Below are 115343 nucleotides of genomic sequence, written 5' to 3'. Positions count from 1 at the left end.
CCCGAGGGCGGCGTGCAGCCGTGGGACGTCAAGGGTTACAAGATCCCGGGCGGCACCCCCACCACCCCGGCCCTGGCCGCCAACCTCCCGGCCTTCCCGGCCAACCTGCGCAAGCAGCTCAAGGGCCAGAACATGCCGGCCCCCAAGGCCATCATGGCCGCCGCGGTCGAGGGCGCGCAGGTCGATTTCGACAACGCGTCGCTGATCGAGTCCCGCTACTTCGTCTCGCTGCTGACCGGCCCGGTCGCGAAGAACATGATCCAGGCGTTCTTCTTCGACCTGCAGCACATCAACAACGGCGGCTCCCGCCCGAAGGATGTGCCGAAGCGTGAGATCAAGAAGATCGGCGTGCTGGGCGCGGGCATGATGGGCGCGGGCATCGCGTACGTCTCCGCCAAGGCCGGCTTCGACGTCGTGCTGAAGGACGTCACCATCGAGGCGGCCGAGAAGGGCAAGAACTACTCGGAGAAGCTCGAGGAGAAGGCGCTCTCGCGCGGCAAGACCACCGCGGAGAAGTCGGCCGCGCTGCTCGCCAAGATCCACCCGACCGCCGACCCCAAGGATTTCGCGGGCGTCGACTTCGTGATCGAGGCCGTGTTCGAGAACCCGGAGCTCAAGGCGAAGGTCTTCGGCGAGATCGAGGACATCGTGGACGCCGACGCGCTGCTCGGTTCCAACACCTCGACCCTGCCCATCACCCTGCTGGCCAACGGCGTGAAGCGGACCGAGGACTTCATCGGCATCCACTTCTTCTCCCCGGTCGACAAGATGCCGCTGGTCGAGATCATCAAGGGCGAGAAGACCTCCGACGAGGCGCTGGCCCGGGTGTACGACTACACCCTCGCGATCCGCAAGACCCCGATCGTGGTCAACGACAGCCGCGGCTTCTACACCTCGCGCGTGATCGGCAAGTTCATCAACGAGGCCATCATGATGCTCGGTGAGGGCGTCGACCCGCAGACCATCGAGCAGGCCGGTCTGCAGGCGGGCTACCCGGCGGCGCCGCTGAAGCTGTCGGACGAGCTGAACTTCACCACCATGCAGAAGATCTACAAGGAGACCGCCGAGGCGATCACCGCCGCCGGTGGTTCGATCGACGCCGCCTCGGGCGAGACCGCGAAGATCCTCGACAAGATGGTGGGCGAGTTCGACCGCAAGGGCAAGGCGGGCGGCGCCGGCTTCTACGACTACGCCGACGGCAAGGCCACCGGCCTGTGGTCGGAGCTGCGTTCCACCTTCAAGACCTCCACCGAGCTGCCCGCGGGCGTCTCGCTGCAGGACCTGAAGGACCGCATGCTGTTCGCGGAGGCCATCGAGACCCAGAAGTGCTTCGACGAGAACGTGCTGACGTCGACCGCCGACGCCAACATCGGCTCGATCTTCGGCATCGGTTTCCCGGCCTGGACCGGTGGCACCCACCAGTTCATCGTGGGCTACCCGGGCGGGCAGGAGGCCTTCGTGGCCCGTGCCGACGAGCTGGCCGCCAAGTTCGGCGAGCGCTTCGAGGTTCCGGCCTCGCTGCGTAAGTAAGGGAGCTGCGGGCGCATTTGCGCCACAGTCCCGATGTTTCGGTACGGCCCGGATCGCGTTCCTCGCGGTCCGGGCCGTGTCCGTTTCGGCCCCGGATGGTGTCCGGACTGGTCGGGCCCTTTGTACCTCGTCGAAATCTCCCCAGGCCGCTACCAGCCGCGCTACGTTTGAAATATGCGCGGGTGATCCGGAATAGCCCGTACGTTCGGTACGCGCTGTTTCCAGTTCGAGGTGGTGGGAGATGAGTCCACAGGCGCGTCCGGGAGACTCCCGGAACGATTCGACCCCTCCCGAAAGCTCCACCCAGTCCTACCTCCCGGTGAGCATCATCGATGAGTTGGAAGCGATGGGCCTGTTCGATGCCGAGGAGATAGGGCGGGGCGGGTTCGGGGTCGTGTACCGCTGTGCCCAAAGGGTTCTGGACCGCGTCGTCGCGGTGAAGGTGCTGTCCACCGAGATAGACGACGAGAGCCGGGAACGGTTCCTGCGCGAGGAACACGCCATGGGCCGGCTCTCCGGGCATCCGAACATCGTGGACATCCTGCAGGTGGACGTGACGCCCAGCGGGCGGCCCTACATCGTCATGCCGTATGCCACGCACGGCTCGCTGGAACAGCTGGTCCGCGAGAACGGGCCACTGACCTGGGCGGATTCTCTGCGGGTCGGGGTCAAGCTGGCGGGGGCCATCGAGACCGCGCACCGCGCCCAGGTGCTGCACCGGGATGTGAAACCGGCGAACGTGCTGCTCAGCCGGTACGGGGAACCCCAGCTTACGGATTTCGGAATCGCCCGCATACCAGGCGGATTCCGCACCTCGACCAGCCTCATCACGGGCTCCCCGGCGTTCACCGCGCCGGAGGTGCTCAAGGGTGACGAGCCGACCGTGCGCTCGGATGTGTACGGGCTCGGCTCCACCCTGTTCGCCTTGCTGACCGGGCATGCGGCCTTCGAGCGGCAGTCGGGGGAGAAGATCGTCGCGCAGTTCCTGCGCATCACCAGCCAGCCGGTGCCGGATCTGCGGGAGCTGGAGATCCCACCGGACGTGGCGGGCGCCATCGAGGCCGCCATGGCGCCGGACCCGCGGGACCGGCCGGAATCGGCGGTGGAATTCGGTGAACTGCTGCGCACGGTGCAGAGCGGGCACGGGCAGGTGCCGGACGAAATGGCCTTGCTGGCCGGTGATGTCGCCGGGGCACAATCAGAGGTGACTGTGTCGCAACAAAATTCGCGGCACACCCTGGCCGGGGCGCCGCGCACCCGGTCGCTGACCTTCCGCTCGTCCGTATTATCGGGCACCGTTTCCCAGCCGCCCGGCAATACGCTGCCGCCCACGGCCACAACGAAATTCCAGCCGCCCAGCCCCGCCCGCGAGCCGGTGCCGCGGCCACGACTGCTGGACACGCTGCGGAACGGCGGGAAACGCCGGCTGGCCGTGATCCACGGTCCGGCGGGTTTCGGTAAGAGCACCCTCGCCGCGCAGTGGTGTGCCGAGCTGACCGATCGCGGGACGACGGTCGCCTGGATCGCCATCGATCGCGACGACGACAACGAGGTGTGGCTGCTCGCGCACATCATCGCCGCCATCCGGCGGGTGCGGCCGGAACTCGGCGCGGGGCTGGAGCAGGTATTGGAGGAGCGGCCCGCCGAGGCGGTGCCGTACGCGGTGACCGCGCTCATCGACGAGGTGCACGCCGGGGACAAGAGCATCGTGGTGGTGGTCGATGATTGGCATCGCATCACAGATTCCGGCGCGCACCGGGTGATGGAGTCCCTCCTCGACAATTGCTGCCACCACTTGCGTTTCGTGATCACCAGCCGGGAGCGGGCGGGCCTGCCGTTGAGCCGCATGCAGGTGGCCGACGAGCTGGTGGAGATCGGGTCCACGCAATTGCGCCTGACCGCGGCGGAGACCCGGCAGATCCTGGTGGACCGGATGGGGCTGGCGCTGACCGAGCAGCAGGTGGAGCAGATCCACACCGCCACCGACGGCTGGCCCGCCGCCATCCAGCTGGCCGGATTGTCGCTGCGCGCCTCCGATCACGATGCGGAGAAGCTGATCTCGCGACTCTCCGGTGACAACAAGGCTATTCGCGAATACCTGGCCGAGAACGTGCTGGACGGGCTGGAACCGCGGATGCTGGACTTCCTGACCGCCATCGCGGTGCCCGAACGGGTGAACGCCTCACTGGCCGAAGCCCTCACCGGCGACCGCGAGGCCGCGGAACTGCTGGACCAGGCCGAGCAGCGAGAACTGTTCGTGCACCGGACTTCCGACGAATCCAGCTGGTACCGGATGCAGCCCATGGTGGCCGAGCATCTGCGCGCCCGGCTGGATCGCGCGCAGCCCGCGCAGCTGAAGGCCCTGCACCGCAAGGCCTCCCGCTGGTTCGCCGAACATCAGCAGATCCGGCAGTCGGTGGATCACGCGCTGGCCGCCACCGATTTCAAATACGCCCTGGACCTGGTCGAGAACGGCGGCATGGATCTCATCGACCGGTCCCGGCTGGCGACCTTGTTCGGGACGGTGTCGAAACTGCCGGTGCAGCAGGTGGCTTCGCGCTCCAAGTTATTGATGGCGCTGGCTCGCGCGAATGTGAATCTGCAGCAGTCGGGTGCGGCCCGCAGCGCGCTGGGCCGGTTGTCGAACATGCTGGCGCGTAGTTCGCCGACCGATGCCGAGGCGGTGAACCAGCGCTGTCAGGCGGCGGTGCTGGCGGCCGCCGATCAGGTGGCGCGGGATCGCACCGAGGGGGTGCTGGATCGGCTCACCGACTGTCTGCGGCTGGCCGATGAGCTGCCGGCGTGGACGGTGTCGACCGCCGCGAATCTGGCGTCGTTCGTGCGATTGTGCGAGTTCGACTTCGAGGGCGCGCGGGAGATGCAGGAGTGGGCCGCGCCGTATCACCAGCAGTCGGCGGATCCGCTGGGTGAGGTGTTCGGATTGTGCGCGCAGGGCGCGGCCGCCTACGAGCAGCTCGAGATGGAGGCCGCCACGCGCTTTTTCGAGCAGGCGTGGCAGACGGCCCGGGATCGTGCGGGGTCGCGGTCGCATTCGGTGCGGGTGGCGGCGGCGCTGCTCGGCGAGGTGACCTATCGCCGCGGCGAACTCGATACCGCCGAGGCGCTGCTGGATCAGAGTCACGAGATGACCGCCCGCGTGGGCCCGGTCGACTTCCTGGTGACCATCTTCGTCACGGGTGCGCGGGTGAAGGCCGTGCACGGCGATCTGGAGACCGCGGGCGCCCGCCTGGACGAGGGCGCCCGGATCGCCGCGGAGCGCAAGCTGACCCGGCTGGCCGCGCACGTGCGGGCCGAACGCCTGCGACTCGGTCTCCCGTCCGATGCGCTGACCGCCGGGCTGGTCACCGATCCCATGGTGCGTGCGCAGCGGCACGGCACGGGTGCGGCGGCGCTGGCGGCGGAGGCCGAGGAGATCGCCACCATCCGGGCGCTGCTGGCCCGGCATTACCGCGGTGACGATCGCGGCTACGACGATCTCGCGCCGCTGGGCACCGATGACACGGCGGTGAAGCGGGCGCGGGCGTTGTTCGGCCGCATCAAGGAGCAGCGGCGGCCGCGGGCCGAACTGGATTCGGCCTTGCTGCTCGCGGAGTGCCTGTCGGCGGCGGGCTGGCTGGGTGAGTCGATCGCGACCTTGTCGCCGGTGGTGGTGCGGTGTGCCGAATTGGGCTGGCGGCGACCGCTGCTGGACGCTGGTCCAGGGGTGCTGAACATTCTGCGAACACTGCGCCACGAGATGCCGCTGGGTGACGGGGGTCCGGGGGAGGACGAGGTGCCGCGGGCTTTTCTCGATTCTCTGCTTTGACCAGCGGCGGGAGGGTGGCGCGACTATGCTGGGCGAGCGTCCGATCCGGTGTGCCCGAGCGTCCGATCGGCTACATGGATGTTGCCGTTGTATTACGTAACCAGCCGCCATGGAGCTTGTTCACAGGGTTTCTCGAGGATTGGTGTCGAGAATCGCCGACGTGCCTGTGACGTCGATGCTGCAATCTCCTCCCGTGGTGCCACCGGCACCTCAAATGCCTGCGCAGACCCAGGTCGGGTACCCGGGCTTCCACCATGGAATTTCGCTACTCCACGGCTGGCTGCCGCAGGTGATCACCTTCGTGGCGGTTTTCCTGCTGATCGTGGCCTTCGCGCGGTTCACCCGGCGCTGGTGGCTGCTGTGGGTGCCGATCTGCCTGGTGATCGCGGTCGGCATCGCCTGGGCGTCCTGGATCTACACCAATAACCAAGGCCTCGCGTCGGACCCGGCACCGGTCCTGCTGTGGATCACCATCGGTATGGCCGGCGCGGCACTGGCCGCGGCCGTGCTCGGCATCCGCACCGGACGCTGGTGGCAGCGGACCGCGGCCATCCTGGCGGTGCCGGTGGCGCTGCTGAACGTCGGCGTGGTGCTGAACCAGTGGGTGGGCTACTACCCGACCGCGAATGCCGCGTGGGACGCGCTGACGGCCGAACCGCTGCCGCATCAGACCAGCCTGGCCTCGCTGACCTCGCTGCGGAACACGAACGTGGACACCGGCAAGATCGTGCCGGTGGACATCCCGGAGTCGGGCAGCCACTTCAATCATCGCACCGAGTACGTGTACCTGCCGCCGGCCTGGTTCCAGGGGCCCAAGCCGCCGACCCTGCCGGTGATCATGATGATCGGCGGCGAGTTCAATACGCCCGCGGACTGGGTGCGCAGCGGTCAGATCATGCCGACCGTGGACAACTTCGCGAAGTCCAACAACGGGCAGGCGCCCATCATGGTGTTCGTCGACTCCGGCGGCAGCTTCAACAATGACACCGAATGTGTGAACGGCCCGCGCGGCGACGCCGCCGACCACCTCACCAAGGATGTGCCGTCGTACGTGGAGTCCACCTTCGGCGCGTCCTCGGACCCGGCCAAGTGGGGCATCGTCGGCTGGTCCATGGGCGGCACCTGCGCGGTCGACCTGGCGGTCATGCACCCGGACCTGTTCGGCACCTTCGTGGACATCGCGGGCGACCTCGGCCCCGACGCCGGCAACAAGCAGCAGACCATCACCCGCCTCTTCGGCGGCAGTGAGGCGACGTGGGCGGCCTACGACCCCACCACCGTCATGCAGAAGCACGGCCCCTACACCGACACGGTCGGCCTCTTCGACGATCTGACCCCGCCCGCGTGGCAGAAGAAGATGATCTCCGACCCGAACGTGAAGAAGATGCTCCAGCAGGCCCAGCCGAGCGAGAGCACCGTCGGCATGGGCGGCCGCGACGCCTTCGGTGAGACCGGCGAGGTCGGCGCCGCCGAATCCCTTTGCGCCGAAGGCCAGAGGGTCAACATCAACTGCACGGTGCACACCACCGAAGGCGGCCACACCTGGCAGTTCGCCGCCGCCGCCTTCACCTCCTCCCTCCCGTGGATGACCGCCCGCCTCGGCATCCCGGTACAAGGCATGTCGTCCTGATTCAGGGCTCAGGGACGACATAAAGGCGGCGGCGCGGAAGGGAATCCGCGCCGCCGCCTTACTCTTTCACCACCGGGCTCCCGCGTTTACACCCAAGCCCGCCCGGCGGTTTCGGGGCCGAGAGTTGTGGCCCAACCCGCCCGGCGGTTTCCGGGTGCAGGGTTGTGGCCAAGCCCGCCTTACGTTTTCGGGCCTCCGCGGTAATCGCGGAGGCCCGAAACATTTGGTGGGGTTTCAGGGGTTCACCCCGGCGCAGGGAGGTGGAGCCGCGAGCTACGAGAGTTGTTATGCATTCCACCAAGGCCGCAGCGGCACCGTCCAGGCGCTGTCCGGGCCGAGTTTGACGCCCAGGATCTGGTGCAGCTGAACGACATTGCGTTCGAAGCCGAGCTGGCAGCCGGCCATGTAGAGGCCCCAGACCTTGGCGGTGCCGTCGCCGACCTCGTCGACGGCGGCGTCCCAGTTCTTGACCAGGTTGTCGCACCATTCGGCGAGGGTGAGCGCGTAGTGGTAGCGCAGGTTCTCCTCGTGCATCACCTCGAGTCCGACATTCTGGATCTCGCTGATGATGCGGCCGGAGCCCGCCAGCTCACCGTCGGGGAACACGTAGCGGTCGATGAAGTCGCCCGCCTTGGTGATGCGCGTGTTGTCCGGCCGGGTGATGGAGTGGTTGAGGAACAGCCCGCCGACCTTCAGCTTCGACTTGATGAACTCGAAGTAGGCCGGGTAGTTGGCGACGCCGATGTGCTCGGTGAGCCCGATGGACGACACCGCGTCGAACCCGCTCTCGCGCACGTCGCGGTAGTCGGAGTGGCGGACCTCGGCGAGCTCGGAGAGTCCCTCTTCGGCGATCTTGGCCTGCGCCCATTCGGCCTGTTCGGCGGACAGGGTCGCGCCGATGACCTTGACCCCGCGCTTGGCGGCGAACCGCACCATGCCGCCCCAGCCGCAGCCGATGTCGAGCAGCCGGTCACCGGCCTTCAGGTTCAGCTTCTCGAAGACGAGCCGGTACTTGTTCTCCTGCGCCTCTTCCAGGGTCCAGCTCGGATCCCCGTAGGCGGCGCAGGTGTAGGTCATGGACGGGCCGAGCACGTATTCGTAGAACGTGTTGGATACGTCGTAGTGATGGTGGATTGCTTCGGCGTCGCGGGTCTTGCTGTGCCGCAGTCCTTCCAGGGCGATGCGCCGCCAGCGCGGGAGCGTCTCCTGGGGCGGCGGGGCGATCGGCTTGAGCAGATCCCAGCCGAGCGAGCGCGCGATGACCACCAGTTGCAGGGCGGTGGGCCGGCGGAACTTCATGCTCCCCATGGCCTTCAGGAGCTCGTACGGGTCGCCGGGGTGCACGCCGTGGGCGATCAGGTCGCCGGAGATGTAGGCGCGGGCCATGCCCAGATCGCCGGGTGCGGTGGCGATGTAGTTGACGCCGCGCGGCGTCTTGATCTCCAGGCCGAAATCCGAGTCCTGCGGTCCGGTTGTGCTGCCGTCATATGCGGTGATCTTGAGCGGCACGGGCCCGTCGATGAGGGTCTCGAAGATCTCGGCAATGCTGAGTTTTGTTCCGAGTTCTGTGAATACGTCGGAACGATCTTTGAACGTGGTCACTTGCGTTGCACCGCCTTCGAATACAGATCCAGTAAGCGAGAGTCCGGGTCGTAGTGTTGCTTGAGCTCGGCGTAGGTGTCGCCGCCGTAGTACAGGTCGGCGAATTCATCCTTGCCGTAGTACGCGTCCGAATACAGCGATTTGTGACCGTCCAGTTTGGAGACCTGCAGTTCGATGGCGCGGTTGGCCACGCCCTCGCCCTGTCCCGGGACGGTCGGCACGGCCGACCAGAAACCGACGTTCACATACGTACGGTCCGGTTCCAGCGGGTACAGCGGCCACGGCCGTTCCCCGCCGGTGTCGCGCAATCGCAACGGGCACAACCAGATCGGCTCGATCGGAATCTCGCGCAGGAACCACTCCAGGAAATCGGCGGTGCGCTCGATGGGCACCTCGATGTCCTGCACGACCCGTTCCTGCGGCGGATTGCCCTTGCGGGCCTCCAGTTTGTCGCCGATGTGGTACTTGTGATCCAGCGCGATCAGCTTCCAGTAGAAGCTGCTGCGCAGATACTGTTTCGGCCAGAACCGCCGGATGCTCGGATTCTGTGCGCCGAAAGCCCGTGAGCACCAGAACCAATCGGTATCCCAGCGCCACAGGTAGTCCGCGATGGTGAGCCGGTCCCGCTTCGGTTCCTCGGAATCGTGCTGGATCGACCGGTAGAAGATGTTCTTGTCGGTGTAATCGCTGACCGGTCCCGGCTCGTCGGTCTGCCGTCCCACGGTCAGGTAGCACTCGTCGGCGGTGAACACCACGCCGTCGAGGTAGTCGACCTGTTCGCCCGCATAGGAGCGATCCGCGATGATCCGGGCCATGGTGGCCTCGAGCTCGCGCAGGTCGTGAAAGCGTATGTGCCGCAGGGCGACATACGGCTGCACGGTTTCCAGCTCGATCTTCAGCCGGGTGGAGTAGCCGAGCGTGCCGTACGAGTTCGGGAACCCGCGGAACAGGTCCGAGTGCGCGCCGTCGCGGGTGGCGGTGATGATCTCACCGGCGCCGGTCAGCACGTCGATCTCCAGCACCGATTCGTGCGGCAGGCCGTTGCGGAACGAGGTGGATTCGATGCCCAGCCCGGTGACCGCACCACCCAGGGTGATGGTCTTGAGCTGCGGCACCACCAGCGGCGCCAGGCCGTAGCGGAGGGTGGTGGCGACCAGGTCCTCGTAGGTGGTCATGCCCGCCACGTCGGCGGTGCGCGCTCCGGGGTCGACCTTGATGACCTGCGTCAATCCGGACACGTCCAGTCCGGGTGCGGGGTTCTTGGCGCGCGCCCGGAACAGATTCGAGGTCTTCTTGGCCAATCGCACGTTGGCATCCCGTGGGATGGCGCGGTACGAGGCCAGGAGGCGGTCGACTCCGGCTTGGTGCGCGGCGAACCCTGATTCCTGTGCGGCCGGTGCGCGGCCGGCCTTCCCCAACAGACTCACTGCCACCTCGGAAACCTATCGTGCACCGACCGGTACGGCCAGCAGGGGAACCCCGGCGGGGCGGGTTTTCACTCATAGTTTGCATACCAGTCGAAGGGTGCTACCAGCCGCGCTTCGTGGTTATTCCCGCCCGAATCGTGACGATTGTTACGTTAGCTAACGGTTTGATGGAAGGTTCGCCGCAGCCATTCCACATTCGACCGGGTGTGAAACCGGATACCGACTGATCCGGAGAGCTCGAAATCGGGCGTAGCATGACCGGGCGGCAACAGGGGAGACTCTGGATAGCCCGTGGGCCAAGCCTGTTGGTCCATGAGCCGGCACAGTAAGGAGCACATGGTGGGACAGGTCAGCGCCTCCAGTTCGATCGTCGTCACGGCCGATCCGAAGCGCACCCTCGAAGCGATCGCGGACTACGAGACAGTGCGCCCGCGCATCCTCTCCCCGCACTACCGCGACTACAAGGTGGTCGAGGGCGGTAAGGGCGCCGGCACGGTTGCCGAATGGACGCTGCAGGCCACCGAGAAGCGCTCCCGCAATGTGCGCGCCGCCGTCACCGTCTCCGATTCCATGGTGACGGAACGCGATTCGAACTCCTCCATGGTCACCACCTGGACCGTCACCCCCTCCGGCAGCGGCTCCCTCGTCACCGTCCGCACCAGCTGGAAGGGCGCCGGCGGCATCGGCGGCATCTTCGAAGGCATCTTCGCCCCCCTCGGCCTGAAGAAGATTCAGGCCGAGGTGCTGGAGAATTTGAAGCGGGAGCTGGCCTAGCCCTTGGGCTTCTGTCGGAGGCCCGTAACCAAGCCAGTTGGTTGACGAGCCGGCATAGAAGATCCAGGCCGAGGTGCTGGAGAACCTGAAGAAGGAACTCGCTTAAGCCGCTGGACTAGTCAGCAGCGATATCGAAGAGGTTGCCCTCCGGATCGGCGAATGTCGTCCATACGACGCCGTATTCGTCGAAGTCGCCGATGTGCTTGGCGCCGAGGGCAACCGCGCGATCGCGCTGACCGGGCAGATCGTCGGTGTGCAGATCCAGGTGCACGACGTTCTTGCCCGGAGTCTTGTCCCCGACCTGGATGAACATGAGCGTCGGGCCGTCCCCGGTGCGGCCGACGGTCGCGAAGAAGGCATTCGCCTCCGGATCCACCGGGCGTTCCATCAGTTGCGCCCAGAAGCCGGCCAGCTCGGCGGCATTCGCGCAGTCGAAGGTGATGTTGGCGATGTCGAGTGCCATGTCGTGTTCCTTTCAGAGCCGGCCGATGGGCCAGCAGACCTCGGTGCGGTAGTCGGCCGGCTCGGCATCGCCGGGCCCGACCAGGTAGCGCTCGCGGATCGGTTCCGTGAGCGCGGTGTCGTGTTCGGCCACATGGCTGCCCAGAGCGCCGTAGGTGCGGTCGAAATCGGTGAACGGGCCCGCGTGCACCGCGATGGCGAAGCGGCGGGCGGGCAGGTCGAGGACGGCGCCGGAGCGCTGGTGCCGGAAATGTTCCCGGTGCCGCTCGTCGATCGGCACGAAAGCCACCACCACACCCGTGTCCTCCTCGAAGAACTCGGGCGCATAGCTCGCCCCGCCGGGCCCTGCGGGCGCGATGTTCGCGGCGGCGAGGATCTCGTACAGCGTGCCGAAACTGCTCTCGCACCAGACATCGATCGCGTTCCGGGTGACCACGTCGCTGATCGCCAGCACGGGATGGCTCGGGATGGAACGGTATTCGACGCTGATCCGGTGCGACGGCAACAGCAGCGCCTTCAGCGACGCCACCACGTCCCGGGTGCGGGTGAGCTCGGCTTCCATCCGGTCCAGATGCGCCCGCAATGCCGCGTCCCGCGCCGCCTGGGTGGGCGCGTGCAGCACCTCCCGGATCTCCGGCAGCGGCATGTTCAGTTCCCGCAGCCGCCGGATGAGATGCGCCTGATCCACCTGATCGGTCGAATAGAACCGGTAGCCGGAGCTCGGGTCCACCGAGACCGGTTCCAGCAGTTCGACCTCGTGGTAGTACCGCAGCGTCTTCACCGTGAGGTACGTGAGCCGGGAGAACTCACCGATGGGAACGGTTGCCGTCATGCCCTAAGCGAACACTCTCCAGTGACGGGAGAGTCAAGAAACGCCGTGGGCGGCGGCGACTAGGCTGGGTGGCAATCGTCCCCGCAGAGAGGAATCCCCGTGCAGCCCGGTGGAGAGTTCGATATCCAGCAGTTGATGGCCCAGGCCCAGCAGATGCAGCAGGCCGTCATGGCCGCGCAGCAGGAGATCGCGGAGTCCGAGGTGGACGGTGAGGCGGGCGGCGGCCTGGTGCGCGCGAAGATCCGCGCCACCGGCGAGGTGCTGTCGCTGACCATCGATCCCAAGGTGGTGGATCCGGAGGATGTGGAAACGCTGCAGGACCTGGTGATCGGCGCGCTCAACGACGCCATGAACAATGCGCAGCAGTTGGCCGCGGACCGGCTGGGACCGCTCGCGGGCGGGCTCGGCGGCGGCGCGCTCCCCGGTTTCTGAGGGTGTCAGGGGCAAGCCGCGGAGAGGAGGAGGCGTGTACGAGGGTCCGGTACAGGATCTCATCGACGAGCTGGGCAAACTGCCGGGCGTCGGCCCGAAGAGCGCCCAGCGCATCGCCTTTCATCTGCTCTCGGTGGAGCCGCCGGAGATCGATCGGCTCCAGGCGGCCCTGCAGAAGGTGCGGGACGGCGTGCGATTCTGCGCCGTCTGCGGCACGGTCTCCGACGGCGAATTGTGCCGGATCTGCTCGGATCCGCGGCGCGACCGCAGCATGATCTGTGTGGTCGAGGAGCCCAAGGATGTGCAGGCGATCGAGCGCACACGCGAATTCCGCGGCCGCTATCACGTGCTCGGCGGCGCGCTGGATCCGTTGTCGGGCATCGGCCCGGATCAGCTGCGCATCCGGGAATTGCTGACCCGCATCGGAAATCAGGACGACGGCGTCGACGTCACCGAGGTCATCATCGCCACCGACCCCAATACCGAGGGCGAGGCGACGGCCACCTACCTGGTCCGCATGCTCCGGGATTTCCCCGGCCTCAGCGTGACTCGCCTGGCCAGCGGCCTGCCCATGGGCGGCGACCTCGAATTCGCCGACGAATTGACTCTGGGGCGCGCGCTTTCGGGACGTCGAGCGCTCTGACCCTGGGGTTTTCGGGGTCTCAGGGGTTACCCCTGAGAGGCTACGAGAGTTGTCATGTCCAGGTCGGCGGTGCTGGTAGCGCCGCCGGCTGTGGGCAGGGGATGTGCTGGCTGTTCCGGGGTATTTCCGCGCCGGCGCCGCTGGCGTGCAATGCCACAGCAATGGCGAATGTTGCTGCCAGTCCTGCGACAACGGCCAAACCCTTGCGTAACACCGGGGTGCTCAACTTCGGGCGTAGCTTCATAAACCGAATACTACGTCCCGCATATCAAAAGCTGAGTTTTTCCCAATTCAGCGTGTCGAATCGCGCCCGATCGCCGTTCGCCCAATCCCAAATGAGCTGCGACACAATTCGTGCATCATCCGTGACCGCCGCGAAATGCTTTTCCGGTGACCCTTCCCGATATTCGAGGTCATAATGACCGTCCTCGTGCCGGTAGGTCTGGATATAGAACTGATCACCACGATCCGCGATCAGATAAGGACCGGGCACTCCCAGCTCGGGAATCCACAGTTCCACGAGGGCTTTTGTGAGATAAGGGAATTCACCGGCCCCGCCGTGCGTGACTGCCAGTGGTACGGACCCGTCCGGATCGATCAGCCAGGACAGCTGCGGATCGTAGACCGCGTACCCGCGCGGCGTCGCCAGCTCGAAGAGCAGCCCGCGCACATGCCCGATGGCGTCGTACGGACTCGACACGAACAACGCCTCCCCCAGCGCGGCATCGGCGACCGGGCTGACCGCGAGGAAGCTGTCCGCCTCCGGCAGTTCGGCATTGCGCTTGTCGAGTTCGGCCGCGATCTCGGCAATGGCCGCCGCCACCGGTTGCCCGTCCTGGGCGGTCAGGAAACCGTCCACCTGGGTGGCGGTGGAAACGGCGCCGGCGGGGAGTATTACGTGGTCGTAGCTCACCCGGCCAGGCTAGTGTCCGCCCCGAGGTCGAGGCACTCGCACCCCCCGGCTACATCCGAGCAATCGGCGATCCAGGTGTGCCGCAGCCGATCCGGCACGATGCAGGCGGGATCGGTGCATTCCGCGGCGCGGGCGGCGTGCACGATCAGCGTGCCGTGGCAGTGATCGAGGGCCGCTTCGCAGAGCGAGCAGGTGCTCATGCAACTCCTCCAATCGTCTTTACGGTCCTATCACCTCGGTGTGACAACTGTGGGAGGTCACCGCGTGTCGCCCGTGCTGTCGGGAAATACCGCACCGCGGCGCCCTCCTGCGTGGTGCACTGGAGTAATGGGAATCAAGGTTTCCCTCGAACATCGCACGTCCTACACCTTCGACCGCCCCGTGCGTATCCATCCGCACGTGGTCCGGCTGCGGCCCGCGCCGCATACCCGGACCACCATCGAGGCGTATTCCATGCGGGTGTCCCCGGGCGACCATTGGGTGAACTGGCAGCAGGACGCGTTCGGTAATTTCCTGGCGCGCTTGGTCTTCAACGAACCGGCGACGGAACTGTCCATCGTGGTCGGCTTGATCGCCGACATGGACGCCATCAATCCGTTCGACTTCTTCGTGGAGGAGCACGCGGAATACTTTCCGTTCACGTACTCCCCGCAGCTCGCCGCCGATCTGGAACCGTATCTACGGCCCGTGGACGAGGGCGAAACCGGTTCCGGGCCCGGCGCATCGGTGCGTGACTGGGTGCGCGGCCATGCGCCACAGGGCCGCCCGCGCACCATCGACTTCCTCATCGGCCTGAATCAGGCGCTGCGGCAGGATGTCGGGTACACCATCCGGATGGAGCCGGGCGTGCAGACGCCCGATCACACGCTGGGCGCCGCGCTGGGATCCTGCCGAGACTCGGCGTGGCTGCTGGTCTCGATCCTGCGCGAGTACGGCCTGGCCGCCCGCTTCGTCTCCGGCTACCTCATCCAATTGGCCCAGGACGTACCGTCTTTGGACGGCCCGTCCGGCCCGCCCGCCGACTTCACCGACCTGCACGCCTGGACCGAGGTCTACCTCCCCGGCGCCGGCTGGGTCGGCCTCGACGCCACCTCGGGCCTCTTCGCCGGCGAGGGCCACATCCCCCTCGCCGCCACCCCGCACCCGGTCTCCTCCGCGCCCATCACCGGCGCCACCGACCCGGTGAACGCGACCCTCGACTTCTCCAACACGGTCCACCGCATCCACGAGGATCCCCGAGTAACCCTGCCCTACACCGACATTCAGTGGCAGCACATCACCGCCGCCGGCGCGGACATCGACGCGCGCACCCAATCGGCAGGCATTGACCTGACGGTCGGCGGCGAACCCACCTTCGTCTCCATCGACGACCAGACCGCCCCCGAATGGAACACCGAAGCCGACGGCCCCCAAAAACGCGAACGCGCCGCCGACCTGGCCCAGCGCCTCCGCCGCATCTACGCCCCCACCGGCCTTGCCCAATACCGCCAAGGCAAGTGGTACCCCGGAGAACCCTTGCCCCGCTGGGAAATAGCCCTCCTCTGGCGCGGCGACGCCGCCCCCCTCTGGCGCCACCCCGACTTCCTCGACAACCCCTGGCTCCCCCCACACGACCGCCCCACCACCCCACCCAACCGGCTCGACCCGACCGGCAGCGGCAGTCGAGCGAACGTGCTCGACTCGATGCACCACGGTGCGGCAGCGGATTCGGCGGACGCGATCGTCGCGGTTGACGGGGCCGGTGCCGTGAACACGGCCGACGCGGTGATTTCAGGTGACGCGATGGGCATCGGTGTCGGAGTGGATTCGGCGGACGCGATCGACCCGGTGAACACGGCTGGCGCGGTGAATCCAAGCGGTGCGACCGACTCGAGCGGCGCGATGGACGAGGGCGAGGCGATTGAAGCCGGCAACGAGGGGAACCCTCGCGACGCTTCGGACGCGGTCGATGTGATCGATAGTGGCAGCGCCATCGAGGTCGGTGAGGAGTTCGGGATGGCCGACTCTGCCGGCTCCGGTGAGCGCGGTGAACCGCACGAAAAGATGGATGCGGGCTCGATTGCCGCTGCTTCGGGTAAGCGTCGCGCGAAGGCTGCCGAGGAGCAGCGGCGGGCGCATGTTGCGGGGGAGCGGCGCCGGGCGGGTATGACGGACCCGTCGGATCTTGCTGAGGCGCTGGCGGATCAGTATGGCGCGGGAGGGGCGAAAGGTCATCGGGACAGTTCCGTGCTCGATGGCGAGCAGGGGTCGGAAGGTGAACTGCGGCAGCGGATCAATGGGATCGACGAGCGGGCGGGGAGTGGCTCCGGGATGCAGCGCCGGGACGTGGTGGGGGAGCGCCGGAGTCCTCAGGAGGAGGAGAGTGCGGCGGTCGCGACGTTGCCGCGGACCTCTCGTCCCGGGCTGCGGGGATCGGGTGCCGGCCTGACGGAATCCGCTGTCACACAGGCGGAGTCGGAGACTGCTCGGGCGGTGCTCGCTCATATCGCGCAGGGGCTGGGGTTGCCGGACAGTCAGGTGCGGCCTGCCTATGAGGATTCGCTGCTGCGGACGGCGGCGAAAGTGGCTGTGCCGTATGGGGAACCGGTTGATCCGGAGGAAGATCTGGTGCCGGGGGAGGATTCGGCGCAGGCTCGGAAGGAGTTGCTCGCGAGGCTGGATTCTGCCGTCGGTGAGCCGGCCGCTTATGTGTTGTCGCTGTATCGGCGTGCCGATGAGGCCGGGTGGGCGAGTGCGGACTGGCGGTTGCGGCGGGGGCGAATCGTGTTGACGGAGGGGGATTCTCCGGCCGGGCTGCGGTTGCCGCTGCGGTCGATCGCCTGGAACGCACCGCCGCCGCGGCCCGAGGCGGATCCGTTCGCGCCACGGCTGCCGCTGGCTTCGGATGAGCCGCCGGCGATCGTGGAGTCGGCCGCGCGGGCGCCGATCACCGCGCTGGTCGCGGAGGTTCGTGCCGATCGCCTGTTCGTATTCCTGCCTCCCATCGAGGAATTCGGTGCGTTCTGCGATCTGGTGCGCCGGGTGGAGGAGGCGGTGGTGGCGGCCGGGCAGCCGGTTGTGCTGGAGGGTTATGCGCCGCCGGTCGACGGCCGGTTGCATTCGCTGTCGATCACTCCGGATCCGGGTGTGATCGAGGTGAACGTGCAGCCGACCTCGAGTTTCGCCGAACAGTCGCGCTTGCTGGAGACCCTGTACGAGCAGGCGCGGCTGGCCCGGTTGAGCACGGAATCGTTCGATGTGGACGGCACGGATCGCGGGACCGGCGGCGGGAATCACATCACGCTGGGTGGTCGCACGCCGGCGCGTTCGCCACTGCTGCGCCGTCCGGACCTGCTGGTTTCCATGCTCACGTATTGGCAGCGGCATCCGGCGCTCTCGTATCTGTTCTCGGGTCGTTTCATCGGCCCGACCTCGCAGGCGCCGCGTGTCGACGAGGGCCGCGAGGATGTCCTGTACGAGCTGGAGATCGCGTTCGCCGAGATCGCGCGACTGAGCCATCGCGACTCCGGTGTACGCGGCGCTCCCGCAGCCGGACAGCCCGCCCCGCCGTGGGCTGTCGATCGCGCGCTGCGGCATCTGCTCACCGATCTGACCGGCAATACCCATCGTGCCGAGTTCTGTATCGACAAGCTGTACAGCCCGGATTCGGTGCGCGGCCGGCTCGGCCTGGTGGAGTTGCGTGGTTTCGAGATGCCGCCGCATTTCCGCATGGCCATGGTGCAGTCGCTGCTGGTGCGGGCGCTCGTGCTGCGGTTCTGGGAGCAGCCGTACACCGCGCCGCTGCTGCGGCACGGCGCGAATCTGCACGGCCGGTACCTGCTGCCGCATTTCCTGCAGGCCGATATCGCCGATGTCGCGGCCGATCTGCATTCGCACGGTATCGAATTCGATATCAGCTGGCTCGATCCGTTCTTCGAATTCCGTTTTCCGCGCTTCGGCACGGTGGTACTCGGGGATATGGAAGTGGAACTGCGCGGCGCGATCGAGCCGTGGAACACCCTGGGCGAGCAGACCACGGTCGCCGGCACGGCCCGCTATGTGGACTCGTCGGTGGAGCGGCTGCAGGTGCGGGTGGTTGGCGCCGATCGGGGCCGGTATGCGCTGACCTGCAATGATTTCCCGCTGCCGTTGATTCCGGCGGGCCGGGCCGATGTGCAGGTCGCGGGCGTCCGGTATCGGGCATGGCAGCCGCCGGAGTCCCTGCATCCGACGATCACGGTGGACGCGCCGCTGGTGTTCGATGTGGTCGATCTGGATACGGGCCTGTCCCGTGGCGGCTGCACGTATCACGTCAGTCATCCGGGCGGCATGTTCTACGCGGGGCCGCCGGTGAATTCGATGGTGGCGCAATCGCGGCGCAACAGGCGATTCGAGGCCACGGGTCATACGCCGGGGCCGGTCGACATCGCGGAGTTGCGTGCCAGAATGGCTGTACAGGCCACGGACATCGGTGCGCCCGGGATTCTCGATCTGCGCCGGGCGCGCACCGTCTGGGGCGTGGGCGACCGCTAGGCAACCGGGAGCGCCATGACCGATCCAGCCGGACGTTGGACCACCCTCGCCGCCCGGCGTGAGGTCCTCGAGGAATTCGCGAAATATCGTGCCGCCGCGGCCGATACGGGTGGCTTCGACGCCTGCGGGCTGCCCACCGGCGGCTACTACGACGAACTCGCCGACCGCGACGGGCAATTGCGCAGCATGTGGGCCGACCTGTCCGCGGACTTCCTGGACCAGGGACGGGAGGGGCTGCAGCGCATAGACAGCCGGGTGCGGCGTCTCATCGAGGACGACGGCATCACCTACACCGAACTCACCGACGCCACCCAGCCCGCGGCGCCCGCACCGTGGCGGCTGGATCCGATCCCGCTGCTCGTCTCCGATGACGACTGGGCGGAACTGGAAACCGGTGTGGTGCAGCGTTCCCGATTGCTGGACAGGATCCTGGCCGATGTGTACGGGCCGCGCCGCACGCTGACTTCCGGGCTGCTGCCACCGCAGATCGTGTTCGGGCACACCGGATATGTGCGGGCCGCGCACGGGATCACGCTGCCGGGGCGGCATCAGCTGTTCCTGCACGCCTGCGATGTGAGCCGGTGGGGCGACGGCGGATTCCGGGTGCTGGCGGATTGGGCGCAGGCGCCGTCCGGTGCGGGGTATGCGCTGGCGGATCGGCGCGTGGTGTCCGCGGCCATCCCCGAGGCCTTCGAACTGGCCAGCCCCCGGCCGCTCAATCCGTTTGTGCGGGCCATGCGGCTGATGCTGGTGGAATCCGCGCCGCGCACCGCCGATGAGGAACCCGTGGTGGTGGTGCTCAGCCCGGGCGTGCATTCCGAAACCGCCTTCGATCAAGCGCATTTGGCGTCCGTGCTGGGCTTCCCGCTGGTGGAGAGCGCGGATCTGGTGGTGCGGGACGGGCGGCTGTGGATGCGGTCACTCGGCACCCTCGAACGGGTCGATGTGGTGTTGCGGCGCGTGGACGCCGAATTCTCGGATCCGCTGGACCTGCGCCCGGATTCGCGACTCGGTGTGGTCGGGCTGGTGGAAGTGCTGCGGCGCGGCGCGGTCTCCGTGGTCAACACGCTCGGCAGTGGATTGCTGGAAAGCCCCGGGCTGGCCGCCTTCCTCCCGAGGCTGTCCCGCGCCTTGCTCGACGAGGACTTGAAACTGCCTGGCGTGCAGTCCTATTGGGGTGGCGATGAACTGGAACGCACCCACCTCACCACCAACCTGCCCCGCCTCATCCTGCGCTCCACGGTGAACAACGAAACCGTTTTCGGCCCGCTGCTGACGCGCGCCCAGCGCGCGGAATGGCGGGACCGCATCGCCGCCGAAGGCTGGAAATGGGTGGGCCAGGAGCCCGCCCGCTTCTCGGTCGCCCCGGCCGTCGCGGGCTCGGGCGGCCTGGACGCCGCCCCCGTAGCCCTGCGCCTCTTCTCCCTCGCCGGCCGTGTCGGCTATCGCATCATGGCCGGCGGCCTAGGCCAGTCGCATCAGCGTGGCGGTCCCGACGGCATGATCGGCGAAGCCGCCGCCAAGGATGTCTGGGTCCGCGCCGCCCCCACCCCCGTCCCCGCGGTCGAGGTGGTCGAGGAACGCGTCCGCCGCGCCCCCGCCCGCCCGGCCCTGGACGTGATCAGCTCCCCCCGCGTCCTCGACGACCTCTTCTGGCTGGGCCGCTACGGCGAACGCGCCGAGGCCACGGTCCGCCTCCTCTCCGCCATCCACGACCGCTACCAGGACTACCGCTACCGCCCCTGGCTGGACGGCGCCGAAGCCATGCCCATCCTCATCACCGCCCTCTCCCGCATGACCGGCTCCACACCCCCCGCCCCGAAACGCCCCGCAACCCAACCACTTTCCCCCGCCCGCCGCCGACGCCAGTCGGAAGCAGCCGCTGCCGCCCTGTCGGCCCAGACCCAAAGCAGCACTGGTCAGACCCAGTCCGCCGGCGGCCAGAGCCAAACCCAGGACCCGGTCGGACAGAGCCGAAGTGGCAGTGACCTGACCGCGAGCCCGAGCGCCGGGAGCCAGACCGCGAGCGAGGGCAGTCATGACCAAAGTCAGAGCCAGAGCAGCGGTCGCCAGGTCCATGGTGGTGGCCAGAGTCAAGGCAGTGGTGGCCAGAGCCAGAGCCAGGGCAGTGGTGGCCAGAGCCAGAGCCAGGGCAGTGGTGGCCAAAGTCAGGGTGGTGGTGGCCGAGCGGAGGGATTCGGTGGCCGGTCCGACAGTGCCGCCGAGGCGGCCGCTGTGGCTGCCGGTGAGGTGAAGCCGGTGCGGCGGGAGTACTCCGATGAGCCGACGGTGCCGATTGCGTTGCCGGGGGCTTCGCGGCGGGATCACGAGTATCTGGTGTCGCTGACGATCGATCGGGAGTTGCCCGGGTCGCTGGCGTTCGCGGTGGAGCGGTATGCGAAAGCGGCTCGGGCGGTGCGGGATCAGTTGTCGCAGGACACGTGGATGGTGCTGGGGGCGATCGATCGGGCGTTGTCGGAGTATCGGGGCGGGCGCGGGGATCGGGGGGCGGCGCTGGCGGCGGTGCATTCGCGGACGCTGGCGGCGTTGCTGTCGCTGGCGGGGATCGATGCGGAATCGACTGTGCGGGACAGTGGCTGGCATGTGATGGATATCGGGCGGCGGGTGGAGCGGGCGCTGGCGTTGACTTCTTTGCTGGCGGCGGCGTTCACCGAGTCCTATCCGGAGGAGGTCGGCCGGGTGGTGACGGAGGCGGTGTTGCAGGCCACGGTGTCGTCGGTGAGTTATCGCCGCCGGCACCGGGATTCGGTGAGTATCACCGCGCTGGCCGGGTTGCTGCTGTTCGACGAGCACAATCCCCGCTCTCTCGCCTACCAGCTGGATCGTCTGGAAGCCGATCTGAGCGTCCTGCCCGCCGCCTCGGGATCGTCTCGGCCGCAACGACTCTTGACCGATGCCCAGCGCATGCTGCGCCGCGTCGATCCCGCCGATCTGGAGACCACGGACGCCGAGGGCCGTCGCACCGAACTGGCCGAACTGCTGGACGGCGTGAACCTGCGGCTGCGCAAGATCTCCGAATCCTTCGAGGCCACCAGGCTGGCGGCGCCGGGCGAGATCCAGCCGCTGTGGGGTTCCACCCGGGTGGTGGGATGAGCAGTCAGGGGCCGGAGGCGGGAGCTTGCGTAACCACGCAGGCCCCCTGCTCATCCCGGATGGGGGCAGCATGAGCGAGCCGCGGCGTTATCGGGTGCTGCACCGCACCATCTACGTGTATTCGGATACGGTCACCAGCTCGTACGGCCGGGCGTTCCTGACGCCGCGCGAGTTCCCGGGTCAGCGTCTGCTGTCCCATGAGGTGCATGTGGATCCGGTGCCGTCGGATCGGTCGGTCGGCACCGATGTCTACGGCAATACCACCCTGTATTTCCATGTGACATCGGAACATCGGCGGCTGGAGGTGACCGGTGAATCGGTGGTCGAGGTGGCTGCCCCGGCCGTGCCGGGCGCCGCGACCCCGTGGGAGCAGGCCCGCCCGTATTCCGGAAACGGTCCCCTCGCAGTGGAATTCACCCTCGACCTGAATCCGCCGGAGATCATTCCCGAGGTCGCGGCGTATGCCGCCGAATCCTTTCCGCCGGGTCGTCCGCTGCCGGAGGCGGTCACCGAACTGACGTCCCGGATCTACACCGACTTCACCTACAAGTCCGGTTCGACCACGGTCAGCACCAGCGTCGCCGACGTTTTCGCCGCCCGGAAGGGTGTATGCCAGGATTTCGCCCGCCTCGCCATCGCGTGCCTGCGTTCCCAGGGTCTGGCCGCGCGCTATGTCTCCGGTTATCTCGCGACGGACCCGCCGCCCGGTAAGCCGCGCATAGTCGGCGCGGACGCCACCCACGCCTGGGCGGCGGTCTGGCTGCCCACAGGCGGGCCGGGCCGCTGGCTCGGTTTCGACCCGACCAACGATCAGTTCGCCAACGAGCGCTACGTGACCCTGGCCTGGGGTCGCGACTACGCGGATGTGCCGCCGTTGCGCGGCATCATCTACACCGACGCGAAGGAGAGCACGATCACGGTGTCGGTGGATGTGGCCCCGGTCGATACTTCCCCGATTGATGTGGCCGCGGCGGAGGTATAGCCGTCCCATGCGCGACTTCCACTGCTCCGAATGCGGCCAGCAGCTGGCCTTCGAGAACTCTCTGTGCCTGCATTGCCGTAGCCCGCTCGGTTTCAGCCTGCCCGAGCGCGCGCTGGTGATCTCCGACGGCGAGTATCGTCCGTGCGCCAACCTGCAAGTGGCTCAATGCAACTGGTTGGTATCCGCGACGGACACCGCGGACCTGTGCGAATCCTGCCGCCTCACCCGCACCCGCCCGGCCGACCAGGACGACAAGTGGCTGGCCGCCTTCGCCGACGCCGAGGCCGCCAAACGCCGCCTGATCCTGGAACTCTCCGAACTCGGCCTGCCCCTGACCGGCCGCGACGCCGATCCGGACCACGGCCTCACCTTCGACCTCCTCGCCAGCGCCCGCGAACAGGTCTTCACCGGCCACGACAACGGCGTCATCACCCTCGACCTGGCCGAGGGCGACGATGTGCACCGCGAACAGCTGCGTGTCGAGATGGCCGAGCCGTACCGCACGCTGCTCGGCCACTTCCGGCACGAGATCGGGCACTACTACTTCCCGATCCTGGTCACCCCAGCCGACCGGGACCGCTGCTCCGAACTCTTCGGTGATCCGGATCTCGACTACCAGGCGGCGCTCGACCGCCACTACGCCGAAGGCCCGCCGCCGGGCTGGGAGTCGACGCACGTCTCCTCGTACGCGACCATGCATCCCGCCGAGGATTGGGCCGAGACCTTCGCCCACTACCTGCACATCCGCGACACCCTCGACACCGCGGCCGCTTTCGGTTTCGCGCCCGCCGGGGCGACGCTGGACAGCGCGCAGCCGGGTCGGGCCGGGTTCGATCGCATCATCGAGCTCTGGCTGCCGCTGGCATGGGCGCTCAACATGATGAATCGCGCCATGGGCCATCCGGATCTGTATCCCTTCGTGCTGGCGGGCCCGGTTCTCGACAAAATGCGCGTCATCCACGAACTCTGCGCGGCGGCCGCGCGGTAGATGCCACACTCGGAGTGTGGCCCCCGCCTCCCCGAATCACGGTCATCTATTTCGGACCTGTAAACTCGTGGACATCATGCAGCGGGCACTTCTTCTCCTCGGCCGCCGCGACGGGTTCTGATACGGACCGGCTCCCGTCGCGGGTGTTCGTCGTGCCGGTCTACCCACACCCTGGGATCCAGCCACACCTTCGGAGATAAATCGCCATGTCCCCTGCTGACGCATTCGTATCCGGTACCCGCACCATCACCGTGCCGGCCAAGCCTGCTCCCGCCGATCAGCCGGCCTGGAACAAGCAGAAGAACTCTTCCATGCCGACCTTCCGGTATCGGCCGTTCGCCGATGAGGTCGAGCCCATCTCGGTGCCCGACCGCACCTGGCCGGACAAGATCATCGACCGGGCGCCCGCCTGGTGCGCCGTCGACCTGCGTGACGGCAATCAGGCCCTGATCGACCCGATGAGCCCCGCCCGCAAGCGCCGCATGTTCGATCTGCTGGTTCGCATGGGCTACAAGGAGATCGAGGTCGGCTTCCCGTCCGCCTCGCAGACCGACTTCGATTTCGTCCGCGAGATCATCGAGGACGGCGCGGTTCCCGACGACGTCACCATCCAGGTGCTGACCCAGTGCCGGCCCGAGCTGATCGAGCGCACCTTCGAGGCCTGCAACGGCGCACCGCACGTGATCGTGCACTTCTACAACTCGACCTCGATCCTGCAGCGGCGCGTGGTGTTCCGCGCGGACCGCGCGGCCGTCAAGAAGATCGCCACCGACGCCGCCACCCTGTGCCTGGAGGTCGAGCAGCGGTACCCCGACACCAACTGGCGCTACGAGTACAGCCCGGAGTCCTACACCGGCACCGAACTGGACTACGCCCGCGAGGTGTGCGACGCGGTCTCGGAGATCATCCAGCCGACCCCGGCCAAGCCGCTGATCATCAACCTGCCCGCCACCGTCGAGATGGCCACGCCCAACGTGTACGCCGACTCCATCGAGTGGATGCACCGCAACCTGGCCCGCCGCGACTCCATCGTGCTGTCGCTGCACCCGCACAACGACCGCGGAACCGCCGTCGCCGCAGCCGAATTGGGCTACCAGGCCGGCGCGGACCGCATCGAGGGCTGTCTGTTCGGCAATGGCGAGCGCACCGGCAATGTCTGCCTGGTGACGCTGGGCATGAACCTGTTCTCCCGCGGCGTGGACCCGCAGATCGACTTCAGCAATATCGACGAGATCCGCCGCACGGTCGAATACTGCAACCAGCTGCCCGTCGCGGAACGCCACCCGTACGGCGGCGACCTGGTGTACACCGCCTTCTCCGGCTCGCACCAGGACGCCATCAACAAGGGCCTGGACGCCATGAAGGCCACGGCCGACGCCGCGGGCGAGGACGTCGCCGACATCACCTGGGAGGTCCCGTACCTGCCCATCGACCCGAAGGACGTCGGCCGCACCTACGAGGCCGTCATCCGGGTGAACTCGCAGTCCGGCAAGGGCGGCGTCGCCTACATCATGAAGACCGATCACGGCCTGGTGCTGCCGCGCCGGCTGCAGATCGAGTTCTCGCAGGCCATCCAGCGCATCACCGACGGTGAGGGCGGCGAGGTCACCCCGAAGGAGATGTGGGATGTCTTCTCCGAGGAGTACCTGACCCCGATCCTGCCGCTGGAGCGCATGCGCCAGAAGGTCACCGCGTCCGAACTGGACGGCGGCGTCGACCACATCGAGGCGGTCGTCAAGGTCGAGGGTGTCGAGCAGGAGATCTCCGGTGAGGGCAACGGCCCGCTCGCCGCGTTCATCGACGCCCTGGCCACCATCGGCTACGACGTCCGCATCCTGGACTACAGCGAGCACGCCATGTCCGCCGGCGACGACGCGCAGGCCGCCTCCTACGTCGAGGTCGCGTTCGGCGACAAGGTCACCTGGGGCGTCGGCATCGCGACCTCCATCACCACCGCTTCGCTGCGGGCCGTGGTGTCCGCGGTCAACCGCGCGGCGCGCTGAGCTGTCCCGCCTCTCCGCGACTTCAGCGCGCGGCTGAGAGCCGCTGCCCGTCTCGCATGCGGGCATGCGGTCGGGTGCCGAAACCATTCTGGACGTCCCCGGGGAGTTACCCGGCCCTCACGAAATCAGTTGTCGCGTTCGAGAAGGCCGGGTTCCCCTGCTAGCGTTGGGACGCATTAGCGCCGAGCTCTCTGTTCGAGCTGTCGAGCAGATGGGGGACACGTGACCACGAAAGATCAGAATTCGACCGCGCAGCCCGGAACGGGCACGCCGGGTGAGGCCGACGACGCCGTCAAGGCGGCGGAGGCCGACGCCGCGGCGGCCGCGGACGGCCACACCGCACCGAAGGACGGAGCCGACTCCGAGGAGCAGGTGGCCGGGTTCTTCCCGCCGGTGCCGGATTCGATCGATCAGACGACCGTCTTCAACCCGGACGGTACGCCGCCCTTCGCCGGTCAACCCGGGCAGCCGGGCTTTCCGCCCTACGCCGGACCGGGCGAGGGACCGAATCCGTTCGCGCCGGGTGGCCCCGGACCGCATCCGTTCGCACCCGGTGACGGGCCGAATCCCTTTGCGCCGCAGGGACCGTACGGTTCGCCGTATCCGGGCGGGCCGCAGGACGGGCCGTTCGCCGCGCCGGGGCCCAACGGCCCGTTCCCGGGGCAGCCCGGGTTCCCGCCCACCGGCAACTTCCAGATGCCGGACGGCGGCCAGTTCGCGCCGCCGCCGAATCCCGGTGCGCCCGGGGCGTTTCAGGCGCCCGGACCCTACGGTGAAGTGCGGGACGAGACCCCGTACGGCGAGATCCGGCAGGAGATCGGCAGCGACGGCATGGTCCGGCGCGTGTTCCCGGAGCAGCAGGGCGATCAGCCGGGTCCCGAGCAGGGGCACTTCGGCGGGCCCGGGCAGCCGGGGCAGTTCGCGCCGTCCAATGATCAGCCGGGCGGGCCCATCTACAGCTGGTCGCCGCCGCCCGCGGCGCCGCAGCAGCAGCAAGGCCCGCAGCAGGGGCCGCCGCCGGGCTGGAACGGGCAGCCGCCGCAAGGTTTTCCGCAGCAGCCGGGCTTTCCGCAGCAGCCCGGATATCAGCCGGGCGGGTTCGGGCAGCAGCCTCCGCCTCCCGGGCATTCGGTCAATGACCTGAACCTGTTGAAGCGGGCGCGTCGTGCGCCGCGTAGCGGGTGGCGGCGGGCCGTGCACAAGGTGTCGGGTGGCGCCATCAATCCGGGTGAGTCGTCGGCGGATATCGTCTACTCGCAGCTGGTGGATCGGGTCAATCAGCCGGTGCGCGGCGACTATCGGATCGCGATCCTGTCGCTGAAGGGCGGTGTCGGAAAGACCACCACCACGGTCGGTCTGGGCTCCACCTTCGCGTCGCTGCGCGGTGACCGGGTGATCGCGATCGACGCCAATCCGGACCTCGGTACGCTGGCGCATCGCGTGCCCCGGCAGACCCGCTCCACGGTGCGGAATCTGCTGGAGGACAACCACATCAGCCGCTACTCGGACGTGCGCGCGCACACCTCGCAGGCGCCGAGTCGGCTGGAAGTGCTTGCCTCCGAGCAGGATCCGGCGGTGTCGGAGGCCTTCTCGGAGGCCGATTACCGCAAGGCGATCGGCATCCTGCAGCAGTTCTACAACATCATCCTCACCGACTGCGGTACCGGTCTGATGCATTCGGCCATGGCCGGTGTGCTGGATATGGCGAGCTCGCTGGTGCTGGTTACCTCGCCCGCCATCGACGGTGCGCGCAGTGCGTCGGCGACGCTGGACTGGCTGGACCATCACGGCTACCACAAGCTGGTGGAACGAACCGTGGTGGTGGTCAACGCCTCCCGCAAGGGTTCCTCCACGGTGGACCTGGACCAGCTCCGTAAACTGTTCCTGGACCGCACCCGCGCCGTCCAGGTCGTCCCCTTCGACGACCACCTCGCGGAAGGCGCCGAGATCGACCTGGAACTGGTCTCGAAACCCACCCGCCGCGCCCTCCTGGAACTGGCCGCCATGGTCGCCGACGATTTCGGCTACCACGCCCAGCAGCACCAGGGCTTCCCGCCCCAGCACTGACCCGTAACGAAAAACGCAGCCCCGCAGCAGAAGCCGCGGGGCTGCGTCGTTCACCGGGAGTGGGCGGTGCCGCCGCTCGGGGTTGCGCTGCAGCTCAGGGGCTGGATGCTCGCGCGGTTCGCCACTCCTACCTCCCAGCCCGCATCCCCCGCAGCCGCACCGCTGCGGGGGATGTTCACTGCTTCGGTCAGGCGTGGACCAGGGGGGAGAGGGCGCGGCCGGCGAGTTCGACGGTGCCGGACTCGTGGCCGTTGGTGACCAGGTTGACGATGATGCCGTCGATGCCCTGGTCCAGGACGCGGGTCTGGATCTGCTCGGCGACCTGGTCGGGGGTGCCGGCGAACTGGCGGTCGGCGATGGTCCGGCGGAGGGATTCCGTCGGGAGCGCCGACAGGTCGGTGATGCCTTGGCGGGCAAGGATTTCGGCCTGCGCCTTGCGGGCGCGGTCACCGTCCTCGTCGACGATGACGAAGGCCAGGAAGCTGGTTTCCAGGGTCTTCGGGTCGCGGCCCACCTCGTCGCAGCGGGCGTGCAGGGCATCCAGCTTGCGCGGGAGTTCCGAGGCGTTGCAGATGATGTTGAGGTGATCGGCGAACCGCGCCGCCATGCCGAAGGTCTTCTTCTCGCCGCCGCCACCGAGCAGGATCGGCAGGTCGTCGCGCACGCGCGGCTCGTTCATGGCGTCGTTGGTGTGGTACCACTTGCCGTCGAAGGTGGAGCGCTGCCCGCGCAGCATGGGCGTGATGATCTGCAGCGCCTCCTCCAGCCGCTCGAAACGTTCGGTGAAGGTGCCGAATTCGAAGCCGTAGGCCTGATGTTCGAGCTCGAACCAGCCCGCGCCGATGCCCAGCACGGCCCGCCCGCGGCTCACCATGTCCAGGGTGGTGACGGTCTTGGCGGTGAGCGCCGGATTCCGGTAGGTGTTCCCGGTCACCAAGGCGGACAATTGGATTCGCTCGGTGGAGGCGGCCAGGCCGGACAGCGCGGTGTACGCCTCCAGCATGGGTTCGTTCGGCTCGCCGATCACCGGCAACTGGTAGAAGTGGTCCATGACGAACGCGGCGTCGAACCCCGCCGCCTCCGCCTCGCGTGCCTGCGCAATGACCGCCGGGAACAGGTCCTTGGGCGCGACACCGTAGCTGAAGTTGGGCATTTGGTATCCGAGGCGAATGCTCATGCCGCAACGCTATGACTTGGAGTGCGCTCCAAGTCAACCTCCGAAACTCGCCGCGAGTCGTGGACGGTGAGTCGTAGACTCGGCACATCCAGTGTCTGGCCTCAGCCAGTGAACCGAGGAATGCCATGACTGCAACCGCCCCGGATGCGATCGCGTCGATCGTCGTCGAGCAGGATGCGAAACGAGTCTGGACGGCCCTGACCGATCCGGCCGAGATCTGCCACTACTTCTTCGGCACCCAGGTGATCACCGACTGGACGGTCGGCGGAACCATCGTGTTCCAGGGGGAATGGCAGGGCAAGACCTACCGCGACCACGGAAGCATCCTCGCATTCGACCCACCCCACCAGGTCACCATGACCCACTACAGCCCGCTCACCGGCCTCCCCGACCTGCCGGAGAACTACCACACCGTCAGCTACCTGCTCGAACCCGCGCCCGAGGGCACCACGGTCACCATCCGCCAGAGCGGCAATCGCAGCGTCGGCGAGGTCACCGAGTCCGAGCGCACCTGGAACCTGGTCCTGACCAACCTGAAGAACTACCTGGCACAGGACTGATCGCAGGTCAGGACGGTAACCGGCAGCGGACTGGCCGGGTTCCGGCAGAGGGCAGGCCGGTTCAGGACGGCTCGGCGGTAGCGCGCTCCGCGGCAGACCGGAACGCCGCGAGAACCGCGGCAACGGCCGGCCGCTTCTCGGCGTGCGGCCGAGTGGCCAAGTCGTAGACGCGCGCCGCGCGAACGCCGGCCAAGCGCAGCATCACCAGGTCCGGGTGCCGGACGGCATGCCGGGGCATGAGCGCGACGCCGTACCCGGAAGCCACCAGCGCTTCGATCACACTGAACTCGCTGAGCCGCTGCGCAATCCGTGGCTGCACACCGGTGATCGTGGCAATCGACCGCAGCACATCGTCCACCGGAAACCCGCTCCGCACACTGATCCAGGTCTCATCGGCAAGCTCCCCCGGCACCACCGCGCCCTTGCTCGCCAGCCGATGCCCGGCCGCCACCGCCACATCGATCGGCTCCCGCATCAGCAACCGCGACGCAACCCGAGGCCCCGTGATCGACAGCGACCGCTCGTCCCGATGAGTCAGCACCACATCGTAATCAGCCAGCAACCGAGGCACCTCGGAAGAAGGCACATCCTCATCCCGCGCAACGACTTCCACCCCACTCCCCGCCAATTCGGCCAGCACCCGAGGCAGCAACAACGCCGCCCCCGAAGGAAACAACGCCACCCGCACCTGCCCCCGAGGCGACCCCCGATAAGAAGCCATCTCCGTAGCCGCCCGCTCCATAGCCGCCAGCACCTCATCCGCCCGCACCACCAACGCCCGCCCCGCATCGGTTAGCCGCACCCGCCGCCCGTCCGGCTCCAGCAACGCCACCCCCGCCTCCCGCGCCAAAACCTTCAACTGCTGCGAAACCGCCGAAGGCGTCATAGAAAGCGCCTCCGCCACCGCCGCCACCGTCCCCCGATCCGCCAACTCCCTGAGCACCCGCAACCTCTCGACCGACATGAGCGCCCCACCAACCCGCCCAACCGCCTTCGCTTCAACAGTCGCCGATTCCCCTGGCACCTCATCGATTTCGTCGAGCAACACAACGCGGTCCCCAACCGGCCCCCCAGCATCACCCGCCCGATCCGCTGCTCTACCCGCCGAGCCCGTTCCCCCGCCCGCCGGGCTCACGATTTCGGCGACCGGGCCCGCAGTCTCCTCGGAGTGTGGCGCAATGTTTTCGCGTGATGCTGCGGCGTTGCTCATCGCCGCGGCAGTAGCTTCCCGTTGCGCACGGGCCTCACCGGGAGGCGTTGCGACCTCGTCGGCGGATGTTGTCATCTTGGGCTGAGGTGCCGGGATTCGGCCGTGTGGACCCATGGTTTCGCCGAGGGGCGCAACGGTTTCGGCGCCGACGGCGGGGTTTCCATGGCGGTCGATGGCGGGGAGCGCTGCTGCTACACCATCGATCCCCGCCATGGCGTCGAGATCGACAATGGGCATTTCCATTGCGGCAGGGCTGTTTACGGCTGCCGTGGCGCTCGCCAGGTCGCTGGGGACTTCCGGTGCGGCTGTGACAATAGGCGGCCTCGGGGATCTGGATCGCACTCGCCGGGGTTGCGGGGCGCGCAGCCCTGCGGTCGGCAGGCTGGGGCTCGGGTCTGCGCCGCGTGTGGCGTCCGGCTCGTGGGGGGTGCTATCCGAGTCGTCGGTACGACGCTCCGGGGTGCTCGCGAGTGCGTCGCCAGGTTGCTCCGACCTGCCCTCGGATGCGTTGGTGGACTGGGCTTTCGGATTGGTGGGCCGGTGTGGTGCGCCCTCGTGGCGGCGGGGAGTCCGCTCGGGTGGGTTCGCGGAGCGCTCCGATGTGTTCTCGAATGCCTTGATGTGGTTTGCTGGATCTTCGCCGGAGTTGGGGCTGGGGGTTTGGGGTGAGGCGGTTGGGCGGACTCGGCGGGGTGGGGGTGGGGTGCGGGGGGTGGGGGTGGCTGGGAGGGTTTCGGTGGGGTGTTGGCCGGGGAGGCCGGGGAGGGGGCGGGTGTGCGGGGGTGGTGGGGTGGGGCTGGGTCTGGCGGGGTCGGGCATAGGTAAGTTGTACTACATCGTTTGTGCAGAACAATTCGATTGTTCTTACTTATTGGTGGTCCTCAGTATGTGGGCATGACCAATCGTGATCGACTGCTCGGCCTCGCCGTGGTGGTGCTGTGGGGGTTGAACTTCCTGGCAATTCATGTGGGGCTGGAGCATTTCCCGCCATTCTTCTTCGCGGGGCTGCGGTTCGCGGTGATCGCGATTCCGGTGCTGATCTTCGTGCCGCGGCCGCAGGTGCCGTGGCGGTGGCTGCTGCTGTACGGGGTCGGGTTCGGGATTCTGCAGTTCGCCTTCCTGTTCACGGCCATGCGGGAGGGGATGCCGACCGGGCTGTCCTCTCTGGTGTTGCAGGCGTCGGCGCCGTTCACGGTGCTGCTGGGTGCGCTGTTCCTGCGGGAACGCCTGCGGGGTATTCAGCTCGCGGGCATTGCGGTGGCGATGGCGGGGATGGGGGTGATCGGGTGGGACCGCGCGCATCACGCCGCCCTGCTGCCGCTGTTGCTGACCATATTGGGTGGTCTGGGCTGGGCGTTCGGCAATATCGGATCCCGGCTCGCCGCAGCGGAATCCGGTCCGGGGGTGAATCCGCTGCATCTGACCCTGTGGATGGCGGTGGTGCCGCCGCTGCCGATGTTCGCGCTGTCCGCCCTCACCGAAGGCTCGACTACGGGCTGGCGTGATCTGACGAGTTCGTTCTCCGTGCACGGCTGGCCGGCGTATGCGGCGCTGGCCTACATCGTGCTGCTGGGCACGATCGCGGGTTCGGGCCTGTGGACGTATCTGATGAGCCGCTATGCGGCGGGCACGGTGGCGCCGCTGTCGTTGATGGTGCCGGTGGTCGGCATCGCCGCCTCCTGGATGTTCCTGCACGAGGTCCCGTCGGTGCTGTCCCTGGTGGGTGCGGTGATCGTCATTGCGGGCGCGTTCACGGCCACCGCGGCGGGGCGTCGATCGGGCGGGACGACGGCTCCGGCGAGTCGCGAAGACGCCACGCCGGAGGCGGCGGAAATCCGCGAGCATGGTGAATCGTCGGCGAACGCGGCCCGCGCATTCGGCGCTCGGCCGCAGCCGGTCGAGGTCTGACGAGCTCGCCTAGCCTGAAACTACACTGTCGCAACCGTTTTCGTGAGCGCCCGCTGACCCAGCGGGCGCTTCACTAGGTCCGCACCGAGCCGCGGAGCAATCCTCGCGACAGCATTCGCGCCTCGTTCCGGGCCCTCGGCACGAAGTTTTCCACCCCAACCGACCATCTGTCTGCGACAGCTCCTTAGTATTCGGTCCAGGCGTGGGAGGTAACGGGATGGCAGGACAGCGGATGTCCGTCACGCGGCGGACGGTGCTGCGTGGTGCGGTAGCGGCCGGAGCGCTGGCAGGGGCGGTGGCGGCGGGGGCCGCGAAACCGTCCCGGGCGAGCGCCGATCCGGGCCGTAAGGTCGCGGTGCTCGGCGGTGGCGTGGCGGGCATGACCGCCGCGCACGAACTGGCCGAGCGCGGGTATGACGTGACCATTTACGAACGGCGGGCGCTGGGCGGCAAGGCGCGCAGCATCGCGGTGCCGGGTACCGGCGCCGGCGGCCGCCCCGACCTATGGGGAGAGCACGGCTTCCGCTTCTTCCCCGGCTTCTATCATCATATTCCGGACACCATGCGGCGAATCCCGTTCGCGGGCAATGCGAACGGGGTCTGGGACAACCTGGTCGCCGCCCCCGAGGCGCGTTTCTCCCGCACCAGCGGCGACGATCTCATCATTCCGATGGGCAAGGCCGGCCGGATCTGGGCGACCCCCGACGACTTCCGGGAAACCGTGAGCTCGGCCATCTCGACCTCGACGAAGATGGGTGAGGTCGATGCCCTGTACTTCGCGAATCGGCTGCTGGTGTTCAACACCAGCTGTGACGCCCGCCGCGACGATCAGTGGGACAAGGTGTCCTGGCGTGACTATGTCGGCGCCGGCCATCGTTCCAATGAATTCCGCATGCTGCTCTCGCGCACGCTCACCACCCTCCTGGTGGCGGCCAAGGACAATCTGGCCAGCACCAAGACCATCGGCAATATGGGTGAGCAATTCCTCGGTAATCCGATGGAGACCGGTAATGACGGCCCCCTTGACCGCCTGCTGAACGGCGCCACCACGGACGCCTGGCTGCAACCGTGGGCCGATCTGCTGCACGGCATGGGCGTACAGGTCGTCAATGCCGAGGTGCGCGGCCTGGAACTGTCCGGCAAACGCATTACCGGCGCCCAGATCGTGGACGGCTCGGGCGCGTCCCGGACGGTCGACGCCGACTACTTCGTGTGCGCGGTCCCGGTGGAGGTGGCCCGCACCCTGTGGACGCCCGAAATCCTGTCGCTGCGACCGGAATTGGCGGGCATGAGCCAGCTCACCGTCGACTGGATGACCGGCATCCAGTTCTATCTGAAGTCGCAGACCGATATCGCGCGCGGTCACACCGCCTACGTGGATTCGCCGTGGTCGCTGACTTCCATTGCGCAGAACCAGTTCTGGAACCGCACCCCGTTCTCCGGCATGGGCGACGGCACCGTCCAGGACTGCCTGTCGGTGGATATCTCCGACTGGAACACGCCGGGCATGTTGTACGGCAAGCCCGCCAAGGAATGCACGCACGACGAGATCTCCCGCGAGGTGTGGGCGCAGTTGAAGGCGCATCTGGACACCCGCAAGAACCTGCTGCGCGATGACGACCTGCACTCCTGGTTCCTGGACACCGGCGTCACCTGGGATGCCCAGCAGGGCCGCAACACCAATGTCGATCCGCTGCTGATCAATACCGCCGGCTCCTGGGCGCTGCGCCCGGACACGCACGGTCAGGATCTCGAAAATCTCTTCCTGGCAGCCGATTACGTACGCACCAACGTGGACCTCGCCACCATGGAGGGTGCTTCCGAAGCCGCGCGCACCGCGGTCAACAAACTGCTGGACGTGGACGGTTCGAACGCGGCGCGCTGCAAGTTGTTCACGCTGTACCGCGCGGAGGTGCTGGAACCGTTCCGGCAGCTCGACATCGCCCGGTACGCGTCGGGTCAGTCCAATATGTTCGACGCTCCCGCGTAAGGCATCGGTGCGATAAAAACCCTGGTGCGCATCCTTGCCGGAGGCGTTGAATCGAAGTCATGGACGAGATCTCGGACCCGGCAGAGTTACGTGAGCTGCTCGGCGCGCCCGGCCCGCGCGCCGTCAGCAAGGAGCGGGTCGCGCTGCATCCGCGCGACCGTGAGTGGATCTCCCTGTCCCCGTTCATCGTCGTCTCCACCAGTGACACCGACGGGAACTGCGACGCCTCGCCGAAGGGCGACCCGGCCGGTTTCGTGAAGGTGCTGAACGACACGACCATCGCGATCCCGGAGCGCCCGGGTAACCGGCGCGCCGACGGCTACCTCAATATCCTGAGCAATCCGCATGTCGGCGTGCTGTTCCTGATCCCGCGCCGCGGCGAGACCTTGCGCATCAACGGCCGCGCCAGACTCGTGCGTGACGCCCCTTACTTCGACGACATGATCGTGAAGGGTCACCGCCCGATCCTGGCCGTCGAGGTGGAGATCGAGCAGATCTTCTTCCACTGCGCCAAGGCGTTCCTGCGCAGCAACCTGTGGAAACCGGAACGCTGGGAGGACAACGACCTGCCCCCGCACGCGCACCTGGTGAAGGAATTGCAGCCGACCACCGAGGAATCGGTCGAGCAGCTGGAGCACTACTACTCCGAGGTGTACGAGAAGCTGCTCTACAACACCTGATTCACAGTTCGCTCGAGGTTCGCGGCCGGCTCGATTCTGGACTGAGTGGAGCGGGGGAGCGAAGCGGAGGAGCGGAGGGAGGGAAGAATCGAGACTTAGGGCCGCGAACCCGCCCCTGAGCGAAGCGGAGGGGCAAATTAAGCTCAGCCCGTGGCAGACATCTCGATGCGCGGGCGACTCGCGCTGGTGGCGGCGAAGGCGGCCTCGCGGGCGTCGCAGGCGGCCGGGCGTGGCAAGGGATCCATGATCGGCGGCTTGATCGCGCTGAAGATCGATCCCACGATCATGACCCAGCTGGGCCGAGGGCGTCGCACGGTGCTGATCACCGGCACCAACGGCAAGTCCACCACCACCCGCATGACCACCGCCGCGCTGCAGACGCTCGGTGATGTCGCCACCCAGGCCGACGGCGCCAATATGGATGCCGGAATCGTGGCCGCGCTCACCGCGAATCGCACCGCGCAGTTGGCCGCGATCGAGGTGGACGAACTGCATCTGCCGCATGTCGCCGACGCGCTGAATCCGGCCGCGGTCGTGCTGCTCAATCTGTCCCGCGACCAGCTGGATCGGGTGGGTGAGATCAATATGATCGAGCGCCGCCTGCGTGCCGGGATGGCGCGGCATCCGGGCGCCGTGCTCATCGCCAACTGTGATGACGTGCTGGTGACCTCCATCGCCTACGACCACCCGAATGTGGTGTGGGTGTCGGCCGGTAGCGGCTGGTCGGTGGACGCCACCAGCTGCCCGCGCAGCGGTGAGCCGATCGTGTGGGAGGGCGAGCACTGGTACAGCACCGGCGCGGACTTCCAGCGTCCGGAACCGCAGTGGCGGGTGGACGAGCACGCGCTGCACGGGCCCGATGGCCTGGAACTGCCGCTGGCCCTTGCGCTTCCGGGTCGGGCCAACCGCGGTAACGCCGCACAGGCCGTGGCCGCCGCGGTCGCGCTCGGCGCGCGACCCGAGGCTGCCGCGAAAGCCGCCGCGACCGTGCGCGAGATCGCGGGCCGCTACCGCACCGTCGAGGTGGGCGGCCGCAATACCCGCCTGCTGCTGGCCAAGAACCCGGCCGGCTGGCAGGAGGCGCTGTCCATGATCGACCCTGCCGCAAAGGGTTTGGTGATCGCGGTCAACGGCCAGGTGCCGGACGGCGAGGACCTGTCCTGGCTGTGGGATGTGCGTTTCGAGCACTTCGAGGGCACCCAGGTGGTGGCCGCGGGGGAGCGGGCCACGGACCTCGCGGTGCGCCTCACCTACGCGGGTGTCGAGCACACCACGGTCGCGGATCCCTTGCGCGCCATTGCCTCCTGCCCGGCCGGGCAGGTGGAGGTGCTCGCCAACTACACCGCGTTCCGCGACCTGAACCGGGACCTCGACGAGAAGGCGGCGACCTCCGCGTGAACGGTCAAGCCCGGAGGCGGCCGCGGAGCATAACCACGGAGGGCTCCGTTCACGCGCGAAAGGACACAGCATGAGCGAATCCACTGTCCGCATCGGCCTGGTACTGCCCGATGTCATGGGCACCTACGGCGACGGCGGCAACGCACTGGTGCTGCGGCAGCGGCTGCGCATGCGCGGCTACGACGCCGAGATCGTCGACATCACGCTGCAGGACCCGGTCCCGGACTCCCTCGACCTCTACACGCTCGGCGGCGCCGAGGATTCCGCGCAGCGCCTGGCCACCCGCCACCTGCAGCGCTACCCGGGCCTGCAGGAGGCCGCCGCCCGCGGCGTCCCCGTCCTGGCCATCTGCGCCGCCATCCAGGTCCTCGGCCACTGGTACGAAACCGCCACCGGCGAACGCGTGGACGGCGTCGGCCTCATCGACGTCACCACCTCGCCCCAGGAGAAACGCGCCATCGGCGAGGTGGCCACCACCCCCATCATCCCCGGCCTCTCCCAGCCCCTGACCGGCTTCGAAAACCACCGCGGCGGAACCAAACTCGGCGGCGACGCCACGGGCCTCGCCCGCGTCACCAAGGGTGTCGGCAACGGCGTAGGCGACAACCTCGAGGGCGTAGTCCAAGGCTCCGTCATCGGCACCTACATGCACGGCCCCGCCCTGGCCCGCAACCCCGAACTCGCCGACCAGCTCCTCTCCCGAGCCCTCGGCGTGGATTCCCTTCCCCCCCTGAACCTTCCGGAAGTAGACCAACTCCGCCGCGAACGCCTCCGCGCCTGAGCCACGAGCACCTCCGGGTCACCTCACGAACACTTCGAGCTTTCACCTTCGGCCGCGGCCCATTTCGGGCCGCGGCCGTTGTTTTCGGCTGGGGCTCCGCAGGTTCGGCGGCCCCGCCTGCCGAGTCCGGCACCACCGCCGGGATTTGCGTTCAGCTGGGGTTCCAGGGCAGGCACTAGAGGACTCTGGGCCGGGATTTCAGGGCAAGCCGCCGAGGATCGTGCGTTCGGGTTCAGGGCAGGCCCTCGCGGATCGGGTGTTGGGGTTTCAGGGGCTTGCCCCGGCGCAGGGAGGTGGAGCCGCGAGTTACGAGAGTTGGTGACTCGCAACACATAGCGATTCGGCATGACATGCCGTCGATCTTGCCGAACCTATTGAGGGGTGGGCGGGGGCCCGGTAATCTCGCGCGCGGCCATTACATGATGAGGGAGGTGGCCGTTGCGCAGGCGCGCCGTATTGAAGGCTGCCGGTCTGGCAGCACTGCTGGGCGGGGTGGGGACCGAGACGGTCATGCGCGGCGCGGGCGCCGCCACGGCCAATCCATTGTGGAATGCGCTGTTCCAGGCGTGGGTGCCGGAAATCTTTGCCCCGCTGCCCGATCCACTGGACCATTCCGAGGCGATCGTGATCGGCTCCGGATTCGGCGCCGCCGTCACCGCCCTGCGCCTCGCGGAGGCGGGCGTGCAGAACTCGGTGCTGGAGCGCGGTTCGCGCTGGCCGAACGATCCGTGGCGGGAGATCTTCACCGGTGACGATCTGCCGGACGGCCGCGGCTTCTGGCATCGCACCAGCTTCACCGGCGTCACCAAGGTGCCCATGCCGTTCGCCGATTTCGGTGGCGTGCTGGATGTGACCGAGTACCCGGGCATCGACGTGTGGCGTGCCGCCGCGGTCGGTGGCGGTTCGATCGTGTTCACCGGCGCCATGATCCAGCCGCCGCAGCACCTGTTCGACTCCGTCTTCCAGGGCGTGGTCTCCTACGACGAGCTGGATGCCGTCTACTACCCGCGGGTGCGGTCCATGCTGCGGCTGTCCGCCATGCCCCCGGATGTGTACAGCTCGGCGCCGTTCGCGCATTCGCGGATCTGGGATCAGCAGGTGCGGGCCGCGGGTTATGAACCGCAGGCGAATGATTCGATCTTCAACTGGGATGTGGTGCGCGCCGAGCTGGCCGGCCAGAGCCGTCCGTCGGCGACCGCGTTCCGCAGCAATCTCGGCAATTCCAATGGCGCCAAGTTCGATCTGAACCAGAACTATCTGCGCTACGCCGAGGGCACCGGCAAGTCGGGCATCTTCCCGGGGCACCGGGTGGATTCGATCGACCAGGACGGCAGTGGCAAATATGTAGTCACCGTGACGAAACTGGCTCCGACCGGACAGGTGCTGGCGACCCGCACGCTCACCTGCGATCGCCTGTTCCTGGGCGCGGGTTCGGTCGGCACCTCGGAGCTGCTGGTGCGCGCGCAGGCGACCGGCGCCCTGCCCGGTCTCAACGAGCATGTCGGCGACGGCTGGGGCACGAACGGCGATGTGGTGCTGGCCCGCAGCGTCAGCTCGCTGACGACCACGGGCGGCGGCGTGCCCAGTGCCAGCCGCATTCTGGACGAGTCGGGTATGCCGCTGCATCTCGAAAACTGGTATGTCCCCGGCATTCCGGTGGAGACCGGCGCGGTCGCCTCGCTGGGTATCGCGCTGGATCCGACCCGCGCCCGCTTCGGCTACGACCCGGGCCGCAATGCGGTGGGCCTGACCTGGCCGAAGTCGGCGCAGGATCAGGTGCTGGCGGCGTGCCGCGCGGTGGATCACAAGATCGCCGCCGCGGGTGGTTCGCTGGTCGATTACACGCCGCTCGGTTATGACGCGAATGCCTTCTTCACCGCGCATCCGCTGGGTGGTGCGGTGCTCGGGCAGGCCGCCGATTCGAACGGCCGCGTCTACGGTCACCCGGGCCTGTATGTCATGGATGGCGCGGGTATTCCGGGCAGCACGGCGACCGTGAACCCGTCGCTCACCATCGCCGCCATCGCGGAACGCAATATCGAGGCGATCATCCGCGCGGGACGGTAGAACCCCACAGGTTGTGCACAACACACAGGCTGTGCACATCATGTGGATAAAGTTGCCGCGCGGACTTCTGCCGGGCGGAAAGCCGCGATAGCGGGAAAGTCGCTGCGCGGAATACCCGTACGACCGGGGCTGAGCGTCGAGTCTTCCTGCCCGACACCCGGCAATGCTCCGGCAATCGCCATTACGCTGGCGGGACCGTTCGATGTGGAAGGGGACCCGGTGAGCTACGACGCCTACCCGGTGCTGGAGGACGACGAACTCCCGAACAAGCCGCCCGTGCTGTGGCTGGACTTCGTCATGCTCGGGCTCGCCGTGGTCTCGGTGGGACTGGTCACCTGGGTGACCTTCTTCCACGTCTCCGGTGACACCTATCGGCTGATCCGCACCCTCGACTATTCGATCTGCGCGGTGTTCGCGATCGAATTCCTGTGGCGCTGGCGCCGGGAGGGCTGGAGCTGGACCTTCCCGTTCGTCTACTGGTACGAGGTGCTGGGCATGATCCCGGTCACCAGCCCGTTCTTCCGCGGCTTCCGGCTGCTGCGTCTCGTGGTCATCGCGGTCCGGGTGGGCCGCGTGGCCGACCGCGCCTTCGGCGACCGGGTGACCGCGGCCGTGGTGAACCGCTCGGTGAGCGTCATCGTGGACGCGGTGAAGCGGCCGGTCACCATGGCGGTGCTGGACGAGGTCGCGGAGGTGTTGCGGACGGGCCAGTACGCCAAGAACATCGCGAGCGCCCTCGAGGAGAACCGCGACGAACTCGACCACATGATCCTCGAATTGATCCGGGCGGACCCGAAACTGGGCCGGGTCAAGTACTTCCCGTTCCACGAGGACATCATTCGCGGCATCGCCGACGCCAGCTTCCGCATCGTCTTCCAGGTGCTGGCCGATCCGCGCACGGACGAGTTCGTCGCGGACGCGCTGCGCGAGAACGTGAATCAGATGAAGAAGGCCCTGCACGAGGGCGTGCACGTGCCCGAAGCCATCGACAACCGGCTGCAGCCGCGGCAACCGGTGACGCCGCCGCGGCCCTGACTCCGGCTCCCGCGCTCCGGGTTACGCGCAGCGTTCCGAATCACGCCTCGGCGTGCCGGATCTCGTCCCGCGGCTGTGCGTACCGGATGACCTCCCAGATGATCAGCACCAGCAGCACCGCGCACAGCAGCCCCAGCGCCGCCATGGCGGGCAGCAGCGTGGCCACGGGGATGAGGGCGAGCAGTGCGAGGGCGGCGACCAGACGCGGCGTCAGGATCACCCCGGTCGCGTAGTGCCGGAACCCGACCAGCCCGAGCAGATAGATCGCCGGCCCGGCGTACAGCGCGATGAGCGGGATCCCGTGCAGCGCGTCGTGCAGCGAATGCCCCTGCGCCTGGCCGACATAGGTGAGCACCTTCTTCAATCCCAATGCCAGCGCCACGATCCCGATGATCATCGGGAAGTGCCAGAAAGTGTAGCAGTTGCGCGCGATCTGGATGCGCCGTTCCCCCTGCGCGTGCTGCATCTGGTGTTCCACCACCATGGCCGCCACATCGAAGTACGCCCACCACAGCAGCGCGGTCACGGCGAGCCCCAGCATCGAGCCCACGGCGATGGACCAGGAGATGGGTAGCCCGGCCACCCCGACGCCGATGGAGACGATGGATTCGCCCAGCGCGATGATGACGATCAGCCCGTGCCGTTCGGCGAAGTGGGAGGCGGAGTTGAGCCGCCAGTCATTGCCGGCGAACAGCGTCCACAGCATGTCGCCCGCGAGTGCGGCGAGCCAGAGCACGATCTGCGCGGTGCCGCTGGTGAGCGCGCCGATGACCAGCAGGACGCCGCCGATGGTGAGCGAGCCGCCGGCCCAGCGGGTCACCTGCCCGCGGAGTTGTTCGTCCTCGGAGCTGGCGAAGAGCATGCCCGCCAGGTGCACGACCCGCACCACGAGGTAGGCGATGACGAAGACGAGCGGCCCGTACCAGCCGCCCGGAAGGTCATGGAACGCTTCGGGAATGGTGAGGGCGATGAGGAACATGCCGCCCATGGCGATGAACATGGCGACGCGGGCGATGCCCTCGTCGGCCTTGATCACGTTCCCCAGCCACGAGTAGCCGATCCAGGCCCACCACAGCAGCATCAGCACGACCAGGGCTCGGAGCATGTTGAGCCAGCTGATCTCGTGTGCGGCCAGATCGGTGACCATGGTGAAGGCGAAGACCACGACCAGGTCGAAGAACAGTTCCAGCTGGGTCACCGAGGCGTTCTCGGAGACCGACATCATGCGGGTTCGCTGCGCACCGGGCATGCTGGACATATTGCCGGGTGTGAGCCTCGAAAGCCGGTGTCAGATGCGCGTGTTCGCTGCGGGCGTCACGCGGTCCCGAAGCCGGGCTCGAAATTCGGCCGGTGCGCGCGCTGCGGCGCGACGGCCGGCGGCTCGTAGCCGACCTCTTCGACGTAGGGCGCTTCCTCGACCTCGCCGAGTCCTTCGATGCCGGTGACGGCTTCGACGAAGGCGACGAAGTTGGCGATCATGGTCTCGCCCTCGCGGCGCTGGGTGCGCTTCATGATCATGCCGGGCGCGGGGATGGGCAGGTAGACCTCGGCGTGGTACCAGACCTCGGTGGCGCCGTCCTCGATCTCGGTGAGTTCGAACCAGCCCTTGCCGCCACCGCCGGCGCTGCTCTCCAGCACCTTCCAGGCGATGCGGTGGTCGCCGCAGTCGTATTCGACGACCTGCCGGTCGGAGCGGCCCATCAGGTTGGCCGAGACGTACACGCGGCGTGGACGTCCCTGGTCGTCGCGGGTGGCGACGCGGACATCCTGGTGGGAGGGTGACCAATCGGGGAGCTGCTCGACCATCAGCAACGCGTCCATCACCTGGTCGGGGTCTAGCTCGATGACGAACCGGTGATCAGTTTTCGTGCGCATACCTAACCCTCCATCCGGGGACCGATTGTGACCAGCGTCGCTTCGAGAGTCAACATGCTCGATCGATGCTTCTTACCGGACAGTCGGTCTGTTATGTCGAATCACGCTGCACACCAACGTAACCCGCCCGTAAAGGTCAATCCCGGCGCCGGACCACCGAATCGGGACCCGGATAGACGAGACTCTCGCGTCCGTCGGTGAAGCGGACCACGTACGGCGGCGCACCGTCCGCCCCGCGTACTTCGACGATTTCCGCAGTGTGGTCGGGTAAGCCGACACTGCGGCCGTGAATCACCAGATGGTCACCGACGCTTGCTCGCATGGTCGCATTATTCGCCGCGCGTGACTTCCATCACAAGGACGGAATCGCCCGCTGCACCGCCACCCGCACCAGCTCCGCGGCCTGCTCCTCGGTGAATATGCCGGGCAGGGTGAGCCTTTCGAGGATGAGCCAGTTGAGCGCCAGGTAGAGCAGCACCACGGTGTGCTCGTCGCCGGGCATGCCGGACGCCAGGTGATTGCGGATATTGAAGTCGAGATCGGCGCGCACGCGCTCGGTGAGCAGGGCCTGCAGCTCCGGCCGCCGGGCCGCCTCGAGCCGCAGTTCGAGTAGCGCGAGGTAGCCGGCGCGGAAGCCGGAGACGCGCTCGACCACCTCGGTCATGAGCTCGGTGATGGTCTCGCGGGTGCGGGGGCCCTGGTTCGGGCCGGTCAGTTTGCCCAGGGTTTCCGCGCTGGGGACGAGTCGCTCGTAGTACCGGTGCCCGGTCTGGACCAGCAGTTCGTCGCGGTTGGCGAAGTAGTTGGAGGCGGTCCCGGCGGGGACTTCGGCCTGCTTGTCGACCGCGCGGAAGGTCAGGCCGCGGGCGCCGTCCCGGGCCAGGACCTCGATCGATGCGTCCAGCAGGGCCTGTCGTCGCTCGGGATTCGTGCGAGCCATTGACACCACTCCATCTGTAGTACTAAATTCGTGACCACTACGGTCACAGTACTACGGATGGAGCGGTAAACATGCGAAAGCTCACCTATTACGTGGCGGTCTCCCTCGACGGCTACATCGCCGGACCGGACGGCGAATACGACTTCTATCCGGAGGACGAGGACAAGGCGGCCTGGGTCAACGAACGCTTCCCGGAGTCGGTGCCCACCCATCTCCGCCCGCACTTCGGGATGCCTGTCGATACCCCTAATCGTGAATGGGACACCGTCCTGATGGGGCGCGGCGCCTACGAGCCCGCGCGCGCCGCGGGCATCGTCAGCCCGTACGCGCATATGAAGCAGTACGTCTTCTCCCGCACCCTCGATCCCGTCGGCGACCCGCGACTGGAGATCGTCGGCGCCGATCCCGTCGAATTCGTCCGCGAGCTGAAAGCGGAAGCGGGCCTGGGCATCTGGCTCTGCGGCGGCGGGCGGCTGGCCGGCGCCCTCGCCGACGAGATCGACGAACTGGTCATCAAGAGCTACCCGGTCATCGCCGGCGCGGGCGCGCCGATGATCGCGGGCGGCTTCCGCCCGGCCCGGTTCGCGGTGACGGAGCGCCGCGAGTTCGGCAACGGCACCGTTGTCACCCGGCTGACCAGGGGTGGAGGAGGTAGCTAGAAATCTCGTGGACCTCGGTCGGTAGTCTTGTGCATCGGTAGCAGCAATTTGTCGATCTTGGAGGATTCCCACCGTGGCTCTCGTCGTCCAGAAGTACGGAGGATCCTCGGTAGCCACCGCCGAGCGCATCCGTCGGGTCGCTGAGCGGATCGTCGAGACCAAGAAGCAGGGGCACGACGTGGTCGTCGTGTGCTCGGCCATGGGCGATACCACCGACGAACTGCTGGATCTCGCCCAGCAGGTCGCGCCGGCTCCGCCGGCCCGCGAAATGGACATGCTCCTCACCTCGGGTGAGCGCATCTCCAATGCGCTGGTGGCCATGGCCATTCATTCGCTCGGCGCCGAGGCTCGTTCGTTCACCGGCTCGCAGGCCGGTGTCATCACCACCGGCACACACGGCAACGCCAAGATCATCGACGTGGCCCCGGGCCGCGTGCAACAGGCGTTGAACGAGGGCACCATCGTGCTGGTCGCCGGCTTCCAAGGCGTGAGCCAGGACAGCAAGGACGTGACCACGCTGGGCCGCGGTGGTTCCGATACCACCGCCGTCGCGCTGGCCGCGGCGCTGAATGCCGATGTGTGCGAGATCTATACCGATGTGGACGGCGTCTTCAGCGCCGATCCGCGCATCGTCTCCGACGCCCAGAAGCTGGATTCGGTCTGCTACGAGGAGATGCTCGAGCTGGCCGCCTGCGGCGCGAAGGTGCTCATGCTGCGCTGCGTGGAGTACGCGCGCCGCTACAACGTGCCGGTCCACGTGCGTTCCTCGTACTCGGACAAACCAGGCACCATCATTACCGGATCGATGGAGGACATCCCCTTGGAGCAAGCAATCCTCACGGGCGTCGCGCACGACCGCAGCGAGGCCAAGGTGACCGTGGTCGGTATTCCGGACGAGCCGGGCTACGCCGCCAAGGTGTTCCGCGCCGTGGCCGATGCCGAGATCAATATCGACATGGTGCTGCAGAACATCTCGAAGGTGGAGACCGGCAAGACCGACATCACCTTCACCCTGCCCAAGCTGGACGGCCCGCGCGCGGTGGAACTGCTCACCAAGCGCAAGGGCGAGATCGGCTTCTCGCAGGTCGCCTACGACGATCACGTCGGCAAGGTGTCGCTGGTCGGCGCGGGCATGAAGTCGCACCCGGGCGTGACCGCCACCTTCTGCGAGTCGCTCGCCACGGCCGGCATCAATATCGACCTCATCTCCACCTCCGAGATCCGAATCTCGGTGCTGGTCAAGGACACCGACCTGGACGAGTCGGTGCAGGTGCTGCACAAGGCCTTCGATCTGGGCGGCGAAGAGGTCGCGGTCGTGCACGGCGGAACGGGGCGCTGACTTGACCGGGTCAAGCGCGGAGGCGCCACTCCATCACCCAGCGTTTGCGCAGCGTAACCACGCAGCGCTCCCGGGCAAGTCGAAAGGTTACAGCCCATGGGCGTACGCGTAGGAGTCGTCGGCGCGACCGGACAGGTCGGCGCCGTGATGCGGAAGCTGCTGGAGGAGCGCAACTTCCCGGCGGACGAGGTGCGGTTCTTCGCTTCCGCGCGGTCGGCGGGGAAGAAGCTGTCGTTCCGCGGCCAGGAGATCGTGGTCGAGGACACCGAGCTCGCGGATCCGGCCGGGCTGGACATCGCGCTGTTCTCGGCCGGCGCCACCATGTCCCGGGTGCAGGCGCCGCGTTTCGCGGCGGCCGGTGTCACGGTCATCGACAATTCGTCGGCCTGGCGCAAGGATCCCGAGGTGCCGCTGGTCGTCTCCGAGGTGAACCCGGAGCAGACCCGCAATCTGATCAAGGGCATCATCGCCAACCCGAACTGCACCACCATGGCCGCCATGCCGGTGCTGAAGCCGCTGCACGACGCGGCCGGCCTGCAGCGCCTGATCGTGTCGAGCTACCAGGCGGTTTCGGGCTCCGGCCTGGCCGGTGTGGAGGAGCTGGCGTCGCAGGTGCGCGCGGTGGCCCCGGACATGGAGCAGCTGGTCCACGACGGGTCCGCGGCCACTTTCCCGGCGCCGGTCAAGTACGTCGCGCCGATCGCCTTCGACGTGATCCCGCTGGCGGGTTCGCTGGTCGACGACGGCACCGGCGAGACCGACGAGGATCAGAAGCTGCGCAACGAGTCCCGCAAGATCCTGGGCCTGCCGGAGCTGCTGGTCAGCGGCACCTGCGTGCGGGTTCCGGTCTTCACGGGGCACTCGCTGTCCATCAATGCCGAATTCGCCGAGCCGCTCTCGGTGGCGCGGGCGCAGGAAATCCTGTCGAACGCGGCCGGTGTGAAGCTGACCGATGTGCCGACCCCGCTGGCGGCGGCCGGTATCGACGAGTCGCTGGTCGGCCGCATCCGCCAGGATCCGGGTGTGCCGGACGGTCGCGGTCTGGCGCTGTTCATCTCGGGTGACAACCTGCGGAAGGGCGCGGCGCTGAACACGATTCAGATCGCGGAAGTGCTGCTGCAGAACCGCTGAACGGTATAGACCACTGCGTCGTTTCGGACAAAGCGGGTCGTTTGATCTCTCAGGATCAAACGGCCCGTTTTCATATTGATCTTCTCAATCGGTCCACAGCTCGGCACACGGGAGTGGTGGGAACGGGTCGGTCGCCAATCCGTCAATGATCACTTCAATGCAGTGCGGGCGTAAATTCGCTGCGAGGCGTTCGGCAATTGCGCGTTCGGCGCGATAGTTCAAGATCATGCCGCCCGGAAACCTCAGGCGCACATGAACTTCACCGGTATCCGGGGTGGCTGTCATCTGGAGTGTGCCCGATGAGTTGGCCGTTGGCCTTTCGCTGAGCGCGAGTTACAGCTACCCTCGCGTTCTAGCCGGGCGGTGATGCTCTGCACTGTGGGACCGGGCACCGGGCCGGAATACCTGGTGGCCGTGACGGCGATGGCCGCGAACCACATTGCCGCACCACCGATTCCGGCGCCGAGTAGGAAGAAGAAGAGTTCGGCGGACATGACCACCTCTTGTCGTCCGATTGGTTCGACGGGTCCCTACAAACGTTAAACGCAGAAAAATTGCGGTGCAATAAGAAAAATACATACTTCATACTGTGCGCCGTAAGCTCGCGGTGTCTGGAATCCTTGTCGGCAGATCCCAACCGGACGGAGAAAGGGCGGGAAGGAGAAGGGCATGGTAGACATCGGCGAAACAAGCGGGCGGTGACGGCCGGGAAAGCCGATCAGGCAGAAGGAGTTTGACCCGGTGGCCGAAAGTACCCTTGGGGCACGGGTAGCGGAGTTGCGCCGGCGGCGGGGACTATCGCAAAAAGAGCTGGGCGCCGCCATCAGGCGGTCGGAAAGCTGGGTGTCGCAGGTCGAGCGGGATGTACTGCCCGTCGAGCGGCTGTCGGTCCTGCAAAGGCTGGCGGACGTGCTCGGAGTGGCGGTACGGGATCTGCGGCCCGAGGCGGCCGAACCCATGGCCGCGGATCGCGGCGACGGGCAGCGGCCCGGCTCGGCGGTTTTCGAACAGCTGCGATTGCTGCTCACCGGACATCCCGCGCTGGAGCAACTCTTCGGTGACGAGGCCGATCGCGAGTCGGCCGAGCAGTTGCCGGAGCTGCAACAACGCGTGGATATCGTGTGGCAGCTGGCACATGAATCGCGTCTCGTCGAAGTGGGCAGCAGCCTGCTCGAACTGATTCCGGACCTGGAACACGCGGCCCGGAATTCCGCGGCGAAGCGGCCGGAGGTGCTGACCCTGCTGTCACGCACCTACCAAGTGGCCGCGACCGCCTTCACCAGGCAGGAAGAGGTCGACGCGGCGTGGGTCGCGGCCGATCGCGCCCTGACCGCGGCCGAGGAATCCGGTGACGCGCTCAGCGTGGTGGCCGGCACCTACCGCATGGCACAGGCCTTCCTGCGCCTGCAACGGCTGGAACAGGCCGAGCAGGCGGCGCGCGTATCGGTGGCGGCCCTGGCGGCGCAGGTCTCCGAGGAGACCGGCACCCGTCCGGAAGTGTTGTCGCTCTACGGATCTCTGCAGCTCATGCTGGCGGTGATCGCGGCGACCGACGGAAATCGGACGGCCGCCCGCACGGGTCTGGCCGCGGCGCGCACCGCCGCGGATCGGCTCGGCGAGGGCCGCAATGATTTCGACACCGAATTCGGGCCGACCAGTGTCGCCGTGCACGCGGTGGCGGTGGCGGTCGAATTGGGTGACGCCGGTGAGGCACTCGACATCGCCCGCACCGTGGACGCCTCCGTGCTGTCCCCGGAGCGGCAGGCTCGCTTCCTGGTGGATGTGGCCCGCGCGCACGCGCAACGGCGGCAGGCGCAGGAAGCGCTGGACGCCTTGCTCAATGCCGAGCGACTAACGCCCGAACTGGTGCACAGTGATCATCGCGCGCGGGAAGTGGTGCGCGATCTGCTGCAGTTCGCGGGCCGGCGGCCGGCGGACGAGCTGCGTGAGCTGGCGGGCCGAGCCGCCGTCACGCCGTGACAGCCGAGACCGTCACGCCGTAATCGCTCACTCCCGGCGAATGCCCGGGGTGCGTGGATCGGGGCCGACGCATGCCAGCAGCAGGCAGCCCGGCGGCGCGTCGCTGAACGGTGGCGCGAGCGGAACGTTCAGGCAGGACAGCACATTACAGCCCGGATAGGCGTCCGGGCCGACACCGAACACCGCGAGCGCGATGTCCGCGTCGAGATAGTCGGCGGTGTTCAACTGCGCCGGCTCTTCCACGTAGGGGCCGGGATCGGGTATCGGGCTGTGCTCGAACGCGGCCAGCAACCGGCGGAAGAACTCGTGCGAGAGCTCGCCGCCGTACTCCAGGATGCCGACCGGCCCCTGCGTGGTGTGCACGCCGAAGAACCCGGTCCACATCACCGTGAGCCCCATGCTGGGGATGAAGAAGACGTTCTGCAGGCCCATCCCGGACATGTCGTAGATATCGCCGGGCATGAAACCGGGGTTCTCGGCGCAGCCGGGTCCGACCCAGAACAGGTAGCCGTAGCACTGATCGGTGGCGGATGGCGTTGCGGCCCGGTGCAGATACGCGTGCGAGACGACGCGCTGCCCGCGCCAGACCCCGTCGTTCGAGACCAGCAGCCCGAGCCGGGAGAGATCGTCGGGCGGGATCATCAGGTGCGCGTAGCCGTAGGTGTGCCCGGAACGATCCCGCGCCCAGTAGTAGTCGCCGCGCTGGATCCCGATGGGGCCGAACAGTTCCCGCTGGGCGAACTGCTGCAATGGTTCGCCGACGGCCAGCTCGATCACGTAGGAGAGCAGGTCGACATTGCGCTGGCTGTAGGTGAAGGTCGTGCCGGGCGGATGGTCGAACGGGACGGCGAGGGCCTGGACCGCGCTGAACGGGTCGATCGGGATGACGCCGGTGATGCCCTCGGTGATCGTCCCGATGTGCAGTCCGGAGGTCTCGGTGAGCAGATCCTCGACGGTGATGGCGCGATGCGCGGCATCGCCGAGCCCGGCCGGTAGGTAGCGGCCGATGGGCGCCTGGATATCGAGTTCGCCGCGATCCCAGGCGATTCCGGCGAGCAGCGACACGACACTCTTCGTGACGCTCCAGACATTCCACGCGACTCGACCGGTTTCCGCATTGCTCGGCCCCTCGCCGATCAGGCAGTTGTTCCGGAAAACCTGCACGTTCAACCGATTCCGGCTCGCCGCGAACTGCAATGCGTCGGCCAGCCGCCCCGCATCCAGCCCGGCCTCTTCCGGCGTGGCCCGCTCGAACTCCCGCCCGACCGGCTGACCGCACCGCATTTCCCCCGGCTTCGCCCGCGCCACACCGGCATCGAGCAACCCGCCCGCCGCCAGCACCACCGCCAATGTCACCGCTACCGCACCGGCAAGCCCCCTGCGCATGCGCAACATGCGTCCCAGGCTAGTTCGCCGCCACCCCGAACACCCGGAAACCACACCGTCCCGGAAATACCGAAACGCCGCCAGACGGGGGGATGCTGGCGGCGTCCGCTCGCAGCCCGAAGCTGCGAAGTTGGAAGCCGACGCCCAACAAGCGCCTCTCGGCGAGTGGTCGCTCGTAGCGACAAAGGGTGCGGCCCGGGGCTGTTCCGACGCCGGCAAGGATGGATAACCGACCCCCGTCCGGATCTATTCCGGCAGCACGACTGTGACGTGCGCTACCCCCTGTCCTGGGGGTTCGGGGGCCGAAGGCCCCGGCGCAGGGAGGTGGAGCCGCGAGGTACGAGAGTTGTCTGCCCCGCAGAAACTCTGCTGTGTGCTGTCGCCCGTACGGATTAGCATTCGGCGCAGATGAACTGCACGACCTCTGGGGGAGCTTTGCCCGACGATTCGGTGATCACCAACCTACTGGCGGTACTCGACACCAACCCTGATCTACTGCCGGTGCGGCTGAGCGTGATCGAACTCCTCGCCGCTCGCGGACAGCATGCCGAAGCTCTGGCCCACTGTGCCACGGCCCTTACTCAGGACCCGCACAATGTGCAGCTCGCCGATCTACTACAGTGCAGCACCGCCGCCCTGGCCGCGGGCGCGACGGAACCCGCCGATGCGGTTGCGGCCGAGCCGGATTCGCCTACGGCGGAGCCTGCCACGGCGCGCGGTGGCTACGACTGGGCGGCAGCCGAGCAGCAGGTCGGCGACATCATCGAGCCCGCGTTCGTGCGCGACGAGCCGCAGCTGTACGCCGAGGGCGATGTGGACTCCTTCGAGCGTCCCGGTCTCGCCCTGGCCGACGTGGGCGGCATGGACAACGTCAAGCAGCAGCTGGAGCTCTCCCTGCTCGGCCCGTTGCGAAACCCGGAGCTGGCCAAGGCTTTCGGCACGAGCGCGCGCGGCGGTCTGCTGCTGTACGGGCCGCCCGGCTGTGGCAAGACCTTCCTCGCCTCCGCCATCGCCGGTGAACTCGGCGCGTCGTTCTTCGCCATCGAGATCGCCGACGTCCTGGACATGTACATCGGCCGCGCCGAGCGGAACGTGCAGCAGATCTTCCAGACGGCCCGCCGCAAGGCGCCCTGTGTCCTGTTCTTCGACGAGATAGATGCCCTGGGCCACAAGCGGAGTCAGATCTCGGGCAATATGCGCGGCGTCATCAACCAGCTGCTCACCGAGATGGATTCGGTGGCGGGCGCCAACGAGGGCGTCTACGTCATCGGCGCGACCAACCACCCGTGGGATGTCGATGTGGCGCTACGCCGCCCCGGTCGTTTCGACCGCATGATCCTGGTGACCCTGCCCGATGCCGAAGCCCGCGTGGCGATCCTGCGTCACCACCTGAAGGACCGCCCGGTCGCCGGCATCGACCTGGCGGCGACGGCCGCGCGCACCGAGGGTTTCTCCGGCGCCGACCTGGCCCATGTGTGCGTCTCGGCAACGCAACTGGCCATGGCCGATTCGATCCGCTCCGGCATCGTCCGCCCGGTCGGCATGCCCGATATCGACCACGCCCTCGCCGAGATCCGCCCCAGCACCAAGGCCTGGTTCGAATCCGCCCGCAACGTCATCGAATTCGCCAACAACGACGGCACCTACGACGAACTCGCAACCTACATGCGCGCGAAGAAGATTCGATGAGCGACGCCTTGCGGAAGGCGGCCGCCCTCCTCGCGCTGCAACGCTACGAGGCGGCCTACGAGGCGGCGGCCGAGGTCCTGGCCGGCGATCCCCACAATGTCCAGGCCCTCGCCCTGGCCGCCCACATCTCGTTGACCGCGCTGCGAGAATACCAGCGTGCCTTCGACCTCAGCACGACCGCGCTGGCATCGGAGCCGGATCTCGATCTGCTGTGGCGGTTGCGCGCCTGTGACGAGCAGCGCTGGCGTGCTGACGATCCCGAGGCGATAGCGCGGGGTGAGGCGCAACTGCGTGACGAGTTGCGCGATGATCCCGAGAATGTCGCTGTCATCCGGCAATTGGCTTTGCTGGACTGGTTGCACGGCCGCCGGCGGGCGGCGATCACGCGCTTGCGCACGATCGTGAAACTGGATCCGGATCGCGGCGACGAGATAGCGGCGCAGATCGCGGTCATCGAGGCGGAGGAGGAAAAGGCCGCCGCGGCCAAGGCGGTCCGGGCGGCGGAGGCCGAGGCCGCTCGCGAACGGATCGCCGAGCAGAAGGCGGCGGTGGCGGCCAGGCGTGCGCGGGCGCACCGGGCCGCACGTGCCGAACAGGCTCGGGCCACCCGTGTGCGGCGTCCGAAGCGTTCCATGGCGGGCACGTTGTTCCTGCTGCCGTTCTTTCTCATAGCCCGGTTGCTGTTGCATAGCTGCTCGACGGATTCGAGCGGTAGCGAGCCGCACTACACCACCCCGTCGCCGGTGGTGCCGGTATATCAGCCCTGGGGTGGTTCGCTGAGCGGTCTTCCTGGAATCCCCGCCGTGCCGCCTCGGTGACCGGCGCCGATCGGTCCGGCGCGCCGCCGGATGCTCTGATTTCATGTCCTTGATCAGCAAGAACATCCTTTTCTTGACTTATTCCAGAAAACGGGGGAGGGTGGAGTTATGCACACCGGTTACGACGCTCGCGAACGGTTGCGGGCGGTGGGTCTGCGGGTCACCGGCCCGCGGGTCGCGGTGCTGGATGCGGTGGCCGAGGCGCCGCATTCGGATGCCGACGGGGTGGCTGCGAAGGTGCGGGAGACGTTGGGGTCGGTGTCCACACAGGCCGTGTACGACGTGTTGAAGGCGTGCGTGGGTGCGGGCTTGCTGCGGCGGATCGAACCGGCGGGATCGCCGGCGCTGTACGAGGCGCGGACCGGAGACAACCATCACCACCTGGTGTGCAGGAAGTGCGGCATGGTGATCGATATCGACTGTGCCGTGGGTGCGGCGCCCTGCCTGGAACCCGATCAGTCCCACGGTTTCGTCATCGACGAGGCCGAAGTCGTGTTCTGGGGGCTCTGCCCCGATTGCGCCCCCTGAGGGGCGAGGTTTCCTGAAAGCCCGGGTCGATCCCCGGGACGATTCCACATGCCCGAAGGAGGCTTCGAATGACCAAGCCGACAACCACCAACACCGGCGCTCCGGTCGAGAGCGACAACGAGTCGCTGACCGCGGGTACCCAGGGCCCCATCCTGCTGCACGACCACTACCTGATCGAGAAGCTGGCCCAGTTCAACCGCGAGCGGGTGCCGGAGCGCATCGTGCACGCGAAGGGCGCGGGCGCCTACGGCGAGCTGGTGGTGACCGGCGACGTCTCCCGTTTCACCAAGGCCGCGCTGTTCCAGCCGGGTGCACGCACCGAATCGCTGGTGCGGTTCTCCACCGTGGCCGGTGAGCAGGGCAGCCCCGACACCTGGCGCGATCCGCGCGGTTTCGCGGTGAAGTTCTACACCACCGAGGGCAACTACGACATCGTCGGCAACAACACCCCGGTCTTCTTCATCAAGGATCCGATCAAGTTCCCCGACTTCATTCGCTCGCAGAAGCGGTTGCCGGGCAACGGACTTCGCGATCACAACATGCAGTGGGACTTCTGGACCCTGCGCCCGGAGACCGCGCACCAGGTGACCTGGCTGATGGGTGACCGCGGCATCCCGAAGACCTACCGCCACATGGACGGTTTCGGTTCGCACACCTACCAGTGGATCAATGCCGCCGGTGAGCGCTTCTGGGTGAAGTACCACTTCAAGACCGATCAGGGCATCGAATTCCTGACCCAGGGCGAGGCCGACACCCTGGCCGGCAGCGACCCGGACTTCCACCGCAAGGATCTGTGGGAGGCCATCGAGCGCGGCGACCACCCGTCCTGGACCCTCAAGGTGCAGGTCATGCCGGTCGACGAGGCCGAGGGCTACCGCTTCAACCCGTTCGACCTGACCAAGGTGTGGTCGCAGAAGGACTACCCGCTGATCGAGGTCGGCCGCTGGACGCTGAACCGCAACCCGGGCAACTTCTTCACCGATATCGAGCTGTCCGCCTTCGAGCCGTCGAATCTGGTTCCGGGCGTGGGCTTCTCGCCGGACAAGATGCTGCTGGGCCGCGTCTTCGCCTACGCGGACGCGCACCGCTACCGCATCGGCACCAACTACGCGCAGCTGCCGCCGAACCGCGCCAAGGCCGCGGAGGTGAACTCCTACTCCAAGGAGGGCGCCATGCGTTTCGAGTACAACGACCCGAATGTGCCGGTGTACGCGCCGAATTCGTTCGGCGGCCCGCACGCCGACGAGTCCCGCGCCGGTGACTACGGCATCTGGAACTTCGACCCGACCATGGTCCGGGCCGGCTACATCCAGCACCGCGAGGACGGCGACTTCACCCAGGCGGGCACCCTGGTCCGCGAGGTCTACACCGACGCCCAGCGCGACCGCCTGGTCGCCAATGTCGTCGGTCACGTCCTCGGCGGCGTCCAGGAGCCGGTGCTGAGCCGCGTCTTCGAATACTGGAAGAGCGTCGACAACGAGATCGGCAAGCGCATCGAGGAAGGCGTCCGCTCCGGCCTTAACAGCTGAGCCTCGCCCGATAGCTGAAAACGCAACGCCCGCACCACTTTCCGTGGTGCGGGCGTTCGTCGGCTGTCAGTGGCCGCGCAGGATCGCATCCGTGAGGCGGTCGGCGGCCGTGGGGTCCAAGGGCTGGTGGCCGAGCAGGAAGCGGTACCAGAAGACGCCGTAGAACTGGTCGACCATGAGATCCAGGTCGGCGTCGGCGCTCAGTTCGCCGCGCTGCCGGCCGCGAACGAGCAAGGCGTGGACCGCATTCCGGCGTTGTTCGGTGAAGGTCCGGAGGAGTTCGGCGAGGTGCGGGTCGTGGGCGGCCTCGCGGACCAGGGAGCGCAGGGCGGGGCCGGTCGTTCTGCTCTGCGCGCCGGCGAAAGTGGATTCGATGACGATGCGCAGATCCTCGCGCACGGATCCGGTGTCGGGGGAGGGGACTTCGATGGCCGAGCGTTCGGTGAGGGCGTCGAGGAGCAGTGCGCCCTTGGAGGGCCACCAGCGGTAGACGGTCTGCTTGCCGACGCCGGCAGCCTTGGCGATGGCGTCGATGGTGACTGCCGCGCCGTCGGATTCGGCGAGGAGTCGTAGTGCGGCGTCGAGGATGGCGTGGTGGGTGGCCTCGTTGCGGCGCCGGCCGGTGTGCGGGCGTTCCGGATTCGGTGGGGTGCCTGCGCCTGCCATGCCCGCGCCTCCTGTGATGCACGTCACCGATTTGTCGAGACTAAAAGTCTCGGCTTCGTGGTTATCAAGACTGTCAGTTCCGTAATGGTAAACGGAGCGACGGACAGAGAGGCTCCAGAAAATGACCACAACACAGCGCGTCGTCGTCATGGGTGGCAGTTCGGGCATCGGCGAGGCCACCGCCACCCTCTTCGCGGCCGGCGGCGCCGAGGTCATCATCACCGGACGCGACCGCGACAAGCTGGACGCCGCGGTCGCTCGCATCGGCGGCAAGGCCACCGGTTACAGCCTGGACGCCACCGATCAGGGCGACATCGACGCCTTCTTCGCGCAGTCGGGCAGCATCGATCACCTGGTGATCTCGGTGAGCGGCTCGGCCGGCAGCGGCCCCTTCGCCGGCCTCGACCTGAACGACCTGGCCCGCGGCTTCGACGGCAAGTTCTGGCCGCAGGTGCGCATCCTGCAGGCCGCACTGCCGCGCCTGGACGCGCAGGGCTCGGTGACCCTGGTGACGGCCGGCTCGTCCCGCGCCGCTTTCCCCGGCACGGTCGGACTGGCCGCCATCAACGGCGCGCTCGACGCCATGATCCCGCCGCTCGCAATCGAACTCGCCCCGCTGCGCGTGAACGCCGTATCGCCCGGTGTCATCGACACCCCGTGGTGGGATCGGGTGCCGGAGGAGCAGCGCAAGGCCCTGTTCGACGGCCTGGTCGAGACCACCCCGGTGGGCCGCGTCGGCCGTCCCGAGGACATCGCCCGCGCCATCCACATGCTGGCCACCAACGGTTTCATCACCGGCGTCGTGCTGGATGCCAATGGCGGCACCAACCTTCCGACCGGTCGCTGACCGCGCACTCCGATCAGCCTGCGGTACCGGCTTTCACGCCTGTGCCGCAGGCTTTTTCGCTTTTCCGCGCATTTCCAGGCCGTCGAGGAGCAGGCCCAGTTCGGAGACGAAGAAGGCGTCCCGGGACTGCGCGGAGTCGAGGGAGCGCTGGGCTTCGTAGCGTTTGTGTATGCGCGGGTAGGTTTTTGCCGCTTCTTCCGCCACCGTCATCATCTTCTCGAACCACTGCTGCTCACTCAGGCCGCTGCGCATGACGGCATTGAGCATGGCGGCTTCGGTGCCGGTGGAGCCGATGAGGTAGGCGAAGAGGGCGTTGGCGGCCCGGTCCGAGTTGTCGTCGTCGAAGCCGGCCGTTTCGAGGATGCGGAGCATGACGTCGGTGAGGCGCATGACATTCGGTCCGAGGTAGGCCAGTCCGGCCCCGCTGATCACGCTGAACATCCACGGATGCCGCAGCATCGCATCGCGCAGGTTGCCGGCCAATGCGGTCATGTCGGCGCGCCAGCTGCCGGGGGTGGTGTGGTCGGGCAGGCGGACCTCGCCGAAGACCGCGTCCACCACGAGTTCCAGGATTTCGTCCTTGTTGGCCACGTGCGTGTAGAGCGAGGTGGCGCCGGCATTCAGGCGGCTGCCGAGTTTGCGCATGCTGAGCGCGTCGTAGCCCTCGGTGTCCAGCAGGCCGAGCGCTTCGCCGACGATCTGCTCCCTGCTGAGTGCGGGCTGGTCGCGCCGCTGTCGTTGCGGACGGGTCCAGACCGACGAGAACTCCTGTGGTTTGGCGGGCATGGCCGTGTCTCCTTCGTCTCCCGGACAGCGTAGCTGCAGCTAGAACACTGTACGTCCAGCCGTTCACTGTTCGCACTTGCGCACACTGTACGGCAGACCGTACAGTGTGCGATAACACCGCACAGTGTGCGGAGAGCTTCTCTGAGGGGACCTGAAATGTCTGCGAAAGAAATGACCGCGGCAGTGACTTCGCCTGCGGCACAGCGTAATCCGAAGCGCTGGCTGATTCTGGTGGTGCTCTGCCTGAGCTCACTGCTGCTGGTTATCGACAATATGGTGCTGAACGTCGCCATCCCGGAGATCTCCACCGACCTGCACGCCGGCGCGCAGGATCTGCAGTGGGTGATCGACGGCTACATCCTGGTCTTCGCCGGTCTGCTGCTCACCTCGGGCAGTCTGTCCGACCGCTGCGGCCGCAGGCTGGTGATGATCATCGGCCTGGTTCTGTTCGGCGCGGCCTCGCTCTTGGCCGCCTATGCGAGCAATCCGGAAATGCTCATCGCGGGCCGCGTCGTCATGGGCCTCGGCGGTGCGCTCATCATGCCGAGCACGCTGTCCATCCTGATCGTCGTCTTCGATGATGACGAGCGCCCCAAGGCAATTGCGGCCTGGAGCACGGTGGCCATGATCGGCATGGTCGGCGGCCCGGTCATGGGTGGCATCATGCTGAACCACTTCTGGTGGGGTTCGGTGTTCCTGATCAACGTCCCGATCGCCATCCTGGCCATCGTGGCGGCCCTGACCTTGATGCCGGAATCCAAGGGCCCGGCGCGTCCCACCGATCTGCCCGGCATGCTGTTCTCCGTCGTGGGTCTCACTTCCGCCGTCTGGACCATCATCGAATTCCCCGGCAAAGGCATCGCCGGCACCTGGCCCGGCCTGCTCATCGCCTTGATCACCTTGTCCGCCTTCGTAATCCGCGAACTGAAGGCCGAGCACCCGATGCTCCCCTTGCACCTGTTCCGCAATCGCGTCTTCACCGGTTCCAGCTTCTCCCTGGTGCTGGTCACTTTCGCCAACGCCGGTCTGATGCTCGTCCTGACCCAGTACCTGCAGTTCGTTCTCGACTACTCACCCATCAAGACCGCCTTGGCCTTCACCCCGATGGCCTTGTCCGCCATCGTCTTCAACATGGTCGGCGCGGGCCTCACCCCGAAGCTGGGCGTCCGCCCGGTCGCCGTAGCCGGTCTCCTGATCCTGGCCGCAGGCACTGCGATCCTGGCCATGCTCTCCGTGGATTCCGCCTTCTGGATGCCTGCTCTGGCCATGGCCTTGGTAGGAGCCGGTGCAGGCCTGGCCATCCCCGCCGCCATCGGTGCCCTCATGGGTGCGGTTCCCCCGGAACAGGCAGGTGTCGGCTCGGCTTTGAATGACACTATCCAGCAGACCGGCGGCGCCCTCGGCGTGGCCATCCTCGGCGCCATCCTCTCCAGCACCTACCGCAACGCCATGCCGTCCTCCGCTCCCACCGCGATCCGCGAAAACATCGCCCCCGCAATGGCCAGCGGCAACCACGATCTGATCGCCGCCGCCAAGGAAGCCTTCACCACCGGCATGTCCACCACTTTCTGGTCCGCCGGCGCTTGCGTCCTGGTCGCTTCAGTAGCCGCTTTCTTCCTGATGCGAGGCGCGAAAGCCGCTACCGGCGAAGGCCTTCCGGTGGAAGCGCCCGCCGAGCCCGAGTTGGTCGAGGCCCGGTAGCCCGCAGAATGGACAAAGCAACGCGGCCCTCGGTATCGAGGGCCGCGTACTTTTGCCGATCAGAGGGGAGTCGCGGTGACCGAGCGCGGGGTGGCGGAGCGAGCAATGCGGAATCGGACGGGGCCCGGCCGGCCGCGCGATCCGCAGTTGGATGCCCAGGTGCTCGCCGCGACCCAGGAGTTGCTGGTGAGCGCGGGGTATCAGGCGACCACGATCGCCGCGGTCGCGCGGCGGGCGGGCGTGGTCACGACCTCGATCTACCGTCGGTGGCCCGGGAAGCGCGCCTTGGTGGAGGATGCGATCTTCGCTCTCGACGGCGGCCATCTCCCGGTCCCCACCGGGGAGTTGCGGGCCGACCTGCTGGCCTGGACCCGGTTGTTCCTGGACGCGGCCGCGCAGCCGGCGGCGCGCTCGGCCATTCCGGGCCTGTTGTCGGAGTATCACGACGATCGGGAGAGTTATCGCCGCCTGCTGGATCGCGGGGAGCAGCCCACCCGGGCGGCCCTGCGTGAGCTGGTGATCGACGCCGCGAGCCGGGGGCGCGCGGATGCGGGCTGCGACGTGGACGCGCTGTTCGAGTTCCTACGTGGCGCCACTCTGATTCGCGCCCTCACCCATGGCGCGGGTGATGCCGACGCGTTCTGTGCCCGGATCGCCGATGCCTTGCTGGCGGTGGCGACCACGGCCGGTCAGCGTATCAACCCGAACCAATAGATCAGGCAGGCCAGCACAAAGACGACTACCGTTTCCATCGTCTCTCCCAATCTTTTTGGCGCTCTTACGTTCCATGATGCCGTGCCCGGCAAGGGCAACGCCACGATATGCCGCAAACAAGATCAAGAATTAAGGAACCCGCCGGACCCGCCACCTCTCGTGGACGGGGCCGACGGGATCCTCGCAGGCCTGCCGCCCCCTTCGCGACAGGACTGGTCCGCCGGTGAGAACCGGATGGCCGGTATTGCTGTGACACGACCCGACACCCCTCGTGGACGGGTCGTGTCACAGCGTTCCCCCCCCGCCCCCGGTTGGTGGTCTCGCCGCGCCGGTCGCTCCCGGCGTTGACACAACGATGCCCAGCCGCGCTTGGCACGGCCTTAACAAGATCTTGCACTCCTGAAAAGTGCTGGCAGAAGGCTATTTTCGCGAGGTCACTCGACGATGATCACGACCAGCCGCCGGGGCCCGTGCGCACCCTGTACGCGGATCGCCCCGATATCGGCTGTGGCGGAAGGGCCGCTGCACCAGGTGAGCGGGCGCAAGGGGTCCAGGATGCCGATCATCTCGGGAACGGACGACGCGATCTGCTCGGCGTGCACCACGCAGACGTGACAGCCGGGCACCAGCGTCGGCGCGCGCCGGCCCTGCCCGGGACCGCCGTCGAGCACCACGCTGCCCGAATCGGCAATGGCCGCAGCGCAAATGGTGATCACCGCATCCACCGCTTCGAGTTCGGCTGTGGACAGTTGTGGATCATCGGACACCACCCGATTTCCGGAGTCCACGGTCCACTCGGCGAGGCAGCCCTCGGGCACACCCGCCGGGGCGATGACACTGCGGACGCCCTGCTCGTGCAGGACGCTCGCGATGGCTTTCGGCAGCACCGACGCGTCGACCCGGTGTGCTTGTGCGCCAGAATGTTTCACTCGTTCGAAGAACAGCGACACCACGGCGTCGTGATCGCCGGACTCGATTCCCGGTGCCCGCCGCAGGTATTCGCGTGGTGCGGTGATGGTGCGCTGCTCGGCGGGCAGATCCGACACGGCATTCCGGATGCGCGCCAGCACGGTTTCGCGTGCATTCGTCACGGTCGCCGACCGCTTCGCGCGAGGCGCGCGGGTGCGGTTGTCATCGACCAGCACCAGGTGGAAGTTCCGCGGCCCGTCCCCGTTGGTGACCCCGGCCCAGGTGAACACGTACGGCGATACGCGTTCCCTAGTGCTGCCGCGCACGGGCAGCTGCAGGAAGACCTCGAGGTCGCGCCAGGTGGGCACCACGGTCTCGATGCCCGCCACGGTGATGAGCGTTTCCGGCAGCGCCGGGCATATGCGCCCGTTGTCCTCGGATTCCGCCATGACGATCGTTCCGGTCTCCGCCACAAGGAAATTCGCGCCGGTGACGCCGACCTCGGCGGCCCGGAGTCGCTCGTGCCGGACCAGTTCGTCCACCAGGAGGTTCGCCTCGGCGGCGCCGGTGGCCCAGTGCACGGTGCCGCCCGCGTCCGTGACGGCCCGCTCCAATTGCACCAGGTACGAGTCGAGATGGTGCCGCACCATGTCCTCGATGGCGGCGGCGCTGTCCCGCAACTGCTGCCGGTCCGGCCGTTCCCCGACGTTCATCAGGCACGAATCGTGATCCCCGGTAGTGCGGCGCATAGGACCCCTTCGGGTGCGTCAATCGCGAACTTCGCGACCGACTTTCAGCGTGTAGAGCAGGGCGGCGACCGCGGTCAGCGCGAGCAGGACGTAGCCGAGGGTGTAGTCGTGCCGGGAGCTGTACACCAATCCCATGACCAGCGGCGGGAAGTAGCCGCCGAGCCCGCCGGCCGCGCCGACCAGACCGGTCACGGTGCCGACCCGCGCGGGTTCGACGAGTTTGGCGATGAGCGCGAACACGCCGCCGGTGCCCAGGCCGAGGAAGAAGGCCATGAGGACGAGGCTGATCCCGGCGGGAATCTCCGCGCCCGGTTTGAAGGCGAGCACGATCGCCATGACGGCCGTGCCCGCGAAGGAGATGGTCAGCACCTTGGCCGGCCCGATCCGGTCCGACAGCGTGCCGCCGAGCGGCCGCGCGAGCACGCCCGCGATGGAGAACCCGGCGGTGCGCAGGCCCGCGTCGGACTGGGTGAACTCGTAGACGTTCTCGAGCACGGTCGGCAGGTAGGTGGAGAAGGCGACGAAGCCGCCGAAGGCCACGGCGTAGAGTAGTGCGCCCTGCCAGGTGGCCTTCAGCTTCAGCGCCTCCTTGATGCGCGGCAGGGCCGGTTCGGTGGCCGGTTTCCAGTCCGGTGAGTTCCGGCTGAACAGGTACATGACCGCGCCCATGACGGCCAGCGCGACGGCCATCAGGATGTGGGTCTGCGCCCGCCCGAGATGGTCGACGAGTCGCGAGGTGAACAGGGCGGACAGCGCGGTGCCGCCCATGCCGATGCCGAAGACGCCGGTGGCGAAGCCGCGCCGGGCGGGCTCGTACCAGGAGTTCACGAACGGGATGCCGACCGCGAACGAGGTGCCCGCGATGCCGAGGAAGAAGCCCCAGAGAATCAGGGCGCCAAAGGAATTCGACCAGCCGACGAGCAGCGTGGGCACGATCGAGATGAAGCAGATGACGGCGAACATGATCCGCCCGCCGAACTTGTCGGTGAGCACGCCGGCCGGGATCCGGCCCAGCGAGCCGACCAGTACGGGGGTGGCGACCAGCAGCGAGGTCTGCCCGGCGGACAGGCCGAGACTCTTCTCGTAGCTGCTGGATAGCGGGCCGATGAGATTCCAGGCCCAGAAGGTGAGCCCGAAGGCCAGGGTAGCGAGCGTCAGGTTTCTCGCATTCATCCCATTTTTCTAACAGACGCACTGGTAGAACGGATTGCGCGACGCGCATCAGGGGGATAAAGAAAACCGCCCCGAGCCGGTTGCATCGGCTCGGGGCGGTTCCGGGCCGGCGGTGGTCGTATCCGCCGGCCCGGCGGTGCACGGAGGGCTAGGGAAGTGCGTCGTGCACCGCGGTCTCGCTGGGGTTATACCCCGATGAACTCGACGGCCTTCTCGCCGATCATGTAGCTCGGCGCGTTGGTGTTGCCGCCGGTGATGCTGGGCATGATCGAGGCGTCCACGACACGCAGGCCTTCGATGCCCCGCACCTTCAGCGTCGGGTCCACCACCGCGCGCTCGTCCACACCCATGCGGCAGGTGCCGACCGGGTGGTAGATGGAGTGCACGCGGTTGGGCAGTTCCCGCCGCAGCGCGGTCTCGTCGCTGTAATCCGTTCCGGGGAAGAAGTTCTCGACGACATCGCCCGCGATGCTCTTGTGCGACATCACATCCCGGATCATCTTGATGCCCTCGACCAGGAATTCGGTATCCCACGGATCGGTCAGGTAGCCCGGGTCGATGAGCGGCGAGGCGAACGGATCCGTCGAGGCCAGCTTCAGTTCACCGCGGCTCTTCGGGTAGATGAGGCTGGGCATGATGGTCAGCGCGGCGCGCCGGTCCACCATGTGCATCTTGTCCTCGTCCTGGTTGGGCGTCGGGTAGCTCCACGGCAGGGTGTGGATCTGCATGTCCGGGTGCGCGCCCTCGGAGAACTTGGTCTTGACGAAGCCCGCGGCCTCGAAGACCGTGCGCCCCATCCAGGAGCTGCCCGGATTGCGCAGCTCGCGCATGATGCCGCGCGCGAAGTAGGTCGGAATGCCGCGGTGGATGGCCTTTTTCGACACGAAGGTCATCGGCACGAAGAGGTGGTCGTGCAGGTTCTGCCCGACCGGCAGGTCCGCCTTCACCTCGATGCCGAGCTCGCGCAGGTGCGCGGCCGGGCCGACGCCGGAGAGCATGAGCAGCTGCGGGGACCCGATGACACCGCCGGAGACGATGACTTCCTTGGCCGCGCGGACGACCCGGCGCGCGCCGTTCTTCTCGGCGATCTCGACGCCGGTGGCGCGGCCGTTCTCGATGACCACGCGGGTGGCGTGCACGTGCGTGAGCACGGTGAGGTTCGAGTTCGGCATATCGGTGATGTAGCCGCGAGAAGAGCTGTAGCGCAGGCCGTTCCGCACGCTCTGCTGGAAGATCGAGATGCCTTCCTGCGATTCCCCGTTGTAGTCCTCGATGATCGGCGCGCCGAGGGTCTCGGACGCGGCGACCATGAACTCCTGGGTGATCGGGGTCAGGTCCTGCTGGCGGGTGACCTCGATGGGGCCGCCGGTGGCGCGGTAGTCGTTCGCGCCGTCCTGCCAGTTCTCCAGGCGCTTGTAGGCGGGCAGGATCTCGTCGTAGCTCCAGCCCTTGTTGCCCTCGGCGGCCCAGGAGTCGAAGTTGGCGCGGTTGCCGCGCACGAAGAGCATGCCGTTGACGGAGCTGGAGCCGCCGAGCACCTTGCCGCGGGTCATGGGGATCTCGCGGTCGTTGGCGTGCTTCTGCGGGACCGAGAACTGCTTCCAGGTCACGCGCTTCTTCAGCTGCGGGACGGTGTGGACCATCGTGATCATGCCGGGGCTGGTGACGAGCCGGGTGTCGTCCTTGCGCCCGGCCTCCAGGAGGATCACGCTCGCACCCCGCTCGGCCAGTCGGCCGGCCACGATGGCGCCGGCGCTACCGGCGCCCACGACGACGTAATCGGCTTCGGTTGCGTCCGCGGAGTGCGGAGAAGCGGTCATGTCAGTACCTCATCCTCGAGTGTGCCTGCGATCACTGTAGAACAAGTTCTAGTCTGTGAACACTCTCGCCGCCACGCCGGAAACTAAGACGCACTTCAGAGCTGCTAAACGATCTTGATGAAACGCTGAACAGCCGTGGATTCGCATGGTTCAATCGACGTGAAACACGTTCCAAAACCGAGATCATAGTGGCACCATGCCCGAGGAGGAACAGTGTCTGTTCCGTCGCTACCCGCCGGGTTCGACCTGACCGATCCCGCGCTCTGGGCAGATCACAGCCCCACCGAAGAGTTTGCCGCACTGCGGCGCACCGCGCCCGTCTGGTGGAACGCGCAGACCCCCGAACAAGCCGCGCCGTTCACCGACGGCGGCTACTGGGCGATCACCCGGCACGAGGACGTCAAGGAGATCTCCCGCAAGCCCGAATTGTGGTCCTCCCACGTCAACGGCTCCATCATCCGCATGCCGGTCGACTCCCAGCCCGAACAGCTCGAGCTGAGCCGCGAGGCCCTGCTGGTGAACATGGACCCGCCCAAGCACACCAAGATCCGCCGCATCGTCTCCAAGGGCTTCACCCCGCGCGCGGTCGAGGGCCTGCGGCAGGCGCTCACCGAACGCGCCGCCGCCATCGTCGCCGAGGCGAAGGACAGCGGCAGTGGGGATTTCGTCTCCCAGGTCGCCTGCGAACTGCCGTTGCAGGCCATCGCCGAACTGCTCGGCGTACCGCAGGACGATCGGCACAAGCTGTTCACCTGGTCCAATCAACTGCTCAACTACGACGATCCGGAATTCGCGGGCGCGAACATGCAGGCCAATGCCGAATTGCTCGGCTACGCCTACACCATGGCCGAACAGCGCCGCGCCTGTCCGGCGCAGGACATCGTCACCCAGCTGGTCACCGCGGACGTCGACGGTGAGGCGCTGGGCTCCGACGAATTCGGATTCTTCGTCATCCTGCTGTCCGTGGCGGGCAACGAGACCACGCGAAATGCCATCTCGCACGGCATGAAAGCGTTCGTCGACAATCCGGACCAGTGGGAGCTGTACAAGGAGAAGCGCCCGCACACCGCACCCGACGAGATCGTGCGCTGGGCGACCCCCGTGACCGCCTTCCAGCGCACCGCCACCAGCGATACCGAACTCGGCGGGCAGCAGATCCGCAAGGGCGATCGGGTCGGATTGTTCTACAGCTCCGCCAATTTCGACGAGACGGTGTTCGGCGATCCGTTCGCCTTCGACGTGCTGCGCGATCCGAACCCGCATGTGGGATTCGGCGGCACCGGCACCCACTTCTGCGTCGGCGCGAATCTGGCGCGACTGGAAATCGACCTCATGTTCAATGCCATTGCCGACGCCATGCCGGAACTGCACGAGGTCGCGCCGCCCGAACGGCTGCGGCACGGCTGGATCAACGGCATCAAACACTGGCAGGTGCGCTACTCCTGAGCTGCAAGGCGGACCCGGTTCGCGAACTCGTTCTACTATGCGTGCTTGTGACCAACCTTCGCGAAATTCCGTTGCGCACGCTGACCGACGAGCCCACCACGCTGACCCAGCTGGCCGGCGACAAGGTCGTGCTGCTGGTCAATGTCGCCTCCAAGTGCGGCCTGACCCCGCAGTACACCGGCCTCGTGGAACTCCAGCAGACCTACGGGCCCAAGGGCTTCACCGTGGTCGGGTTCCCGTGCAACCAGTTCATGGGCCAGGAGCCCGGTTCGGCCGAGGAGATCGCCGAATTCTGCGCCGCCACCTACGGCGTCGACTTCCCGCTGCTGGAGAAGGACGACGTGAACGGTGAGGACCGGCACCCGATCTACGAGGAACTCACCAAGGTGACCGACGCGGCCGGTGAAGCCGGGGACATCCAGTGGAACTTCGAGAAGTTCCTCATCGGCCGCGACGGCGCGGTGCTGGGCCGCTTCCGGCCGCGCACCGAGCCCAAGGACCCGGCCGTGACCGAGGCCATCGAAGCCGCGCTCTGAGCCCCGCTCCGAGCCAGGATCAGGACGGCCGGGCGCGGCGCCGGTACCGCACCGCGCACGGCTGTTCCAGCTGCACGACCATCTTCGAGTGGTCGTTGCGGTAGGTGTCCGATGGCTGTGCTAGCTCGAACTCCCAGTCGCGCAACAAGATCGAGAATATGGCCTTCAACTGCATGAGCGCGAACTGCGCGCCCACGCAGCGATGCCGTCCGGCTCCGAACGGGATCCAGGTCCAGCGATTGGCCAGATCCTCCTGATTGGGGTCGAGGTAGCGGCCCGGATCGAAACCGTCCGCATCCGGGAAGTCCTCCGGAATGCGGTTGGAGACAGCGGGACTCACCGCCACCAGATCGCCCGGATCGATGCGGTGATCACAGACCTCGAACTCCTCGCGCGCCACCCGCATGAGAATGATGAGCGGCGGATGCAGGCGCAGCACCTCTTTGAGTACCGCCTCCAGCTGTGGAATCTGCCGCAGCGCATGGAAACTCACGTCCGCGCCGTCGGCGTACAGCTCGTCCAGTTCGGTGACGACGCGGTGCAGCACTTCGGGATTGCGCAGTAGTTCGATGATGGTCCAGGCCGCGGTGCCCGAGGTGGTGTGGTGGCCCGCGAACATCATGGAAATGAAGATGCCGGTGACCTCGCTGGCCGAGAAGCGCGGATTCCCGTGCTCGTCCCGCACGGACACCAGCACGTCCAGCATGTCCCGATCGTCCTTGCCCTGCGGTGGATTCGCCATCCGCCCGGCCATGATGTGCCGGACCAGCTTCACCAGCTGCCAGCGCGCCTCGTCGCGGCGGCGGAAGCTCTCGATATCGGCGTTCGGGTCCACGTAGCAGTAGGCGTCGGTGCCGCGTTCCAGTTCGTGATAGAGGTGCGCGAAGCGGCCGTCGAGTTCATTCCGGAACTTCACGCCGATCAGGCATGCCGAGGACGTGTAAATGGTGAGTTCCGCGAAGAATTCGAGCAGATCGATCTCGCCCGCGTCGCCCCAGCGGGCGAGCATGCCGTCGACTTCGCGCGCGATGGTGGTGGCGTGGCCGCGCATCTGTTCCGCGCGCAGGGCGGTGTTGTGCAGCATCTCCTTGCGCCGTTCCGGTGGCGCGTCGAAGACCACGCCCTCGCCGAAGATCGGTTTCATGAAGGGGTAGGCCGCGGCCTGGTCCAGCTCGTCATCGCTTGCGCGGAAGAAGAATTCGTTGGCCTGCGCGCCGCTCAGCAGGATGACATCGCGCCCCGCGAGCCGGAAGGATCCGATGTCCCCGCATTCCGATCGCACCCGCGCCATGAGGGCGATGGGGTCCGTCCGGAACTCCTCCAAATGCCCATGCTCATGCTCGCCGCCCGACACCATCTGTGGCTTGACCAGGGTCATCGGAAACCTCCCGCACTGGAGTAGACACCTGTCTGGACGGTACTACGGGTTGGCTTGCACGGCAAGGGAATCCAGGGGACTCGCCCGTGGAATTCAGCCCTTCAGGACCCGCAGCGCGGACTTCTCCAGCTGCTCGGCGATCTCCGCGTACGAGGCGTACCCCATGCCCGCCCGCACCAGCGCGCCCGCGTAGAGCAGTTCCAGATGATCGACGATCTCCGGATCGGCGTCCGCGCCCGAGGCGTCCATGAGCCGCTTGCGGATCTCGCTGCCGATTCGGTACCGCAGGTGTGCCACATCGGGATCGGTGCCGAGCAGTGCGCTGGTCACGGCCCCCGCCAGCGCGGGTTCGTCGGCCACCAGCATGGCAATCTGCCGCAGCACCGCCAGCACTCGCGTGGTGCTGTCCGAATCCTCGTCGGCGGGTGGGGGAGTGGCGGCCAGCCGCCGCCAGAACATCTCCGCGACCAGATGCTCCTTGGAGGAGAAGTAGGTGTACGCGGTGGCCGTGCCGACGCCCGCGGCGGCCGCCACCATGCGGACGGTGAGACCCGCGAAGCCTTCTCGGGAGAGCACTTCCATCGCCGCCCGGGTGAGCCGATCGACGGTGTCGGCCTGCTTCTCGGTGAGGCGGCGGCGGGTGGCCTCCAGGTTCACCACCGAGCGGGCAGGGACGGAATCAGACACGTGTCCGGATGCTACTATGGCTCGGCCCTCCGGGCAATCGCACCCTGCTCGACCTGCATGAATGCCCCGGGCCCAGAAAGGTATTCGAATGGCCGCCGCCGACCCCGCAGCGCTGTCGCCGGACGAGGCGCGTGCCCTCGAAGAGGCCGTGCGCACCTACGCGGGCACGGGTCCCGCGCTCACCATCGCTCCCGGATCGCCCGCGCCGGACCCGCGAACCTGGCACACCCCGCTGCGCCTGCTGACCCTCACCCCGCCCGGTACCGAGGCCGAGGCGGACCGCGCCTACGACGACTGGGTGCACTGGATCGCGGGTGGCGGCCTGCTGGCCCTGTCCGGCGTCTCGCCGGGCACCCCGGCCGATCACCTGTACCGCCGCGCCCTGGCCACCGGCAAATTCCGCGAGCTCCCCGCGCCCGGCGACCTCCGCATCCTGCACCGCACCGCCGCGTGTAATTGACTCCCGCCGAGCGCAAACCGATCACTCGGTATCGAATTGTGGGTGCCGGGTGTTGCCCGGAAGGCTCGAACACCGAAAACCCGGCACGAGCTACCGAATTCGAGAGGAACGACATGGATCTGGGGCTCGCGGGACGCACCGCCCTCATCACCGGCGCATCGGCCGGCATCGGCGCGGCCGTCGCGGAATCGCTTGCCGCCGAGGGCGTCCACCTCCACCTGGCCGCGCGCGGCAAGGAACGCCTCGACGAGGTCGCCGCCCGGCTGACCGCGGCCTACTCGGTAATCGTCGCCACCCACCCCGTGGACCTGCGCGACGGCGCCGAACTGCAGCGCCTGGCCGACTCGGCCACCCCGGACATCCTGGTCAACAATGCCGGCGACATCCCCGCGGGCACCCTGGAATCCATCGACGAAGCCACCTGGCGCCGCGCCTGGGACCTGAAGGTCTTCGGCTACATCGACCTCACCCGCTCCGTCTACGCCGGCATGAAGGACCGCGGCCGAGGCGTCATCATCAACATCATCGGCTCCGCCGGCGAACGCCCCAAAGCCGGCTACATAGCCGGCGGCTCCGGCAACGCCGCCCTCATGGCCTTCACCCGCGCCCTGGGCGGTCAGAGCTGGCGCGACGGCATCCGAGTCCTCGGCATCAACCCCGGCCCGGTAGCCACCGAACGCTTCACCACCCTCCTCGAAACCAACGAAGACTTCCGCACCCTGGCCGCGGACTTCCCCTTCGCCCGCCCCGCCCACCCCAGCGAAATCGCCGACGCGGCAACCTTCCTCGCCTCCGACCGCTCCGCCTACACCACCGGCACCATCCTCACCATCGACGGCGGCATCACCGCCTCCTGACCCCCAAGGGATTTCGGCCCGCCGGCCGACTACCGGCGCTCGTCGGGTTCGGCGAGTTCCACCAATTCGACCGGCCACGGCATGGTTGCGGTGATGTCGGCCCAGCGGGCGCGATCGGCGGTGAGGATCGGCCAGTCGAGGTGTCTGGCTACTGCGATGGCGTGGGCAGCCGCCATGTCGGGGTCGTTGCCCAATAGACCGACGATCCTCGACAGATCGGTTACCTGCCACGTTGTCGAAAGTGTCTCCAGGCGTACGTGTTCCAGGTTGTCGGCCATGCCGTTGACTTCGTCGCATTGCGTGTCCGACAGCCGGGCTTGGGCGAGTGCCAGGGTGACTGCGGGGATGCTCAACCGGGTGTCGTGCGAGACCAAGGCGGAGATGAGGCCCACGACAGAGTTGTCGGCAAAGGCAAAGGCGTGGATAACGGTGTCGTCGAGTACGAAACCTGTCATGGGCGGGTGCCCTCCCGCCGCTCGAGGTATTCCAGTAGCTGGCCGGCCACCTGCACCCCGCGGTCGAAGGCAACAGTATCCGCGCGTGCCGCGGCCAGCCTTGTCTCCCAGGCGATTCGCTCACGGGTCTTGGTGGACTCGTAGTTGTCGATCAGAATCTCGATCATCTCGGCCAGCGTCGTCCCCCGCGGGGTCAGAGCCGCTAGCCGATCCCTGGTCGTGCGGGGCGTCTTGATCGTCGTAACTTCGACAGAGTTAGCTGGCATACCTGAAGTATACCGAGGTTTCCTTCAGGTATGCGGCAATTGTTCGAGGTGGCGTTCGGTTCGGTGAATCAGGCGGTCAGGCCCAGGGGCGCGAGTTTGCCCGCCAGGCGGTCCAAGTAGGCGAGGACCTCGGGTTCGGGCTTGTCGGGGAGGCCGTAGAGGACGTCGGTGACGCCGGCTTCGGACCAGTGGGCGAGGCGTTCGGGGTCGGGGCGGAAGTCGAGGGCTACTACGCGGGGTTGGCCCTCGCGGCCGGATTCCTGCCAGATCTTGTGGAGGAGGGCGGTGGATTCGTCGATGCCGGTGTCCTGGGGAGTGGTGATCCAGCCGTCGGCGGATTGGGCTATCCAGCGGAAGGTGCGTTCGGTGCCGCCGGCGCCTATCAGGAGGGGGATGTGGGGCTGGACCGGTTTGGGCCAGGCCCAGCTGGGGCCGAAGGAGACGAAATCGCCTGAGTAAGAAGCCTCTTCCTCGGTCCACAAGGCGCGCATGGCCTCGATGTATTCGCGGAGGGCGGTGCGGCGGCGTTTGCCGGGGATGCCGTGGTCGGCGAGTTCGTCGGTGTTCCAGCCGAATCCGGCGCCCAGGGTGACCCGGCCGCCGGACAGGTGGTCGAGGGTGGCGATGGTCTTGGCGAGGGTGATGGGGTCGCTCTCGGTGGGCAGCGCCACCGCGGTGGACAATTCGATGCGGGAGGTGACCGCGGCGGCGGTGCCCAGTGCCACCCAGGGGTCCAGGGTGCGCATGTAGCGGTCGTCCGGGAGTTCGGCGGTCTGGGTACCCGGGTGTGCGGCTTCGCGTTTCACCGGGATGTGGGTGTGCTCGGGGACGAAGAACGAGTGGAAGCCGCGGTCCTCGGCGGCCTTGGCGGCGGCCGCGGGCGTGATGCCGCGGTCGCTGGTGAAGAGGACGATGCCGAATCTCATGTGCGTCAGCTCCTTTCAGTTCTTGGCGGCGGCCACGCCCGCGCGGCGGCCGTAGAAGCTGCCGTCGCCGAGGGAACAACCGCTCGCGTAGCCGCCCGTGCAGATGCCGGAGGTGACCCGGCCCGCCGCGTAGAGGCCGGGAATCGGTTCGCCGTCGACGTGCAGGACACGCGAGTCCAGGTCGGTGCGCAGGCCGCCGAGGGTGAAGCCGCCGGTGTAGCCGCGCAGATCGTAGGCGCCCAGCGGGCTGCCGATGGGCTTCACCCACTGCGGCTTCTTGTTCAGGTACGGGTCCTCGCCATTGGCGGCGTGATGGTTGTAGAGGTCGATGGTGGACTGCAGCGTATTGGCGGGCAGCCCCATCTCGCTCTCCAGTTCGGCGACGGTCTCCGCCACCCAGGTCGGCGCGATCCGCAGGAACGACATGGACGACTGGGTGGTGAACGCCTCTTCGAGCGCTTCCTCGTCGATGACCAGGTAGGCCTGATTGTCCTGATCCTGCAGCACCGTCTGGCCCATGCGGCCCGGGTAGGTGTCCTCGGTGACGAACCGCTGCCCGCGCCCGTTCACCAGAATCCCGCGCACCACCACCTGCGGGTCCGCGACCAGCGCGACCTCGGTGGCATCCATGTGCGCCAGATCCGCGCCGAGCGCCTGCGCCACCCGGATGCCGATGCCGTCGTGCTCCTCGACCGTGGCGGCGGGCCGCCCGTGGATCTTGGGGGCGAACTGCTCCACCATTTCGTGCCGGTAGGCGAAGCTACCGGTCGCCAGCACCACACCGCGCGCGGCGCGCACGTGCACCGGCTTGCCGTACCGGGTGGCGGACACGCCGACCACGCGACCGTCCTCGTCGATGATCAAGCGCCGCAGGCGGACATCGTATTCGTGCCGCACGCCGAGCTCGTCGGCCTTCTCCGCCAGCGGCTCCATGAGCATGTAGCCGCCGCCCTTCTCGCCCAGCTTCTTGTCCTTGGTCCAGGCGAGATGCCCGCGCGGCGCCGGATCGGCGATGGCGTTGAAGGGTGCGGCGTTCTCGCCGCCGGAGTACATCAGGCCCTGGTCGGCCGGCGGCTCGTAGCCGGGCTCGCCCCAGAACTCCTCCTTGAACGGAACGCCCTGGGCGACAAGCCAATCGAAATGCTCGACACTGCCCTGACAGTAGTCGTGGATCTTGTCCTGGTCCACGCCCGGGCCGAGCGCGGCGGTGAGGAACTTCTCCATGTTCTCGGGAGTGTCCTCGAAGCCCAGCTTCCGCTGCAGGGCGGTCCCGCCACCGAGGTAGATGAACCCGCCGGACATGGCGGCCGCGCCGCCCCAGCCGCCGGTGCGTTCCAGTACCAGCACATCGGCGCCCGCGCGGCGGGCCTCGATGGCGGCGCACGCGCCGGCGATGCCGTATCCGACGACGACCACATCGGCCTCGTAGTCCCAGGATTCGACCTGGCTGGCGGGAAGCGGTCGTACGGTGACGGTTTCGGCCATTGCTTCGAATTCCTTACTTCTTGTTCTTGGATAAGACTTTTCGGATGGCGCCGTCGAGTTTGGTGGTGGACGGCCAGCCCACGTAGTGGGCGAGGAAGACCGCGATCTCCTTCAACTGTTCGGCATCGAGTTCGCCATTGCGCAGGGCCGCGCCGACCTGGATCTCGGCGATCTCGGCATTGCCCTGCGCGGTGATCGCGCCGAGCAGCAGCAGCCGCCGGTCGCGCATGCTGAGGCCGGGGCGATTCCAGATATCGGCGAAGAGGTGATCGACGGTGACCTCGAAGAACGGATCGCCTTGAATATCAGGCAGATCGAACCCGTACACCTCGCTCATCTTCTTCAGCCCGCGCTCGCGCCGCTCGTCCGGCCCACCCGTCGCCCGACCGCCACCCCCCACGGAATCGCTTCGCGATGCTGTCATTTCTGCTCCTTTGCAATATCGCCGGGCCCCACGCCGAGCCCGTCACCCAGTCCGTGCAGGGCGAGCCGGGCCAGCGGCAGCTCGACGTCCAGGCGATCACCCAGGTCGAGGGCGAGGGCGAGATCCTTCTCGCCGAGGTTGCGAACATGGGTGAGGATGGGCAGCCAGAAGTCGCCCTCCTCGATGGCGGCGGTGGTCTTGCGCAACATGATCGCCCCGGGACCACCGGTGTGCGAGTCGGAATGCCGCACCACCTTGCCGAGCGCGCCGATATCGAGCCCGGCGGCCTCGGCCAGCCGCTGCGCCTCGGCCGCGGCGGTGAAGGAGACGAAGTGGAGCAGGTTGCGGGCCAGCTTCATTCGCGTTCCCGCACCGACCTCGCCCGCGTGCACGACCAGCGACGCGAAGGTCGAGAACGGTTCCCGCACGGCCTCGAACGCCGCCGGGCTGCCGCCCACCATGACGGCGAGCGCGCCCTTCTGTGCCGCGGGCGCACCGCCACTGATCGGGGCATCCACGAATTCCACGGCGTGCCCGGCGCATTCGGCGGCCAGCTCGGTGGCGGTGGTGTCGGCGATGGTGGAGTGCACCGCGATCACCGTGCCGGGCTTGGCGGTCTGCAGGATCCCGTCCGGCCCGCTCAGCACCCCGCGCACCTGCTCGTCGTTCAGCACGGCGATCGATATGACGCCGCACCGTTCGGCCAGTTCCGCCGGCGATCCGGCGGCCGTGGCCCCGGCCGTGGTGAACGGTTGCCGGGCGGCCTCGCGGGTATCGCACACCAGCAGCCCGCCCGGCCATTCCAGTAGCCGCTCGGCCATGGGCGCACCCATATTGCCCAGGCCGATGAAACCTACGGAGAGGGTGTCGCTCATGGCCGGAAGACCTGCCCGCCGTCCACGTTCAGCACCTGCCCGGTAACCCATTTCGAATCGTCGGAGAGCAGATACAGGCAGGCCCCGACCAGATCGTCCGGCGTGCCCAGCCGCTTGATGGCCAGCTGCTGGAGCATGAGATCGACGATATTGCCGGGCACCACGGTCCGGGTCGCCTCGGTATCGATGGGCCCCGGCGCGATGGCATTGATGCGAATATTCGAGCCGCCCAGTTCCCGCGCCAATTGCTGGGTGAGACTGTTGATTCCGGCCTTGGCCAGCCCGTAGAACCCGGAGTACATCCACGCGGCGGTGGAGGACTGGTTCACGATCGACCCGCCGCCGCGCTTGATCATGGGCTGCCATACCGCGCGCGTCACATTGAGCGCGCCGTCGAGGTTCACGCTCATGAACTTCTTGTAGTAGTCCCACGGCACGGTGAGCAGGATGTCGAGTTTCATCGCCCCGTAGATGGCGGCATTGTTGACCAGGTGGTCGATGCCGCCGAATTCGGCGACCGTGAATTCGGCCAGGGCGGTGGCGGATTCGGGATCGGCGACGTCCACCTCGCGGAAGACGGCGGTGCCGCCGTCGGCGGTGATCTGTTTGGCGACCGCCTCGCCCTTCTCCGAGTTCAGGTCGGCGACCACGACTTTCGCGCCTTCGGCGGCGAGCGCGCGGGCGTAACCCTCCCCGATGCCCTGGGCCGCTCCGGTGACTATGGCGGTCTTATCCGTGAATCGTGCCATCTCGTGCACTCCTTCAGACGACGGTCGCGATGAGCTTGGTCTCGGTGTATTCCTCGAATCCGGCGACACCCATTTCCCGCCCGATCCCGGACTGCTTGTACCCGCCGAACGGCGCGTCCGCGGAGTACCAGATGCCGCCGTTCACGCTGAGGGTGCCGGTGCGCACGCCCGCCACCACGCGGCGAATGCGCTCGGTATCGCGGCCCCACACCGATCCGGACAGGCCGTAGGGGGAGTCGTTGGCGAGGCGCACGGCATCGTCGTCGCCGTCGTGCGGGATGATGACCAGGACCGGCCCGAAGATCTCCTCCTGCGCCGCGGTTGCCGAATTCGGCAGTCCCGCAATGAGAGTCGGCTCCAGGAACCAGCCGCCCGTCCCGGTGCGGCGGCCGCCGGTCACGATGGTGCCGCCCTCGTCCCGGGCGGACTTCAGGTAGCGCTCGACGCGAGCCAGCTGGCGTTCGGAGATCAAGGGGCCGCACACGGTTCCGGGCCGGTTCGGGTCACCGGGCTTGATGCTCGACATGGTCGCCGCGGCGGATTCCACCGCGGCGTCGTAGTGTTCGCGCGGCACCAGCAGTCGCGTGGTGATGGCGCAGCCCTGCCCGGCATGCACGCAGACGCCGAACGCCGCATAGCTGACGGCGGCCTTCAGGTCGGCATCGTCCAGCACGATGAACGCGGATTTACCGCCCAGCTCCAGGAACACCTTCTTCAAAGACGCTGCCGCGGCGGACATCACGACCCGCCCGGTCTGTGTGGACCCGGTGAACGAGATCATGTCGACCCGCGGATCGGTGACCAGCTGGGCGCCCACGCCGTGATCGTCGGAGGTGACGATATTGACCGCACCGGCCGGAATATCGGTCTCCTCGGCGATGATCCGGCCCACGACCGCCGCGCACCACGGCGTATCGGGTGCGGGTTTGAGCACCACGGTGGCGCCCGCCGCCAGCGCCGGTCCGAGCTTGGCGAAGTTGATCTGGTGCGGGAAGTTCCACGGCGTGATCGCGCCGACCACCCCGACTGCCTCGCGCCGCAGCGTGCGCCCGGTGGGGATGCCCATGGGCTTGGCGATGCCGAGATCGGTGTCCCACGAATAGTTCTCGGCGAGATCGGCGAAGTATCCGAGATCGCCGATGGGTCCTTCCAGCTGCGGTCCGCTGGTGAGCATGCGGGGCGCGCCGGCCTCGGTGATGGTGATCTCGCGCAGTTCCTCGAGGTGCCCGCGCAGCGCATCGCGTAACTGCCGCAGGCAGTTCGCGCGGAAGGCCGGGTCGCGGGACCAGCCGGTGTCGTCGAAGGCGGTGCGGGCGGCGGCGATGGCCGCGTCCATATCCGCGTGGTCGCCATTGGCCGCGTGGCCGAGTGCCTGTCCGGTTGCCGGGTCGGAGGTGGTGAACACGCCGCGCCCGCCGGGTGTCAGCTTGCCGCCGATCAACAGTGACGTGCCGCCGTCGGGGATGAGATTGCTCGGGCTCATCGGTAGCTCCCATGCTGTCCGGACACGTGTACGGACTATAAGTTCGAGGCTCGGAAACGCGCAAGAACAGGTTTCAGTTTGCCGGGTCATAGCCGTGCCGAATGGCCGGATGCCATTGTCAGCTGAGCCGCCCGCTAGTACCGTACAGACACGTGTCCAGCTAGGTGTCCCCATTGGCCGGACGGCGTTCCTCAGCGCCGATGAACGCGTTATCGAATACGAGGTGCCCCAGACGATGACCGCAGCCTCCCTCGAACCCCTGCTGTTCGATCCCTACGACTACCGGATGCACGAGGACCCCTACCCCGTCTATGCGCGGCTGCGCACCGAAGCCCCGCTTTACCACAACCCCGGGCTGGACTTCTGGGCCTTGTCCCGGCACGCCGACGTGGCCGCCGGCTTCCGCGACGCCGAACGACTCTCCAGCGCCAACGGCGTCTCCCTCGACCCCGCCGCCTGGGGTCCGCACGCCCACCGCACCATGTCCTTCCTGGCCATGGACGACCCGCGCCACGTGCGCCTGCGCAAGCTCGTCTACCAGGGCTTCACACCGCGCCGCGTCACCGAGATGAGCGACCGCATCCGGGAGATCACCCGGCAATACCTCGAACCCGCCTTGGCGAGCGGCGAATTCGACTGGATCGACGACCTCGCGGGCCAGGTGCCCATGGACGTGATCTCCGAACTGCTGGGCGTCCCCGACACCGACCGCGCGGAACTGCGGCGGCTCGCCGACCTGCTGCTGCACCGCGAGGAAGGCGTCCTCGACGTCCCGGTACCGGCCATGGAAGCCGCACTGCGGCTCTATCAGTACTACTCCGAGATGATCGCCGAACGGCGCAAGCACCCCACCGCGGACCTCACCTCGGCACTGCTGGAGGCGGAAGCCGACGGCGACCACCTCACCTCGGACGAGATCCTCGGCTTCATGTTCCTCATGGTGGTCGCCGGCAACGAGACCACCACCAAACTGCTCGGCAATGCGCTGTATTGGGCCGGCCGCAATCCCGACCAGTACGCGCGGGTCGCCGCGCACCCCGAACTCGTCGACGGCTGGGTGGAGGAGACACTCCGCTACGACGCCTCCAGCCAGATCCTGGCACGCACCGCCGCCACCGACCTCGAGTACTACGGCCGCACCATCCCCGCCGGCTCGAAGGTGCTGCTGCTCATCGGCTCCGCCAATCGCGATGCGGCCGCCTTCACCGAACCGGACCGCTACGACATCGAACGACCCGACAAGGGCGGGCACATCAGCTTCGGCAAGGGCGTGCACTTCTGCCTGGGCGCCCACCTCGCGCGGCTGGAAGCGGGAATCGTGCTGCGCGAGTTCACCGATCGCGTCAGTTCCTACGAGATCCCGGACACCGGAATCGAACGCGTGCATTCTGTGAACGTGCGCGGCTTCGCGAAACTGCCCGTGCGAGTGGAGGTCCGGTAATGCCACGCTTCACGCCACATCCGGCGCGGCGGCCCGCGCTGATCGCGGGCGCGTCCTCCGGTATCGGGGCCGCCACCGCCGTCGCGCTCGCCGAACTCGGGCATCCGGTCGCCCTCGGCGCGCGCCGGGCCGAGATCTGCGAAACCCTCGCCGAGAAGATCCGCGCCGAAGGAGGAGAGGCCTTCGCGCACCGGCTCGACGTCACCGACACCGCCTCGGTCGACGAATTCGTCACCGCCGCCGAAAAGGCCCTCGGCCCTGCGGAAATCGTGGTCTCCGGCGCGGGCGATCTGGAATTCGGGCGGGCCTGGGAAATGGATCCGGACGTCTTCGGCGCCCAGGTGCGCGTGCACCTCGTCGGCGCGCAGCGGCTCGCGCACCGGGTACTGCCCGGCATGCTCGACCGGCAGCGCGGCGACTTCGTGGTCATCGGCTCGGACTGCGCCGACCATGTGCGGCCCGGCGCCGGCGCCTACAACGCCGCCAAATCCGGCGTCGAAGCCTTCGCCACCCAGCTGCGGATGGAATTGGAGGGCACCGGAATCCGCTCCTCCATCGTGCGCCCGGGGCAGACCCTCACCGGGATGGGCATGCAGGCCACGCCCGAGGTGGTCGGGCCGCTGCTGCAGGACTGGGTGAAATGGGGCTTCGCCCGGCACCCGTACATGTTGCGCGCCTCCGATATCGCCGCCGCCGTCGCCGCGGTGGTGTCGACCCCGCGCGGCGCGCACCTCGTACTCGTCGAAGTGCAGCCGGAAGCGCCACTGCGGCAGCGTGATCCCGCACCGTCGAGCGACACCGATCCGAAGGACCACGGAGGTTCCTGATGCGTCTCGTCGTCGACCTCGATCTCTGCCAGGGGCACGCGGTCTGCCAGGACGAGGCCCCGGAACTCTTCCACGTGCCCAAGGCCGGCCAGGTCGAAATCCTGCGCGCCGACCCCGGCCCCGACCTCGAGGCGGCCCGCGCCGCCGTCCGCTACTGCCCCACCCAAGCCCTGTTACTGGTGGACGACAGTTCCGCCGACTAGAGGAGCCCCTCATGTCCTGGTCCCGTGACGAACTCGACGAGATGATCCGCCGCTGGGTGGACGAGAACAAGGAATGCGAAGCCCAGGGCGACTGGAAAACCTTGGCGCACTTCTACACCGAGGACGCCACCTACGGGTGGAACTACGGCCCGCAACAGGAATTCATGGCCGTCGGCCGCGACGAGATCCGCGATATCGCACTCGGGCAGGAAATGTTCGGGCTCGAGGGCTGGACCTACCCGTACCAGGACTTCGTGGTCGACGAACGCAGCGGCAGCGTCATCGGACTCTGGAAGCAGATCAACGAGCGGCAACGCGCCGACGGCCGGCCCTACAGCCCGGAAGGCATCGGCGGCAGCTGGTTCCGCTACGCCGGCGACTACCAGTGGTCCTGGCAGCGCGACTTCTTCGACTTCGGCAATGTGTCGGCGCTTTTCGTGGAGATGATCACCGCGAACGCGCTCTCGCCCGGTATGCAGAAACGGATCGAACGGTCGGTGTCCGGGAGACCGCTGCCGGGCTGGTACCAGGTCGGGCAGGGGCCGGTCCCGCTGTGGTGAACAGTCGATACGCGGCCCTGTCCCGCAGCGAACTGGCGGTACTGGTGCCGGAACTGCTGTTGTGCGGGCACCTCATCGACCGGTCCGGAATGGCCCACGCCATCGGCGCTTTCGGGCGGGAAGGCATGACCGAGATCGCCATCGAGGAATGGCGGCTCGCCAGCCCGATCTACACCCGGCGCATGCGCCGCGCTCTCGGCATCACCGGCGACGGCGTGGACACCATCTTCAAGGGCTTCCAGCTGGATATCGGTGCGCCACCGCAATTCATGGACTTCCGGTTCCGGGTCCGCGACCACGACCACGGCGAATTCCACCTCGACCACTGCGGCGCGCTGGCCGACGTGGAACCGATGGGGGAGGACTTCGTGGTCGGCATGTGCCATCACATCGAGGATCCGACCTTCGACGCCACCGCCCTCGCCACCAACCCGCATGCGCGGGTGCGGCCCGTGCACCGGCCGCCACGGGTGCCCGCCGACCGGACACCCGTGTGCGCGTGGACCGTCACCATCGACCCGGGTCACGAACCACCGTCGCCGGTCGCCGATGTCGAACTGGTGGCCGGGTCGCACGCGGCCGGTATCGCGCTCAGCGCCATCGATCCGGAAGATCCTGGGCAGCACGACTATTCGGGTCCGCTGCTCAGCGATCTGCGGTTCGGCGACTTCTCGCGTTCGGCGCTCATTCGCATCGCCGACGAGGTCTGCCTGCAGCATCACCTGCTGACCCTCGGCTTCCGGACCGCCGTCGAGGCTCGCACCGATCCCGACCGGGCACTGGAGATCGTGCGCAAGCAGCTCACCGGCATTGCCGGACTCACTTCCGAACGGATCCGCCTCGCATTGGGACTCGGCGATGATGCCGCCGCACTCGCCAAGGTGCTGCGCCTGCACCCCGCCTTCAATCCCGCCGTCTATGTGGATGCCGAAGTATCCACCGAGACGACCGGAGGCGAGCAGACCGTGGAATTGCGCCTCGGCCGTGCCTGCGGCGCCGTCGACGACGGGGCCTGGGCCGCACTGCTGGTGGAGTCCGGCAACCTCGCACCACTGGATGCGCTGGTGCGCGGGGTGAATCCGCACTATCGCACCGCCGTGCGAGCGGAATCCGACTGCTCGCTCACGGTCGAGATCACCCGCGCGGAAACTCCGTTCCGCGAAGCCCCCGAGGTCGCCATCACCCGCTTCAGCAGCGGCGCGGGCTTCACCTTCACCGACCGCGGCACTCCCCTCCCGCTCACCGTCCTGTAGCCGGAAAGCACCGAGACACCAGGAGATACGGCCATGGCGCGCACCTTCGCCGACCTCTACGAGCACGCCGCCGACGCCGTGCCCGACCGCCTCGCCGTGCTCGAGGGCCCGCGCCGGCTCACCTTCGCCGAACTCGACGCGCGCGCCAACCGGCTGGCCCACCACCTGGCCGCGGCCGGCGCGGAACCGGGCGACCACATCGGCTTCCACATGCACAACAGCATCGAGACGCTGGAAACACTGCTGGGCTGCTTCAAGATTCGCGCGGTGCCGGTGAACATCAACTACCGGTATCGCGCGGGCGAACTGCGCTACGTCTACGACAATGCCGATCTGGTGATGTCGGTCCACCACCGCTGCTACGCGCCACTCATCGAGGAGATCCGGGCTCAGCTGCCGAAACTGCGCCACACCTTGGTGGTCGAGGACGATCAAGGCGGCGCGGGACTGCCCACCGCGTCGACGCCCTACGAGCAGGCCCTCGAAACCGCCTCGCCCGACCGCGATTTCGGGGAGCGCAGCGCCGACGACCACTTCGTCATGTACACCGGCGGCACCACCGGACTGCCCAAGGGCGTCATCTGGCGGCAGGAGGACATGTGGCGGGTGCTCGGCGGCGGCATCGACTTCTACACCGGTGAACCCGTCACCGACGAATATCAGCAATCCCGCACCGGCGCACAGGGACAGCCGACCCGCTGGTTCGTGCTGCCGCCGCTCATTCACGCGGCCGCCATGATGCCCGCCTTCACCGCCCTGTGGTCCGGCAATACGGTCCTCTTCGAACCCCGCTTCGACCCGCCGCGTATCTGGCGGACCGTCGAGCGGGAACGGCCGCACATCCTGGTCATGACCGGTGATGCCATCGCCCGCCCGCTCATCGACGCGTACCGGGCCGCGCCGGTGGACGCGTCGTCGCTCTTCTCCATCGGCTCCGGCGCGGCGCAGCTCACGCAGCCGGTGAAGAACGAACTGCTGGAACTCTTTCCGGGCGTGCTCGTCACCGAATCCATCGGGTCCTCCGAAACCGGTTTCGGCGGTATCGGTTTCGCGCAGCAGGACGACGATCCGGGCCGCGGGCCGCGCGTCACCACCGGTCGCGGTGCGCTGGTGGTGGACGACAGCGGGCAGGCCGTCGCGCCCGGCGGGGAAGGCTGGGTGGCCAAGACCGGCAATGTGCCCCTCGGGTATTACAAGGATCAGGCCAAGACGGACAAGCTGTTCCGCACGGTCGACGGCGTGCGCATGGTCATCACCGACGACCGGGCGCGGGTGGAGGCCGACGGGTCGGTCACCCTCATCGGGCGCGGGAACATGGTCATCAATACCGGCGGCGAGAAGGTCTTCCCGGAAGAGGTCGAGGCCGTCGTCAAGGCGCACGAATCCGTGTACGACGCCGTCGTCATCGGGGTGCCGCACGAGCGCTGGGGTCAGCAGGTCGCGGCGGTGGTCTCGGCCGCGGACGGGGCCGTCGACTTCGCCGCGCTGGACCGGCATGTGCGCGCTCACCTGGCCGGTTACAAGCTGCCCCGCCGCATCTGGGTCGCCGAGACCGTCGCGCGCACGCCCAGCGGCAAACCCGACTACCGCTGGGCCAAGGCCTGCGCGGACGCCCGTGAACCCGACCATGAGGTGCGATAACTCGTTATGAATGCTTCGGCCACGCCCGCTCCCGCTCATCGGGATGACTGGGCGAAACCCATTACGCCCGCAGCTGGAACCTGTTCTAATTCTGATATGGCAGAGGCGCACTCCGTACTCGGCGAACAAGTCCGGATGCCGGTCGAAATTCGCCACGCCGACGCATGCTCGGCACTGTTCCTGACCGACGCACGAGCCGCCGCCGCACTCCTGGCGGGCACCGGGCTCGAGCCCTACACCCTGCTGGGCAGGGCCGTGCTCTCGCTCGCCTTCGTGCGCTACGTCGACGGCGACCTCGGCCCGTACCACGAATTCGCCTTCTCCCTCATGGCGAAACAGGCGGGACGCAAGGACAGCACCGGCGCCTACATCCACTGGCTGCCGGTGAACCAGAGCTTCACCTGCGAAGCCGGGCAATCGATCTGGGGCTTCCCCAAACTCATGGCCGACATCGACATCACACCGGTGCGCGGCGGCCACCGCTGCGAGGTCCGCGAGGGCGGGAAACTCGTGCTCGCACTGCGGATCTCGAACGGGATACCCATGCCCGGCGGCGCGGGCGGCGCCTCCATCGACGCCTACACCCACCGCAACGGCATCCTCCGCCGCACCCCCTGGGTCATGAATCCCAGCCAGGTGAGCGGACGACCCGGCGGCGCGCACATCGAACTCGGCGACCACCCCGTCTCCGACCAGCTGCGCACCCTCGGCCTGCCCAAACCCGCCATCTTCTCCAGCCGTATCGGCGCACTGCGCATGACTTTCGACGACGCCGCCACGGTGTTGCAGACCCGGGAGGTCCGATGAATATGGATACCGCATCGCGGAGCGATTCCGTGAGGGGTGGTGGTCGGGCGACGGGTGGGCCCGCACTCGTCACCGGCGCCGCGAGCGGCATGGGCCGCATCGTGGCCCAGCGGCTCGCCGCCGCCGGCTGGCAGGTCGCCGCCGTCGACCTCAACCCCGACGGACTCGCCGAGACCGCGCAGCGCTCGCCGAACATGCACACCTACGTCTGCGACGTCTCCGACACCGACCAGGTCTTCGCGGTCGTCGACAAGGTGCGCGCCGAACTCGGCACCATCGAGCGGCTGGTGCACGCGGCCGGCATGTGTCACGTGCACGGCACCGCGCTGGATCACGATGTGCGCCAGATCAAGAAGATGATGGACGTCAACTACATCGGCACCGTCAACTTCTGCCAGGCCGTCATCCCGGCCATGAAGAAGGCCGGGCGCGGCACGGTCGTGCTCTTCGCCTCCGTCGCCGGCTGGCTGCCCTCACCGGGCATGGCGGGATACTCCGCCTCCAAGCACGCGGTCATCGGATTCGTCGACAGCCTCTCCTACGAACTCGACGACACCGGTGTGCGATTGCTCGCACTCTGCCCGCCCATGGTCGAAACGCCCTTCCTCACCAAGGTGCGCGAAGAGAACGAGTCCGTACTCGCCGGCGCCAAGGGCATGACCCCCGAAGGCGTCATCGACGCGCTCGAGCAGGCGCTCGCCAAATCCAAGACGCCGCTCTTCGTCTTCCCCGGTCAGGCACGGCCCGGCTACCTCATGCGGCGCTTCCTGCCGGGCGTCGCGCGCGCCATCGTCAAGCGGACGGTCAAACCGACCGACTGACCCGAACGTGGGTGCCGGGCCAGTGCTCCGATCGGCATCCGCTTCCGGCGCTGGGTGATCGGGGCTCTGCGATCACCCAGCGCCGAAAACCAGCAGCTCGAAAATCAGTGGCGCGAAACCCCGTCCACCAGGAACGATGAGCCATCTGTACTGCTCGAACACCTGATTCGAGAGGGGATGGATGAGTTCGCGCACCTCCGCCGTCACGCTGGTTCTGCGCTACTACGGCCGGGAGATGGCCCGGCGGAAGATGATCACGATCCCGGCCATGCTCGGGCCGGCGCTCGGCAATATGTGTCAGCTGTACATCGCACCGCTACTGGTCGCGATGGTCATCGGCAAGGTCGCCGCCACCGGCGACTCGTCGTTCCGTACGCTCGCACCCTACGTGCTGGGCTTCGCCGGATTGCTCATGCTCTCGGAAATTCTGTGGCGCATAGGGATCCACTTCCTCAACCGGCTCGACGGATACGGCATCGAGCACCTCTACAACAAGGCCATGGACGAACTGCTCGCCAAGGACGCGGCGTTCTTCCACGACAACTTCGCGGGCTCGCTCACCAAACGAGCCCTCAGCTTCGCCACCCGATTCGAGGAATTCGCCGACACCCTCGCCTTCGAGATCGTCGCCGCGCTGGTGCCGCTGACCTTCGCCTCCGTGGTGCTGTGGCGCTACGACCCCATGCTGGTGATCGTGCTGCTCGGGTTGATCGCCCTCGCGGGATGCGTTGTCACGCCATTGATCCGGCGCCGGCAATCGCTGGTGGACGAACGCGAGGCCGCCATCGCGCGGGTCTCCGGGCATGTCGCCGACACGCTGTCCAATATGCCGGTGGTGCGGGCCTTCGCGGCCGAACCACTGGAACTCGCCGAGCACCGGCGGCGGGTGGCCGATCAGCGGCGCGTCTCGCTGCGCTCCTGGGACTACAACAACCTGCGCATCGACACCGCCGTCATGCCGTTGATGGTGATCGTCAATGTGGCCGGGCTGCTCATCGCGCTCGGGCTCCGCGGCGGGCACGCCGGCGTCGAAGTGATCATGGTGACCTTCACCTACTACTGGAACGCCACCGGCATCATGTTCCGGTTCAACCAGATCTACCGGCGACTGGAGAGCTCCGTCACCGAAGCGGCACAGTTCACCGAACTGCTGCTCCGATCGCCCACCGTGCTCGACCGGGACGAACCGGAACCGTTGCGGCCCAAGGACAGCGGCATCCACTTCGACAATGTGCAGTTCGCGCACCCGGGGTCGGCACCGCTGTTCCGGGGACTCGACCTGGATATCCCGGCCGGCACCAAGATCGGGCTGGTCGGGCGCTCCGGCGGCGGCAAGAGCACGCTCACCCAGCTGCTGCTGCGCATGATGGACATCGACGGCGGCGCCATCCGCATAGGCGGACAGGATATCTCGCGACTACGGCAGTCGGACCTGCGCGGGCAGCTCTCCTACGTCCCGCAGGACCCGGCCATGTTCCACCGCACCCTGCGCGACAACATCCGCTTCGCCCGGCCCGGCGCCACCGACGACGAAGTCCGCCGCGCCGCCGAAGCCGCACACGTCACCGAATTCTCCGACGACCTGCCGGAAGGCATGGACACCCTGCTCGGCGAACGCGGCGTGAAACTGTCCGGCGGCCAGCGCCAGCGCGTCGCCCTGGCCCGCGCCATCCTCCGCGACGCCCCCATCCTGCTGCTCGACGAGGCTACCAGCGCCCTCGACTCGGAAAGCGAAATGCTTGTGCAGCAGGCGCTCTGGGAGCTGATGGAGGGACGCACGGCCATGGTCGTCGCACACCGGCTGAGCACGGTCGCCGGCATGGACCGGCTGGTCGTGCTCGACCGGGGACGGATCGTGGAACAGGGAACCCACGAGGAACTGCTCGATGCCGAAGGCGCCTACGCACAACTGTGGCGTCGCCAATCAGGCGGCTTCCTCGGTGAAGAAGTAGCCGCGCGCTGACGCGCGATGGGCCCGCCTGGGGTGCGGGGCAGGCTGCCTCTGACCGGGGGTGTGGGGGTGTAACCCCCACACCCCTATCTCTTTACTTCCCTTGGAAGTTCGGCTTCCGCTTCTCGGCGAAGGCGCGAGGGCCCTCCTTCGCGTCTTGGCTGAGGAAGACCGGCAGACCGACCTTGGCGTCGATCTTGAACGCCTCCTCTTCGTGGAGACCTTCGGTGTCCCGCATGACCTTCAGGATCGCCTGAACGGCAAGCGGCCCATTGTTGTTGATGATCTCGGCGAGTTCGAGCGCCTTGTCGAGCGCCGTCCCGTCCGGCACCACATGCCCGATCAAGCCGAACTGCAACGCTTCCGCCGCGGTGATGTGCCGACCGGTCAGCAGCAATTCCGCTGCCACGGTGTACGGGATCTGGCGGGGCAGCCGCACCGCCGACCCACCCATGGGGAACAAACTCCACTTCGCTTCGGCCACACCGAACTTCGCGCTCTCGCCCGCGATCCGGATATCCGTGCCCTGCAGGATCTCGGTGCCACCGGCGATGGCCGCCCCCTCCACCGCCGCAATGAGTGGCTTGGTGAGGCGACGCCCCTTCAGCAGTCCTGGAATCCGCGACGGATCGAACGGGCTGCCCTCCTTCATGTTCTCGCCCGGGTTCTGCTTGTTCATGTTCTTCAGATCCGCGCCCGCGCAGAACGCGCCGCCCGCCCCGGTGAGGATGCAGGACCGGATCTCCGGATCGTTGTCGACCGTGTCCCAGGCCTCGGTCATGATGGCCATCATCTCGCCGGTGAGGGCGTTCTTGGACTTGGGCCGGTTCATGGTGACGATCAGCGTCGCGCCGCGCTTCTCGACCAGGGCATGCGGCTCGGTGTTGCTACTTGTTTCAGCAGTCGCTGCGGTCATCGCCGACCTTTCCTTTCACGGGCAAATCCAGGGGTTGGGGACGAAACTACCCCCGCACCGTTGTCCTGAACAATAACGTGTTCTAGTTTGGAACATGGTGACCGCCGTCACGGGCGGCAAGTACTGGAGAGGCGCCATGAGCACAACGGAGACGCACAGCGGCTCGCGAGCGAAACTTCCGCAGGGCATTACCGAATCCCTCATCGACCGGCTCACCGGCATGGTCGTCGCGGGCAAGGCCGGCGAAAAGCGCGAACCCTTCGACATGATCGAGGTCTACACCGGCGACCTCGTCGGGCAGCTGCCGCAATCCTCGCCGGAGGACGTGATCGCGGCCGTCGAGACCGCGCGCGCAGCCCAGCGGGAATGGGCCTCCCGCTCGCTCAAGGACCGCCTCGCCGTCTTCGAACGCGCACACGAGCTCATCCTCTCCGAAATCGAAACCATCGCGACGCTGATCCAGCTCGGCTGCGGCAAGACCCGCCGCATGGCCATCGAAGAAGCCTGCGACACCCCGATGGTCATCGCCCACTACCTCAAGACCGCCGAGAAGACGCTCAAGTCCAAGAAGCGCAGCGGGCCCATGCCGGTCATCACCTCCTCCACCGAGGAGCACCGGCCCAAGGGGGTCGTCGCGGTCATCGCGCCCTGGAACTTCCCGTTCGCCATCGCCATGTCCGACTCCACCCCGGCGCTCATCGCCGGCAACGGCGTGGTCATGAAGCCGGACAACAAGACCGCGCTCTGCACCCTGTACGGCATCGAACTGCTGCACCAGGCGGGCATGCCGCGCGGACTCGTCCAGGTCGTCTGCGGCAGCGGGCCCGATGTCGGGCCCACCCTCATCGACAATGTCGAGTTCGTCATGTTCACCGGCTCCACCGCCACCGGCCGCCGCATCGGCGAACAGGCCGGCCGCAACCTCATCGGCTGCAGCCTCGAACTCGGCGGCAAGAACCCGATGATCGTGCTCGACGACGCCAACCTCGACGAGGCCATCCCGTCGGCCACCTTCGCCGTCTTCGGCAATACCGGCCAGGCCTGTATGCACATCGAGCGCATCTACGTGCACGAACGCATTCACGACCAGTTCGTGCGCCGATTCGTCGCCGCCGCAGAGGAATTGGGCGCCAAGATCGGCGCCAGCTACGACTTCGAACCCGAATTCGGTTCGCTGGTCTCGGTCGACCAGCTGGAACGCGTCGCCTCACACGTGGACGAGGCCCGCGGGAAGGGCGCCACCGTCCTCACCGGCGGCAAGCCGCGCCCCGATATCGGCCCCGCCTTCTACGAACCGACCGTCCTCACCGGCGTCACCCCCGACATGGCGCACGCCACCATGGAAACCTTCGGCCCGGTCGTCACCATCTACAAGTTCAGCACCGAGGACGAGGCCGTCCGCCTCGCCAACGCCACCACCTACGGCCTCAATGCCAGCGTGTGGGCCGGAAACCTGGACCGCGCAGGCAAACTCGCCGAACGCATCGAAGCCGGCAGCGTCAATATCAACGACGGCTTCGTCACCACCTACGCCGCCAAGGGCACCCCCTCCGGCGGCATCAAACAATCCGGTGTCGGCACCCGCCACGGCGCCGCCGGCCTGCTCAAGTACACCGACACCATCAATATCGGCGTGCAGAAGAAGCAGATCATGGCCGCCCGCTCCGGCATGCCCTACGAGAAGCAGCTCAAGTCCACCCTGGTCACCCTGCGCCTCATGCGCCGCCTGCACCTGGGCTGAAAACCTGTACACGACAAAGGGCCCCGGCCGGATGGCCGGGACCCTTCGCCGTGCTGATCAAGGGCGCTGGGCGACCAAGGTCAGGTGCGCTACCCCGATGATGTGCGAGCCCATGGAGAACGCCGCCACGGTCGGGGTGGTCGTCGCGGGCAGGCCCAGCGACGGAGTATCCAAGGCCAGCACCGAGATCTGGTAGTGGTGCGGGCCGTCACCCGACGGCGGGCACGGGCCCACGTAGCCCGGGATCCCCGCATCGTTCGCGCCCGCGACGCCCGCCGCGCCGGCGGTGAAAGCCGTTGCGGTGGCCGGGATGTCCCAGTTCATCCAGTGCCAGAAGCCGGCGCCGGACGGGGCATCGGGGTCGAACATGGTGACTGCGAAGCTTTTTGCGGCTGCCGGTGCACCCGACCACTGCAAGTGCGGAGCGTGGTTGGCGGCGGTGCAGCCGAACGCATTCGCGTAGAAATCGGCGGGGAAGGTCTGGCTCGACGTCTCATCCGGTGAGGTCACGGTGAACTGTGCGGCCGTCGCGGGGATGTTCGAGCGGACCTGCACCGACGGGCCGGCAGCAGCGGTCGTCGTGGCGGGGGCGGAACTCTTCGCACTGTCCTGCCCGCACGCGGTGACCGACAGGAGGGCCGCCACGGCGAAGGCTGCGGAAACGATGCGTGCGGTGCGAATCATGGCGGTACTCCTCATGGCGTTTCGAATAGCAAGACAAGAATCCTGAAATCCGGGAAATCCAGGAAGGCCGTCCGCAGCCTGGTATTGCGCATGCCACCCAGCCGGGCGGCCTAGGCTGGGCACCGGGGGTCCGTGGCCGGTGGGATTCCCGCGAGAGGAGGACCACCGTGGACGCAACGGGACCCGGAACGGAACTGGGCGCCTTCCTGCGCGCCATGCGGGAACGACTCTCGCCCGAGGAGGCCGGACTGGCCGGCACCGGGCAGCGCCGCACCCCCGGACTACGCCGCCAGGAGGTCGCCCAGTTCGCGGCCGTCTCCATCGACTGGTACATCCGCCTCGAACAGGGCCGCGCGGGCACCCCGGGCGCCGCCATCCTCGACTCCCTGGCGGCGGCCCTGCAGCTCAGCGACGCCGAACGCGCCCACCTGCACCTCATCGCCCGCGGCGCGCAGCCGCCCAACCGCACGCGGCCCGAGGAACCGGCGCCCTCCCTGCGCGCCATCCTCGACGGCATGCCGCAGCTGCCCGCCTACCTGATGGACTTCCGGCTGGACATCCACGCGCGCAATACCGCCGCCGCGGCCCTCTTCGGCCCCGGCTTCGAAGCCGGCGTCAATGCTGCCCGCCTCACCCTCCTCGACCCGGCCACCCGCGCCACCCAGCTCGACTGGGAACGCGTCGCCCGCGAGACCGTCGGCAACTTGCGCCGCAATGCCGCCCGCCACCCCGACGACCCCCGCCTGCACCAGGTCATCACCGAATTGCACAGCGAGAGCCCGGAATTCGCCGCCTGGTGGGACGACCACACCGTCCAGGACCGCAGCCACGGCACCAAACGCATCGATCACCCCGAAGCCGGCCGCCTCACCGTCTGCTACGACACCCTCACCAGCCCCGACGGCTCCGACCACAGCATCGTCGTCCTCACCCCCGCCGACCCGGCCTCCACCGCCACCCTCGGCACCATCCTCGCCACCCACGCCAACCACCTCGGCGGCACCCTCCTCCGCCCCGCCGCCGGCTGACCCGACTTCCCCTGCGGACCAACACAACACGCCGACCCGCACATACGAAAAGGCCCTGACCAGTGAAAACTGGTCAGGGCCTTTTCTGTGTCTCAACCAACACGTCGGGGTGACAGGATTTGAACCTGCGACCTCTTCGTCCCGAACGAAGCGCGCTACCAAGCTGCGCCACACCCCGTGAAGCGAACCTGGAGTAGCTTAGCGCAAGGTTGTGTCCGACGTTAAATCGGCTGGTCAGATGGTCTAAAAGAGGCGGAAGGTGGCCAGTAGTCTACGGGCGAAATCGGCATTCACGGAGCGATCCACGCCGGTGTCGGCGGCGATTGTCAGGACCAGGGACTGGGTGCCGCTGCTGACGGCGAAGGTGTAGACGGAGTAGGAGGAGGCGCAGGAGGGATCGGGTGGCGTGAATGCGCCACTGGTCTCGAGGTAGACACCGTTCAGCTTGCCGTCCGTCGACGAGAACGGCTGGGCCGCTCCGGCGTTCGTGGAGGTACGCGTCGACCAGCCGACCTTCGCCATGCGGGCGCCGACATCCGCGGCCGCCGCGGCGGCATCGGACTTGTCGCTCAGGGTGAGGAACATGTTGGTGCGGGTGTAGTTCGGGCAATAGTTATCGCCCTCGGTGGCCAGACCATTGACCGGGATCGCGTCGGCGCCCGTCCCGAAACCGGTCGCCGTCTGGTCGATCTTCCAGTCCGCCGGGACATCCCACGCCGCCTTCACACCGTTCGGAACCACCACCTGATAACCGGGAATGATCGCCGCGGGTGTGGTGGTGGCAGGGGCGGTCGTCGCGCTGTACGGCGTCGTGGTGGTCGCCGGCGCCGTAGTGGTCGACGTGGACTGCGCGCTGGAACCGGAATTCTGATTCACGAAAACCACGGCCAGCACCACCGCGATCACCACCACCAGCGCGCCGATGCCCACGAACAGCCACACCCGGCCACGGCCCCGGCCGCCGCCACCCCCACCACCGCCGCCGCCGGTCGGGGGATAACCCGTAAACGGCGGTACCCGCGGCGGCTGCTGTGCGGTGCGGTACGCGCCCGGACCCGACGCATAGGGATTCGCCCCGGACGGGTATCCGGGGCCCGTCGGCGGATTCTGCACGGGCGGAAACGGATTCGCGCCGGACTGGTAGGGCGGTGCGCCCGACACCGGACCACCGGACTGCCACGGGCCCTGCTGCGGTGGCCCCTGCTGGGGCGGACCTTGGCGCGGCGGGCCCGGTGGCTGCACCGGATGCAGCGGGTGCGATTCCCACGGCGATCCGGGCTCGGGCGCCCCCTTCCACCAGTCCCCGCTGGACGTGGTCCGGTCCGGATCGTCCTTGCCATCGTCGAAACCACTGGTCATCGTCGGACCCCCTGTCTGACGAGTCGAACTGCCCCGGCCTGCGCCGGCTACATCGGTCGGATACTGGCCAGGATCTTCTTCGCCAGGGTCGCGTCCACCGACTTGTCCACCCCGGTGTCCGCCGCGATCGTGAACACGAACGCGCCATTGTCGCCGGGGAAGGCGAAGGTATAGATCGAATAGGTGGAGGCGCAGCCCGCGGCCGGAGCCGGGGCATTGCCCTTGGATTCCATGTAGACGCCCTGCAACTGCCCGTCCGAGGACGAGAACTGTTCCGCCGCACCGATGGTCGTGCCGGTCGAGCTGGTCCAGCCCACCCGGCCCATGCGGGTGGCGATATCCGTGGCCGCCTTGGTCGGATCCTGCTCGTCGGACTGACTCAGGAACACGTTGGTGCGCACGTAATTCGGGCAGTACTCGACGCCGTCCTGCGCCAGACCGGCGATCGGGATCTGATCCGCGCCACTGCCGAAGGAGGTCTGACCGGTCTGATCGATCTTCCAATCCGACGGAACGTCGTACGCCGCACCGTTGTCCGGGATCGTCACCACCTGGAAGCCCGGAATGACCGGCGCCGGTGTGCCACTGGGGTTCTGCGAACCGTTCGGCGTCGTGGTCACGACACTGTCCAGCGGCGACGGGACGATCGTCTTGGCCGACGGCGTCCCGGAATTCCGGTTCACCAGCACCAGCGTCAGCACCACACCGATGATCACCACGACCAGCAGGCCGATCCCGCCCAGCAGCCACCCACGGCGCCGCCCGCCACCCGGCGGCGGACCGTACCCCGGCGGCCCGAACTGCCCGGGTGGCGGCGGAAACTGCTGTCCCGCCGGGAACTGTTGCGTCGGCTGATACGGCTGCGACGGATAAGGATCCTGACCGTAACCGCCCGGATAAGCCTGTCCCGGATACGAACCGCCGGTGATCGGCGCCGTGGGCGGCGGCGTGCCACCCGGCTGCCACTGCGGCTCACCTTGCCCGCCACCGTAATTCGGCGGCTGTGCACCGAAGGCCGACGGCTGCGCTCCGTACGCGGGCGTGCCGAAAGCCGGCGGCGCATCGGATAGCGGCGCCTGCTCCCCGAAAGCGGGCGGCTGCGCGCCATAAGCCGGAGGCTGTGCCCCATAGGCCGACGGCTGTTCTCCGAAAGCGGGAGGCTGTGCGCCAGGGGTCGGCGGTTGTTCACCATAAGCCGGCGGCTGCGCGCCGGGTTGCGCTCCGAAAGCCGGTGGCTGCGCACCGAATCCAGGGGATTCCGTGCCGAAGACAGGCGGTGTGCCGATGCCCGGGTGCGGCTCGCCCTGGTCCGGTTGTTCGTCCCGCGGTGACTCCGGGGTGGCGGCGGCCTGCCACCAGTCCGGTTCCGGACCCGGCCGCGGTGCTTCGTTCGGCCCATTTCCACTGGTCACGGTCGTCCCCTGACTCACTACATGCCGCGACGGCTATCGCGGCGGGTACTTCAACGCACGACGGCCTCGGAGGCCGTACGTCCCCGGCCGGACTCCGACACCGGCTTCTTCGGCGGTGCACCCACCAGTGTCAGCAGGGTCGCCTCCGGACGGCAGCAGAATCGGTACGGCGCCCACGGCGACGTACCCAGACCGGCCGAAACATGCAGGCGGGTATGCGCACCCCAGCGGGACGCACCCTTCACCCGCGCCCGGTCGATACCGCAATTGGTCACCAGCGCACCGAAGAACGGCACGCACAACTGGCCACCGTGCGTATGCCCGGCCATCACCAGGTCGTAGCCGTCCGCGGCGAAGCGATCCAGCACCCGCGGCTCGGGCGAATGAGTGAGACCGATGCTCAAGTCCGCCAACGGATTCGGCGCACCCGCGACGGTGTCGTAGCGATCCCGCTGCAGATGCGGATCATCCACGCCCGCGGTCGAGATCTTCACGCCCGCGACCTCGATATCGCGGCGCACGTGCGTCAGATCCAGCCAGCCCCGCTCGGTGAACGCGGCGCGCAGATCCTGCCAGGGCAGCGGATCACCGTAGACGCGCTTGTGATCCTTGTCGAAGTACTTCAGCGGATTCTTCGGCACCGGCGCGAAGTAGTCGTTCGACCCGAACACGAAGATGCCCGGCCGCGCCAGCAGCCCGCCCAGCGACTGCACCACCGAAGGCACCGCCTTCTGATGCGAGAGGTTGTCGCCGGTGTTCACCACCAGATCCGGCTCCAGCCGATCCAGCTCCCGCAACCACGCCTGCTTCAACTGCTGGCCGGGCGTCATGTGCAGGTCGGAGATGTGTAAAACCCGTAGTGACGGCTTCCCTGGTTCCAGTACCGGTAGCGTCGCCTCCCGCAGCGTGAACATGTTCCGCTCGATGAGCGAGGCATAACCGATTCCGGCGACCGCGGCCCCGGCGGCTCCCAAGGCGGCGCGGCTGAGGGCGGAGGTCGAGATTACGGGCATTTGCCCAGAATAGGCGACCGAGCCGAGAAACATCGACCCAAATGGCAGGGACCACTCCGCTTGGGGTGTATGCGGCGATTCCCGAGACGGGGCATGCCGCCTGCGGTTTCCGGGGCCAGCCCCTGGTCAGGACAACACCCCGGAAAATCCGGCGATCCGCCGGGCAACCGGCGGTAGCGTGTGCCTCATGTCGGAACTCAAGAGCAAACTGCGATCGGACATGACGGCCGCGATGAAGAGCAGGGATACGCTGCGCCTCGGTACGCTGCGCATGCTGCTCGCCGCCGTCCAGACCGCGGAGGTCGCGGGCCCGGAGGCGCGTGAACTCTCCGACGCCGAAGTCATCGCCGTGCTGTCCAAGGAATCCAAGAAGCGCAACGAAGCCGCCGTCGTCTACGAGCAGAACGGCCGCGGCGAACTCGCCGCCAACGAACGCGCCGAAGAGCAGATCATCGACGAATACCTCCCCACCCCGCTCACCGACGCCGAGGTCGCCGATATCGCCGACACCGCGATCGCCGACATCGCCGAGCAGCTCGGCGAACGCCCCGGCATGAAGCAGATGGGCCAGGTCATGAAGATCGCCACCGGCCTCGCCGCGGGCCGCGCCGACGGCTCCCGTATCTCGGCCGCGGTCAAGTCCCGGCTCTGACCGCATCCCGGTACGCGAACGGCCCCCGTCCGAAAAGGACGGGGGCCGTTACGTTTTCACATGTCATCCCTACCGGGGTATGGGAATCGGTATGGGTATCGGCGGCAACGCCGGCAGCGGTGGCAACCCCGGAATGTTCGGCAGCGGCACGTTATTGGGCGCCGCCGGCGCCGGTATCTGAGTGCCGTCACTCACGTACAGGTTGACCACCGACCCCGGAATCGCCGACCCACTCGGCGAAATCCCCAGCACCTTGCCCTTGTCCGGGCCCGGCTGCGTTGTCACCGACACCTGGAATCCGGCGCCGACCAGCGTCGAGGTGGCTTCCGCCTGATTCATCCCGACCACATCCGGGATCTGCGAATTATTCGATCCGCGAACGTACTTGTCGTCCAAGGGCGGCAGCACCGACGGCGGATAGTGATCCAGCATCGGCCGCATGGCCCCGAGCCACGTCTTCGCGGGCTCGTTACCACCGAACAGGTTTCCGCTGCCGCAGCTGCGCAGCGGGAACGAGCAGATCTGGCCGGGCGTACCGGTATCGCCGTAGACGAGGGCGGCGCCCGCGAACGAGTTGGTGAACCCGAGGAAGGCCGACGACCGGTTGGTCTCGGTGGTACCGGTCTTCGAGGACAGCGGCACGTTCCAGCCCACCGACCGTCCGGAAGCGGCAGCGGTACCGCTCACCACGTCCTGGCTCAGCGCGTTGTCCAGCGTATTGGCCAGACCCGGATCGACCACCTGCTCACAGGCCTGCTGGGTCAGCGGCACCTGCTTGCCGTTGCGGTCCAGCACTTCCTTGATCGGCGTGGGCGGGCACCATTTGCCACCGGAGGCCAGTGTCGCAGCCACATTCGACAGTTCGAGCGGATTGACCGCCAGCGGGCCCAGCGTGAACGAACCCAGGTTCTGGCTCTTCACCATGTCGGCCAGGCTCTGATTGCCGTTGCCGGACGTCCCCGGCAGCGTGTACGAGCGCAGCCCCAGCCGGACCGCCATGTCCACGGTCGGCGTCACACCCACGGCCTGGATCAGCTTGACGAAGGCCGTGTTCGGCGAGGTGGCGAGCGCCTCGGTCACCGACATCGGCGACTTGTAGTTGCCCGCGTTCTTGACGCAGTAGGTCTCGGCGGGACAGCCCGGCGAATCCGAATTACCCATGCCCTTGGCCTGGAACGACCCGGGCACGTCGAGTTGTGCGCTGGTGCCGAGCCCCTTCTCCATGGCCGCGGCCGTGGTGAAGATCTTGAAGATCGAGCCCGCGCCGTCACCGACCATCGAATACGGTTGCGGCTGCACGGTTTGGTGCGCGTTCGCGTCCAGCCCGTAGACGCGGCTGGACCCCATGGCGAGTACCGGATGCGAATCCTGGCCCGGCGCGATGATATTCATGACCTCGGCGATGTCGTCGAGATTCGGGTCGGCGTTGGCGACCAGCGAATTGCGCACCGAGTCCTGCACCGCGGGGTCCAGGGTGGTGCGAATCAGGTAGCCGCCGCGGCTGATCTGGTCGCGGCTGATGCCCGCGTCGGCCAGGTACTGCAGGGCGTAGTCGCAGAAGAAGCCGCGGTCGTTGGCGGCGATGCAGCCACTGGGCAGGCTCTTCGGCTCGGGCAGCACGCCGAGCGGCTGGGTCTTGTCCTGGCGGAACTCGTCGGCGCGGCTCGGCACGTTCGCAATCAGCGTGTCGAACACCGTGTTCCGGCGTTCCAGCACGCCCTGCGGGTTGGTGTACGGGTTCAGCTTGGAGCTGGACTGCACCATGCCGGCCAGCATGGCGGCCTGCACCATGGTGAGGTCCTTGGCGTCCACGCCGAAGTAGGTCTGCGCGGCGTCCTGGATCCCGTAGGAGCCGTTGCCGAACGAGACCAGGTTCAGGTAGCGGGTGAGGATCTCGTCCTTGGTGAGCTGCTTGTCGAGCGTCAGCGCCATGCGGATCTCGCGGATCTTGCGCGCGGGCGTGGTCTCGATGGCGGCGCGGCGCTCGGCATCGGTCTTGGCCACCACGAGCAGCAGGTAGTTCTTCACGTACTGCTGGTCGATGGTGGAGCCACCCTGCTGGATTCCCCCGTCGGAGGTGTTCTTGAGGAAGGCGCGGAACGTGCCCTGCCAGTCCACACCGTGGTGTTCGGCGAAGCGACGGTCCTCCACCGACACGAGCGCGAGCTTCATGTCGTTGGCGATCTTGTCGCTGGGTACTTCGAAGCGGCGCTGCTCGTACAGCCAGGCGAACGGTGTGCCGTTCGCGTCGACCATGGTCGACACCGCGGGCACGGTGCCTTCCACGAGTTCCGCGGAGACATTGTCGACGGCGTCGGCTGCTCGGTTGGAGATGAAGCCGAACCCGCCGGCAAGCGGGAACAGCAGTCCGGCGAGAAGCACGGCGGCCAGGACGCAGCTGCCGGCCAGTCTCCAGAGCGTTCGTGTGATCGGCACGGCCCCTAGCCTAATTGCCCTTTCTGGCAGTCGGTGTCCGCGTGGCGCGGGTGTCCATTCGTCCTGAAAGAGACGGACTGCCCGGTTCCATGTCTCGAATGCATGGACGGACGTACCAGAAAATCTCGGGACGGTCTTGCGCAGGCCGCACACCATTACCTAGATTGAGAACCCAGTGTGATAGAGCTAACACTCAAAGTGGAATGTGGTGCAGTTCGCAGTGGGGTTGGGTAACTGCGCGCTGCACGCGATTCTGGAGCGCCGTGACCCGGTGTTCGGACTGCAAAGGGGCACACCAAATGCATATGACTACCCCCATCGCTCGATTGGACGTAGAGCAGGCCGAAGCGAGAATCGCCTGGGTTTCCCAGGCCCGATGCAAGGAAGTAGATCCCGACCAGCTGTTCGTGCGTGGCGCGGCACAGCGCAAGGCAGCGACCATCTGCCGGCATTGCCCGGTGCTGATGGAGTGCGGGGCGGACGCCCTGGACAACCGTGTGGAGTTCGGTGTGTGGGGCGGCATGACCGAGCGGCAGCGCCGTGCGCTGCTCAAGCAGCATCCTGAGGTAACCAGCTGGTCCGACTTCTTCCGAGTCCAGCGAGCGCAGAAAGTAGCGATGTAGCCAAGTATCCCCGAAAGCAGAACGGATCGAGCCCGCTTCGAGCGGGCTCGATCCGTTTTCAGGGACAAGCCGGGCGAAACACTCCTTTCCGGAGGTTTCATCCGGAAACATTCCGGTGCGAGGCCCGCAAGGGAAGGGGCCTTGTCGCTAAGCCGATCGGGCCGCGCCCGCCTCGGCGAGTTGATCGCCCACCGCGCGCAACGCCTCCAGGTCAGCGACCTCGAACGGCAGCGCCGTGACCGCCGCGATCGGCACGCTCGGATGCGCACCCGTGAACCGGTGCAGCAGATGCTGTTCCCGCTTCGCGGTCGCCGCCCGATGCGCGTGAATCCGCAACACGGCGGCGGTGAGAGCCTCCGGCGTCTCGGGCGTGTCGCCCTGCGCGCCGCCTTTACCGTTCACCGGTGTCTCGGGGGCCAGACGGTCTGCGGCCACCTGCGCCTGCTCCACCGACAGCGAACTCAGCACCGGATGCGTGCGATTCAGCACCAGACCCGCCAGCGGCATCTTGTCCGTCGACAGCCGATCCACGAAGAACGACGCCTCGCGCAGCGCATCCGTCTCGGCCGCCGCCACCACGATGAAGTGGGTGCCGGGCCGGGACAGCATGGCGTAGGTGCGATCCGCGCGATCCTGGAAACCACCGAACATGGACTCCAGCGACTGCAGGAACAGCGACGCGTCCTTCAGCAACTGCCCGCCCACGATGGTCGAGACCCCGCGCAGCGCCAGGCTCATCGCGCCCGCCACCAGCTTCCCGACCCCGCGGCCCGGCGCCATGATGACGCGAATCATCTTGCCGTTCAGGAAGTTCCCGAGCCGCTTCGGCGCGTCCAGGAAGTCCAGCGCGTTCCGCGACGGGGGCGTGTCGACGACGATCAGATCCCACTCGCGCTTGCCGGCGAGCTGACCCAGCTTCTCCATGGCCATGTATTCCTGCGTGCCACCGAAGGAGGACGCCACGGTCTGGTAGATCGGATTGGCGAAGATCTGCTCGGCCTTCTCCGGAGTGGTGTGCTCCAGCACCATCTCGTCGAAGGTGCGGCGCATGTTCAGCATCATGGCGAAGAGCTCGCCCTTGGCCTCCGGGCCGAGTTCGACCTTCTGCGGCGTGTTTCCGAGATCGGACACGCCCAGCGACTGTGCCAGCCGGCGCGCCGGGTCGATGGTCAGCACCACGACCTTGCGGCCCGACTCGGCCGCGCGCAGCGCCAGCGCCGCGGCCGTGGTGGTCTTGCCGACCCCGCCGGAGCCGCAGCACACCACGATGCGGGCCGACGGATCGGCGATGATCTTCGAAATGTCCAGGGGGACAACGCCTGCCGGAACGATCATGACTAGCGGACCCCCTGCGCCGCGAGAACTTCGGCGAGCTCGTAGAGCCCGCCCAGATCCATGCCGTCGGCCAGCGACGGCAGGTAGAGACGGGAAATGTTCACCTGCGCCAGATCCGCGGCGTTCTCGTCCTGCGCGTGCAGGCGGGCCGAATGCTCCACGGTCTCGGCCACCAGGCCCTGGAAGTCGGCCTCGGACAGGGCGATTCCGGCCTCGGCGAGTCCCGTCCGCAGCGCGTCCGTGTCGACCTCGCCGGCGGCGGCGCGCTCGCGCACCGGCTTCGGCAGATAGCCCTCGCTCGCGCGGTTCACGATGACCGTGCCGATATTGAGGTCGTTGGCGGTGAGTTCCGCGACGGCGTCGGCGGTCTCCTGCACCGGCAGCGCCTCCAGCAATGTCACCAGGTGGATCATGGTCTGCTCGGAGTGCAGCAGCTTCGAAACCCCCACGGCCTGAGAGGCGATGGGGCCGCCGCCCGCGATCTCGGCCATCGCCTGGGTGACGTCCAGGAAGGCGGCGATGCGCCCCGTCGGAGGGGCGTCGATGACGATCTCGTCGTAGACCGGCTTTCCGGACTTGTCGACGCGCACCGCGCATTCCTTGATCTTGCCGGTGAGGATGACGTCCCGGAGTCCCGGCGCGATGGTGGTGACGAACTCGATGGCGCCGACCCGACGCATGGCGCGACCGGCGAAACCGAGGTTGTAGAACATGTCCAGGTACTCCAGGAAGGCGTGTTCGACATCCAGCGCCAGCGCCACCACTTCACCGCCCCCGTCCGCGGCGGCGATGCGAGTCTCGGTGGGCGGCAACGGCGGCAGATCGAACAGCTGGGCAATGGACTGCCGGCCCTCGACCTCCACCAGCAGGACACGCCGCCCGCCGGCGGCCAGCGCGAGCGCCAATGCTGCCGCGACCGTCGACTTACCGGTCCCCCCTTTGCCGGAAACGTAATGCAGGCGGGCCTTGTCCGCCCGCTCCGGCCACCCTGCTTCGACCCCCGGCTCAACCGAAACGGGCACAGCTATCGGTACTCCCACGCTCGCGACTCTATAACTCGTTCCTGGTTCTCGCCCACAGGACTCCGCAACTGTCTGATACACCACTCTGGAAATGTGTATTTCCCGATAGGGGAGCGTACTCGGAGGGCCTGGGGTACTGGGGAAACCACTCCGAGGGCTAATCTCCCAGCATGAGTGATGTGACCAAGTGGGAGTACGCCACGGTGCCGCTGTTGACCCATGCGACCAAGGCCATCCTGGACCAGTGGGGTTCCGACGGCTGGGAACTCGTCACCGTGCTGCCCGGCCCGACCGGCGAGCAGCATGTCGCCTACCTGAAGCGAGCCAAGAACTGATGGCCGCCGCCACCGCCTGGGCGGAGAACCTGAAGAAGCTCGGCCTGGAACTGCCGTCCGTGCCCGCCCCGGTCGCGGCGTACATTCCGGCCGTGCGGACCGGCAACCTCGTCTACACCTCCGGCCAGCTGCCGTTCGTGAACGGGCAGCTGCCCGCCACCGGCAAGCTGGGCGCCGAGGTCGCCACCGAGCAGGGCGCCGAACTGGCCGAGCTGTGCGCGCTCAACGCGCTGGCCGCCATTCACGGACTGGTCGGGCTCGACGATGTCGTGCGCATCGTGAAGGTCGTCGGATTCGTCGCCTCCGCACCGGGTTACGGCGATCAGCCGCTGGTGATCAACGGCGCCTCCGAATTCCTCGGTGAGGTCTTCGGCGACGCGGGCGTGCACGCGCGCTCCGCCGTCGGCGTCTCCGAACTGCCCAAGAACACCCCCGTCGAGGTTGAACTCATCGCCGAGGTGCGCTGAAAGAGCTTGGCGTACAAAGCAAGCGCGGTGCGTTCAAGGCTGGACGCACCGCGCGCCGTGCATTAGGACAAGAGCATGACCCTCACTCATCCCGCATACGAGCAACTGCGGCAGGTCACCCCCTCCGCCGGAGTCGTGCTGGCCGACAATCCCAGCGGAATGACGCTGGAGGGCACCAACACCTGGCTGCTCCGCGCCCCCGGCAGCACCGCCTACGTGCTCGTCGATCCGGGCCCCAAGGACCGCAAGCACACCGAGGAACTCGTGCGCGCCACGGGCGGCGAGATCACGCTCACCCTCATCACGCACCACCATCACGACCACACCGGCGGCATCGACCGCCTGGTGAAGGCCACCGGAACCCCGGTCCGCGCGGTCGAATCCGATTTCCTGCGCGGCTCCGGCACCGCCCTCACCGACGGTGAGGTGATCGAGGAAGCGGGCCTGCGCATCACGGTCCTCGCGACTCCCGGCCACACCACCGACTCGGTCAGTTTCCTCGTCGACGGCCCGGACGACGAACGCCTGCTGCTCACCGGTGACACCGTCCTCGGCAGCGGCACCACCGTCCTCGAATCCCGCGACGGCGCCCTCGCCGACTACCTGGACTCGCTCGGCAAGCTGCTGGACGCGGGCAAGGGACGGGCCCTGCTGCCCGCTCACGGCCCCGACCACCCCGATGCGGAACCGGTGCTGCGCTTCTACATTCAGCACCGCGAGGAGCGCCTCCAGCAGGTCCGCGATGCCCTCGGGAAACTCGGCCCGAACGCCAAGACGCTGCAGATCGTCGCGCACGTCTACGCCGACGTCCCCAAGACCCTCTGGCCCGCCGCGGCCAGCTCGGTGAAAGCCCAACTGGCCTACCTGCGTTCGCACGGCTGAACACGCGAAAGGGACCGTGCTGTCCTCACTATCGGTGAGGACAGCACGGTCCCTTTATCGTTCTTGGGGTTTCAGGGGCTTGCCCCCGAGAGCTCCCGAGAGTTGTTTATCGCGCTCGGCGGGCCAGGCGCTCCGAGTCGGAGATGAGCACGCTCTTGCCCTCGAGTCGCAGCCAGCCGCGGTGCGCGAAGTCGGCGAGCGCCTTGTTCACGGTTTCGCGGGAGGCGCCGACCAGCTGGGCGATCTCCTCCTGGGTGAGGTCGTGGGTCACGCGCAGCGCGCCCGCCTCCTGGGTGCCGAACCGCTGTGCGAGCTGCAGCAGCGCCTTGGCGACACGGCCCGGGACATCGGTGAAGATGAGGTCCGCGAGGTTGTTGTTGGTGCGGCGCAGGCGCCGCGCGAGCACGCGAAGCAGCTGCTCGGCGATCTCCGGACGCTGGTCGATCCACGACTTGAGGGCGTCACGGTCCATGGTGACCGCTCTGACCTCGGTGACGGTGGTGGCCGTCGAGGTCCGCGGACCCGGGTCGAAGATCGACAGCTCGCCGAACATATCCGACGGACCCATGATCGTGAGCAGGTTTTCACGACCGTCAGGGGACCTGCGGCCGATCTTCACCTTGCCCGAGGTGATGATGTAGAGCCGGTCGCCCGGCTCCCCCTCGTTGAAGATCACGTGGCCGCGCGGGAAGTCAACGGGCTGCAGCTGTTTGGCGAGAGCCGCCACCGCGGTGGGCTCTACGCCTTGGAAGATGCCTGCTCTGGCGAGGGCCTCGTCCACGAATGTGCTCCTTATGGGAAATGGCTCTGTCCTGGACCGAAACGACTCGGCCGACAGTGCAGTCTACTTTGCAATACCGCCGGGTAGTGATAGACACCACGCGCCGAGCTCATTCTCGGTCACTTGGAAGCCCAGTACGCGACACGCATAGAGCGGATTTGCGACACGCGAACTTCAAACTTACGACACGCCGCGCAGGCTGCGAAATGACGATTGCGAAAGAAGTCCGTTTCCGGCCGGTGGCCGGGGGATCCGTCGTGGGCGAGCCCGGAGCTAGCTCGCTTGTGCGACGTCCATGCCCTTGGCGGCGGGCCGAGCTCGCCGGGGACGCGCCGCCGCGGCGGGCAACCCCAGTTTGGTCAGGTCACTGACCTCGGCATTCGTGGCTCGATCGAGGTACTGCTGGACCTCCGGGTCCGGCTCGAGCAGCTTCCGCAGCCGATTCTCGACCCGTTCCATCACCAACGCGAACAGCATCAGCGCTATCGGAAACAGCACCACAGCGAGTCCTTGCATAGGGGTGAGTAAACACGGAGAAGGTCTCAGATGGAACACGGCGGGTAGTCGGGCCGGTTGTCGGCACGATCCGGTTCCGTAAGGTGGACGGGTGCGTGTCACCGAATCCAACGCGGCAGCCGGCGCGGCATCCAATGCGACAACCAAAGCGGCCGCGAAGACTGCCGCGGCTCCGGCCGCGGGCGGGTCTGCCAAGGTCAAAGCGAAGTTCGCGAAGGAGACACGGCTGGGTCTGGTGCGCCGGGCGCGCCGGATGAACCGTGAGCTGGCCCTGGCATTTCCGGACGCGCACTGCGAACTCGACTTCACGAATCCGCTCGAATTGGCTGTGGCGACAATCCTTTCCGCGCAATGCACGGACGTGCGTGTGAATCAGACCACACCGGCGCTGTTCGTGAAGTACCGCGACGCCCGCGGATATGCCGAAGCCAACCGCGCGGAACTCGAGGAGTACATCCGGCCGACCGGCTTCTACCGCAACAAGGCGAATTCGCTGATCGGCCTGGGCCAGGAGCTGGTCGAGCGCTTCGACGGCGAATTGCCGTCCACCCTGGACGAGCTGGTCACGCTGCCGGGCATCGGCCGCAAGACCGCCAATGTCATTCTCGGCAACGCCTTCGACGTGCCGGGCATCACCGTCGACACCCATTTCGGCCGGCTGGTCCGGCGCTGGGGCTGGACCACCGAAGAGGATCCGGTGAAGGTCGAGCACATCGTCGGCGAGCTCATCGAGCGCCGCGACTGGACGATGCTCTCGCATCGGGTGATCTTCCACGGCCGCCGCGTCTGCCACGCGCGCAAGCCCGCCTGCGGCGCCTGCCTGCTGGCCAAGGACTGCCCGTCCTTCGGCGAGGGCCCGACCGATCCGGTCACCGCCGCCAAACTGGTCAAGGGGCCGGAGACCGAGCATCTGCTCGGCCTGGTGGGGCTGTGAGCCCGGACGCTTCGAGCGGAGAAGACCCGACCGACCCCACCACAGTGAGCGGCAGCGCGCGGTGGCGGTGGGCGGTGGTGGCGGTGATCGTGGTCGTCGCGCTGGTGGTGGCGCTGTGGCCGTTGCTGCATCGCAGTCACGACAGCGCGGCGTCGATACTCGCCTCCGAGGTGCCGACGGCGCCTGCCGAGGAGCAGGTGTCGGCTGCCGATCGGGCCGCGGCGGCGCTCGCGCCCTGCCCGGCTCCGAGTGGGGCGCCGGTGGGGGACAGTCCCCTGCGCGGCATCACTCTCGACTGCCTGTCCGACGGCCGCCCGGTGGATCTGGTTGCCGCGCTGGCCGGCAAGCCCGCGGTGCTCAACCTGTGGGCCTACTGGTGCGGGCCGTGCGCGGAGGAACTGCCGCTGCTGCAACAGTTTTCCGAACAGGCCCGCGGCGCCGTGACGGTGCTCACCGTGCACAGTGATCCCGGCGCCGCCAAGGGCCTGTCCCGGTTGAGCGGCCTCGGCATCCATCTGCCGGGCGTGGAGGACGCGAATACCAAGGTGCGCACCGCCGTTCACGCACCCGCCGTACTGCCGATCTCGGTGCTGCTGCGCGCCGACGGCACCGTGGCGAAGGTCGTGGTGCGCCCGTTCGGCAGCGTGCAGGACATCGCCGATACGGTCGCCGCGGAACTGGGAGTGCGCGCGTGAACGGCGGGTCGCCCGACACGATTTCGGTGCGGCGGCGAAACTGTATGCGCCGCTTCGCCGCTGTCAGCAAACACCGGGGAGCGGTGAGATGGGCTTTCCTGGGAGTGTGGGCATGAGACTCGAGGCGTCGACCGATGGGATTCCGGCGTGGCTGCGCGGTGTGGCCGAGCATGATCCGGCCGACCCCACCGGAGTGAATCCGGTACTGCGGCGAAACGCCATGCAGCGCTTCGCCGCGGCCGTCACCCCGGCGCGGGAGGCGGCGGTGCTGGTGCTGTTCGGCGGCTCGCCGGACGCGGACCCGAACGCGCAGGGCGGGCTGCCCGCCGACGCGGACGTGCTGCTGACCCAGCGGGCCGCTACCCTGCGCCAGCACAGCGGCCAGGTGGCCTTCCCGGGCGGTGGCGTGGAACCGGAGGACGACGGCCCGGTCAGCACCGCGCTGCGCGAGGCGCAGGAGGAGACCGGCCTGGATCCGGGCGGCGTGGAGCCGCTCGCGCTGCTACCCAAGATCTTCGTGCCGCCGTCGCGGTTCGATGTGACCCCGGTGGTCGCCTACTGGCGTACGCCGGGCGAAGTGGGGGTGGTGAGCGAGACCGAGGCGTCGCGCGTGGCGCGGGTGCCGCTGTCGGAGCTCATCGACCCGGCCAATCGGTTCGTGGTGCGGCATCCGCTGGGCTATCGTGGCCCGGCGTTCGCGGCGGACGGCATGTTGGTGTGGGGTTTCACCGCGGGCGTGCTCGCCGGGCTGCTCGCGGTCTCGGGGTGGGAAAAGGAATGGGATCATCACGACGTACGTGATCTGCAGGCCTCCTTGGCCGCGGTAGGGATGACGTTATGAGCGCCTCGGGCTGGCTCGACCTCGGAATCATCATTCTCGCGTTGCTGGCGGCCACCTCGGGGTGGCGGCAGGGCGCGGTGGCGTCGTTCCTGGCGTTCCTAGGCGTCGTATTGGGCGCCGTGGCAGGCATTCTGATCGCGCCGCACATCCTCATCCACCTCGGTGAGGGCCGCAGCCGGGTGCTGGTGGGCGTGCTGCTCATCGTGGCGCTGGTGATCGTCGGCGAGGTGGCGGGCATGGTGCTGGGCCGGGCCGCGCGCAGCAATATGCGGGACCCGTTCACCCGCAGCCTGGACAGCGTGGTGGGCGCCGGCCTGCAGGCCGTGGCGGTATTGGCGGTGGCGTGGCTGCTGGCCCTGCCGCTGACCAACTCCTCGCAGCCGGGAATCGCGGCCGCGGTCAAGAACTCTCAGGTCCTCATCAATGTGGACCGGGTGGCGCCCAACTGGTTGCGCCGGGTGCCCAACGAATTCTCCAACCTGCTCAATACTTCCGGGCTGCCGGACGTGATCGGCCCGTTCGGACGGGTACCGATCGCGGCGGTGGATCCGCCGGATCCGAGCGTGCTGCAACTGCCGGTGGCGCAGTCGCTGCAGCCGCAGGTGCTGCGCATCCGCGGCCTGGCGCCGAGCTGCAACCGGCAGCTGGAGGGTTCGGGCTTCGTGGTCGCGCCGGAGCGCATCATGACCAATGCGCACGTGGTCGCGGGCACCAACAGCCTGACCGTGGACACCGCGCACGGATCGCTGAACGCCACCGTGGTGCTCTTCGACCCGTCCGTGGACATCGCCATCCTGGCGGTGCCGGGGCTCGGCGAACCGGTGGTCCCGCTGGCGCAGAGCGCCGCAACGTCGGGTGAGAGCGCCATCGTGCTCGGTTACCCGGGCGGCGGCCGCTACACCGCGAGTGCGGCGCGTGTCCGCGAGACGCTGGATCTCAAGGGCCCGAACATCTATCGCGACGCGAACGTGGAGCGTGAGGTGTACACGATCCGCGGGCAGGTGCTGGCCGGCAACTCGGGCGGCCCGCTGGTGGACACCAACGGCAACCTGCTGGGCGTGGTGTTCGGCGCGGCGGTCACCGACAGCGATACCGGTTACGTGCTGACGCTCAACGAGGTGCGGCCGGAAATCAATGCGGCGGCGGGCGCTTCGGCCCCGGTGAGCACCGGCAGCTGCGTGCTGAGCTGAGGCACTGAACGGAAGAAATGGCGAGGGCGCCCGGTCGAAACGGACCGGGCGCCCTCGCCATGTTCGTGGCGCTGGTGAATCCTGCCCGCTTAGCCCAGGAGTTTGGCGATCTCGGCGGTGACCGTCTCCGGGTTCTCCTGGTGCGCAAAGTGTCCCGCGCCGGGCACGGCGACCAGCTGCCGCTCGGGGGAGAGTTCCTGCCCCCGGCGGAGGGTGCCGGCCAGCATGTACGGGTCACGATCCCCGTACATCGAAAGCACCGGGATGCGAACGGGTTCCCGCATGGCCGACATGAATCGCGCGCCGTCCGGCCGCCATTGGCTACGGAAGGCCCAGCGCTGATATTCCAGGGCACAGTGTGCCGCGCCGGGAATCCGGATGGCGGTCCGCATGCGCCGCGCGGTGTCCATGAATTCGGCTGTGCCGGCCCACTGTTCACCGGCCCGCTCGCGCAGCAGCCGTTCGATCTCGAACCCGCTGTGCTTGGTGAGCAGGTTCTCCGCATAGCGGGGAACCTGATAGCGCAGGAAGTCCGGCAGGTACGCGGCCCGCTGTCGCTTGTCGCGCAATATCGCCCGCTTCAGCGCCACCGGATGCGGTGAGCTGACCAAGGCGATGGATCGCACCAGCCGCGGATGCAGCACCGCGGTCGCCCAGCACACCAGCCCGCCCTCGGCATGGCCGACGAGTGTGGCATCGGTGTGCCCGAGCGCGCGGATGAGTCCGGCGATGTCACCGGCGAGCGTCCAGCCGTCGTAGCCGCGGGGTGGTTTGTCGCTGTCGCCGTAGCCGCGCAGGTCCACGGCCACCGTGCGGTAGCCGCGTTCGGCCAGTCCAGTCAGCTGGTGGCGCCAGGACCACCAGAAGTCGCCGAAGCCGTGCAGCAGCACGACGAGGGGGGTACCCGGCTCCGCGTAGGCCGCCCCGCTGGCGGGGACGGCCTCGACCACATGGAAGCGAATGCCGTTGGCATGCACATCGCGATGGGTCCACGGTCCGTCGTAGCGGACTGCGGACGGATCCGGCTGCGAATTCGACGACACGCCGATGGAGCGTAATCGAAGGTCTAGGTCCGGGGCTTGCTGGCTTCGGCAGCGGCGGCGCGGGTGACGGCGTCGATGTCGATGGTCTGCTCGTCGGAGTGACCGAAACCACTGGGCAGCAGGGTCTTCGCCTCCTTGAGCGATTCGATGGTCCGCTCCGGCGCGCGCAGCTTGCGGACCTTGAGCCAGCCGAGCACGCCGCAGCCGGCGGCCGCGGCGATCATGAGCAGGAACACGACCAGGAAGGCGGCCCAGCGGTACAGCCACACATCGAGCAGTTCGGCGAGGAAGAAGAAAAAGAAGAACGAGCTGAACAGCAGGATGGTCAGCGCCAGGATGAAGAAGACGCTGCCCTGCAGGCCCTTCTTGATCTCGCCGGTCACCTCGGACTTGGCGAGCTCGACCTCGGCGCGTACCAGCGTCGACATCTGCTCGGTGGCGTCGCGCACCAGGCTGCCGATGGTCGCCGAGGCGTGCGCATCGACATCGGACAACGGAATCGAGGTAATGGTGCGGGTGCGGTCCCCGTTCTGCCCGTTACCGCCCTGTGTGAAGCTCAATTGCTCGACCCTTCTCCATGTCCCGGCTCTGTCCGGTCGTCTCACTCTTGATTCTGCAGTGCTCGCTCGTCACGTCGTGCCTGGTGGGCACGGCCCCGACGCAACAGTAGCGCCGAACCCGCCAGGGAAGCCGCCAAAGACGTGAGCAACACCGCCGCTTTTGCGAGTTCTGCCTCGGATCCGTCGCCGACGCCTTCCAGAGCGAGTTCTGCCACCAGAAGGCTAACCGTGAAGCCGATCGCGCCCAGTACCGACAGGGCGAACATGTCCCGGTTACCGAGATCGTTGGGTCGTTCGGCGATGCCGAGCCGCACAGCGGCCCAGCTGAATCCGAAGATGCCCAGCGTTTTTCCGACCAGCAGGCCGAGCACGACGGACAGTGCCAAGCGATCGGTGAACAGTTCGGAGAACACCTGCGAGTTGAGCGTCACGCCGGAAGCGAAGAGCGCGAACAGCGGTACGCACAGCGCCGCCGAGATGGGCTGGAAGACATGCTCGAGATGAGTGGCGGGCACACAGTGCTCGTCCTCGTCCGGATCGGGCCGCACCCGGGTGAGCAGACCGCAGATCACGCCGGCCAGGGTCGGATGGATGCCCGCCTCGTGCAGGCCGTACCAGGCCACCAGGGCCAGTGGCACATACACGAACGGGGTCCCGATCCGCTTGTGCTGCGCCAGCGCCCAGCCCGCGAAGCACAGCACCGCCACCAGCAGCCACACCATCTTCAGCGTGGTGGTGAAGAGGACGGCGATGAGGATGATGGCGATGAGGTCGTCCACCACGGCCAGGCTGAGCAGGAAGACGCGGGCGCTGGCGGGGATGCGCGAGCCGGTGAGGGCCAGCACGGCGAGTGCGAAGGCGATGTCGGTGGCCACCGGGATGGCCCAGCCGCGGTCCATGCCGTCCACGCCCCAGCCGACGCCGAGCGCGATGAGCGCGGGCACGACGACGCCGCCGATGGCGGCCAGGATGGGCAGGCTGGCGCGTTTGCGGTCGGCCAGCTCACCGACCACGAGTTCGCGTTTGAGTTCGAGTCCGGCGACGAAGAAGAAGAGGGCGAGCAGCCCGTCCTTGGTCCAGTCCGCGAGGGTGAGGTCGAGATGCAGTGGCGGGATGGGGAGCTTGGTGTCGATCATCGTCGTGTAGCTCGCGCCCCACGGGGAGTTGACCCACAGCAACGCACCCGCCGCCGCGATGAGAAGCAGTGCGCCACCGACTGTTTCGGTTCTGAGGTAGCGGACTATCTCCGAGCGGACCTGGGAAATCACGGGTGCACCTTTCAGTCGGTCATGCGACTAACCTGCGGCGTGCGACACCACTCCGTTGCGGGCCGGGCACATACCGCATGCCGACCAGACTTCCCGGCACACCTTACGCAATCCTAACGGGTCGCTGCGGCGAGTCTTACACCGGCGTGTTGATGCATGAAACGACAACGGCCTCCGCAACCAGGTTGCGGAGGCCGTTTGTCTTGCGGCGGAGCGCTTTACGCCTTCCCGGCCCGAATCGCTTCGAACACGTTGGGATCGACCAGGGTCGACGTATCGCCGAGCTCGCGGCCTTCGGCCACATCGCGCAGCAAACGGCGCATGATCTTGCCCGAACGGGTCTTGGGCAGCTCCGGCACCACATGGATCTCCCGCGGGCGCGCGATCGGGGAGATCTCGCGGGAGACCTCGGCCTTGAGCTCCTTGATCAGCTCCTCGCCCGTGTCCTCGGCCTCGGCGGTCAGGATCACGAACGCCACGATGCCCTGACCGGTCGTCGCGTCCGAGGCGCCCACGACCGCGGCCTCGGCCACGTGGTGATGCCCGACCAGCGCCGACTCCACCTCGGCGGTGGAGATGCGGTGCCCGGAGACGTTCATGACGTCGTCGACGCGCCCGAGCACCCAGAGGTCCCCGTCCTTGTCGAGCTTGGCGCCGTCACCGGCGAAGTACCAGCCCTTGTCGGCGTACCGCGCCCAGTAGGTCTCCTTGTAGCGCTCGTTGTCGCCCCAGATGCCGCGCAGCATCGACGGCCACGGCTCGTCGAGCACCAGGTACCCGTTGGCCTCGGTCTCGCCCAGCTGGACCGGATGGCCTTCCTCGTCAACGACTTTCGACGAGATGCCCGGCAGCGGGGTCATGGCCGCGCCCGGCTTGGCGGCGGTCACGCCCGGCAGCGGGGAGATCATGATGGCGCCGGTCTCGGTCTGCCACCAGGTGTCCACGATCGGAGTCCGGTTGCCGCCGATGACTTCCCGGTACCAGCGCCACGCCTCCGGGTTGATCGGCTCGCCGACCGAACCCAGCAGCCGCAGGCTGGACAGGTTGTGGGCCTCGGGAATCTCCCTGCCCCACTTCATGAACGTGCGCACCAGCGTGGGCGCCGTGTAATAGATGCTGACACCGTACTTTTCGATGATCTGCCAGTGCCGGTGCTCATCGGGGAAGTTGGGGGTGCCCTCGTAGACGACCTGCGTGGCCCGGTTCGACAGCGGCCCGTACACGATGTACGAATGCCCGGTCACCCAGCCGATATCGGCGGTGCACCAGTACACGTCCTGTCCGGCCTTGTGGTCGAAGACGTAGTTGTGGGTGTAGGACGCCTGGGTCAGGTAGCCGCCGGAGGTGTGCAGGATGCCCTTGGGCTTCCCGGTGGTGCCGGAGGTGTAGAGGATGAACAGCGGGTGCTCGGCGTCGAAGGCCTGCGCCTCGTGCTCGGGGGCGGCGTTCGCGACGGTCTCGTGCCACCACACGTCGCGGCCCTCGGCCATCGGGGCGTCGATTCCGGTGCGCTGCACCACCAGTACGTGCTCGACGGTGTGCTCACCCTCGGCGAGCGCCTCGTCCACAGCCGCCTTGAGCGGGGCCGCGTTACCGCGCCGCCACTGGCCGTCGGTGGTGATGACCAGGCGGGCCGCGGCGTCGTCGACGCGCTGGCGCAGGGCGCTGGGGGAGAAGCCGGCGAACACCACCGAATGGGTCAGGCCCAGGCGGGCGCTGGCCAGCATGGCCACGATGGCCTCGGGGACCATCGGCATGTAGATGGCGACGCGGTCGCCCGCGGTCAGGCCCAGCTCGGTGAAGTAGTTGGCGGCGCGGGACACCTCGGCCAGCAGATCGGCGTAGGTGAGGTCGCGGGAATCGCCGGGTTCGCCCTCCCAGTGGATGGCGACCTGGTCGCCGTGCCCGTCCAGGACGTGCCGGTCGACGCAGTTGTAGGCGACGTTCAGCTTGCCGTCGACGAACCACTTGGCGAAGGGCGCGTCATCCCAGTCCAGGACGCGGGTCCACGGCTCTGCCCAGTGCAGCCGCTGCGCCTGTTCGGCCCAGAACGCCTCCCGATCGGAGGCGGCCCGGTCGTAGAGAGACGCGTCGCCGTTGGCGGCGGCCGCGAACTCAGCGCTCGGTGGATAGGCATCCAGGTGGTCAGCGGTGGTTTCGGTCATCTCGTCTCTTCTTCTCTCGCGTGCGGACCGCGGGGTGACCGCGGCCACTTTCGACCCTAACGGACTGTGATGTGGGTCGTAATCAAGTGTCTCGTTCGACGGTTCACCTTGGCGGATCCCTTATGACCGAATTATGAACGGCCGTGCTTCTGAACTGAGCAACTTGCGCGGTTGATCTCGCATCGCGCGCCGGTCATGTTGCTGTATTGCTAACAAGCTGAACAACCGCGTTTCGAACCCCTGACAATCGGGGTCTTGATGGTTACTGTCCCTAGTCATTCAAGGCGGCCCAAGATCAGGAGAACGCGTGCGAATCAGAGGGATCTCCGTACTGGCCGCGGTGCTCACGCTGATCGCGGCGGCGGTCCTGGCCGGATGTTCCGTCCCACCGGCCTACGGAAACATGATCGCCGTCAACGGCACCGAGCCCCAGAACCCGCTGATTCCCTCGAATACCAACGAGAACGGCGGCGGGCGCATCGTGGACCGGCTCTTCGCCGGACTGCGCTACATCGACGCGAAGGGCAACCTGCACGACGAGGTCGCGCAAACCATCGACACCACCGACGAACAGCACTACCGCATCACCCTGAAACCCGGCTGGACCTTCAGCGACGGAACACCGGTCACCGCACACTCTTTCGTGGACGCGTGGAACTACGGGGCCCTCGTCACCAACGCCCAGCTGCAGAGCTACACCTATCAGCCGATCGTCGGCTACGACGACGTGCAGTCGGATCCGCCACGCGCGCAAACGATGTCGGGCCTGAAGGTGATCGACGACCTGCACTTCACGGTGGACCTGGTCGCACCGACCATCGACTTCCGCGCCCGCCTGGCCTACGCGCCCTACTACCCGCTGCCCACCGCCGCCTTCAAGGACATGAAGGCGTTCGGGCAACATCCGATCGGCAACGGCCCCTACCGATTCGCCGACGGCAACGCCTGGCAGCACGACGTCCAGCTGACCGTCGTCCCCAACGAGCACTATCAGGGCGGCCGCCCGGCCAAGAACAAGGGTCTGACCTTCGTGTTCTACTCCAACATGGACGCCGCCTACTCGGACCTGCTGGCCGACAACCTGGACGTGCTCGACGTCGTCCCCGACAGCGCCATCGGCGTCTTCCAGAAGGACCTCGGCGACCGCGCCGTCGAGGCGCCCATCGCGTACAGCCAATGGCTCAGCTTCCAGCCGAACCTGCCCCGCTTCGGCAGCGACGAGGAAGGGCGACTGCGCCGGCAGGCCGTGTCGATGGCCGTCGATCGCGAGCAGATCGGGCAGAAGATCTTCCACGGCACCCGAGTTCCCGCCCGCGACTACACCTCTCGCGCCCTGCCCGGCTTCGACCCGAAGCTGCCCGGCTCCGAGGTCCTCGACTACAACCCGGCCCAGGCCGTGAAACTGTGGGACCAGGCCAACCGGATCGCGCCCTGGAGCGGGCAACTGCAGCTCGCCTACAACGCCGACGGCGGCCACCAGGCGTGGATCGACGCCGTGGCCAACAGCATTCGCAACACCCTCCACATCGATGCCGAAGGCGCGCCGTACCCGACCTTCAAGGTGCTGCGTGATCAGGTGGTGCACCGCACCATCGGCAAGGCGTTCCGATCCGGCTGGCAGGGCGACTATCCCACCATGCTGCAGTTCCTGGAACCCAACTTCCTGTCCGACTCGTCGACCAACGACTCCCTGTATCGGAACCCGCAATTCGATCGGCTGATCGCCGCCGCCGAGGCCGCGCCCACGGAACAGGATTCCTGGAAGCTGGTGGGGCAGGCCCAGACCGCGCTACTGCACGACCTGCCCATCATCCCGCTCTTCGACACCACCGCGGCGGCCGGTTACTCCAAGCGCGTCCGCAATGTGGCCATAGCCTGGAACGGCATGGCCGACTTCGAGAACATCGAGCTGAGGTGACCTGGTGGCCTGGTACATAATTCGTCGACTGCTGCAGATGATCCCCGTGTTCTTCGGGGCGACACTGCTGATCTACTTCCTGATCTGGAAGGTCACCGGTGGCTCCGTCACCGCCCTGGCCGGGCAGCGCACGCTCACGCCGGCGCTGGAAGCGCAGCTGAAGGCGCAATACGGTCTGGACAAACCGTTCTGGTGGCAGTACCTGCACTACATCAAGGGCATCTTCACCCTCGATTTCGGCACCTCCTACTCGGGCCGGCCGGTGCGCGAGGTGCTCGCGCGGGCCTTCCCGATCACCCTGCGGCTGTCGGTGCTGGCGGTGTTCTTCGAGGCGGTGTTCGGCATCTTCTTCGGCGTCATCGCCGGACTGCGCAAGGGCGGCTGGTTCGACTCCACCATGCTGGTGCTGAGCCTCATCGTGATCGCCATGCCCATCTTCGTGATCGGCTTCCTCGCCCAGTTCCTGTTCGGCGTCACCTGGCACATCGCACCCGTCACCGTCGGCTCGGACGTGAGCATCCCGCGGCTCATCATGCCCGCGCTGGTACTCGCCTCCCTGTCCTTCGCCTATGTGCTGCGGCTGACGCGAAGTTCGGTGGCGGAGAACAAGGAAGCCGACTACGTGCGCACCGCCACCGCCAAGGGCCTGCGCCGGCGGCGCGTGGTGATCGTGCACATCCTGCGCAACTCGCTCATCCCGGTGGTCACCTTCGTCGGCGCCGACCTGGGCGCGCTCATGGGCGGCGCCATCGTCACCGAGGGCATCTTCAACATCCCCGGCGTCGGCGGCACGCTCTATCAGGCCGTGGTGCGCGGCGAGGCGCCCACCGTGGTGTCCTTCGTGACCGCGCTGATCGTCATCTTCCTGCTGTCCAACCTGATCGTGGACCTGCTGTACGCCGTGCTCGACCCTCGGATCCGCTATGCCTGACGGGAGCGCCGACATGACCGAAATCGCTGAGTCGCAGCGTTTTACGCGACCCGGACAGGAACGCTGGGTGGCCCCGCCGGAAGCCGTCGAGGTGGTCACCACCGACCGGGTCGTCGTGCAGGGCACACCCGCCGGATTCTGGGGCTCCGCCTGGCGGCAGCTGCGGCGCAAACCGCTCTTCCTGGTCTCGGTGGCCATCATCCTGCTGGTCGTGCTCGTCGCGGCCTTCCCGAGCCTGTTCACCGGCCAGGACCCGCGGTTCTGCATGGTGGACAACAGCCTCGGATCGCCGAGCCGGGAGCACTGGTTCGGCTACGACCTGCAGGGCTGCGACATCTACGCGCGCACCATCTACGGCGCCCGCGCCTCCGTGCTCACCGGCATCGGCGCCACCCTGCTGTTCCTGTTCGTCGGCGGCACCCTCGGCGCGCTCGCGGGATTCTATGGGGGACTGCTGGATTCGATCGTCTCCCGCGTCTCCGAGATCGTGTACGCCATCCCGCTCATGCTCGCCGCCATCGTCATCATGCAGCTCGCGGGGCATCGCACCATCTGGGTGGTCATCGCCATTCTCGCGGCCTTCACCTGGCCGCAGGTGGCCCGCACGGCCCGCGCCGCGGTCATCGCCGCCAAGGGCAACGACTACGTGCTGGCCGCCACCGCGCTCGGGGTCTCCCGCTTCCGGATCCTGGTGCGGCACGTCGTACCCAATGCGATCGGGCCGGTCATCGTGGTGACCACCATCTCGCTGGGCGTCTTCATCGTCACCGAGGCCACGCTGTCGTTCCTCGGCGTCGGACTGCCCTCCACCGTCGTATCGTGGGGCGCCGATATCGCGGCCGGGCAGCGGCAGCTGCGCGCCGGCTCGCTCATCCTGTTCTACCCGGCCACCGCACTGGCGCTGACGGTGCTCGGCTTCATCATGCTCGGCGACGCCCTGCGCGACGCGCTCGACCCGAAGGAGCGGCGATGACCGGACCACTGCTCGAAATCGAGGATCTGCGCGTATGTTTCGGCGCCGGCGAGCAACGGGTCGAAGCCGTCCGCGGCGTCAACCTCACCGTGTACCCCGGCCAGACCGTCGCCATCGTGGGTGAATCCGGATCCGGGAAATCCACCACCGCGCACGCCGTGATCGGCCTGCTGCCCGGCACCGGCCGCGTCGAATCCGGCAGCATCCGCTTCGACGGCAAGGAACTCGCCCGCGCCTCCACCGCCGACCTGGTCGCGGTGCGCGGCAACGGCATCGGGTTCGTGCCCCAGGACCCCATGTCCAATCTCGA

At 67.5% G+C, this 115343-nt stretch carries 102 protein-coding genes and 1 tRNA gene (2 of these 103 cut by a window edge); 59 read left to right on the top strand and 44 right to left on the bottom strand.

The annotated features are described in order from the left end of the window. The 3 genes from ACH438_RS16080 to ACH438_RS16070 form a co-directional block, all read left to right on the top strand. Positions 1-1530, top strand: partial view of a 3-hydroxyacyl-CoA dehydrogenase NAD-binding domain-containing protein gene (locus ACH438_RS16080; RefSeq protein ID WP_397005686.1) — the 3' portion only. Its footprint begins 624 nt before the window's first position; the window shows 1530 of its 2154 coding nt (coding positions 625-2154); its start codon lies beyond the left edge, outside the window; its stop codon occupies positions 1528-1530. 319 nt (positions 1531-1849) lie between these two features. Then, on the top strand, positions 1850-5356 hold the full coding sequence (locus tag ACH438_RS16075) for a protein kinase (RefSeq protein ID WP_397005684.1): 3507 nt from the start codon (positions 1850-1852) through the stop codon (positions 5354-5356). A gap of 214 nt (positions 5357-5570) precedes the next feature. Beyond that, positions 5571-6986 carry an alpha/beta hydrolase-fold protein gene (locus ACH438_RS16070; RefSeq protein WP_397005682.1) on the top strand — a complete coding sequence of 472 codons (1416 nt, stop codon included), beginning with the start codon at positions 5571-5573 and terminating at the stop codon, positions 6984-6986. A 285-nt stretch (positions 6987-7271) separates the two neighbouring features. On the opposite strand, the gene ACH438_RS16065 is transcribed toward ACH438_RS16070, so the two are convergent. Beyond that, the gene (locus ACH438_RS16065) at positions 7272-8588 is read right to left on the bottom strand and encodes a class I SAM-dependent methyltransferase (protein WP_397005680.1); all 1317 of its coding nucleotides are present in this window, start codon (positions 8586-8588) and stop codon (positions 7272-7274) included. Next, on the bottom strand, positions 8585-10015 hold the full coding sequence (locus ACH438_RS16060) for an FAD-binding oxidoreductase (RefSeq protein WP_397006041.1): 1431 nt from the start codon (positions 10013-10015) through the stop codon (positions 8585-8587). Before ACH438_RS16060 ends, ACH438_RS16065 begins: the two co-directional genes overlap by 4 nt. Before the next feature lie 339 nt (positions 10016-10354). Between ACH438_RS16060 and ACH438_RS16055 the strand changes: the two genes are divergently transcribed. Continuing rightward, the gene (locus ACH438_RS16055) at positions 10355-10789 is read left to right on the top strand and encodes an SRPBCC family protein (protein ID WP_397006039.1); all 435 of its coding nucleotides are present in this window, start codon (positions 10355-10357) and stop codon (positions 10787-10789) included. Between the two features lie 115 nt (positions 10790-10904). Here ACH438_RS16055 and ACH438_RS16050 read toward each other — a convergent pair whose 3' ends face one another. Together ACH438_RS16050 and ACH438_RS16045 are read right to left on the bottom strand one after the other, a co-directional pair. Continuing rightward, complete coding sequence (locus ACH438_RS16050; protein WP_397005678.1) at positions 10905-11252, bottom strand: VOC family protein; 348 nt, start codon at positions 11250-11252, stop codon at positions 10905-10907. 12 nt (positions 11253-11264) lie between these two features. Continuing rightward, positions 11265-12083: a MerR family transcriptional regulator gene (locus tag ACH438_RS16045; RefSeq protein ID WP_397005676.1), complete on the bottom strand. Its 819-nt coding sequence runs from the start codon at positions 12081-12083 to the stop codon at positions 11265-11267. A gap of 99 nt (positions 12084-12182) precedes the next feature. On the opposite strand from ACH438_RS16045, the gene ACH438_RS16040 reads away from it, so the two are divergent. Both ACH438_RS16040 and recR read left to right on the top strand, forming a co-directional pair. Continuing rightward, positions 12183-12515, top strand: a complete 333-nt coding sequence (locus ACH438_RS16040; RefSeq protein WP_397005674.1) for a YbaB/EbfC family nucleoid-associated protein — start codon at positions 12183-12185, stop codon at positions 12513-12515. Between the two features lie 34 nt (positions 12516-12549). Continuing rightward, positions 12550-13158 (top strand): recombination mediator RecR, encoded by a 609-nt coding sequence (recR, locus tag ACH438_RS16035; RefSeq protein WP_397005672.1) that lies wholly within the window; start codon positions 12550-12552, stop codon positions 13156-13158. A 268-nt stretch (positions 13159-13426) separates the two neighbouring features. On the opposite strand, the gene ACH438_RS16030 is transcribed toward recR, so the two are convergent. Together ACH438_RS16030 and ACH438_RS16025 are read right to left on the bottom strand one after the other, a co-directional pair. Beyond that, positions 13427-14071 (bottom strand): hypothetical protein, encoded by a 645-nt coding sequence (locus tag ACH438_RS16030; protein WP_397005670.1) that lies wholly within the window; start codon positions 14069-14071, stop codon positions 13427-13429. After that, positions 14068-14271 (bottom strand): hypothetical protein, encoded by a 204-nt coding sequence (locus ACH438_RS16025; RefSeq protein WP_397005668.1) that lies wholly within the window; start codon positions 14269-14271, stop codon positions 14068-14070. Before ACH438_RS16025 ends, ACH438_RS16030 begins: the two co-directional genes overlap by 4 nt. A 127-nt stretch (positions 14272-14398) precedes the next feature. Here ACH438_RS16025 and ACH438_RS16020 point away from each other — a divergent pair, with 127 nt between their 5' ends. From ACH438_RS16020 to ACH438_RS15995, 6 genes are all read left to right on the top strand, one after another. Beyond that, positions 14399-18583: a transglutaminase family protein gene (locus ACH438_RS16020; protein ID WP_397005666.1), complete on the top strand. Its 4185-nt coding sequence runs from the start codon at positions 14399-14401 to the stop codon at positions 18581-18583. Between the two features lie 15 nt (positions 18584-18598). Then, positions 18599-21697: a circularly permuted type 2 ATP-grasp protein gene (locus tag ACH438_RS16015; RefSeq protein ID WP_397005664.1), complete on the top strand. Its 3099-nt coding sequence runs from the start codon at positions 18599-18601 to the stop codon at positions 21695-21697. 70 nt (positions 21698-21767) lie between these two features. Further along, on the top strand, positions 21768-22679 hold the full coding sequence (locus ACH438_RS16010; protein ID WP_397005662.1) for a transglutaminase N-terminal domain-containing protein: 912 nt from the start codon (positions 21768-21770) through the stop codon (positions 22677-22679). A 7-nt stretch (positions 22680-22686) separates the two neighbouring features. Further along, positions 22687-23667: a putative zinc-binding metallopeptidase gene (locus tag ACH438_RS16005; protein WP_397005660.1), complete on the top strand. Its 981-nt coding sequence runs from the start codon at positions 22687-22689 to the stop codon at positions 23665-23667. Between the two features lie 206 nt (positions 23668-23873). Beyond that, on the top strand, positions 23874-25670 hold the full coding sequence (leuA, locus tag ACH438_RS16000; protein WP_397005658.1) for a 2-isopropylmalate synthase: 1797 nt from the start codon (positions 23874-23876) through the stop codon (positions 25668-25670). A gap of 222 nt (positions 25671-25892) precedes the next feature. After that, complete coding sequence (locus tag ACH438_RS15995; protein WP_397005656.1) at positions 25893-27737, top strand: AAA family ATPase; 1845 nt, start codon at positions 25893-25895, stop codon at positions 27735-27737. A gap of 187 nt (positions 27738-27924) precedes the next feature. Here ACH438_RS15995 and ACH438_RS15990 read toward each other — a convergent pair whose 3' ends face one another. Then, the gene (locus tag ACH438_RS15990) at positions 27925-28914 is read right to left on the bottom strand and encodes an LLM class F420-dependent oxidoreductase (RefSeq protein WP_397005654.1); all 990 of its coding nucleotides are present in this window, start codon (positions 28912-28914) and stop codon (positions 27925-27927) included. A gap of 125 nt (positions 28915-29039) precedes the next feature. On the opposite strand from ACH438_RS15990, the gene ACH438_RS15985 reads away from it, so the two are divergent. Beyond that, positions 29040-29474 carry an SRPBCC family protein gene (locus ACH438_RS15985; protein WP_397005652.1) on the top strand — a complete coding sequence of 145 codons (435 nt, stop codon included), beginning with the start codon at positions 29040-29042 and terminating at the stop codon, positions 29472-29474. Positions 29475-29535: 61 nt separating this feature from the next. On the opposite strand, the gene ACH438_RS15980 is transcribed toward ACH438_RS15985, so the two are convergent. Further along, complete coding sequence (locus ACH438_RS15980; protein WP_397005648.1) at positions 29536-30438, bottom strand: LysR family transcriptional regulator; 903 nt, start codon at positions 30436-30438, stop codon at positions 29536-29538. Between the two features lie 1140 nt (positions 30439-31578). Between ACH438_RS15980 and ACH438_RS15975 the strand changes: the two genes are divergently transcribed. The 7 genes from ACH438_RS15975 to ACH438_RS15945 all read left to right on the top strand — a co-directional run bounded on the left by ACH438_RS15975 (position 31579) and on the right by ACH438_RS15945 (position 40543). Next, entirely contained in the window at positions 31579-32592 is a 1014-nt protein-coding gene (locus tag ACH438_RS15975) for an EamA family transporter (protein WP_397005646.1), read from the top strand. A 217-nt stretch (positions 32593-32809) separates the two neighbouring features. After that, complete coding sequence (locus ACH438_RS15970; protein ID WP_397005644.1) at positions 32810-34582, top strand: FAD-dependent oxidoreductase; 1773 nt, start codon at positions 32810-32812, stop codon at positions 34580-34582. A 59-nt stretch (positions 34583-34641) separates the two neighbouring features. Next, on the top strand, positions 34642-35262 hold the full coding sequence (locus ACH438_RS15965) for a pyridoxamine 5'-phosphate oxidase family protein (RefSeq protein WP_397005642.1): 621 nt from the start codon (positions 34642-34644) through the stop codon (positions 35260-35262). A gap of 165 nt (positions 35263-35427) precedes the next feature. After that, positions 35428-36660, top strand: coding sequence for a MurT ligase domain-containing protein (locus tag ACH438_RS15960; RefSeq protein WP_397006037.1), 1233 nt, complete (start codon positions 35428-35430; stop codon positions 36658-36660). Between the two features lie 70 nt (positions 36661-36730). Beyond that, positions 36731-37441: a type 1 glutamine amidotransferase gene (locus ACH438_RS15955; protein WP_397005640.1), complete on the top strand. Its 711-nt coding sequence runs from the start codon at positions 36731-36733 to the stop codon at positions 37439-37441. Positions 37442-37879: 438 nt separating this feature from the next. After that, positions 37880-39508, top strand: coding sequence for a GMC oxidoreductase (locus tag ACH438_RS15950; protein WP_397005638.1), 1629 nt, complete (start codon positions 37880-37882; stop codon positions 39506-39508). Positions 39509-39727: 219 nt separating this feature from the next. Next, positions 39728-40543, top strand: coding sequence for an ion transporter (locus tag ACH438_RS15945; protein WP_397005636.1), 816 nt, complete (start codon positions 39728-39730; stop codon positions 40541-40543). Positions 40544-40583: 40 nt separating this feature from the next. Here the strand turns inward: ACH438_RS15945 and ACH438_RS15940 are convergent, their stop codons facing one another. The 4 genes from ACH438_RS15940 to ACH438_RS15925 form a co-directional block, all read right to left on the bottom strand. After that, positions 40584-41792, bottom strand: coding sequence for a low temperature requirement protein A (locus tag ACH438_RS15940; protein ID WP_397005634.1), 1209 nt, complete (start codon positions 41790-41792; stop codon positions 40584-40586). Between the two features lie 65 nt (positions 41793-41857). After that, positions 41858-42418 carry an SRPBCC family protein gene (locus ACH438_RS15935; protein ID WP_397005632.1) on the bottom strand — a complete coding sequence of 187 codons (561 nt, stop codon included), beginning with the start codon at positions 42416-42418 and terminating at the stop codon, positions 41858-41860. Between the two features lie 136 nt (positions 42419-42554). After that, the gene (locus tag ACH438_RS15930) at positions 42555-42740 is read right to left on the bottom strand and encodes a DUF1918 domain-containing protein (RefSeq protein ID WP_397005630.1); all 186 of its coding nucleotides are present in this window, start codon (positions 42738-42740) and stop codon (positions 42555-42557) included. Between the two features lie 30 nt (positions 42741-42770). Next, positions 42771-43358: a TetR/AcrR family transcriptional regulator gene (locus tag ACH438_RS15925; RefSeq protein ID WP_397005628.1), complete on the bottom strand. Its 588-nt coding sequence runs from the start codon at positions 43356-43358 to the stop codon at positions 42771-42773. Between the two features lie 71 nt (positions 43359-43429). Here ACH438_RS15925 and ACH438_RS15920 point away from each other — a divergent pair, with 71 nt between their 5' ends. From ACH438_RS15920 to ACH438_RS15910, 3 genes are all read left to right on the top strand, one after another. Continuing rightward, complete coding sequence (locus ACH438_RS15920; RefSeq protein WP_397005626.1) at positions 43430-44017, top strand: dihydrofolate reductase family protein; 588 nt, start codon at positions 43430-43432, stop codon at positions 44015-44017. Between the two features lie 73 nt (positions 44018-44090). Further along, positions 44091-45356, top strand: coding sequence for an aspartate kinase (locus ACH438_RS15915; RefSeq protein ID WP_397005624.1), 1266 nt, complete (start codon positions 44091-44093; stop codon positions 45354-45356). Between the two features lie 96 nt (positions 45357-45452). Further along, positions 45453-46487, top strand: coding sequence for an aspartate-semialdehyde dehydrogenase (locus ACH438_RS15910; RefSeq protein ID WP_397005622.1), 1035 nt, complete (start codon positions 45453-45455; stop codon positions 46485-46487). An 84-nt stretch (positions 46488-46571) separates the two neighbouring features. On the opposite strand, the gene ACH438_RS15905 is transcribed toward ACH438_RS15910, so the two are convergent. Beyond that, positions 46572-46772, bottom strand: coding sequence for a hypothetical protein (locus ACH438_RS15905; RefSeq protein ID WP_397005620.1), 201 nt, complete (start codon positions 46770-46772; stop codon positions 46572-46574). Positions 46773-47228: 456 nt separating this feature from the next. On the opposite strand from ACH438_RS15905, the gene ACH438_RS15900 reads away from it, so the two are divergent. Continuing rightward, the gene (locus ACH438_RS15900; protein WP_397005618.1) at positions 47229-48467 is read left to right on the top strand and encodes a helix-turn-helix domain-containing protein; all 1239 of its coding nucleotides are present in this window, start codon (positions 47229-47231) and stop codon (positions 48465-48467) included. Positions 48468-48494: 27 nt separating this feature from the next. On the opposite strand, the gene ACH438_RS15895 is transcribed toward ACH438_RS15900, so the two are convergent. Then, positions 48495-49853 carry a serine hydrolase domain-containing protein gene (locus tag ACH438_RS15895; RefSeq protein ID WP_397006035.1) on the bottom strand — a complete coding sequence of 453 codons (1359 nt, stop codon included), beginning with the start codon at positions 49851-49853 and terminating at the stop codon, positions 48495-48497. A gap of 435 nt (positions 49854-50288) precedes the next feature. On the opposite strand from ACH438_RS15895, the gene ACH438_RS15890 reads away from it, so the two are divergent. The 4 genes from ACH438_RS15890 (at position 50289) to ACH438_RS15875 (ending at position 54417) form a co-directional block, all read left to right on the top strand. Beyond that, entirely contained in the window at positions 50289-51542 is a 1254-nt protein-coding gene (locus ACH438_RS15890; protein ID WP_397005616.1) for an AAA family ATPase, read from the top strand. Then, on the top strand, positions 51539-52360 hold the full coding sequence (locus tag ACH438_RS15885) for a tetratricopeptide repeat protein (RefSeq protein WP_397005614.1): 822 nt from the start codon (positions 51539-51541) through the stop codon (positions 52358-52360). Before ACH438_RS15890 ends, ACH438_RS15885 begins: the two co-directional genes overlap by 4 nt. A gap of 108 nt (positions 52361-52468) precedes the next feature. Then, on the top strand, positions 52469-52888 hold the full coding sequence (locus tag ACH438_RS15880) for a Fur family transcriptional regulator (protein WP_397005612.1): 420 nt from the start codon (positions 52469-52471) through the stop codon (positions 52886-52888). Between the two features lie 68 nt (positions 52889-52956). Beyond that, positions 52957-54417: a catalase gene (locus ACH438_RS15875; protein WP_397005610.1), complete on the top strand. Its 1461-nt coding sequence runs from the start codon at positions 52957-52959 to the stop codon at positions 54415-54417. 66 nt (positions 54418-54483) lie between these two features. Here the strand turns inward: ACH438_RS15875 and ACH438_RS15870 are convergent, their stop codons facing one another. Continuing rightward, positions 54484-55083 carry a TetR/AcrR family transcriptional regulator gene (locus ACH438_RS15870; RefSeq protein WP_397005608.1) on the bottom strand — a complete coding sequence of 200 codons (600 nt, stop codon included), beginning with the start codon at positions 55081-55083 and terminating at the stop codon, positions 54484-54486. 121 nt (positions 55084-55204) lie between these two features. Here ACH438_RS15870 and ACH438_RS15865 point away from each other — a divergent pair, with 121 nt between their 5' ends. After that, the gene (locus ACH438_RS15865) at positions 55205-55930 is read left to right on the top strand and encodes an SDR family oxidoreductase (RefSeq protein WP_397005606.1); all 726 of its coding nucleotides are present in this window, start codon (positions 55205-55207) and stop codon (positions 55928-55930) included. Positions 55931-55963: 33 nt separating this feature from the next. Here ACH438_RS15865 and ACH438_RS15860 read toward each other — a convergent pair whose 3' ends face one another. Continuing rightward, complete coding sequence (locus ACH438_RS15860) at positions 55964-56716, bottom strand: TetR/AcrR family transcriptional regulator (RefSeq protein WP_397005604.1); 753 nt, start codon at positions 56714-56716, stop codon at positions 55964-55966. Positions 56717-56872: 156 nt separating this feature from the next. On the opposite strand from ACH438_RS15860, the gene ACH438_RS15855 reads away from it, so the two are divergent. Together ACH438_RS15855 and ACH438_RS15850 are read left to right on the top strand one after the other, a co-directional pair. Further along, positions 56873-58417 carry an MFS transporter gene (locus ACH438_RS15855; protein ID WP_397005602.1) on the top strand — a complete coding sequence of 515 codons (1545 nt, stop codon included), beginning with the start codon at positions 56873-56875 and terminating at the stop codon, positions 58415-58417. 105 nt (positions 58418-58522) lie between these two features. Then, on the top strand, positions 58523-59131 hold the full coding sequence (locus ACH438_RS15850; protein ID WP_397005600.1) for a TetR/AcrR family transcriptional regulator: 609 nt from the start codon (positions 58523-58525) through the stop codon (positions 59129-59131). A gap of 434 nt (positions 59132-59565) precedes the next feature. Here ACH438_RS15850 and ACH438_RS15845 read toward each other — a convergent pair whose 3' ends face one another. The 3 genes from ACH438_RS15845 to ACH438_RS15835 form a co-directional block, all read right to left on the bottom strand. After that, on the bottom strand, positions 59566-60753 hold the full coding sequence (locus tag ACH438_RS15845) for an LUD domain-containing protein (protein ID WP_397005598.1): 1188 nt from the start codon (positions 60751-60753) through the stop codon (positions 59566-59568). Between the two features lie 54 nt (positions 60754-60807). Then, positions 60808-61962, bottom strand: coding sequence for a nitrate/nitrite transporter (locus ACH438_RS15840; RefSeq protein WP_397005596.1), 1155 nt, complete (start codon positions 61960-61962; stop codon positions 60808-60810). A 185-nt stretch (positions 61963-62147) separates the two neighbouring features. Next, positions 62148-63782, bottom strand: a complete 1635-nt coding sequence (locus ACH438_RS15835) for a GMC family oxidoreductase (RefSeq protein ID WP_397005594.1) — start codon at positions 63780-63782, stop codon at positions 62148-62150. A gap of 213 nt (positions 63783-63995) precedes the next feature. Between ACH438_RS15835 and ACH438_RS15830 the strand changes: the two genes are divergently transcribed. Together ACH438_RS15830 and ACH438_RS15825 are read left to right on the top strand one after the other, a co-directional pair. Next, complete coding sequence (locus ACH438_RS15830) at positions 63996-65228, top strand: cytochrome P450 (RefSeq protein WP_397005592.1); 1233 nt, start codon at positions 63996-63998, stop codon at positions 65226-65228. Between the two features lie 47 nt (positions 65229-65275). After that, the gene (locus ACH438_RS15825) at positions 65276-65764 is read left to right on the top strand and encodes a glutathione peroxidase (RefSeq protein ID WP_397005590.1); all 489 of its coding nucleotides are present in this window, start codon (positions 65276-65278) and stop codon (positions 65762-65764) included. 19 nt (positions 65765-65783) lie between these two features. Here ACH438_RS15825 and ACH438_RS15820 read toward each other — a convergent pair whose 3' ends face one another. Both ACH438_RS15820 and ACH438_RS15815 read right to left on the bottom strand, forming a co-directional pair. Then, positions 65784-67142: a cytochrome P450 gene (locus tag ACH438_RS15820; protein ID WP_397005588.1), complete on the bottom strand. Its 1359-nt coding sequence runs from the start codon at positions 67140-67142 to the stop codon at positions 65784-65786. A gap of 93 nt (positions 67143-67235) precedes the next feature. Further along, positions 67236-67799, bottom strand: a complete 564-nt coding sequence (locus tag ACH438_RS15815; protein WP_397006033.1) for a TetR/AcrR family transcriptional regulator — start codon at positions 67797-67799, stop codon at positions 67236-67238. Positions 67800-67917: 118 nt separating this feature from the next. On the opposite strand from ACH438_RS15815, the gene ACH438_RS15810 reads away from it, so the two are divergent. Continuing rightward, the gene (locus ACH438_RS15810; protein ID WP_397005586.1) at positions 67918-68289 is read left to right on the top strand and encodes a hypothetical protein; all 372 of its coding nucleotides are present in this window, start codon (positions 67918-67920) and stop codon (positions 68287-68289) included. 113 nt (positions 68290-68402) lie between these two features. Further along, positions 68403-69146 (top strand): short-chain dehydrogenase/reductase, encoded by a 744-nt coding sequence (locus ACH438_RS15805; protein WP_397005584.1) that lies wholly within the window; start codon positions 68403-68405, stop codon positions 69144-69146. A gap of 29 nt (positions 69147-69175) precedes the next feature. Here ACH438_RS15805 and ACH438_RS15800 read toward each other — a convergent pair whose 3' ends face one another. From ACH438_RS15800 to ACH438_RS15765, 8 genes are all read right to left on the bottom strand, one after another. Next, a complete protein-coding gene (locus ACH438_RS15800) occupies positions 69176-69601 on the bottom strand; it encodes a hypothetical protein (protein ID WP_397005582.1) in 426 nt (141 codons plus the stop codon). After that, complete coding sequence (locus ACH438_RS15795) at positions 69598-69867, bottom strand: hypothetical protein (protein WP_397005580.1); 270 nt, start codon at positions 69865-69867, stop codon at positions 69598-69600. Before ACH438_RS15795 ends, ACH438_RS15800 begins: the two co-directional genes overlap by 4 nt. Positions 69868-69935: 68 nt before the next feature. After that, complete coding sequence (locus ACH438_RS15790) at positions 69936-70793, bottom strand: LLM class F420-dependent oxidoreductase (protein WP_397005578.1); 858 nt, start codon at positions 70791-70793, stop codon at positions 69936-69938. Positions 70794-70808: 15 nt separating this feature from the next. Beyond that, on the bottom strand, positions 70809-72278 hold the full coding sequence (locus ACH438_RS15785) for an FAD-dependent oxidoreductase (RefSeq protein ID WP_397005576.1): 1470 nt from the start codon (positions 72276-72278) through the stop codon (positions 70809-70811). 13 nt (positions 72279-72291) lie between these two features. Beyond that, positions 72292-72702 carry a carboxymuconolactone decarboxylase family protein gene (locus ACH438_RS15780; RefSeq protein WP_397005574.1) on the bottom strand — a complete coding sequence of 137 codons (411 nt, stop codon included), beginning with the start codon at positions 72700-72702 and terminating at the stop codon, positions 72292-72294. Further along, complete coding sequence (locus tag ACH438_RS15775; protein WP_397005572.1) at positions 72699-73577, bottom strand: NAD(P)-dependent oxidoreductase; 879 nt, start codon at positions 73575-73577, stop codon at positions 72699-72701. Before ACH438_RS15775 ends, ACH438_RS15780 begins: the two co-directional genes overlap by 4 nt. Continuing rightward, positions 73574-74326, bottom strand: a complete 753-nt coding sequence (locus tag ACH438_RS15770; protein WP_397005570.1) for an SDR family oxidoreductase — start codon at positions 74324-74326, stop codon at positions 73574-73576. Before ACH438_RS15770 ends, ACH438_RS15775 begins: the two co-directional genes overlap by 4 nt. A 13-nt stretch (positions 74327-74339) precedes the next feature. Next, positions 74340-75809 carry an aldehyde dehydrogenase gene (locus ACH438_RS15765; protein WP_397005568.1) on the bottom strand — a complete coding sequence of 490 codons (1470 nt, stop codon included), beginning with the start codon at positions 75807-75809 and terminating at the stop codon, positions 74340-74342. 235 nt (positions 75810-76044) lie between these two features. Here ACH438_RS15765 and ACH438_RS15760 point away from each other — a divergent pair, with 235 nt between their 5' ends. From ACH438_RS15760 to ACH438_RS15720, 9 genes are all read left to right on the top strand, one after another. Further along, entirely contained in the window at positions 76045-77250 is a 1206-nt protein-coding gene (locus ACH438_RS15760) for a cytochrome P450 (protein ID WP_397005566.1), read from the top strand. Next, positions 77250-78077 carry an SDR family oxidoreductase gene (locus tag ACH438_RS15755; RefSeq protein ID WP_397005564.1) on the top strand — a complete coding sequence of 276 codons (828 nt, stop codon included), beginning with the start codon at positions 77250-77252 and terminating at the stop codon, positions 78075-78077. Before ACH438_RS15760 ends, ACH438_RS15755 begins: the two co-directional genes overlap by 1 nt. After that, positions 78077-78280, top strand: coding sequence for a ferredoxin (locus ACH438_RS15750; protein WP_397005562.1), 204 nt, complete (start codon positions 78077-78079; stop codon positions 78278-78280). Before ACH438_RS15755 ends, ACH438_RS15750 begins: the two co-directional genes overlap by 1 nt. 11 nt (positions 78281-78291) lie before the next feature. After that, entirely contained in the window at positions 78292-78840 is a 549-nt protein-coding gene (locus ACH438_RS15745; protein ID WP_397005560.1) for a nuclear transport factor 2 family protein, read from the top strand. Continuing rightward, complete coding sequence (locus tag ACH438_RS15740; protein WP_397005558.1) at positions 78834-80093, top strand: hypothetical protein; 1260 nt, start codon at positions 78834-78836, stop codon at positions 80091-80093. Before ACH438_RS15745 ends, ACH438_RS15740 begins: the two co-directional genes overlap by 7 nt. A 33-nt stretch (positions 80094-80126) precedes the next feature. Further along, entirely contained in the window at positions 80127-81734 is a 1608-nt protein-coding gene (locus ACH438_RS15735) for an acyl-CoA synthetase (protein ID WP_397005556.1), read from the top strand. A 96-nt stretch (positions 81735-81830) separates the two neighbouring features. After that, on the top strand, positions 81831-82541 hold the full coding sequence (locus ACH438_RS15730) for an acetoacetate decarboxylase family protein (protein WP_397005554.1): 711 nt from the start codon (positions 81831-81833) through the stop codon (positions 82539-82541). Between the two features lie 29 nt (positions 82542-82570). Continuing rightward, a complete protein-coding gene (locus ACH438_RS15725) occupies positions 82571-83362 on the top strand; it encodes an SDR family NAD(P)-dependent oxidoreductase (RefSeq protein ID WP_397005552.1) in 792 nt (263 codons plus the stop codon). A 181-nt stretch (positions 83363-83543) separates the two neighbouring features. After that, entirely contained in the window at positions 83544-85325 is a 1782-nt protein-coding gene (locus tag ACH438_RS15720; RefSeq protein WP_397005550.1) for an ABC transporter ATP-binding protein, read from the top strand. A gap of 82 nt (positions 85326-85407) precedes the next feature. Here ACH438_RS15720 and ACH438_RS15715 read toward each other — a convergent pair whose 3' ends face one another. Further along, positions 85408-86229, bottom strand: coding sequence for a crotonase/enoyl-CoA hydratase family protein (locus ACH438_RS15715; protein WP_397005548.1), 822 nt, complete (start codon positions 86227-86229; stop codon positions 85408-85410). Between the two features lie 136 nt (positions 86230-86365). Between ACH438_RS15715 and ACH438_RS15710 the strand changes: the two genes are divergently transcribed. Continuing rightward, complete coding sequence (locus ACH438_RS15710) at positions 86366-87970, top strand: succinic semialdehyde dehydrogenase (protein ID WP_397005546.1); 1605 nt, start codon at positions 86366-86368, stop codon at positions 87968-87970. 57 nt (positions 87971-88027) lie between these two features. Here ACH438_RS15710 and ACH438_RS15705 read toward each other — a convergent pair whose 3' ends face one another. Then, entirely contained in the window at positions 88028-88654 is a 627-nt protein-coding gene (locus ACH438_RS15705) for a YbhB/YbcL family Raf kinase inhibitor-like protein (RefSeq protein WP_397005544.1), read from the bottom strand. Between the two features lie 167 nt (positions 88655-88821). Between ACH438_RS15705 and ACH438_RS15700 the strand changes: the two genes are divergently transcribed. After that, on the top strand, positions 88822-89682 hold the full coding sequence (locus tag ACH438_RS15700) for a helix-turn-helix transcriptional regulator (protein WP_397005542.1): 861 nt from the start codon (positions 88822-88824) through the stop codon (positions 89680-89682). A gap of 104 nt (positions 89683-89786) precedes the next feature. On the opposite strand, the gene ACH438_RS15695 is transcribed toward ACH438_RS15700, so the two are convergent. From ACH438_RS15695 to ACH438_RS15680, 4 genes are all read right to left on the bottom strand, one after another. Then, positions 89787-89860: transfer RNA gene (locus tag ACH438_RS15695), tRNA-Pro, on the bottom strand. A 65-nt stretch (positions 89861-89925) separates the two neighbouring features. Continuing rightward, positions 89926-91041, bottom strand: coding sequence for a hypothetical protein (locus tag ACH438_RS15690; protein ID WP_397005540.1), 1116 nt, complete (start codon positions 91039-91041; stop codon positions 89926-89928). A gap of 47 nt (positions 91042-91088) precedes the next feature. Beyond that, on the bottom strand, positions 91089-92453 hold the full coding sequence (locus tag ACH438_RS15685; RefSeq protein ID WP_397005538.1) for a hypothetical protein: 1365 nt from the start codon (positions 92451-92453) through the stop codon (positions 91089-91091). A gap of 50 nt (positions 92454-92503) precedes the next feature. Further along, positions 92504-93466, bottom strand: coding sequence for a metallophosphoesterase (locus tag ACH438_RS15680; RefSeq protein ID WP_397005536.1), 963 nt, complete (start codon positions 93464-93466; stop codon positions 92504-92506). A gap of 187 nt (positions 93467-93653) precedes the next feature. Between ACH438_RS15680 and ACH438_RS15675 the strand changes: the two genes are divergently transcribed. Next, positions 93654-94118, top strand: coding sequence for a GatB/YqeY domain-containing protein (locus tag ACH438_RS15675; protein ID WP_397005534.1), 465 nt, complete (start codon positions 93654-93656; stop codon positions 94116-94118). Positions 94119-94187: 69 nt separating this feature from the next. On the opposite strand, the gene ACH438_RS15670 is transcribed toward ACH438_RS15675, so the two are convergent. Beyond that, positions 94188-96554 (bottom strand): penicillin-binding protein, encoded by a 2367-nt coding sequence (locus ACH438_RS15670; RefSeq protein ID WP_397005532.1) that lies wholly within the window; start codon positions 96552-96554, stop codon positions 94188-94190. A 299-nt stretch (positions 96555-96853) separates the two neighbouring features. On the opposite strand from ACH438_RS15670, the gene ACH438_RS15665 reads away from it, so the two are divergent. Next, on the top strand, positions 96854-97177 hold the full coding sequence (locus ACH438_RS15665) for a WhiB family transcriptional regulator (RefSeq protein ID WP_397005530.1): 324 nt from the start codon (positions 96854-96856) through the stop codon (positions 97175-97177). Positions 97178-97324: 147 nt separating this feature from the next. On the opposite strand, the gene ACH438_RS15660 is transcribed toward ACH438_RS15665, so the two are convergent. Beyond that, positions 97325-98512 carry an ArsA family ATPase gene (locus ACH438_RS15660; protein ID WP_397005528.1) on the bottom strand — a complete coding sequence of 396 codons (1188 nt, stop codon included), beginning with the start codon at positions 98510-98512 and terminating at the stop codon, positions 97325-97327. 2 nt (positions 98513-98514) lie between these two features. After that, on the bottom strand, positions 98515-99534 hold the full coding sequence (locus ACH438_RS15655; RefSeq protein WP_397005526.1) for an ArsA-related P-loop ATPase: 1020 nt from the start codon (positions 99532-99534) through the stop codon (positions 98515-98517). A 170-nt stretch (positions 99535-99704) separates the two neighbouring features. Here ACH438_RS15655 and ACH438_RS15650 point away from each other — a divergent pair, with 170 nt between their 5' ends. The 3 genes from ACH438_RS15650 to ACH438_RS15640 all read left to right on the top strand — a co-directional run bounded on the left by ACH438_RS15650 (position 99705) and on the right by ACH438_RS15640 (position 101218). After that, a complete protein-coding gene (locus ACH438_RS15650) occupies positions 99705-99869 on the top strand; it encodes a hypothetical protein (protein ID WP_397005524.1) in 165 nt (54 codons plus the stop codon). Next, on the top strand, positions 99869-100336 hold the full coding sequence (locus ACH438_RS15645; protein ID WP_397005522.1) for a RidA family protein: 468 nt from the start codon (positions 99869-99871) through the stop codon (positions 100334-100336). Before ACH438_RS15650 ends, ACH438_RS15645 begins: the two co-directional genes overlap by 1 nt. Positions 100337-100411: 75 nt before the next feature. Further along, complete coding sequence (locus ACH438_RS15640) at positions 100412-101218, top strand: MBL fold metallo-hydrolase (RefSeq protein WP_397005520.1); 807 nt, start codon at positions 100412-100414, stop codon at positions 101216-101218. A 106-nt stretch (positions 101219-101324) separates the two neighbouring features. On the opposite strand, the gene ACH438_RS15635 is transcribed toward ACH438_RS15640, so the two are convergent. Together ACH438_RS15635 and ACH438_RS15630 are read right to left on the bottom strand one after the other, a co-directional pair. Next, the gene (locus ACH438_RS15635) at positions 101325-101999 is read right to left on the bottom strand and encodes a Crp/Fnr family transcriptional regulator (protein WP_011206875.1); all 675 of its coding nucleotides are present in this window, start codon (positions 101997-101999) and stop codon (positions 101325-101327) included. Positions 102000-102272: 273 nt separating this feature from the next. Next, entirely contained in the window at positions 102273-102515 is a 243-nt protein-coding gene (locus ACH438_RS15630; protein ID WP_033089361.1) for a hypothetical protein, read from the bottom strand. A gap of 91 nt (positions 102516-102606) precedes the next feature. Here ACH438_RS15630 and nth point away from each other — a divergent pair, with 91 nt between their 5' ends. From nth to ACH438_RS15610, 4 genes are all read left to right on the top strand, one after another. Beyond that, positions 102607-103449, top strand: coding sequence for an endonuclease III (gene nth / locus ACH438_RS15625; protein WP_397005517.1), 843 nt, complete (start codon positions 102607-102609; stop codon positions 103447-103449). A 44-nt stretch (positions 103450-103493) separates the two neighbouring features. Continuing rightward, positions 103494-104144 carry a TlpA family protein disulfide reductase gene (locus ACH438_RS15620; protein ID WP_397006031.1) on the top strand — a complete coding sequence of 217 codons (651 nt, stop codon included), beginning with the start codon at positions 103494-103496 and terminating at the stop codon, positions 104142-104144. A 112-nt stretch (positions 104145-104256) separates the two neighbouring features. Next, positions 104257-104985, top strand: coding sequence for an NUDIX hydrolase (locus tag ACH438_RS15615; protein ID WP_397005515.1), 729 nt, complete (start codon positions 104257-104259; stop codon positions 104983-104985). Next, positions 104982-106175 carry a MarP family serine protease gene (locus ACH438_RS15610; protein WP_397005513.1) on the top strand — a complete coding sequence of 398 codons (1194 nt, stop codon included), beginning with the start codon at positions 104982-104984 and terminating at the stop codon, positions 106173-106175. The genes ACH438_RS15615 and ACH438_RS15610 overlap by 4 nt, the downstream gene beginning before the upstream one ends. A gap of 89 nt (positions 106176-106264) precedes the next feature. Here the strand turns inward: ACH438_RS15610 and ACH438_RS15605 are convergent, their stop codons facing one another. From ACH438_RS15605 to acs, 4 genes are all read right to left on the bottom strand, one after another. Then, on the bottom strand, positions 106265-107218 hold the full coding sequence (locus ACH438_RS15605; protein ID WP_397005511.1) for an alpha/beta fold hydrolase: 954 nt from the start codon (positions 107216-107218) through the stop codon (positions 106265-106267). Positions 107219-107241: 23 nt separating this feature from the next. Next, positions 107242-107778: a phage holin family protein gene (locus ACH438_RS15600; RefSeq protein ID WP_397005509.1), complete on the bottom strand. Its 537-nt coding sequence runs from the start codon at positions 107776-107778 to the stop codon at positions 107242-107244. Between the two features lie 41 nt (positions 107779-107819). Further along, complete coding sequence (nhaA, locus tag ACH438_RS15595) at positions 107820-109046, bottom strand: Na+/H+ antiporter NhaA (RefSeq protein ID WP_397005507.1); 1227 nt, start codon at positions 109044-109046, stop codon at positions 107820-107822. A gap of 218 nt (positions 109047-109264) precedes the next feature. Beyond that, a complete protein-coding gene (acs, locus tag ACH438_RS15590; RefSeq protein ID WP_397005505.1) occupies positions 109265-111211 on the bottom strand; it encodes an acetate--CoA ligase in 1947 nt (648 codons plus the stop codon). A gap of 403 nt (positions 111212-111614) precedes the next feature. Between acs and ACH438_RS15585 the strand changes: the two genes are divergently transcribed. The 4 genes in view from ACH438_RS15585 to ACH438_RS15570 are tightly spaced (at most 13 nt apart) and all read left to right on the top strand, a layout consistent with a single transcriptional unit that may run on beyond the window. Beyond that, positions 111615-113129 (top strand): ABC transporter substrate-binding protein, encoded by a 1515-nt coding sequence (locus ACH438_RS15585; protein WP_397006029.1) that lies wholly within the window; start codon positions 111615-111617, stop codon positions 113127-113129. A 4-nt stretch (positions 113130-113133) separates the two neighbouring features. Then, on the top strand, positions 113134-114060 hold the full coding sequence (locus ACH438_RS15580; RefSeq protein WP_397005503.1) for an ABC transporter permease: 927 nt from the start codon (positions 113134-113136) through the stop codon (positions 114058-114060). Between the two features lie 13 nt (positions 114061-114073). Continuing rightward, positions 114074-115033: an ABC transporter permease gene (locus tag ACH438_RS15575; protein ID WP_397005501.1), complete on the top strand. Its 960-nt coding sequence runs from the start codon at positions 114074-114076 to the stop codon at positions 115031-115033. Continuing rightward, positions 115030-115343 carry the start of a dipeptide ABC transporter ATP-binding protein gene (locus ACH438_RS15570; protein ID WP_397005499.1) on the top strand. 1357 nt of this gene lie beyond the right edge of the window, so only the first 314 of its 1671 coding nucleotides appear in the window; its start codon is at positions 115030-115032; its stop codon lies off the right edge, out of view. Before ACH438_RS15575 ends, ACH438_RS15570 begins: the two co-directional genes overlap by 4 nt.

The organism is Nocardia sp. NPDC020380, from assembly GCF_044386975.1.
Lineage (GTDB): Bacteria > Actinomycetota > Actinomycetes > Mycobacteriales > Mycobacteriaceae > Nocardia.
The sequence above is the reverse complement of the archived record's forward strand: the minus strand, read 5'-3'. Positions and strand labels throughout refer to the sequence as shown.

Bases quoted from the DNA above. Each gene is read 5' to 3' on its own strand.
- ACH438_RS16070 (WP_397005682.1), top strand. From the start codon at position 5,571: ATGCCTGCGCAGACCCAGGTCGGGTACCCGGGCTTCCACCATGGAATT.
- ACH438_RS16050 (WP_397005678.1), bottom strand. From the start codon at position 11,252: ATGGCACTCGACATCGCCAACATCACCTTCGACTGCGCGAATGCCGCC.
- ACH438_RS16045 (WP_397005676.1), bottom strand. From the start codon at position 12,083: ATGACGGCAACCGTTCCCATCGGTGAGTTCTCCCGGCTCACGTACCTC.
- ACH438_RS16025 (WP_397005668.1), bottom strand. From the start codon at position 14,271: ATGAGCACCTGCTCGCTCTGCGAAGCGGCCCTCGATCACTGCCACGGC.
- ACH438_RS16020 (WP_397005666.1), top strand. From the start codon at position 14,399: ATGGGAATCAAGGTTTCCCTCGAACATCGCACGTCCTACACCTTCGAC.
- ACH438_RS16015 (WP_397005664.1), top strand. From the start codon at position 18,599: ATGACCGATCCAGCCGGACGTTGGACCACCCTCGCCGCCCGGCGTGAG.
- ACH438_RS16010 (WP_397005662.1), top strand. From the start codon at position 21,768: ATGAGCGAGCCGCGGCGTTATCGGGTGCTGCACCGCACCATCTACGTG.
- ACH438_RS16005 (WP_397005660.1), top strand. From the start codon at position 22,687: ATGCGCGACTTCCACTGCTCCGAATGCGGCCAGCAGCTGGCCTTCGAG.
- leuA (WP_397005658.1), top strand. From the start codon at position 23,874: ATGTCCCCTGCTGACGCATTCGTATCCGGTACCCGCACCATCACCGTG.
- ACH438_RS15990 (WP_397005654.1), bottom strand. From the start codon at position 28,914: ATGAGCATTCGCCTCGGATACCAAATGCCCAACTTCAGCTACGGTGTC.
- ACH438_RS15985 (WP_397005652.1), top strand. From the start codon at position 29,040: ATGACTGCAACCGCCCCGGATGCGATCGCGTCGATCGTCGTCGAGCAG.
- ACH438_RS15980 (WP_397005648.1), bottom strand. From the start codon at position 30,438: ATGTCGGTCGAGAGGTTGCGGGTGCTCAGGGAGTTGGCGGATCGGGGG.
- ACH438_RS15975 (WP_397005646.1), top strand. From the start codon at position 31,579: ATGACCAATCGTGATCGACTGCTCGGCCTCGCCGTGGTGGTGCTGTGG.
- ACH438_RS15970 (WP_397005644.1), top strand. From the start codon at position 32,810: ATGGCAGGACAGCGGATGTCCGTCACGCGGCGGACGGTGCTGCGTGGT.
- ACH438_RS15965 (WP_397005642.1), top strand. From the start codon at position 34,642: ATGGACGAGATCTCGGACCCGGCAGAGTTACGTGAGCTGCTCGGCGCG.
- ACH438_RS15960 (WP_397006037.1), top strand. From the start codon at position 35,428: ATGCGCGGGCGACTCGCGCTGGTGGCGGCGAAGGCGGCCTCGCGGGCG.
- ACH438_RS15955 (WP_397005640.1), top strand. From the start codon at position 36,731: ATGAGCGAATCCACTGTCCGCATCGGCCTGGTACTGCCCGATGTCATG.
- ACH438_RS15940 (WP_397005634.1), bottom strand. From the start codon at position 41,792: ATGCCCGGTGCGCAGCGAACCCGCATGATGTCGGTCTCCGAGAACGCC.
- ACH438_RS15935 (WP_397005632.1), bottom strand. From the start codon at position 42,418: ATGCGCACGAAAACTGATCACCGGTTCGTCATCGAGCTAGACCCCGAC.
- ACH438_RS15930 (WP_397005630.1), bottom strand. From the start codon at position 42,740: ATGCGAGCAAGCGTCGGTGACCATCTGGTGATTCACGGCCGCAGTGTC.
- ACH438_RS15925 (WP_397005628.1), bottom strand. From the start codon at position 43,358: ATGGCTCGCACGAATCCCGAGCGACGACAGGCCCTGCTGGACGCATCG.
- ACH438_RS15920 (WP_397005626.1), top strand. From the start codon at position 43,430: ATGCGAAAGCTCACCTATTACGTGGCGGTCTCCCTCGACGGCTACATC.
- ACH438_RS15910 (WP_397005622.1), top strand. From the start codon at position 45,453: ATGGGCGTACGCGTAGGAGTCGTCGGCGCGACCGGACAGGTCGGCGCC.
- ACH438_RS15905 (WP_397005620.1), bottom strand. From the start codon at position 46,772: ATGACAGCCACCCCGGATACCGGTGAAGTTCATGTGCGCCTGAGGTTT.
- ACH438_RS15895 (WP_397006035.1), bottom strand. From the start codon at position 49,853: ATGCGCAGGGGGCTTGCCGGTGCGGTAGCGGTGACATTGGCGGTGGTG.
- ACH438_RS15885 (WP_397005614.1), top strand. From the start codon at position 51,539: ATGAGCGACGCCTTGCGGAAGGCGGCCGCCCTCCTCGCGCTGCAACGC.
- ACH438_RS15880 (WP_397005612.1), top strand. From the start codon at position 52,469: ATGCACACCGGTTACGACGCTCGCGAACGGTTGCGGGCGGTGGGTCTG.
- ACH438_RS15875 (WP_397005610.1), top strand. From the start codon at position 52,957: ATGACCAAGCCGACAACCACCAACACCGGCGCTCCGGTCGAGAGCGAC.
- ACH438_RS15870 (WP_397005608.1), bottom strand. From the start codon at position 55,083: ATGGCAGGCGCAGGCACCCCACCGAATCCGGAACGCCCGCACACCGGC.
- ACH438_RS15865 (WP_397005606.1), top strand. From the start codon at position 55,205: ATGACCACAACACAGCGCGTCGTCGTCATGGGTGGCAGTTCGGGCATC.
- ACH438_RS15860 (WP_397005604.1), bottom strand. From the start codon at position 56,716: ATGCCCGCCAAACCACAGGAGTTCTCGTCGGTCTGGACCCGTCCGCAA.
- ACH438_RS15855 (WP_397005602.1), top strand. From the start codon at position 56,873: ATGTCTGCGAAAGAAATGACCGCGGCAGTGACTTCGCCTGCGGCACAG.
- ACH438_RS15850 (WP_397005600.1), top strand. From the start codon at position 58,523: ATGCGGAATCGGACGGGGCCCGGCCGGCCGCGCGATCCGCAGTTGGAT.
- ACH438_RS15845 (WP_397005598.1), bottom strand. From the start codon at position 60,753: ATGAACGTCGGGGAACGGCCGGACCGGCAGCAGTTGCGGGACAGCGCC.
- ACH438_RS15840 (WP_397005596.1), bottom strand. From the start codon at position 61,962: ATGAATGCGAGAAACCTGACGCTCGCTACCCTGGCCTTCGGGCTCACC.
- ACH438_RS15835 (WP_397005594.1), bottom strand. From the start codon at position 63,782: ATGACCGCTTCTCCGCACTCCGCGGACGCAACCGAAGCCGATTACGTC.
- ACH438_RS15820 (WP_397005588.1), bottom strand. From the start codon at position 67,142: ATGACCCTGGTCAAGCCACAGATGGTGTCGGGCGGCGAGCATGAGCAT.
- ACH438_RS15810 (WP_397005586.1), top strand. From the start codon at position 67,918: ATGGCCGCCGCCGACCCCGCAGCGCTGTCGCCGGACGAGGCGCGTGCC.
- ACH438_RS15805 (WP_397005584.1), top strand. From the start codon at position 68,403: ATGGATCTGGGGCTCGCGGGACGCACCGCCCTCATCACCGGCGCATCG.
- ACH438_RS15800 (WP_397005582.1), bottom strand. From the start codon at position 69,601: ATGACAGGTTTCGTACTCGACGACACCGTTATCCACGCCTTTGCCTTT.
- ACH438_RS15795 (WP_397005580.1), bottom strand. From the start codon at position 69,867: ATGCCAGCTAACTCTGTCGAAGTTACGACGATCAAGACGCCCCGCACG.
- ACH438_RS15790 (WP_397005578.1), bottom strand. From the start codon at position 70,793: ATGAGATTCGGCATCGTCCTCTTCACCAGCGACCGCGGCATCACGCCC.
- ACH438_RS15785 (WP_397005576.1), bottom strand. From the start codon at position 72,278: ATGGCCGAAACCGTCACCGTACGACCGCTTCCCGCCAGCCAGGTCGAA.
- ACH438_RS15780 (WP_397005574.1), bottom strand. From the start codon at position 72,702: ATGACAGCATCGCGAAGCGATTCCGTGGGGGGTGGCGGTCGGGCGACG.
- ACH438_RS15775 (WP_397005572.1), bottom strand. From the start codon at position 73,577: ATGAGCGACACCCTCTCCGTAGGTTTCATCGGCCTGGGCAATATGGGT.
- ACH438_RS15770 (WP_397005570.1), bottom strand. From the start codon at position 74,326: ATGGCACGATTCACGGATAAGACCGCCATAGTCACCGGAGCGGCCCAG.
- ACH438_RS15765 (WP_397005568.1), bottom strand. From the start codon at position 75,809: ATGAGCCCGAGCAATCTCATCCCCGACGGCGGCACGTCACTGTTGATC.
- ACH438_RS15760 (WP_397005566.1), top strand. From the start codon at position 76,045: ATGACCGCAGCCTCCCTCGAACCCCTGCTGTTCGATCCCTACGACTAC.
- ACH438_RS15755 (WP_397005564.1), top strand. From the start codon at position 77,250: ATGCCACGCTTCACGCCACATCCGGCGCGGCGGCCCGCGCTGATCGCG.
- ACH438_RS15750 (WP_397005562.1), top strand. From the start codon at position 78,077: ATGCGTCTCGTCGTCGACCTCGATCTCTGCCAGGGGCACGCGGTCTGC.
- ACH438_RS15745 (WP_397005560.1), top strand. From the start codon at position 78,292: ATGTCCTGGTCCCGTGACGAACTCGACGAGATGATCCGCCGCTGGGTG.
- ACH438_RS15735 (WP_397005556.1), top strand. From the start codon at position 80,127: ATGGCGCGCACCTTCGCCGACCTCTACGAGCACGCCGCCGACGCCGTG.
- ACH438_RS15730 (WP_397005554.1), top strand. From the start codon at position 81,831: ATGGCAGAGGCGCACTCCGTACTCGGCGAACAAGTCCGGATGCCGGTC.
- ACH438_RS15720 (WP_397005550.1), top strand. From the start codon at position 83,544: ATGAGTTCGCGCACCTCCGCCGTCACGCTGGTTCTGCGCTACTACGGC.
- ACH438_RS15715 (WP_397005548.1), bottom strand. From the start codon at position 86,229: ATGACCGCAGCGACTGCTGAAACAAGTAGCAACACCGAGCCGCATGCC.
- ACH438_RS15710 (WP_397005546.1), top strand. From the start codon at position 86,366: ATGAGCACAACGGAGACGCACAGCGGCTCGCGAGCGAAACTTCCGCAG.
- ACH438_RS15705 (WP_397005544.1), bottom strand. From the start codon at position 88,654: ATGATTCGCACCGCACGCATCGTTTCCGCAGCCTTCGCCGTGGCGGCC.
- ACH438_RS15690 (WP_397005540.1), bottom strand. From the start codon at position 91,041: ATGACCAGTGGTTTCGACGATGGCAAGGACGATCCGGACCGGACCACG.
- ACH438_RS15680 (WP_397005536.1), bottom strand. From the start codon at position 93,466: ATGCCCGTAATCTCGACCTCCGCCCTCAGCCGCGCCGCCTTGGGAGCC.
- ACH438_RS15675 (WP_397005534.1), top strand. From the start codon at position 93,654: ATGTCGGAACTCAAGAGCAAACTGCGATCGGACATGACGGCCGCGATG.
- ACH438_RS15665 (WP_397005530.1), top strand. From the start codon at position 96,854: ATGCATATGACTACCCCCATCGCTCGATTGGACGTAGAGCAGGCCGAA.
- ACH438_RS15660 (WP_397005528.1), bottom strand. From the start codon at position 98,512: ATGATCGTTCCGGCAGGCGTTGTCCCCCTGGACATTTCGAAGATCATC.
- ACH438_RS15650 (WP_397005524.1), top strand. From the start codon at position 99,705: ATGAGTGATGTGACCAAGTGGGAGTACGCCACGGTGCCGCTGTTGACC.
- ACH438_RS15645 (WP_397005522.1), top strand. From the start codon at position 99,869: ATGGCCGCCGCCACCGCCTGGGCGGAGAACCTGAAGAAGCTCGGCCTG.
- ACH438_RS15640 (WP_397005520.1), top strand. From the start codon at position 100,412: ATGACCCTCACTCATCCCGCATACGAGCAACTGCGGCAGGTCACCCCC.
- ACH438_RS15630 (WP_033089361.1), bottom strand. From the start codon at position 102,515: ATGCAAGGACTCGCTGTGGTGCTGTTTCCGATAGCGCTGATGCTGTTC.
- ACH438_RS15615 (WP_397005515.1), top strand. From the start codon at position 104,257: ATGAGACTCGAGGCGTCGACCGATGGGATTCCGGCGTGGCTGCGCGGT.
- ACH438_RS15610 (WP_397005513.1), top strand. From the start codon at position 104,982: ATGAGCGCCTCGGGCTGGCTCGACCTCGGAATCATCATTCTCGCGTTG.
- acs (WP_397005505.1), bottom strand. From the start codon at position 111,211: ATGACCGAAACCACCGCTGACCACCTGGATGCCTATCCACCGAGCGCT.
- ACH438_RS15585 (WP_397006029.1), top strand. From the start codon at position 111,615: ATGATCGCCGTCAACGGCACCGAGCCCCAGAACCCGCTGATTCCCTCG.
- ACH438_RS15575 (WP_397005501.1), top strand. From the start codon at position 114,074: ATGACCGAAATCGCTGAGTCGCAGCGTTTTACGCGACCCGGACAGGAA.